General features: G+C 66.3%; 109 protein-coding genes, 1 tRNA gene and 4 pseudogenes (2 of these 114 only partly in view). 65 read left to right on the plus strand and 49 right to left on the minus strand.

What is annotated here, in order from left to right; translation table 11 throughout:
- On the plus strand, positions 1–400 hold the 3' end of the coding sequence (uvrD, locus tag HIR79_RS01360; RefSeq protein ID WP_110069416.1) for a DNA helicase II. The gene continues 1802 nt to the left of window position 1, outside the view; the window shows 400 of its 2202 coding nt (coding positions 1803–2202); its start codon lies beyond the left edge, outside the window; it ends in the stop codon at positions 398–400.
- 134 nt (positions 401–534) lie between these two features.
- Positions 535–1626 carry a TRAP transporter substrate-binding protein gene (locus tag HIR79_RS01365; protein WP_119022261.1) on the plus strand — a complete coding sequence of 364 codons (1092 nt, stop codon included), beginning with the start codon at positions 535–537 and terminating at the stop codon, positions 1624–1626.
- Between the two features lie 80 nt (positions 1627–1706).
- Here HIR79_RS01365 and HIR79_RS01370 read toward each other — a convergent pair whose 3' ends face one another.
- On the minus strand, positions 1707–2108 hold the full coding sequence (locus HIR79_RS01370) for an acyl-CoA thioesterase (RefSeq protein ID WP_119022260.1): 402 nt from the start codon (positions 2106–2108) through the stop codon (positions 1707–1709).
- 143 nt (positions 2109–2251) lie between these two features.
- Between HIR79_RS01370 and HIR79_RS01375 the strand changes: the two genes are divergently transcribed.
- The 6 genes from HIR79_RS01375 (at position 2252) to cysZ (ending at position 8405) form a co-directional block, all read left to right on the plus strand.
- A complete protein-coding gene (locus HIR79_RS01375; RefSeq protein WP_240407658.1) occupies positions 2252–3202 on the plus strand; it encodes a PstS family phosphate ABC transporter substrate-binding protein in 951 nt (316 codons plus the stop codon).
- Positions 3203–3277: 75 nt separating this feature from the next.
- Positions 3278–4465, plus strand: a complete 1188-nt coding sequence (locus HIR79_RS01380; protein ID WP_169956227.1) for an ABC transporter permease subunit — start codon at positions 3278–3280, stop codon at positions 4463–4465.
- Positions 4462–5997: a phosphate ABC transporter permease PstA gene (pstA, locus tag HIR79_RS01385; RefSeq protein ID WP_169956229.1), complete on the plus strand. Its 1536-nt coding sequence runs from the start codon at positions 4462–4464 to the stop codon at positions 5995–5997. Before HIR79_RS01380 ends, pstA begins: the two co-directional genes overlap by 4 nt.
- Before the next feature lie 28 nt (positions 5998–6025).
- Positions 6026–6841: a phosphate ABC transporter ATP-binding protein PstB gene (gene pstB / locus HIR79_RS01390; RefSeq protein ID WP_169956231.1), complete on the plus strand. Its 816-nt coding sequence runs from the start codon at positions 6026–6028 to the stop codon at positions 6839–6841.
- Between the two features lie 23 nt (positions 6842–6864).
- Positions 6865–7593 (plus strand): phosphate signaling complex protein PhoU, encoded by a 729-nt coding sequence (phoU, locus tag HIR79_RS01395; protein WP_169956233.1) that lies wholly within the window; start codon positions 6865–6867, stop codon positions 7591–7593.
- An 80-nt stretch (positions 7594–7673) separates the two neighbouring features.
- The gene (gene cysZ, locus HIR79_RS01400; protein WP_169956235.1) at positions 7674–8405 is read left to right on the plus strand and encodes a sulfate transporter CysZ; all 732 of its coding nucleotides are present in this window, start codon (positions 7674–7676) and stop codon (positions 8403–8405) included.
- Positions 8406–8432: 27 nt separating this feature from the next.
- On the opposite strand, the gene phoR is transcribed toward cysZ, so the two are convergent.
- The 4 genes from phoR to HIR79_RS01420 all read right to left on the minus strand — a co-directional run bounded on the left by phoR (position 8433) and on the right by HIR79_RS01420 (position 12127).
- On the minus strand, positions 8433–9734 hold the full coding sequence (gene phoR / locus HIR79_RS01405; RefSeq protein WP_169956236.1) for a phosphate regulon sensor histidine kinase PhoR: 1302 nt from the start codon (positions 9732–9734) through the stop codon (positions 8433–8435).
- 1 nt (position 9735) lies between these two features.
- A complete protein-coding gene (gene phoB, locus HIR79_RS01410) occupies positions 9736–10425 on the minus strand; it encodes a phosphate regulon transcriptional regulator PhoB (protein ID WP_110069425.1) in 690 nt (229 codons plus the stop codon).
- An 81-nt stretch (positions 10426–10506) separates the two neighbouring features.
- Entirely contained in the window at positions 10507–11400 is an 894-nt protein-coding gene (ubiA, locus tag HIR79_RS01415; protein ID WP_169956237.1) for a 4-hydroxybenzoate octaprenyltransferase, read from the minus strand.
- Positions 11401–11587: 187 nt separating this feature from the next.
- Positions 11588–12127 (minus strand): chorismate--pyruvate lyase family protein, encoded by a 540-nt coding sequence (locus HIR79_RS01420; protein WP_375153268.1) that lies wholly within the window; start codon positions 12125–12127, stop codon positions 11588–11590.
- A gap of 84 nt (positions 12128–12211) precedes the next feature.
- On the opposite strand from HIR79_RS01420, the gene HIR79_RS01425 reads away from it, so the two are divergent.
- The 3 genes from HIR79_RS01425 to HIR79_RS01435 all read left to right on the plus strand — a co-directional run bounded on the left by HIR79_RS01425 (position 12212) and on the right by HIR79_RS01435 (position 14155).
- Positions 12212–13372, plus strand: a complete 1161-nt coding sequence (locus HIR79_RS01425) for an FAD-dependent oxidoreductase (RefSeq protein ID WP_169956238.1) — start codon at positions 12212–12214, stop codon at positions 13370–13372.
- A gap of 65 nt (positions 13373–13437) precedes the next feature.
- On the plus strand, positions 13438–13713 hold the full coding sequence (locus HIR79_RS01430; RefSeq protein ID WP_110069428.1) for an HU family DNA-binding protein: 276 nt from the start codon (positions 13438–13440) through the stop codon (positions 13711–13713).
- Positions 13714–13798: 85 nt separating this feature from the next.
- Positions 13799–14155 carry a hypothetical protein gene (locus HIR79_RS01435; protein WP_110069429.1) on the plus strand — a complete coding sequence of 119 codons (357 nt, stop codon included), beginning with the start codon at positions 13799–13801 and terminating at the stop codon, positions 14153–14155.
- A 54-nt stretch (positions 14156–14209) separates the two neighbouring features.
- Here HIR79_RS01435 and recG read toward each other — a convergent pair whose 3' ends face one another.
- Positions 14210–16291, minus strand: coding sequence for an ATP-dependent DNA helicase RecG (gene recG, locus HIR79_RS01440; protein ID WP_110069430.1), 2082 nt, complete (start codon positions 16289–16291; stop codon positions 14210–14212).
- Complete coding sequence (locus tag HIR79_RS01445) at positions 16288–17208, minus strand: hydrogen peroxide-inducible genes activator (RefSeq protein ID WP_169956239.1); 921 nt, start codon at positions 17206–17208, stop codon at positions 16288–16290. Before HIR79_RS01445 ends, recG begins: the two co-directional genes overlap by 4 nt.
- 67 nt (positions 17209–17275) lie before the next feature.
- Here HIR79_RS01445 and HIR79_RS01450 point away from each other — a divergent pair, with 67 nt between their 5' ends.
- Complete coding sequence (locus HIR79_RS01450; protein ID WP_169956240.1) at positions 17276–18148, plus strand: SDR family oxidoreductase; 873 nt, start codon at positions 17276–17278, stop codon at positions 18146–18148.
- A 212-nt stretch (positions 18149–18360) separates the two neighbouring features.
- On the opposite strand, the gene HIR79_RS01455 is transcribed toward HIR79_RS01450, so the two are convergent.
- From HIR79_RS01455 to HIR79_RS01495, 9 genes are all read right to left on the minus strand, one after another.
- On the minus strand, positions 18361–18864 hold the full coding sequence (locus HIR79_RS01455; protein ID WP_169956241.1) for an acyloxyacyl hydrolase: 504 nt from the start codon (positions 18862–18864) through the stop codon (positions 18361–18363).
- Between the two features lie 28 nt (positions 18865–18892).
- Positions 18893–19408, minus strand: coding sequence for an RNA 2',3'-cyclic phosphodiesterase (gene thpR / locus HIR79_RS01460; RefSeq protein WP_169956242.1), 516 nt, complete (start codon positions 19406–19408; stop codon positions 18893–18895).
- A gap of 7 nt (positions 19409–19415) precedes the next feature.
- Positions 19416–19805: a deaminase RidA gene (ridA, locus tag HIR79_RS01465; RefSeq protein WP_169956243.1), complete on the minus strand. Its 390-nt coding sequence runs from the start codon at positions 19803–19805 to the stop codon at positions 19416–19418.
- Between the two features lie 90 nt (positions 19806–19895).
- Entirely contained in the window at positions 19896–22028 is a 2133-nt protein-coding gene (locus HIR79_RS01470) for a RelA/SpoT family protein (protein WP_169956244.1), read from the minus strand.
- Between the two features lie 66 nt (positions 22029–22094).
- Positions 22095–22355, minus strand: coding sequence for a DNA-directed RNA polymerase subunit omega (gene rpoZ, locus HIR79_RS01475; RefSeq protein ID WP_169956245.1), 261 nt, complete (start codon positions 22353–22355; stop codon positions 22095–22097).
- A 145-nt stretch (positions 22356–22500) separates the two neighbouring features.
- A complete protein-coding gene (gene gmk, locus HIR79_RS01480; RefSeq protein ID WP_119022242.1) occupies positions 22501–23115 on the minus strand; it encodes a guanylate kinase in 615 nt (204 codons plus the stop codon).
- A gap of 227 nt (positions 23116–23342) precedes the next feature.
- The gene (locus HIR79_RS01485; RefSeq protein WP_169956247.1) at positions 23343–23822 is read right to left on the minus strand and encodes a FixH family protein; all 480 of its coding nucleotides are present in this window, start codon (positions 23820–23822) and stop codon (positions 23343–23345) included.
- A gap of 4 nt (positions 23823–23826) precedes the next feature.
- The gene (locus HIR79_RS01490) at positions 23827–25230 is read right to left on the minus strand and encodes a heavy metal sensor histidine kinase (RefSeq protein ID WP_169956249.1); all 1404 of its coding nucleotides are present in this window, start codon (positions 25228–25230) and stop codon (positions 23827–23829) included.
- Positions 25230–25907, minus strand: a complete 678-nt coding sequence (locus HIR79_RS01495; RefSeq protein ID WP_169956251.1) for a heavy metal response regulator transcription factor — start codon at positions 25905–25907, stop codon at positions 25230–25232. The genes HIR79_RS01490 and HIR79_RS01495 overlap by 1 nt, the downstream gene beginning before the upstream one ends.
- 216 nt (positions 25908–26123) lie before the next feature.
- Here HIR79_RS01495 and HIR79_RS01500 point away from each other — a divergent pair, with 216 nt between their 5' ends.
- The 11 genes and pseudogenes from HIR79_RS01500 to HIR79_RS01550 all read left to right on the plus strand — a co-directional run.
- Entirely contained in the window at positions 26124–26537 is a 414-nt protein-coding gene (locus HIR79_RS01500; RefSeq protein WP_169956254.1) for a hypothetical protein, read from the plus strand.
- A 152-nt stretch (positions 26538–26689) separates the two neighbouring features.
- Positions 26690–27949, plus strand: coding sequence for a TolC family protein (locus tag HIR79_RS01505; RefSeq protein ID WP_169956256.1), 1260 nt, complete (start codon positions 26690–26692; stop codon positions 27947–27949).
- On the plus strand, positions 27946–29403 hold the full coding sequence (locus tag HIR79_RS01510; protein ID WP_169956258.1) for an efflux RND transporter periplasmic adaptor subunit: 1458 nt from the start codon (positions 27946–27948) through the stop codon (positions 29401–29403). The genes HIR79_RS01505 and HIR79_RS01510 overlap by 4 nt, the downstream gene beginning before the upstream one ends.
- 11 nt (positions 29404–29414) lie before the next feature.
- A complete protein-coding gene (locus tag HIR79_RS01515) occupies positions 29415–32561 on the plus strand; it encodes an efflux RND transporter permease subunit (RefSeq protein WP_169956260.1) in 3147 nt (1048 codons plus the stop codon).
- Between the two features lies 1 nt (position 32562).
- Positions 32563–32934 (plus strand): copper-binding protein, encoded by a 372-nt coding sequence (locus HIR79_RS01520; protein ID WP_169956262.1) that lies wholly within the window; start codon positions 32563–32565, stop codon positions 32932–32934.
- A gap of 133 nt (positions 32935–33067) precedes the next feature.
- Positions 33068–34635, plus strand: a protein-coding gene (locus tag HIR79_RS01525) for an IS3 family transposase (RefSeq protein ID WP_249322217.1) whose coding sequence is annotated in 2 segments (ribosomal slippage) — positions 33068–33533 and positions 33533–34635 — 1569 coding nt in all. Because the reading frame shifts where the segments join, the coding sequence is not laid out codon by codon here.
- 177 nt (positions 34636–34812) lie between these two features.
- Positions 34813–35082, plus strand: a complete 270-nt coding sequence (locus HIR79_RS01530) for a heavy-metal-associated domain-containing protein (RefSeq protein ID WP_169956264.1) — start codon at positions 34813–34815, stop codon at positions 35080–35082.
- 32 nt (positions 35083–35114) lie between these two features.
- On the plus strand, positions 35115–35501 hold the full coding sequence (copC, locus tag HIR79_RS01535) for a copper homeostasis periplasmic binding protein CopC (RefSeq protein WP_169956266.1): 387 nt from the start codon (positions 35115–35117) through the stop codon (positions 35499–35501).
- Between the two features lie 15 nt (positions 35502–35516).
- Positions 35517–36461: a copper homeostasis membrane protein CopD gene (gene copD, locus HIR79_RS01540; protein ID WP_169956268.1), complete on the plus strand. Its 945-nt coding sequence runs from the start codon at positions 35517–35519 to the stop codon at positions 36459–36461.
- 79 nt (positions 36462–36540) lie between these two features.
- On the plus strand, positions 36541–37131 hold the full coding sequence (locus HIR79_RS01545; RefSeq protein ID WP_502708656.1) for a LysR family transcriptional regulator: 591 nt from the start codon (positions 36541–36543) through the stop codon (positions 37129–37131).
- Positions 37128–37619 (plus strand): annotated as a pseudogene (locus HIR79_RS01550) (transposase); the annotation flags it as partial. The gene HIR79_RS01545 and the pseudogene HIR79_RS01550, both read left to right, overlap by 4 nt.
- A 404-nt stretch (positions 37620–38023) precedes the next feature.
- On the opposite strand, the gene HIR79_RS01555 reads toward HIR79_RS01550, so the two are convergent.
- The 3 genes and pseudogenes from HIR79_RS01555 to HIR79_RS01565 form a co-directional block, all read right to left on the minus strand.
- Positions 38024–38854 carry an ATP F0F1 synthase synthase gene (locus HIR79_RS01555; protein WP_169956270.1) on the minus strand — a complete coding sequence of 277 codons (831 nt, stop codon included), beginning with the start codon at positions 38852–38854 and terminating at the stop codon, positions 38024–38026.
- Positions 38855–38856: 2 nt separating this feature from the next.
- A complete protein-coding gene (locus tag HIR79_RS01560) occupies positions 38857–39417 on the minus strand; it encodes a KwaA family protein (protein ID WP_169956272.1) in 561 nt (186 codons plus the stop codon).
- Between the two features lie 236 nt (positions 39418–39653).
- A pseudogene (locus HIR79_RS01565) lies at positions 39654–39839 on the minus strand (transposase); the annotation flags it as partial.
- A 325-nt stretch (positions 39840–40164) separates the two neighbouring features.
- Here HIR79_RS01565 and HIR79_RS18330 point away from each other — a divergent pair.
- From HIR79_RS18330 to HIR79_RS01580, 4 genes are read left to right on the plus strand one after another with little or no spacing between them, the layout of a single operon-like run.
- A complete protein-coding gene (locus HIR79_RS18330) occupies positions 40165–40860 on the plus strand; it encodes an ATP-binding protein (RefSeq protein WP_211620894.1) in 696 nt (231 codons plus the stop codon).
- Positions 40861–40877: 17 nt separating this feature from the next.
- Complete coding sequence (locus HIR79_RS18335) at positions 40878–41513, plus strand: AAA family ATPase (RefSeq protein WP_211620898.1); 636 nt, start codon at positions 40878–40880, stop codon at positions 41511–41513.
- The gene (gene ptuB / locus HIR79_RS01575) at positions 41506–42186 is read left to right on the plus strand and encodes a retron Ec78 anti-phage system effector HNH endonuclease PtuB (protein WP_169956274.1); all 681 of its coding nucleotides are present in this window, start codon (positions 41506–41508) and stop codon (positions 42184–42186) included. The genes HIR79_RS18335 and ptuB overlap by 8 nt, the downstream gene beginning before the upstream one ends.
- A gap of 23 nt (positions 42187–42209) precedes the next feature.
- Positions 42210–43160, plus strand: coding sequence for a hypothetical protein (locus HIR79_RS01580; RefSeq protein ID WP_211620901.1), 951 nt, complete (start codon positions 42210–42212; stop codon positions 43158–43160).
- Here the strand turns inward: HIR79_RS01580 and HIR79_RS01585 are convergent.
- From HIR79_RS01585 to tnpA, 4 genes are read right to left on the minus strand one after another with little or no spacing between them, the layout of a single operon-like run.
- On the minus strand, positions 43072–43356 hold the full coding sequence (locus HIR79_RS01585; protein ID WP_249322186.1) for a transposase: 285 nt from the start codon (positions 43354–43356) through the stop codon (positions 43072–43074). The two genes, HIR79_RS01580 and HIR79_RS01585, sit on opposite strands and share 89 nt — an antisense overlap.
- Positions 43357–43399: 43 nt before the next feature.
- A complete protein-coding gene (gene tnpC / locus HIR79_RS01590) occupies positions 43400–44941 on the minus strand; it encodes an IS66 family transposase (protein WP_211620849.1) in 1542 nt (513 codons plus the stop codon).
- A 45-nt stretch (positions 44942–44986) separates the two neighbouring features.
- Positions 44987–45340: an IS66 family insertion sequence element accessory protein TnpB gene (tnpB, locus tag HIR79_RS01595; protein WP_169956277.1), complete on the minus strand. Its 354-nt coding sequence runs from the start codon at positions 45338–45340 to the stop codon at positions 44987–44989.
- Complete coding sequence (gene tnpA, locus HIR79_RS01600) at positions 45340–45648, minus strand: IS66 family insertion sequence element accessory protein TnpA (protein WP_110068988.1); 309 nt, start codon at positions 45646–45648, stop codon at positions 45340–45342. The genes tnpB and tnpA overlap by 1 nt, the downstream gene beginning before the upstream one ends.
- A 144-nt stretch (positions 45649–45792) precedes the next feature.
- Here tnpA and HIR79_RS01605 point away from each other — a divergent pair, with 144 nt between their 5' ends.
- On the plus strand, positions 45793–46251 hold the full coding sequence (locus tag HIR79_RS01605; RefSeq protein WP_283241861.1) for a zinc ribbon domain-containing protein: 459 nt from the start codon (positions 45793–45795) through the stop codon (positions 46249–46251).
- 93 nt (positions 46252–46344) lie between these two features.
- Here HIR79_RS01605 and HIR79_RS01610 read toward each other — a convergent pair whose 3' ends face one another.
- Positions 46345–47208 (minus strand): YicC/YloC family endoribonuclease, encoded by an 864-nt coding sequence (locus HIR79_RS01610; RefSeq protein ID WP_169956279.1) that lies wholly within the window; start codon positions 47206–47208, stop codon positions 46345–46347.
- Between the two features lie 147 nt (positions 47209–47355).
- On the opposite strand from HIR79_RS01610, the gene rph reads away from it, so the two are divergent.
- Positions 47356–48093, plus strand: coding sequence for a ribonuclease PH (rph, locus tag HIR79_RS01615; RefSeq protein ID WP_169956281.1), 738 nt, complete (start codon positions 47356–47358; stop codon positions 48091–48093).
- Positions 48094–48197: 104 nt separating this feature from the next.
- Here rph and HIR79_RS01620 read toward each other — a convergent pair whose 3' ends face one another.
- Positions 48198–48965, minus strand: a complete 768-nt coding sequence (locus tag HIR79_RS01620) for an exodeoxyribonuclease III (protein ID WP_169956283.1) — start codon at positions 48963–48965, stop codon at positions 48198–48200.
- 92 nt (positions 48966–49057) lie between these two features.
- On the opposite strand from HIR79_RS01620, the gene pyrE reads away from it, so the two are divergent.
- From pyrE to rep, 4 genes are all read left to right on the plus strand, one after another.
- A complete protein-coding gene (gene pyrE, locus HIR79_RS01625; RefSeq protein ID WP_249322219.1) occupies positions 49058–49738 on the plus strand; it encodes an orotate phosphoribosyltransferase in 681 nt (226 codons plus the stop codon).
- A gap of 66 nt (positions 49739–49804) precedes the next feature.
- Positions 49805–50359, plus strand: coding sequence for a YfaZ family outer membrane protein (locus HIR79_RS01630; RefSeq protein WP_110069450.1), 555 nt, complete (start codon positions 49805–49807; stop codon positions 50357–50359).
- An 87-nt stretch (positions 50360–50446) separates the two neighbouring features.
- Entirely contained in the window at positions 50447–50938 is a 492-nt protein-coding gene (gene trmL, locus HIR79_RS01635) for a tRNA (uridine(34)/cytosine(34)/5-carboxymethylaminomethyluridine(34)-2'-O)-methyltransferase TrmL (RefSeq protein ID WP_169956285.1), read from the plus strand.
- Positions 50935–52998: a DNA helicase Rep gene (gene rep / locus HIR79_RS01640; RefSeq protein ID WP_169956287.1), complete on the plus strand. Its 2064-nt coding sequence runs from the start codon at positions 50935–50937 to the stop codon at positions 52996–52998. The genes trmL and rep overlap by 4 nt, the downstream gene beginning before the upstream one ends.
- A 150-nt stretch (positions 52999–53148) precedes the next feature.
- Here the strand turns inward: rep and HIR79_RS01645 are convergent, their stop codons facing one another.
- The gene (locus HIR79_RS01645) at positions 53149–53985 is read right to left on the minus strand and encodes a c-type cytochrome (RefSeq protein WP_249322220.1); all 837 of its coding nucleotides are present in this window, start codon (positions 53983–53985) and stop codon (positions 53149–53151) included.
- 245 nt (positions 53986–54230) lie between these two features.
- Between HIR79_RS01645 and HIR79_RS01650 the strand changes: the two genes are divergently transcribed.
- From HIR79_RS01650 to ltrA, 8 genes are all read left to right on the plus strand, one after another.
- Positions 54231–54307 (plus strand) — tRNA-Arg (locus tag HIR79_RS01650).
- Positions 54308–54666: 359 nt separating this feature from the next.
- On the plus strand, positions 54667–55194 hold the full coding sequence (locus HIR79_RS01655; protein WP_169956289.1) for an HPP family protein: 528 nt from the start codon (positions 54667–54669) through the stop codon (positions 55192–55194).
- A 178-nt stretch (positions 55195–55372) separates the two neighbouring features.
- On the plus strand, positions 55373–56566 hold the full coding sequence (locus HIR79_RS01660; RefSeq protein WP_249322221.1) for a zinc-binding dehydrogenase: 1194 nt from the start codon (positions 55373–55375) through the stop codon (positions 56564–56566).
- A 43-nt stretch (positions 56567–56609) separates the two neighbouring features.
- Positions 56610–57650, plus strand: coding sequence for a proline racemase family protein (locus HIR79_RS01665; protein WP_169956291.1), 1041 nt, complete (start codon positions 56610–56612; stop codon positions 57648–57650).
- A gap of 162 nt (positions 57651–57812) precedes the next feature.
- On the plus strand, positions 57813–58217 hold the full coding sequence (locus HIR79_RS01670) for a ribonucleotide reductase subunit alpha (RefSeq protein WP_169956293.1): 405 nt from the start codon (positions 57813–57815) through the stop codon (positions 58215–58217).
- Positions 58218–58358: 141 nt separating this feature from the next.
- A complete protein-coding gene (gene ahpC, locus HIR79_RS01675; RefSeq protein WP_502708669.1) occupies positions 58359–58916 on the plus strand; it encodes an alkyl hydroperoxide reductase subunit C in 558 nt (185 codons plus the stop codon).
- Positions 58917–59225: 309 nt separating this feature from the next.
- Entirely contained in the window at positions 59226–60782 is a 1557-nt protein-coding gene (gene ahpF / locus HIR79_RS01680) for an alkyl hydroperoxide reductase subunit F (protein WP_169956297.1), read from the plus strand.
- 549 nt (positions 60783–61331) lie between these two features.
- Positions 61332–62708: a group II intron reverse transcriptase/maturase gene (gene ltrA, locus HIR79_RS01685; protein ID WP_211620904.1), complete on the plus strand. Its 1377-nt coding sequence runs from the start codon at positions 61332–61334 to the stop codon at positions 62706–62708.
- A 119-nt stretch (positions 62709–62827) separates the two neighbouring features.
- Here the strand turns inward: ltrA and HIR79_RS01690 are convergent, their stop codons facing one another.
- Together HIR79_RS01690 and HIR79_RS01695 are read right to left on the minus strand one after the other, a co-directional pair.
- Positions 62828–63196 (minus strand): DUF6164 family protein, encoded by a 369-nt coding sequence (locus HIR79_RS01690; RefSeq protein ID WP_169956299.1) that lies wholly within the window; start codon positions 63194–63196, stop codon positions 62828–62830.
- A gap of 22 nt (positions 63197–63218) precedes the next feature.
- Positions 63219–63764, minus strand: a complete 546-nt coding sequence (locus HIR79_RS01695; protein ID WP_439649846.1) for a peptidylprolyl isomerase — start codon at positions 63762–63764, stop codon at positions 63219–63221.
- Positions 63765–64103: 339 nt separating this feature from the next.
- On the opposite strand from HIR79_RS01695, the pseudogene HIR79_RS18780 reads away from it, so the two are divergent.
- The 9 genes and pseudogenes from HIR79_RS18780 (at position 64104) to HIR79_RS01740 (ending at position 73575) form a co-directional block, all read left to right on the plus strand.
- A pseudogene (locus HIR79_RS18780) lies at positions 64104–66096 on the plus strand (heme lyase CcmF/NrfE family subunit).
- The gene (locus HIR79_RS01705) at positions 66093–66683 is read left to right on the plus strand and encodes a DsbE family thiol:disulfide interchange protein (protein WP_169956303.1); all 591 of its coding nucleotides are present in this window, start codon (positions 66093–66095) and stop codon (positions 66681–66683) included. The pseudogene HIR79_RS18780 and the gene HIR79_RS01705 overlap by 4 nt, the downstream one beginning before the upstream one ends.
- A complete protein-coding gene (locus HIR79_RS01710; RefSeq protein ID WP_169956305.1) occupies positions 66680–67153 on the plus strand; it encodes a cytochrome c-type biogenesis protein in 474 nt (157 codons plus the stop codon). Before HIR79_RS01705 ends, HIR79_RS01710 begins: the two co-directional genes overlap by 4 nt.
- Positions 67154–67171: 18 nt before the next feature.
- A complete protein-coding gene (ccmI, locus tag HIR79_RS01715) occupies positions 67172–68059 on the plus strand; it encodes a c-type cytochrome biogenesis protein CcmI (protein ID WP_169956308.1) in 888 nt (295 codons plus the stop codon).
- Between the two features lie 65 nt (positions 68060–68124).
- Positions 68125–68892 (plus strand): Crp/Fnr family transcriptional regulator, encoded by a 768-nt coding sequence (locus HIR79_RS01720; RefSeq protein WP_169956310.1) that lies wholly within the window; start codon positions 68125–68127, stop codon positions 68890–68892.
- 169 nt (positions 68893–69061) lie between these two features.
- Positions 69062–70675 (plus strand): cytochrome D1 domain-containing protein, encoded by a 1614-nt coding sequence (locus HIR79_RS01725; RefSeq protein ID WP_169956312.1) that lies wholly within the window; start codon positions 69062–69064, stop codon positions 70673–70675.
- Between the two features lie 166 nt (positions 70676–70841).
- Positions 70842–72503, plus strand: coding sequence for a NapC/NirT family cytochrome c (locus HIR79_RS01730; protein ID WP_249322222.1), 1662 nt, complete (start codon positions 70842–70844; stop codon positions 72501–72503).
- Positions 72504–72514: 11 nt separating this feature from the next.
- Positions 72515–73081: a hypothetical protein gene (locus tag HIR79_RS01735; RefSeq protein WP_169956314.1), complete on the plus strand. Its 567-nt coding sequence runs from the start codon at positions 72515–72517 to the stop codon at positions 73079–73081.
- A gap of 92 nt (positions 73082–73173) precedes the next feature.
- Complete coding sequence (locus tag HIR79_RS01740; protein ID WP_169956316.1) at positions 73174–73575, plus strand: copper-binding protein; 402 nt, start codon at positions 73174–73176, stop codon at positions 73573–73575.
- A gap of 13 nt (positions 73576–73588) precedes the next feature.
- Here the strand turns inward: HIR79_RS01740 and HIR79_RS01745 are convergent, their stop codons facing one another.
- From HIR79_RS01745 to HIR79_RS01765, 5 genes are all read right to left on the minus strand, one after another.
- Complete coding sequence (locus tag HIR79_RS01745; protein WP_169956318.1) at positions 73589–74563, minus strand: sigma-54 interaction domain-containing protein; 975 nt, start codon at positions 74561–74563, stop codon at positions 73589–73591.
- Positions 74560–75243, minus strand: a complete 684-nt coding sequence (locus HIR79_RS01750) for a sulfite exporter TauE/SafE family protein (protein ID WP_169956320.1) — start codon at positions 75241–75243, stop codon at positions 74560–74562. The genes HIR79_RS01745 and HIR79_RS01750 overlap by 4 nt, the downstream gene beginning before the upstream one ends.
- Positions 75244–75607: 364 nt before the next feature.
- Positions 75608–76177 (minus strand): hypothetical protein, encoded by a 570-nt coding sequence (locus tag HIR79_RS01755; protein ID WP_169956322.1) that lies wholly within the window; start codon positions 76175–76177, stop codon positions 75608–75610.
- Positions 76178–76263: 86 nt separating this feature from the next.
- The gene (locus HIR79_RS01760) at positions 76264–76584 is read right to left on the minus strand and encodes a c-type cytochrome (RefSeq protein ID WP_169956324.1); all 321 of its coding nucleotides are present in this window, start codon (positions 76582–76584) and stop codon (positions 76264–76266) included.
- A 103-nt stretch (positions 76585–76687) separates the two neighbouring features.
- Positions 76688–77020, minus strand: a complete 333-nt coding sequence (locus HIR79_RS01765; protein WP_169956326.1) for a hypothetical protein — start codon at positions 77018–77020, stop codon at positions 76688–76690.
- A 204-nt stretch (positions 77021–77224) separates the two neighbouring features.
- Between HIR79_RS01765 and nosR the strand changes: the two genes are divergently transcribed.
- The 6 genes from nosR to HIR79_RS01795 all read left to right on the plus strand — a co-directional run bounded on the left by nosR (position 77225) and on the right by HIR79_RS01795 (position 85147).
- Positions 77225–79381 carry a transcriptional regulator NosR gene (gene nosR, locus HIR79_RS01770; RefSeq protein WP_249322223.1) on the plus strand — a complete coding sequence of 719 codons (2157 nt, stop codon included), beginning with the start codon at positions 77225–77227 and terminating at the stop codon, positions 79379–79381.
- Positions 79382–79500: 119 nt separating this feature from the next.
- Positions 79501–81414 (plus strand): TAT-dependent nitrous-oxide reductase, encoded by a 1914-nt coding sequence (nosZ, locus tag HIR79_RS01775; protein WP_169956328.1) that lies wholly within the window; start codon positions 79501–79503, stop codon positions 81412–81414.
- Between the two features lie 87 nt (positions 81415–81501).
- On the plus strand, positions 81502–82803 hold the full coding sequence (locus tag HIR79_RS01780; protein ID WP_169956330.1) for a nitrous oxide reductase family maturation protein NosD: 1302 nt from the start codon (positions 81502–81504) through the stop codon (positions 82801–82803).
- The gene (locus HIR79_RS01785) at positions 82800–83777 is read left to right on the plus strand and encodes an ABC transporter ATP-binding protein (protein ID WP_169956332.1); all 978 of its coding nucleotides are present in this window, start codon (positions 82800–82802) and stop codon (positions 83775–83777) included. The genes HIR79_RS01780 and HIR79_RS01785 overlap by 4 nt, the downstream gene beginning before the upstream one ends.
- Positions 83774–84604 carry a DUF2705 family protein gene (locus HIR79_RS01790; RefSeq protein WP_169956334.1) on the plus strand — a complete coding sequence of 277 codons (831 nt, stop codon included), beginning with the start codon at positions 83774–83776 and terminating at the stop codon, positions 84602–84604. Before HIR79_RS01785 ends, HIR79_RS01790 begins: the two co-directional genes overlap by 4 nt.
- Positions 84605–84619: 15 nt before the next feature.
- Positions 84620–85147 (plus strand): nitrous oxide reductase accessory protein NosL, encoded by a 528-nt coding sequence (locus tag HIR79_RS01795; protein WP_169956336.1) that lies wholly within the window; start codon positions 84620–84622, stop codon positions 85145–85147.
- 103 nt (positions 85148–85250) lie between these two features.
- On the opposite strand, the gene HIR79_RS01800 is transcribed toward HIR79_RS01795, so the two are convergent.
- The 3 genes from HIR79_RS01800 to HIR79_RS01810 form a co-directional block, all read right to left on the minus strand.
- Positions 85251–85562 carry a c-type cytochrome gene (locus HIR79_RS01800; protein WP_249322224.1) on the minus strand — a complete coding sequence of 104 codons (312 nt, stop codon included), beginning with the start codon at positions 85560–85562 and terminating at the stop codon, positions 85251–85253.
- A gap of 172 nt (positions 85563–85734) precedes the next feature.
- Positions 85735–86211: an Rrf2 family transcriptional regulator gene (locus tag HIR79_RS01805; protein WP_169956340.1), complete on the minus strand. Its 477-nt coding sequence runs from the start codon at positions 86209–86211 to the stop codon at positions 85735–85737.
- Positions 86212–86268: 57 nt separating this feature from the next.
- Positions 86269–86682, minus strand: a complete 414-nt coding sequence (locus HIR79_RS01810) for a YbaN family protein (RefSeq protein WP_169956343.1) — start codon at positions 86680–86682, stop codon at positions 86269–86271.
- A 48-nt stretch (positions 86683–86730) separates the two neighbouring features.
- Here HIR79_RS01810 and HIR79_RS01815 point away from each other — a divergent pair, with 48 nt between their 5' ends.
- The 5 genes from HIR79_RS01815 to HIR79_RS01835 all read left to right on the plus strand — a co-directional run bounded on the left by HIR79_RS01815 (position 86731) and on the right by HIR79_RS01835 (position 93141).
- A complete protein-coding gene (locus tag HIR79_RS01815) occupies positions 86731–87939 on the plus strand; it encodes an NnrS family protein (RefSeq protein ID WP_169956345.1) in 1209 nt (402 codons plus the stop codon).
- Positions 87940–88005: 66 nt separating this feature from the next.
- Positions 88006–89391: an oxygen-independent coproporphyrinogen III oxidase gene (gene hemN / locus HIR79_RS01820; RefSeq protein WP_169956347.1), complete on the plus strand. Its 1386-nt coding sequence runs from the start codon at positions 88006–88008 to the stop codon at positions 89389–89391.
- 275 nt (positions 89392–89666) lie between these two features.
- Positions 89667–90161 carry a ubiquinone anaerobic biosynthesis accessory factor UbiT gene (ubiT, locus tag HIR79_RS01825; protein ID WP_110069486.1) on the plus strand — a complete coding sequence of 165 codons (495 nt, stop codon included), beginning with the start codon at positions 89667–89669 and terminating at the stop codon, positions 90159–90161.
- A 40-nt stretch (positions 90162–90201) separates the two neighbouring features.
- Positions 90202–92313 carry an adenosylcobalamin-dependent ribonucleoside-diphosphate reductase gene (locus HIR79_RS01830; protein ID WP_169956348.1) on the plus strand — a complete coding sequence of 704 codons (2112 nt, stop codon included), beginning with the start codon at positions 90202–90204 and terminating at the stop codon, positions 92311–92313.
- A gap of 75 nt (positions 92314–92388) precedes the next feature.
- A complete protein-coding gene (locus HIR79_RS01835; protein WP_169956350.1) occupies positions 92389–93141 on the plus strand; it encodes a ribonucleoside-diphosphate reductase in 753 nt (250 codons plus the stop codon).
- Between the two features lie 98 nt (positions 93142–93239).
- Here HIR79_RS01835 and HIR79_RS01840 read toward each other — a convergent pair whose 3' ends face one another.
- The 5 genes from HIR79_RS01840 to HIR79_RS01860 form a co-directional block, all read right to left on the minus strand.
- Positions 93240–93734 carry a hypothetical protein gene (locus HIR79_RS01840; RefSeq protein ID WP_169956352.1) on the minus strand — a complete coding sequence of 165 codons (495 nt, stop codon included), beginning with the start codon at positions 93732–93734 and terminating at the stop codon, positions 93240–93242.
- Between the two features lie 59 nt (positions 93735–93793).
- A complete protein-coding gene (locus HIR79_RS01845) occupies positions 93794–95653 on the minus strand; it encodes a heavy metal translocating P-type ATPase (protein ID WP_169956354.1) in 1860 nt (619 codons plus the stop codon).
- 61 nt (positions 95654–95714) lie between these two features.
- The gene (locus HIR79_RS01850; RefSeq protein ID WP_169956356.1) at positions 95715–95948 is read right to left on the minus strand and encodes a heavy-metal-associated domain-containing protein; all 234 of its coding nucleotides are present in this window, start codon (positions 95946–95948) and stop codon (positions 95715–95717) included.
- 217 nt (positions 95949–96165) lie between these two features.
- A complete protein-coding gene (locus HIR79_RS01855; protein ID WP_169956358.1) occupies positions 96166–97308 on the minus strand; it encodes a helix-turn-helix domain-containing protein in 1143 nt (380 codons plus the stop codon).
- Between the two features lie 210 nt (positions 97309–97518).
- Positions 97519–98805 carry a ferredoxin reductase family protein gene (locus HIR79_RS01860; RefSeq protein WP_169956360.1) on the minus strand — a complete coding sequence of 429 codons (1287 nt, stop codon included), beginning with the start codon at positions 98803–98805 and terminating at the stop codon, positions 97519–97521.
- Between the two features lie 152 nt (positions 98806–98957).
- Between HIR79_RS01860 and HIR79_RS01865 the strand changes: the two genes are divergently transcribed.
- Positions 98958–99956, plus strand: a complete 999-nt coding sequence (locus tag HIR79_RS01865) for an IS5 family transposase (RefSeq protein ID WP_169956362.1) — start codon at positions 98958–98960, stop codon at positions 99954–99956.
- 317 nt (positions 99957–100273) lie between these two features.
- Here HIR79_RS01865 and HIR79_RS01870 read toward each other — a convergent pair whose 3' ends face one another.
- The 3 genes from HIR79_RS01870 to HIR79_RS01880 are packed head-to-tail and all read right to left on the minus strand — an operon-like array spanning position 100274 to position 103479.
- Entirely contained in the window at positions 100274–102499 is a 2226-nt protein-coding gene (locus HIR79_RS01870) for a PepSY domain-containing protein (RefSeq protein WP_169956364.1), read from the minus strand.
- Positions 102500–102521: 22 nt separating this feature from the next.
- Positions 102522–102998, minus strand: a complete 477-nt coding sequence (locus tag HIR79_RS01875; RefSeq protein ID WP_169956367.1) for a DUF2271 domain-containing protein — start codon at positions 102996–102998, stop codon at positions 102522–102524.
- Positions 102999–103056: 58 nt separating this feature from the next.
- Positions 103057–103479 carry a PepSY domain-containing protein gene (locus HIR79_RS01880; protein ID WP_169956369.1) on the minus strand — a complete coding sequence of 141 codons (423 nt, stop codon included), beginning with the start codon at positions 103477–103479 and terminating at the stop codon, positions 103057–103059.
- Between the two features lie 166 nt (positions 103480–103645).
- On the opposite strand from HIR79_RS01880, the gene HIR79_RS01885 reads away from it, so the two are divergent.
- The 3 genes from HIR79_RS01885 to HIR79_RS01895 all read left to right on the plus strand — a co-directional run bounded on the left by HIR79_RS01885 (position 103646) and on the right by HIR79_RS01895 (position 106295).
- Positions 103646–104305 carry a response regulator gene (locus HIR79_RS01885; RefSeq protein ID WP_169956371.1) on the plus strand — a complete coding sequence of 220 codons (660 nt, stop codon included), beginning with the start codon at positions 103646–103648 and terminating at the stop codon, positions 104303–104305.
- Positions 104302–105627 (plus strand): sensor histidine kinase, encoded by a 1326-nt coding sequence (locus HIR79_RS01890; protein ID WP_169956373.1) that lies wholly within the window; start codon positions 104302–104304, stop codon positions 105625–105627. The genes HIR79_RS01885 and HIR79_RS01890 overlap by 4 nt, the downstream gene beginning before the upstream one ends.
- A gap of 341 nt (positions 105628–105968) precedes the next feature.
- On the plus strand, positions 105969–106295 hold the full coding sequence (locus HIR79_RS01895; protein WP_169956375.1) for a hypothetical protein: 327 nt from the start codon (positions 105969–105971) through the stop codon (positions 106293–106295).
- A 142-nt stretch (positions 106296–106437) separates the two neighbouring features.
- Here the strand turns inward: HIR79_RS01895 and HIR79_RS01900 are convergent, their stop codons facing one another.
- From HIR79_RS01900 to ubiU, 5 genes and pseudogenes are all read right to left on the minus strand, one after another.
- Positions 106438–107031: a DUF6448 family protein gene (locus HIR79_RS01900; protein ID WP_169956377.1), complete on the minus strand. Its 594-nt coding sequence runs from the start codon at positions 107029–107031 to the stop codon at positions 106438–106440.
- 204 nt (positions 107032–107235) lie between these two features.
- Positions 107236–108372: a helix-turn-helix domain-containing protein gene (locus HIR79_RS01905; RefSeq protein WP_169956379.1), complete on the minus strand. Its 1137-nt coding sequence runs from the start codon at positions 108370–108372 to the stop codon at positions 107236–107238.
- Between the two features lie 24 nt (positions 108373–108396).
- Positions 108397–109137, minus strand: coding sequence for an anaerobic ribonucleoside-triphosphate reductase activating protein (locus HIR79_RS01910; protein ID WP_169956381.1), 741 nt, complete (start codon positions 109135–109137; stop codon positions 108397–108399).
- Between the two features lie 5 nt (positions 109138–109142).
- Complete coding sequence (locus HIR79_RS01915) at positions 109143–110063, minus strand: U32 family peptidase (protein ID WP_169956383.1); 921 nt, start codon at positions 110061–110063, stop codon at positions 109143–109145.
- A gap of 11 nt (positions 110064–110074) precedes the next feature.
- Positions 110075–110718: pseudogene (ubiU, locus tag HIR79_RS01920) on the minus strand (ubiquinone anaerobic biosynthesis protein UbiU); it runs 353 nt beyond the window's last position.

The following is a 110718-nucleotide window of genomic DNA, read 5'->3' on the forward strand; positions in this document are numbered from 1 at the left end:
GGAGCGCCGGCTCTGCTACGTGGGCCTGACCCGCGCCATGAAGAAGCTCTACCTGACCCACGCCGAGATCCGCCGCCTGCACGGCAAGGAGACCTTCCAGCGGGCCTCGCGCTTCCTGCGCGAGCTCCCCGAGCAGTACCTGGAGGAGGTGCGCCTGCGCGGCCAGATCAGCCGGCCGGTGACCACCTCGCGCCCCTCGGGGCTGCGCCAGACCGAGGTGAATGGCGGCGCCGACCTGCCGAGTCTCTCGCTGGGCCAGCGGGTCCACCACCCGGTGTTCGGCGAGGGGGTGATCCTCAACGCCGAGGGGCAGGGCGAGCGCGCCCGGGTGCATGTCAGCTTCGAGGGCGAGGGCGACAAGTGGCTGGTGCTGGGCTTCGCCAAGCTGACGCCGCTCTGAGGGTCGTTGACGATAACGTCAACGTCGCGGTCTTGTGGCCCAATTCGGCCTTGGCGCATACTCGCTGGCGGACACCACCGCGCGTCATCACGCCGCGCGGCCCGATATAACAAGCCTTTCGGAGTCATGCCCTCATGCAACGCCGCAACTTCCTGAAGACCCTCGGTGCCGGCGCCGCCGGCGTCGCCGCCGCCCCCTTCGTGGCCACCACCGCCAAGGCCCAGGAGACCATCACCTGGGACATGGTCACCTCCTGGCCGCGCAACTTTCCGGCGCTCGGCACCGGAGCCAACGAGTTCGCCCAGCGCGTCGAGGCGCTCTCCGGCGGGCGCATGCGCATCCGCGTGCACGGTGCCGGCGAGCTGGTGCCCGCCATGGAGGTCTTCGATGCCGTGGCCGCCGGCACCGCCGAGATGGGTCACTCCGCCGCCTACTACTGGCGCGGCAAGGTCGCGGCCTCCCAGTTCTTCACCGCGGTGCCCTTCGGCATGAACACCACCGAGACCAACGCCTGGCTCTACCACGGTGGCGGCCAGGAGCTGTGGGACGAGATCTACGCCAAGCACAACCTCAAGCCCTTCGCGGTGGGCAACACCGGTACCCAGATGGCGGGCTGGTTCAAGAAGGAGATCAACTCCCTCTCGGACATGCAGGGCATTCGCCTGCGCCTGCCGGGCCTGGCCGGGGAGGCGATGAACCGCATCGGCGTCACCACCGTCAACATGCCGGCCTCCGAGATCTTCACCTCCCTGCAGACCGGCGTGCTGGACGCCGCCGACTGGGTCGGCCCCTACAACGACATGGCCCTGGGCCTCTATCAGGTGGCCGACTACTACTACACCTCGGTGTGGAACGAGCCCAGCGCGGTGCTCGAGGGGACCGTCAACCTGGATGCCTGGAACGCCCTGCCCGACGACCTCAAGGCGGTGGTGCGCGAGGCGGCCAAGGCCTCCAACCTGGCGATGATCAGCGAGTTCGCCTACCGCAACGCCCAGGCCCTCGAGACCCTGGTCGACGAGCACGGCGTGCAGCTGCGCACCTTCCCGGAGGATGTCATGCAGGCGCTCTATGATGCCTCCATGGAGGTGGTCCAAGCCCAGGTCGACAGCGATCCGGATTCGAAGAAGGTCTACGACTCCTACGTGGCCTTCCAGCAGCTGGTACGGCCGTTCAGCGACGTCGGCGAGTACTCCTACCTGAAGGGGCGCGAGGCCGTCGGCGCCTGATACCGCGCGTGCGGAATCGCTATCGGGGGCGCCACTTGGCGCCCCCGATGCGTTGCGGCTGATCGGCGAGAAGAGATGGCCTACTGGTGCACGGCGCGGATGCGGCCCTTGTCGTCCAGGGCCACCATCACGAAGGTCGCCTCGGTCACCTTGTGCAGCTCCTTGGAGTCACGCTCCTGGGGCTGGCGGATCCACACCTCCACGTCGATGCGGATCGAGCTGTGGCCGATCTCGCAGACGGTGGTGTAGATGTTGACCATGGAGCCCACGCGCACCGGGCAGAGGAAGTCCATGGCCTCGATGGCCACGGTGGCGGTGCGGCCATGGGCCTCGCGACCGGCGGCCAGCTCGGCGGCCTGGTCCATGTGGGCCACCAGCCAGCCGCCGGCGATGTCGCCATGCAGATTGGTGTCCTGACGGCTGGCCAGCAGTTTCAGGGTGAGCTCGCCCCGGGGAGCGGGGATATCGTCGAGGTCTGTCATGAAAATGTCATCATCCTGGCTTGTTATTGTGGCCGTAAGCGACAAGAGGCATACGGATGTCTGAATCGGGGGTCATGGTATATGCAGTCGCCGCCGCCCACCAGCATGGCCCCGTGGCGCGCCGCAGGGGCGGCGGCAGGCGGATGACTTGGCGGCAGCGGGCGGCGATGGGCTGTCTGGCGCTGCTGCTGGTGTGGGCGCCGGGCCTGGCCCAGGCGGATGCCGACGAGGTGGCCGGTACCCTGGGGGCCGTGGGCTCCGATACCCTGGCAGGGCTGATGCTGCACTGGGGGGAGGCCCTGGCCGAGCAGTACCCGGCGGTACGCCTGCAGCTGCAGGCCAGCGGTTCGTCCAGCGCTCCCACGGCGCTGATCGCTGGTACCACCCGCCTGGGCCCCATGTCGCGCCCCATGAGCGAGGCCGAGCGGGCGGCCTTCGTGGCGCGCCACGGCTATCCGCCGCTGGAGCTCGAGGTGGCCCGGGATGCCCTGGCGGTGGTGGTGCATCGCCACAATCCGCTGGAGAGCCTGACCCTGGCCGAGCTGGATGCGCTCTTTTCGGACACCCTGCGCTGCGGTGGCGAGGCCCCCATCGAGCGCTGGTCACAGCTCGGCAGCGGCCTGCCCGAAGGGCGCGTGCGGCTGCATGGCCGCAACGTGGCCTCCGGCACCCATGACCTCTTTCGCCTGCGCGGCCTGTGCGGGGGGCGCTTTCGGCTCGACGTCAACGAGCATCCCGGCTCGGCCGCGGTGGTGGCGGCGGTAGCGGCGGAGCCCGGCGCCATCGGCTATGCCGGGCTCAACCACCTGACGCCGGCGGTGCGCGCCGTTGCCCGGCGCGACAGCGAGAGCGGCGAGCTCCACCCGCCCAGCGCCATGATGGTGAGCCGCGGCGACTATCCGCTTTCGCGCAGCCTCTATGTCTATGTCAACCGGCCGCCGGGGGCGACCCTGCCCGGGCCCGAGCGCGCCTTCCTCGAGCTGGTGCTCTCCGACGCCGGCCAGGCGGTGGTGAAAGAGCTCGGCTTCGTGCCCCTGACCCCGGCCGAGCGTGAGCGCCAGAGGCGCCGTCTCGAGGGCCATGGAGGCCGCTGAGGCTGTCACCCAACTGTCATCAGGATGTCGTAAAGTGTTGTCATCACCCTTGCCGATGATCGACCGGGAGCGGCCATGATCGACCCTTTGCCGCCCAGGGCCCAGCCGCGCCACCAGTGGTGGCGGCGCCTGCGGGACCGCCTGGCGACCCTGCTGATCACGGCCGGCGGCATCGGCGTGGTGGCGGCGGTGCTCGCCATCGGCCTCTTCCTGGCCCTGGAGGTGGCGCCGCTGTTTCTCGAGGCGGACTCGGGCGTCGGCTGGCGCGAGCTGTGGCAGCCCCGCTGGCAGCCCGGCACCCTGCCCGGGGAGTCCCCCCTGTTTGGCCTGCAGCCGCTGGCCTGGGGCACCCTCAAGGCGGCCTTCTGGGCGCTGCTGTTCGCCGTGCCGCTGGCGCTGGGCGCGGCCATCCACTCGGCCCTCTACATGCCGCCGCGGCTGCGCAGCCGCCTCAAGCCGACCCTGGAGTTGATGGAGGCGATGCCCGGCGTGGTGGTCGGCTTCGTTGCCGGCCTGGTACTGGCGCCCTGGGTGGAGCGCCACCTGGCCGGCGCCCTGGCGCTGGTGGCGGTGCTGCCGGGGGGGCTGCTGCTCGCCGGCCTGGCCTGGACACGCCTGCCGGCGCCCTGGCGGCGTCGGCTTCCCCAGGGCTGGGCCGGGCTGTGGCTGATCCCCTGGCTGGCGCTGCTGGCGGGTCTGGCGCTGTGGCTCTCGCCCTGGCTCGAGTCGCTGCTGTTCGGCGGTGACCTGCGCGGCTGGCTGGAGGCGCACTTCGGGCTCGGCTATGCCTCGCGCAACGCGCTGATCGTCGGCCTGGCCATGGGCTTCGCGGTCATTCCCGGCATCTATGCCCTGGCCGAGGATGCACTCTCCGGGGTGCCGGCGAGCCTGGGCGAGGGCGCCCAGGCGCTGGGCGCGACCCGCTGGCAGAGCCTGTGGAAGGTGGTGCTGCCTGCGGCGGCCCCCGGGGTGTTCAGCGCGGTGATGATCGGCGCCGGCCGCGCCGTGGGCGAGACCATGATCGTGCTGATGGCCAGCGGCAACACCGCGCTGATGACCCTGAGCCCCCTGGAGGGGATGCGTTCCCTGGCCGCCACCATCGCCATCGAGCTGCCCGAGGCGGTGCCGGGCGGGGTCCACTACCGGCTGCTGTTCCTGGCGGCGCTGGCGCTGTTCGTGTTCACCTTCCTGGTCAATACCCTGGCGGAGCTGGTGCGCGCCCGGCTGCGCCGCCGCTACCGCCGCCTGGGGGGACTGTCATGATCGGCCCCGGGCGCGCTCGGCTGCCCCGCGGCGAGGGGCCCTGGCCGTGGCTGGCCGCCGGCAGCGTGGCGCTGTCGCTGCTGCTGCTGGCCGGGCTCCTGACCCTGCTGGCGGTGCGGGGGATGGGGCACTTCTGGCCGTCGCCCCTCACCCTGGTGACCCTGGAGGATGGCCGCCAGCTGGCCGGCCAGGCGGTGCGCGAGGAGCGCCTGCCAGGCGGCGAGAAGCGCGAGCGCCTCTACCGCACGGCCAATCGCGACCTGGACGGCGCGATCTGGCGCTGGGTGGCCGTGGACGAGATCGCCGAGGAGAGCCGCCCCCGGGACCTGGTGGTGCTGGAGCGTACCCGCTGGGGCACCTTCCAGGGGCGCCTGTTGGCCCTCGAGAGTGCCGCAGGGCGCGTCGAGGGGGAGGCCGCCTGGGCGGCCCTGCAGGTGCGCCTGCAGGAGCTCGCGGCCCTGAGGGCGGAGCGTGATCGCCTGCGCGACGAGGTGGTACCCCTGGCACGGCGGCTGGACCGGGATCCCGAGGCCGACAGCCAGCTGGCCCGGGCCAATGCGCGCATCCGGGTGCTTCAGGCGCGCATGGGGGGGACTCGCCTGGTGCTGGAGAGCGTCGACGGGCGTCGCCTCGAGCAGCCGCTGGAGCAGGTGCTGCGCGCCTGGCGGCCCAACGCCATGTCGACGCCCCAGAAGCTGGCCGCCTGGGGGCAGGGCGTGTGGCGCTTCCTCGCCGAGGGGCCCCGCGCCGCCAACACAGCCGGCGGGGTGTGGCCGGCGATCTTCGGTACCGTGCTGATGGTGCTGCTGATGTCGGTGGTGGTGACCCCCTTCGGCGTGCTGGCGGCCATCTACCTCAACGAGGTCGCCCATCAGGGGCGCTTCACCCGGCTGGTGCGCATCGCGGTGCGCAACCTGGCCGGGGTGCCCTCCATCGTCTATGGGGTGTTCGGGCTTGGGGTCTTCGTCTACGGCATCGGCGGCACCCTGGACGAGTGGTTCTTCGCCGATCAGCTGCCCTCGCCCACCTTCGGCACCGGCGGCCTGCTGTGGGCCTCGCTGACCCTGGCGCTGCTGACCCTGCCGGTGGTGATCGTGGCCACCGAGGAGGGGCTGGCGCGGGTGCCGGACCATCAGCGCGAAGGCGCCCTGGCGCTGGGCGCCACCCGGGTGGAGATGCTGACCCGGGTGATCCTGCCGATGACCGCCCCGGCCATGCTCACCGGGGTGATCCTGGCCGTGGCCCGGGCCGCCGGCGAGGTGGCGCCGCTGATGCTGGTGGGGGTCGCCAAGCTGGCGCCCCAGGTGCCGGTGGACGGTGACTTCCCCTTCCTGCATCTTGAGCGGAAGTTCATGCATCTGGGCTACCACATCTACGACGTGGCCTTCCACGGCGGCGATGTCCAGGCGGCGCTGCCGCTGGTCTACGCCACCGCGCTGCTGCTGGTGCTGGTGATCCTGGTGCTTAACCTGACTGCAATATTCCTGCGCCATCATCTGAGAGCGCGTCACGGGGCCCTGCCGCGCCGCTAGCGGCAGCGCCCGAGGAGTGAGGAACCCGATGTCCGTCTTCCCGTCGTCACGGTCCGCTGCCGGCGGCCCGATCATCGACTTCGACCCGGCCGCCTGCTGCCTGGAGATCGAGGGGCTGAGCCTGGCCTACGGGGAGACGCCGGCGCTGCGCGAGCTCTCGCTGCGCGTGCCGCGCCAGCGGGTCACCGCCTTCATCGGGCCCTCGGGGTGCGGGAAGTCGACGCTGCTGCGGGCCCTGAACAGGCTGCATGACCTCAACGACGAGGTGCACCTGAGCGGGACGATTCGCCTCGAGGGGCAGGATATTCATGCCCCCGAGGTGGAGGTGGCGGAGCTGCGCCGGCGGGTGGGGATGGTCTTCCAGGCGCCCAACCCCTTCCCGATGTCGATCTACGACAACGTGGCCTTCGGGCTGCGGCTGCAGGGGGGGATCCGCAAACGCCAGCTGGACGACATCGTCGAGTGGGCGCTGCAATCGGCGGCGCTGTGGGATGAGGTGAAGGATCGCCTGAGGAGTTCGGCCTGGGCGCTCTCCGGCGGCCAGCAGCAGCGCCTGGTGATCGCCCGCACCCTGGCGGTGCGCCCCGAGGTGCTGCTGCTCGACGAGCCGGCCTCGGCGCTGGATCCGATCTCGACGCTGAAGATCGAGGAGCTGATCCGCAACCTTAAGTCGCAGCTGACCCTGGTGCTGGTCACCCACAACATGCAGCAGGCGGCGCGGGTCTCCGACTACACCGCCTTCCTGCAGGAGGGCGAGCTGGTGGAGTACGGCCCCACCGACAGGCTCTTCACCAATCCGCGCCTCGTGCGCACCGAGAACTACATCACCGGGCGCATGGCCTGACGGCCGGCCCCAAGGAGAGTCCCATGGACATCACCAGCGATATCCACAGCCGCCACATCTCGCGGCAGTTCAACCAGGAGCTCGAGGAGCTCAAGACCCACCTGATGGCCATGGGCGGCCTGGTGGAGAAGCAGATCCAGGAGGCGGTGGCCGCACTGCTCGAGGGGGACTCCGACCTGGCCCGCCGGGTGGTGGAGAACGATCGCGCGGTCAACGACATGCAGATCAAGATCGACGAGGAGTGCACCCAGGTGCTGGCGCGCCGCCAGCCGGCGGCCTCGGACCTGCGCCTGGTGCTGGCGGTGATCCGCGCCGCCTCCGATCTGGAGCGCATCGGCGACGAGGCGAGCAAGATCGCCCGCAACGCCATCGACCTGATCGCCGCCGATAACGGCAGCCGCGGCTTCGTCGAGGTGCGCATGATCAGCGAGCATGTGCGGCGCATGGTGCGCGACGCCCTGACCTCCTTCGCCCGCTTCGATACCGAGCTGGCCCTCAAGCTGGTGCATGAAGACGAGGAAGTCGACAACGAGTACCAGGCGGCCATGCGTTCCCTGATCACCTTCATGATGGAGGACGCCCGCTCGATCACGCCGGTCCTCAACCTGATGTGGATCCTGCGCTCCCTGGAGCGCATCGGCGACCACGCCAACAACCTGGCGGAGTACGTGGTCTACCTGGTCAAGGGGCTGGATATCCGCCACACCGACCCCGACGACCTCGACGAGCAGGCGATTACCCGCAAGGGTTGACCGCGACTCGCGATTGGCCGTCAATGACGCAGGCCACCGCTCCGGCGGTGGCCTGCGTCGCTTCCCATGAAGGAATCACCATGCTCGATGCCGTGACCGCCCTGGCCCGGGGGACCCGCCTGGCCTACTCCCGCGGCCTGCGCCGCTATGTCTTCGTGCCCATTGTCATCAACCTGCTGGTCTACGCCGCCATGCTGCGCTACGTGCTGGCCAACTTCGGCGGCTGGCTGGAGGGCTGGATGGCGCAGGTGCCGGGGTGGCTGGCCTGGCTGGAGTGGCTGATCTGGCCGCTGTTCGTGATCAGCCTGGTGGTGATCGTCTTCTTCACCTTCACCCTGGTGACCCACCTGATCGCGGCCCCCTTCTATGGCTTCCTGGCGGCGAAGGTGGAGCGGGTGGCCACCGGCCGGCCGCCGCTGGACGACCGCGGCCTGGCGAAGACCGCCGTGGATGCCCTGGGGCGGGAACTGGTCAAGCTGGCCTACATCGCGCCGCGGGCCCTGCTGCTCCTGCTGATCAGCTGGGTTCCCGGCGTGAACCTCGCCGCCCCGCTGCTCTGGGCGCTCTTCTCGGCCTGGGTGATGGCGATCGCCTACCTGGACTACCCCATGGACAACAACAAGGTGAGCTTCGCCGACATGCGGCGGCGGCTGGCCGCGCGCTGGTGGTCGAGCCTCACCTACGGCGGCTGCGTGACCCTGGTGACCTGGATCCCGCTGGCCAACCTCTTCCTGCTGCCCGGGGCGGTCTCCGGGGCGGTGCTGATGTGGGTCGACCACTACCGGGACCTGGGGCAGCCCGGGCTGCGCTGACCCCTGCCCCGCGGGGTCGCCCGGCCGTCAGGCCTCCCGGGGTGGAGCGACCAGGCGGGAGGCCGGGAAGCAGCAGCGGAAGCGGGCCCCCTGGCCGGGATAGGAGTCGATCTCCAGGCGCGCCTCGTGGCGCAGCAGCACGTGCTTGACGATGGCCAGGCCCAGCCCGGTGCCGCCGGTGGCGGCGCTGCGCCCCTTGTCGACCCGGTAGAAGCGCTCGGTCAGCCGCGGCAGGTGCACCGGATCGATGCCCTCGCCGTTGTCCTCCACCTCCAGGCAGGCGCCGTCGCCGTGGGGCCGCCAGCGCAGCACGATGCGGCTGCCCTCGGGGGTGTAGCGCACCGCGTTGAAGGCCAGGTTGGAGAGGGCGCTGTGGATCTCCTGCTCGCTGCCGAGCAGTGACCTGGGTTCCACCAGCTCCACCTCGACGGTGTGGCGGCCGGCGGAGAGGGCCGTCGCGTCGCGCTGCACGCTGCCCAGCAGGGCGTCCATGCCCAGCGGGGTGTGGTCCTCGCCGCCGCGGTCGATCTCAAGGCGCGACAGCAGCAGCAGGTCGCTGACCAGGTTCTGCATGCGGCTGGTCTGCTCCTGCATACTGGGCAGCCCCCGGGCGAAGCGCGGCGGCAGCTGGTCGGCGTAGGTGGCGTAGGTCTCCAGGTAGCCGGCCAGCACGGTGAGTGGGGTGCGCAGCTCGTGGGAGACATTGGCCACGAAGTCGCGGCGCATCTCCTCCAGGCGGTGCAGGCGGGTGATGTCGCGGGCCATCAGCAGCCGCTCGTCATCGCCGTAGAGGGTGATCTGGAACTGCAGCACCATCTGCTCGTCGATGGGCGAGGGCAGCGTCAGCGGCTCGCGGTAGTCGCGGGCATGAAAGTAGTCGATGAAGCGCGGATCGCGCAGCAGGTTGGTGATGTGGTGGCCGCGGTCATGGGCGGCGTTGAGCCCCAGCATGCGCTCGGCGGCGCTGTTCCACCACTCCATGTCGCCGTGGCGGTCGAGCATTACCACGCTGTCGCGCATCGCCTCGGAGGACTCCTGGATGCGCTTGATGATCCCGAGCAGCCGCTCCTGGGTGTGGCGCTGCCCCTTCTGGTAGCGGTAGAGACGGTCGAACAGCTCGCCCCACACGCCCGTGGTGGCGGGAGGCTCGGCCTGGGGGGTGAGGGTCAGCCAGCGGTGGAGGCGGTAGAGCTGGCGCAGATGAAAGCCCAGGCAGGCCGCGAGGCCGAGGGCCAGGCCCGCCCAGGCATGGGACAGCAGCCATCCCACCAGCAGGCCGATGCCGGCCAGCAGCAGAAGTCGCCATAGCTCCCGCCTCCAGAGGCCCACGTCAGCCCTTGGCGGAGAACCGGTAGCCGGTGCCGCGCACCGTCTGCACCAGGTGCTGGTGGCGCTCGCCCAGCGCCTTGCGCAGGCGGCGGATATGCACGTCCACGGTGCGCTCCTCCACGTAGACGTTGCCGCCCCACACCTGGTCCAGCAGCTGGCTGCGGGTGTAGGCGCGCTCCTGGTGGGTCATGAAGAACTGCAGCAGGCGATACTCGGTGGGGCCCATCTCCACGGGCCTGCCGCTGGCGCTGACCCGGTGGCTCACCGGATCGAGCAGCAGGCCGTCGACCTCCACGGCCTCCTCGACGCCCTGGGGCGTGGCGCGACGCAGCACCGCCTTGAGGCGGGCCACCAGCTCGCGGGGAGAGAAGGGCTTGGTGATGTAGTCGTCGGCGCCGGCCTCCAGCCCCTGGATCTTGTTGTCCTCCTCGCCCTTGGCGGTGAGCATGATGATCGGCAGTTCGGCGGTGGTCGGCTCGCGCTTGAGGCGGCGGGCCAGCTCGATGCCGCTGGTGCCGGGCATCATCCAGTCCAGCAGCACCAGGTCGGGCTGGTGGTCGACCACCATGGCATGGGCGGCCTGGGCGTTGTCCGCCTCGAGCACGCGGTAGTCGGCCATCTCCAGCGCCACCGCGATCATCTCGCGGATCGGCGCCTCATCATCGACGATCAGAACGGTCTTGGCGGTCATCCGGAAGCCTCGGCACAGTGACGGATCGATGACGATCTCACCATGCCAGTATGACACTCGCGTGACAGGACCGCCCGCCTGTCATGCGCCGGCGGCCGGCCACAGGCTGAGGGCGATGCCGGCGAACACCAGCAGGCCCGACCAGTGGTTGTTGAGGAAGGCCTGGAAGCAGGGATCGCGCTCGCGCTCGCGGATCAGGAACTGCTGGTACACGAAGGTGGCCGCCATGCCGGCCAGGCCCAGCCAGAAGAAGCCGCCGAAGCCCAGACGCAGCCCCGCCCAGGCCAGCAGCAGCAGGGTCAGGCCCTGCAGCAGGCCGATCATCAGCCGGTCGGCGCGGCCGAAGAGCACGGCGGTGGACTTGATGCCGATCTTGAGGTCGTCGTCGCGGTCGACCATGGCGTACTGGGTATCGTAGGCCACGGTCCAGGCGACGTTGGCGGCGAACAGCAGCCAGGCCTCGAAGGGCACATGGCCCAGCACCGCGCCGAAGGCCATGGGGATGGCCCAGGAGAAGGCGGCGCCCAGGAAGAGCTGGGGCAGGTGGGTGTAGCGCTTCATGAAGGGGTAGATGAAGGCCAGCGCCACCCCCACCAAGGAGAGCATCACGGTGAAGAGGTTGGTGAAGAGCACCAGCACGAAGGCGGCCATCACCAGGATCAGGAACAGCGCCTGGGCCTCGCCCTCGCTGATCCGCCCGGTGGCCAGGGGGCGCAGCCGGGTGCGCTTGACGTGGCCGTCGAAGTGGCGGTCGGCGTAGTCGTTGACCACGCAGCCGGCAGCGCGCATCAGGTAGACCCCGGCGATGAAGATCAGCAGCACGCGGCGGCCGGGGGTGCCCTCGGCGGCCACCCACAGCGCCCACAGGGTGGGCCACATCAGCAGCCAGGTGCCGATGGGGCGGTTCAGGCGCATCAGCTGCAGGAAGTCGGGCACCCGGGCGAGGCCCGTGGGGCGCATCAGGGAACGGTCCATCTCTACCTCGTAAGAATGTTCTTTATTGGCAGACGGTGTTAAGCGGCGGGACTGTTCCGGCGACAAGCCTGCGAGGAGGCGCTGTGAATACTTCCTTGTACGCTACCGACGCCATCCCTGGCGTAGGACCTCCTCTTCGGCTTGTCCCCGGCGCCCCGCCCGTCGGCATCGGAGACTGGCCCAGAGCCTAGCGCGAAGGGAGACCGAGGTCATCCGCCATGGCATCCAGGAACCACTCCTGCACCAGCACCCGGAAGTCGCCGCGGCGAAACACCGAGCGGCGCCCCCAGGGCCCCGTGGCGGCGTGGAAGCCGGCGGGGGCGGAGGTCACCTCGATCTCGCCGCGCTCGAGGCCCGGCTGGCGGAACAGCCAGGAGCCCAGCGAGCGCTCGCCCAGGTGGGCCAACTCGTGTTCCGGCAGGCCCGAGAGCGGCGCCACCGAGCGCGCCACCACCCAGGGGTGCTCCCCCAGGCAGAGCGCCACCTCGCGCAGCCAGGCGCGCTGGCCGGGGGCGATGCCCAGCGCCCTGGCCTCGTCGCGGCGGGGCGTGCCGAGGCGCTGGTCGAGCAGCCGGACGCGGAAGGGGCGCGGGGCACCGGCCTCGGTGAGGCGCAGGGTCAGGGAGTCCCGGGAGCCGACCCAGCGGTGCCAGGCGGGGCTCATGGCCGGCCGGGAGGCGGCCAGGGGGATCCAGTGCGCCAGGGCGCAGATGTCGGCAGGTGGCAGGTCGGACACCGTCGGGCTCCGCGTCGCTTCAGGGGCGGCTAGTGTAACATGCGGTGCCATCCCCACCCCTGAGCGAGGAGGCCCATGAGCGCTCCCCTGACCATCATCGGCTCCGGCATGGCCGGCATCGGCCTGCTCCGCCAGCTGCGGGCCCTGGACGCCGAACGCCCCGTGACCCTGATCACCGCTGACGGCGGCGATGACTACGCCAAGCCGCTGCTCTCCACCGGCTTCGCCAAGCGACTGCCGCCGGATCGCCTGGCAGCGCGCAGCGCCCTGCGGGTCGCCGAGGAGCTGAATGCGGTGGTGCGCACCCATACCCGGGTCGAGGCCATCGATACGGCAGCGCGCACCCTGCGGATCGGCGCCGAGCGGCTGCCCTGGGGCGAGCTGGTGCTGGCCACCGGGGCGGCGCCGGCCGTGCCCTTTACGGTGCCCGAGGCCGTGGCCGGGCGGGTCTTCAGCGTCAACGATCTGGACGACTATCGGGTCTTCCACGGGGCGCTCGAGGCGCTGGGTCGGCCGGCGCGGGTGGCGATCATCGGTGCCGGGCTGGTGGGCTGCGAGTTCGCCAACGACCTGCTGGCGGGCGGCCACGAGGTGAGCCTGGTGGCCCCCGAGGCCGCGCCCCTGCCGCGGCTGCTGCCGGTGCCCCTCGGGCGGGCCCTGGGGGAGGCCTTCGAGGAGGCCGGCATGGTACTGGCGCTGGGCACCGGCCTGACGGGCCTGGCGGAGGTCGGGGCGGCCGTGGGGGTCAGCCTGGACGACGGCAGCCGCCTGGTGGCTGACCTGGTGCTGGTGGCTACCGGCCTCAGGCCCCGCACCGCCCTGGCCGAGGCGGCGGGCCTCGCGGTCAGCGCCGCCGGCATCCACACCGACCGCTGCCTGGCCACCTCGGTGCCCGGCATCCACGCCCTGGGCGACGTGGCCTGCGTCGACGGGGTGAATGCCATGTACGTGCAGCCCCTGCAGGCGAGCGCCAAGGCGCTGGCGAGGACCCTGACCGGCACGCCCACCCCGGTCGCCTACGGCCCCTGGCCGGTGGTGGTCAAGACGCCGCTGCTGCCGGTGGTGGCCCTGCCGCCGACCCGCCCGCCGGCGCGCTGGCGCATCGAGGGGGAGGCGGGGGATTTCACCGCCCTGGCGGAATCGGAAGACGGTCGTTTGATCGGATTTGCGTTGACAGGGGCCTGTGTCCGTCGGAAAGTTGAACTGGCGCGGGTTGCGCCGCCGTTGCTAGGCTAGATCTTCGACAGAACAAGACCCCGGCGACAGGCGCCCGGGGAGTATGCCAATACCAGGAGGGCAGTATGCGTAAGCCAGAACTCGCCGCGGCGATTGCCGAGCGTGCCGATCTTTCCAAGGACAAGGCGAGCCAGGTGCTCAACGTGATCCTCGACGAGATCACCGGTAGCGTGGCCCAGGGACAGGATGTGTCGCTGATCGGCTTCGGCACCTTCACCGTGCGTGAGCGTGCGGCGCGCACCGGCAAGAACCCCCAGACCGGCCAGCCGCTGACCATCCCGGCCAGCAAGACGGTGGCCTTCAAGCCGGGCAAGGGCCTCAAGGACGCGGTGGCCAAGTAAGACACAGCAAGGCGCCAGGCGGCCCGCTGCGGTGGGCCGCGGCGGCCTTCCCCTCCATGGATTCGGATTCGGTGGCGAGATCGAAATGAAGCTGCGACTGATGCTCTGGCTGCTGGCCTTCCTGCTCAAGCGCGCCCTGCGCCGCAAGGCCCGCTTCCGCGAGCTGCTGACCGAGATGCGCGGCCTCGATTGGGGCATCGCCACCGAAGACCTCGCCATCGCCCGCCACTACCGGATGACCCCCCGCGGTATCCAGTCCGGGCGCGGCCTGCCGGTGGACCTCGACCTGGAGCTGCGCTTCGAGGACGAGGCCACCGCGCTCCAGGTGCTCAGGAAACCCACCCAGCAGGCCTTCCTCGATGGCATGATGGCAGGCACCGTGCGTCTGGTCGGTGATTCCGCCGATCTGCAGAAGCTCCAGAAGCTCCTCCGGCACCTCTGATCCACCTCTGACCTCTCACCCTCGCCTCGCTGCCCGGCTCCTGGGTCGTGAGGGTTACACCTGCCCGTAGCGGCCCGCCTCCTCGCCCAGCCAGCGCCTGACCAGCGGCCGGCTCGCCTCCGGGTGGATGGCCAGCAGCGCCTCGGCCAGCGGAGCGACGCGCTCCAGCAGGTCGGCGTCGCGCTCCAGGTCGGCGATCTTCATCTGGGCCAGGCCCGTCTGGCGGGTGCCCAGCACCTCGCCGGGGCCGCGCAGCTCGAGGTCCTTCTCGGCGATGCGAAAGCCGTCGTTGGTCTCGCGCATCACCGCCAGGCGCTCCTTGGAGTGGGCGGAGAGCGGCGGGTGATAGAGCAGCACGCAGAAGCTCGCGGTGGAGCCGCGCCCCACCCGGCCGCGCAGCTGGTGCAGCTGGGAGAGCCCAAGCCGCTCGGGGTTCTCGATGATCATCAGGCTGGCGTTGGGCACGTCGACCCCCACCTCGATCACCGTGGTGGCCACCAGCAGGTCCAGCTCGCCGGCCTTGAAGGCGTCCATCACCGTGGCCTTCTCGGCGGCCTTCATGCGCCCGTGCACCAGGCCGATGGCCAGTTCCGGCAGGGCCTCGGTGAGCTCGTCCCGGGTCGCCTCGGCGGCCTGGCACTCCAGCACCTCGGACTCCTCGATCAGGGTGCAGACCCAGTAGGCCTGTCGCCCCTCGGCGCAGGCGTGGCGGATGCGTGCCACCACCTCGGGGCGCCGCTCGTCGGGCATCGCCACCGTCTTCACCGGGGTGCGCCCGGGGGGCAGCTCGTCGATGATCGAGACGTCGAGGTCGGCGTAGGCGCTCATCGCCAGGGTGCGGGGAATGGGGGTCGCGGTCATCACCAGCTGGTGGGGCGTCAGGCCCCCGGCCTCGCCCTTCTCGCGCAGGGCCAGGCGCTGGTGCACCCCGAAGCGATGCTGCTCGTCGACGATGGCCAGGCCCAGGCGCTGGAAGTGCACGTCGCCCTGGAAGAGGGCATGGGTGCCCACCACCATGCGCGCGCGGCCGTCCTGGATGGCCGCCTTGGTGTCCAGGCGCGCCTTGCCCTTGAGCTTGCCGGAGAGCCAGGCCACCTCGATGCCCAGCGGTTCGAACCAGGCCCGGAAGGCACGGTAGTGCTGCTCGGCGAGGATCTCGGTGGGCGCCATCATCGCCGCCTGGCAGTCGCCGGCGATGGCGGAGAGCGCGGCCATGGCGGCCACCACCGTCTTGCCGGAGCCCACGTCGCCCTGCACCAGGCGCAGCATGGGCACCTCCCGGGCCAGGTCAGCGCCGATCTCGTCGAGCACCCGGCGCTGGGCGCCGGTCAGCGAGAAGGGCAGCTGGGTCAGGAAGCGCGCCTGCAGGCCGCGCCCGGAGGGCAGCGCCGGGGCGCCATCCTCCTGGATGCGCAGGCGCACCGCCTGCAGGCTCAGGCGGTGGGCCAGCAGCTCCTCCAGGGCCAGGCGGCGGCTGGCGGGGTGGCGGCCGCTGGCCAGGGCCTCGGCATCCACCTCCGGCGTCGGCTGGTGCAGCACGTGCAGGCAGTGGTGCAGCTCGGGCAGGCGGAAGCGGGCGCGCAGGTCCTCGGTGATCCAGTCCGGCAGCGCCTCGGGATGGGCCTCGAGCAGGGCCAGGGCCTGCTCGATCAGCGCCCGCAGGCGGGTCTGGTGGAGCCCCTCGGTAGCGGGGTAGATGGGGGTGAGATGATCCTCCACCGGCGGAGCGTCGGCCTTGAGCAGGCGATACTCGGGGTGGTAGAGCTCGAGGCCGGTGGCCCCGGCGCGGGCCTCGCCGAAGCAGCGCAGCCAGCTGCCGGGCTGGAACTGCTGCTGCTGGGCCGGCGAGAAGTGGAAGAAGCGCAGGCTGAGCAGTCCCGAGCCGTCGCGCAGCCGCACCAGCAGGCTGCGGCGGCGCCCGCGCACCACCTCGGCGGCGACCACCTCGCCCTCCACCACCGCCTCGTGGCCGGCGCGCAGGGTGCCGATGGGGGTGATGCGGGTGCGGTCCTGGTAGCGCAGCGGCAGGTGGAAGAGCAGGTCGGCCACGCTCTCGAGGCGCAGCCGGGCCAGCTTCAGGGCCAGCGCCTCGCCAACCCCCTTGAGCGATGTGACCGGCGCGTCGAGTGCATTCATGCCGGCATGGGGTCGGCCTCGCGGCAGCGGGCGATGGCCTCGGTCACGGCGTCGATCGCCTTGGGCCGCGGGAAGCTGGCCCGCCAGGCGATGGCCACGGTGCGCGAGGGTGCGGGGGGAGCGAAGGGGCGGCTGACCAGCAGGCCGCTCTCGTAGTGGACGGTGCCGATGGCCGAGCGGGGCAGCACGGTGATGCCCAGCTTGGAGGCCACCATGTGGCGGATGGTCTCCAGCGACCCCCCCTCGGCGGTGAGGGTGTTGTTGGGGCTGGCGAGCTTCTGGCTGATGGCCGGGCAGGCCTCGAGGATCTGGTCGCGGAAGCAGTGCCCCTCGCCGAGCAGCAGCAGCCGCTCCTTGAGCAGCTCCTCCTTGTGGATGACCTCGCGCTCGGCCCAGGGGTGGTCCGCCGGCATCAGCACCTCGAACTCCTCCTCGTAGAGCGCCTTGGTCAGCACGTCGGTCTCGGTGAAGGGCAGCGCCACGATGATGGCGTCCAGCTCGCCGCTTCTCAGCTTGCGGCGCAGGTTGCCGGTGAAGCCCTCCTCGATGTAGAGCGGCATCTGCGGGGCGCCGCGGCGCAGCTCGGGCACCAGGTGCGGGAACAGGTAGGGTCCGATGGTGTAGATGGCGCCTAGCCGCAGCGGGCTTGCCAGCTGGTCCTTGCCGGCGTTGGCCAGCTCCTTGATCACGCTGGTCTGCTCCAGCACCCGCTGGGCCTGCTCGACGATCTTCTCGCCCAGCGGCGTCACCTGGACGGTGGACTTGGAGCGCTCGAAGAGGGCCACGCCCAGCTCCTCCTCGAGCTTCTTCACCGCCACGGAGAGGGTCGGCTGGGAAACGAAGCAGCGCTCGGCGGCGCGTCCGAAGTGGCGCTCCTGGGCGAGTGTCACGATGTAGCGGAGTTCTGTTAGAGTCATCGTGGTTGCCTTGCAGGCATCCTCTTGAAATTCCAATAGGGACTTTTTATCAGGGGGCAGGGAAAAGGTGAAGACAACAACGCTGATTCTAGGCTGTGGGGATATCGGGATCGGGCTTGGCCAGCGGCTCAAGGCGGCCGGCCAGCGGGTAGTAGGCGTGCGCCGCAACGTGGCCGCGCTGGAGGGCAGCGGCCTCGAGGCCGCCGGTGCGGACCTCACCGATCCCACCAGTCTCGCCGCCCTGCCCGATGCCGACGTGCTGGTCTACGTGGCCAGCGCCGACCACTTCGAGGAGGAGGCCTACCGCGCCGCCTACCCCGCGGGGCTCAAGGCGGTGCTGGAGGAGTTCGGCGCCCGCAAGAAGACGCCGAAGCGGGTCTTCTTCGTCTCCTCCACCAGCGTCTACCCCCAGCAGGCCGGTGAGGAGGTGGACGAGGCGAGCCCGGCCGAGCCCACCGGCTTCGCCGGCCTGCTGATCCGCGAGGCCGAGCAGGCGCTGTTCGACCACCCCCTGCCCGGCACCGCGGTGCGCTTCTCGGGCATCTACGGCCCCGGCCGCGATCGCCTGATTCGCCAGGTGAGCGAGGGGCGCATCGCCCCGGAAAGCCCCGCCATGTACACCAACCGTATCCATCGCGACGACTGCGTCGGGGTACTGGCCCACCTGATCGAGCGCAGCCTGGCCGACGAGCCCGTCGACGACCTCTATCTGGCCAGCGACTGCGAGCCGGCGCCGCTCCACGAGGTGATGACCTGGCTGGCGAAGCAGCTCAAGGTGGAGGCCACCGAGACCATCCAGTCGCCGCTGCGCCGTCGCGCCAGCAAGCGCTGCCGCAACGCCCGCCTGCTGGCCAGCGGCTACGCCTTCCGCTACCCCAGCTACCGCGAGGGCTATATCCAGGTGCTCAGGGAGGGCGGCTTCCTCCCCGAGAAGGCGTGAATTTGCCCAATAAATTGGTTCTGGTATGGATTGGCCTGTTCGGCGGTTCAGTGTGGGCGGCCGGCCGTGCCGGGCGAATGGAGGCCGAAGGACTCCCTGGTGGCAGGTGCAGAGTAGGCAACACCGCCGAGGCGCCTTCGTTGCCATTCGTCGAGGCGTCGAACCGTCGGTGGACCCAAGCTCCCACAGGGCAGTGTTGTACCCGAGCACAATCAGAGCGCGAAGCGGTAGCCCAGGGTCAGGGTCTCGAAGCCGTCATTCGGCCTCTTGATCCCGGCGTTGGAGTAGTGGGTCAGCGCCAGGGAGAGCTCCCCCCCGGCCCAGGGCATTCCCACCGCCAGGCGGTCCTCGAACTGGAAGGCGGTGGAGAGGTTGCGCGCCTCCACCCGGGTCTTGAGGAAGAGGGCGGCGCCGATGCCCCCTTCCAGGAAGAGCTCCCGCTCACCGGCGAAGGTCCAGCGCAGCGCCGGAGAGAAGAGCAGGGCGGCGTTGCCGTCCTGCTCCTCGCTGGAGAGCAGCAGCAGGCCGGTGGCCAGCCGCAGGTCCAGCCTGGGATGCAGGCTCTCCAGTGGAAAGCGGCGGTCGACCTCCACCTTGAGGGCGACCGTGGATTCGCTGGTGGCGCCGGCGGCGACCTGCAGGTCGGCCATGGCCGGGCCTGCGGCCAGCAGCAGCGTCAGAGCGGCGCAGGCCGCGCGATGCGACTCGAGAGACATTCCCTTCTCCCCGCATGTTCCTGATGGCTCAGCTCACCCGAGAGCGCGCCAGAGGCGCGTAGCGAACGGGCTGGCCGTCATTGATCGAATGAATCAGCGTCACCTGATTATAGGGCCATTCGAGGTCTACGTCCGGCAAATCGTCGGCCTCGAGGCGCTCCGCCCCGCGCAGCAGGGTGACGTGGGGGATGAAGCGGGAGGGGCGCCCCGGCAGGCCGTGGGCTTCCAGGCGCTCCCACAGCCGCTCGTGCAGTTCCTGGAGGGCGGTATCCGGGCGGCGACCGCCCACCCAGACGATACCCGGGCGACGGAAGTGACCCCAGACATCCAGCGTCCAGTGCCCGGCGGGGATGGCCAGCGAACGGATCTCTTCCGACAGCTCCTCGGCCTGCTTGTCGCCCACCTCGCCGAGAAAGGCAAGGGTCAGGTGGAGGCTCGCGTCCGGCATGCGTCTTCCGCCGCAGCGGGCCTGGGCCACATCGGCCAGGGCGCCGAGCCGCTCGCGCAGTCCGGGCGGCGGCATCAGCGCCAGAAAGAGCCTCATTCCCCTGTCAGTCGCCGATGACCATCACCGCTTCCGCCTCGAACTGGGCGCCCTTGGGCAGCGCCTTGACGCCGATGGCAGCACGCGCCGGATAGGGCATCTCGAAGAACTCCTCCATCACCTTGTTGACCACCGCGAAGTTGTCCAGGTCGACCAGGTAGAGGTTGAGCTTGACGATCTCGCCCAGGGAGCCTGCGGCCTCCTCGCAGACGGCCTTGAGGTTGGTGAAGACCTGGCGGGCCTGGGCCTCGAAGTCGTCGGAGACGATCTCCATGGTGGCCGGGTCCAGGGGGATCTGGCCGGAGAGGTAGACGGTGTTGCCGGCCTTGATGGCCTGGGAGTAGGGGCCGATGGCGGCGGGCGCCAGTTCGGTATTGATCACGGCCTTGTTGCTCATGGTGTGCTCCGTCGCGAGTTGTGGTGCGTGATAACGAAAAAGCGGCCCGGCTGCCCCATCGGGAGGGCAGAGCCGGGCCGATGGGGTAACTCAGTTGCCGAGCCGGGTGATCCGCTCGACGTGGGAGAGGTTGCGCAGCCGCTTGATGATGCGCGCCAGGTGGACGCGGTTGCGTACCGCCAGGGTCAGGTTGACGGTGGCCAGGCGGGCGTCGCGCTCCTCGATGCCGATACGCTCGATGTTGGCGTCGGCGTCGGTGACCAGGCCGGCCAGTTCTGCCACCAGGCCGCGTCGGCTCTGCACCTCCAGGCGCAGCGCCACCGGGAAGTCCTCGGCGATATCGTCGGACCACTCCAGGGCGAACAGCTTGTCGGGGTCGCCCTTCAGCTCGCCCAGGTTGCGACACTCGGCGCGGTGTACCACGATCCCCTTGCCCACCGAGAGGTGGCCGATGACCGGGTCGCCGGGCAGCGGATGGCAGCAGCGGGCGAACTTGATCACCATGCCCTCGGCGCCGCTGATCACGATGGGGCCGTGGGCGCGGGGCCTCTCCCCGTCCGGCGCGACCTCGCCATGGTGCAGGTCGAGCAGGCGGCGGGCCACCACGTGGGCGACCCGGGTGCCCAGGCCGATGGATTCCAGCAGGACATCCTCGTTCTTAAGGCCGAGCTCGCCCAGTAGCGTGGCCAGCGGCCCGTCGGGGAGCTCCTCCAGGCTGGTCTCGAACTCCGCCAGGGACTTGTTGAGCAGCCGCCGGCCGAGCTGGACCGCCTCGGTATGCTGCTGGTGCTTGAGGGCGTGGCGGATCGCCGAGCGCGCCTTGGCGGTGGCGACGAAGTTGAGCCAGGCCAGGTTGGGTCGTGCGCCCGGGGCGGTGATGATGTCCAGGGTCTGGCCGCTCTCCAGCCGGGTGGAGAGCGGGGCCAGGTGGCGGTCGATGCGACAGGCGATGGTGCTGTTGCCGATATCGGTATGCACGCTGTAGGCGAAGTCGATCACCGTGGCGCCCTGGGGCAGCTCCATGATGTCGCCCTTGGGCGTGAACACGTAGATATCGTCGGGGAAGAGGTCATTCTTGACGTGCTCGATGAACTCCAGGGAGTCCCCGGCGTGGCGCTGCATCTCCAGTAGCCCCTTGATCCAGGAGCGGGCCCGGGCGTGGCTGCCCTCGGCGATGGGGTGCTGGGTCTGGCCGGCCTTGTAGAGCCAGTGGGCGGCGATGCCGTTGTTGGCCATGGCCTCCATCTCGCGGGTGCGGATCTGCACCTCGATGGGCATGCCATTGGCGCCGAACAGCGAGGTATGCAGGCTCTGGTAGCCGTTGGCCTTGGGGATGGCGATGTAGTCCTTGAAGCGCCCCGGCACCGGCTTGTAGAGGTTGTGCACCACGCCGAGGATGCGATAGCAGCTGTCGACGTCCTCGCAGATGATGCGGAAGCCGAACACGTCCATGATCTCGGCGAACGACTTGCGCTGGTCGCGCATCTTCTTGTAGATCGACAGCAGGTGCTTCTGGCGGCCGACCACGGTGCCGGAGAGCCCCTCGTCGTCGAGGCTCTTCTGCAGGTTGTTCTGGATCTGACGGATCGCCGAGCGGCGGTTCCCCCGGGCGCTGGAGACGGCGCGCTTGATGCGCTCGGCGCGCATCGGATGCAGCGCCTGGAAGGAGAGATCCTCCAGCTCCACGCGGATGGTGTTGATGCCCAGGCGGCTGGCGATGCGGGCGTAGATCTCCAGGGTCTCGCGGGCGATGCGGCGCTTCTTCTCCGGGCGCAGCGCCCCCAGGGTGCGCATGTTGTGCAGGCGGTCGGCGAGCTTGACGATGATGACCCGGATGTCCCGGGACATCGCCAGCACCATCTTCTGGAAGTTCTCGGCTTGGGCGACCGCCTTGTCCTCGAAGGCGATCTGGGTCAGCTTGGAGACCCCGTCGACGAGCTCCGCCACCGGCTTGCCGAACTGCTCGGCCAGTGCCTCCTTGCCGACCCCGGTATCCTCGATGACGTCATGCAGCATGGCCGCCATCAGGCTCTGATGGTCCATGTGCATGTTGGCGAGGATATTGGCGACGGCGAGGGGGTGGGTGACATAGGGCTCGCCGGAGCGCCGGCGCTGGCCGTCGTGGGCCTGCTCGGCATAGTAGAAGGCGCGCTTGACCTGCTGGATCTCGCTCTGGGGAAGGTAGCCGCCGAGACGGTCGGCGAGGTCATCGATGGTGAACATGCGGCGCGCCCTGATTCCTGCGTGAGTGTCCTGGGAAGGATGACGGCGCCCTGGCGCCGTCGTGGATCACTCCTCGCCGGCGCCGCCGAAGTAGGGCTCGCGCACCGGGCGCACGGCGGGCTCGACCGGCTCGTCGAGGACGCTGGCGTCGACCAGGCCGGCGGCGATCTCGCGCAGGGCGACCACGGTGGGCTTGTCGTTCTCCCAAGGCAGCTGGGCATCGCGGGAGCCGCGTGCCAGCTGGCGTGCGCGTGCGGTGGAGATCATCACCAGCTTGAAGCGGTTCTCGACATTTTCCAGACAATCTTCGACTGTGACTCGCGCCATGGGGGGTGCCTTCCTGTAAAGCGTGCGGGAACCCGGCGCTGCACACGCGGTGGGCGTGTGGACGGATTCCACCTATGGGTAGACCTGATAGGTTACTCGACCGCCGGTTGCCCTGACAAGCGCTGCAGTGCAGCGCTTGTCAAGCTCAGCAGAGCAGCGCCTGCAGCAGCGGGGCGTGGGCCTGGCCGGCTCGCTCGTGGCTCAGCCGCTGGGCGATCACCAGCGCCTGAAGCTCGCGCAGGGCGGTGGTGAAATCGTCGTTGATCACCAGGTAGTCGTATTCGTCGTGGTGGGACATCTCGCTGACCGCGTCGCGCATGCGCCGCTCGATCACCGCGTGCTCGTCGGTGCCGCGGCTGGCTAGGCGGCGCTCCAGCTCCTCCCGGGAGGGGGGAAGGATGAAGATGGAGACCGCATCGGGCATCTGCTGACGCACCTGGCGGGCGCCCTGCCAGTCGATCTCCAGGATCACGTCCTGGCCGGCGGCCAGGGCGGCCTGTACCGCGGGACGCGAGGTGCCGTAGTAGTTGTCGAAGACCCGGGCGTGTTCGAAGAACTCGCCGCGCTCGATCATCGCCTCGAAGGCCGCCACGTCAACGAAGTGGTAGTTGACCCCGTCCACCTCGCCGTTGCGGCGCTCGCGGGTGGTGTGCGACACCGACACCTGGATGCCGTCGAGGCTCTCGATCAGCTCGCGCACCAGGCTGGTCTTGCCGGCGCCTGAGGGGGCGGAAACGATGAAGAGGGTACCCTGGGGCATGGTCGGCATCCCTGTGTGACAGCTGGATGAAGCGGCATGGGCCGAAGGAAAGCGCGCAGTATCGCATGAATCGGCGGCGCGCTGCAGGCCTACCGGGCCCTCGAATGCCCGGAAATCAGATGATTCAGCTCTTCCAGGTAGGCCTCCAGAACCAGGTTGGGCGGCCTATCTGCTCGCGCCCGTGCTCTGAGGCTGGATGTCGCCGCCGTGGTGCATCCCTGGCATCGTCAGTCCCTGACGTCGAACGCCAGCACGCCGGTCACGTCCGAGAACGTCATACGCACCTGCCAGGCACCCGACATGGGGAGCGGCGCCGCGACCGCGTAGCTGTCGCGGTCGGTCGGTTCGGCCGTCCGGCTGAGTGACATGTCATGGCCGGGCATGACGAAGGTGATCGGGACGCGCATGGCCTGTCGAGGCGGGTTACCGTCGGGCCCGCGCAGCTGGAAGGAGAGTTGTGCCTGTTGCTCGGCATCGATCACGAGACTGCCCGCCACGCTCCACTGGTGCACCGTGCCGGAGAAGCGGACCCCGCCGCGTTCTGCCCCCGACTGAGTCGGTACCGGGCCGTCGACCCGGAGGGTCGTTTCATCCCCCGCCATGAAGGGCATGGCCATGAGCACGGCCAGCACCAGGAAGCAGGGGATCCCCACGGCGAGCGCGACAAGGCGGGCAGAGCGATTGGGTTGACTGGAATTGAGAGCCATCGAATCACTCCTCCGATGATGTACGTTGCGTGCCGGAGAGCGGCAGGGTGAGGCAGAAGGTCGTGATGCCATTCTGAGAACGGACCGCGACGTCTCCACCATGGGCCTTGACGATTGATCGGGTGATGGGGAGTCCCAGACCTGCGCCTTTGCCATGGTGGTTGCGGATGTTGTCGGCGCGGTGGAAGCGATCGAACAGTTTCGGTAACTGATCGGCGGGGATCGTCTCTCCAGGATTGATGACACACAGTTTCGCCATATCCTGGTCATGGGTAATGGTGATCTCGATCGTGCCGCCAGGGGGAGTGTGCCGCACGGCGTTCGACACCAGGTTGGCAATCGCTCGGCGAAGCATCAGGTGGTCGCCGGTGACTGTGGCGGTACCACTCAGCTGCATCCTGACCTGTTTCTCCTCGGCAAGGGCATCATAGAACTCCAGCAAACCGGTCACTTCCTCCTCCAGATGGACCGGTTCGGCAGGATTTGGCAGTAGCCCATGATCGGTCTTGGCCAGGAACAGCATGTCGGCGATCATTCGCGCCAGTCGTTCCAGCTCCTCCAGGTTGGAGTGCAGTGCGTCCTGGTATTCCTCTGTGCTGCGTGGTCGTGACAGGGCGACCTGGGTTTCGGTAAGCAGGTTGGACACCGGGGTGCGCAGTTCATGGGCGATATCCGCCGAGAACTCGCTGAGGCGTTGAAAGTCGGCTTCGAGCCTGTTCAGCATGCCATTGAACGCATTGGCCAGCTCGACCATTTCCGGTGGCGTGGCTTGCAGGTCCAGCCTTTCCTCCAAGCGTTCTGCTGACAGCCGTTTGGCCGTTGCCGTGATCCGCTTGAGGGGGCCCAGACCTTGACGTGCGACCAACCAACTGAGCAATGCCGTCAGCAGGGCGGCTATCGCAATGCCCGTCCAAAGATAGCGGCGGGTGTCCTGGAGAAAGTGGGCATGGTGGGTGATATCCAGGCCCAGCAGGACGCGTACCGGTATGGGCTGTGCAAGAGGAAGGAGCTGCTGAACTTCATGGCCAATGAATTCGTGGCCGGCCACGCTCCAGCGAGCGCTGGGTGAGCTGACCTCTCCATTCTTTACTGGCTCGAGAAAGTCCGGTTGGTAGGCGTAGAGTATTCGCTGCTCCTCATCGCGGATGGAGACGGAGAGTGTGGCTTGGCTCGTCAATAGGTCGTCAAGATATCTGGGCAGTGTATTCAGCGCGGCAGGGCTATCGACTCGATCAAGCAGGTTCTCGATCATGTTCAGCTTTGCTGTCAACTCCATATGGTCGATTTCGTCGAAGTGATCCCGAATCAGGTACTCGAGCCACAGGCCAAGCAGCAGCAGCAGGATTGCCACCAGCAAGGAGTAGAGTGTGGCCAGGCGGGCCGTCAAGGAACGTGGGTAAAGGCTCATTAGCTATTTCCCGGCTCCAGCACATAACCCATGCCGCGTACGGTCCGGATCAACTTCTCGGGGAAGGGACCATCGACCTTGGCGCGTAGCCGTCTGACGGCTACGTCGATGACGTTGGTATCGCTATCGAAGTTCATGTCCCACACCTGCGAGGCTATCAGTGAACGGGGGAGGACTTCTCCCTGGCGGCGAATCAAGAGCTCTAGCAGGGCAAACTCCTTGGCGGTGAGGTCGATACGTTCGCCGGCTCGAGTCACACGCCGTCGCAGCAGGTCGAGTTCCAGGTCGGCAGCGCGGAACACTTCTGGCTCACGTGCCTTGCCGCGCCTGAGCAGGGAGCGAATCCGCGCCAGTAGTTCGGAGAAGGCGAACGGCTTGACCAGGTAGTCATCCGCCCCGAGCTCGAGCCCCCGCACTCTGTCGTCGACCTCGTCTCGTGCGGTCAAAAACAGTACGGGTACGTCCTGCCCTGCGCGGCGCACCATTTGCAGGATGGTCCAGCCATCCATCCCAGGCAGCATGACGTCAAGCAGCAGCAGGTCATACTCCCCGGTCTGCGCCAAGTGCAGGCCATCCAGGCCATCGCGCGCCAGGTCAACGACGAAGCCGGCCTCTCTAAGGCCTTGCGCCAGATAGTCGCCGGTCTTTGGCTCGTCCTCAACAATCAATAACTTCATGAAGCCTCCACTGGCGGGTCTGGCTCGACATGACAAAAATGTCATTTTCGAGTCAGCATCCTGTCCGCTACTGAAACGTACTATGCCTACATGAACAAGCAACACGGGGGATGAGTAGGCAGAATGGTTACTCTAACACGCCCGAAGTTGAAAGTAATAGTCCTGACGATTGCAAGATAATTTGGCGTAATATTCATCGTAAAAGTGAGGTGTATCATGATCAAGAAGATTGCTCTTACCGCTGCCGTTGTTAGCCTGTTCTCTGTCCCGGCTTTTGCCAATTTTGGCACCACGGCATCAAGCGAAAGGGTTCTGCAGGAAGGTAGCACGCCTAGCGTGATCATTAATTCTGGCCAGCCGCATACTTACCAACTCAACCTGGATGAAGCCGCAACGGTCAGGATTGCTAGCAGTCACTTCCCCGGGATGCACTCCATACTGCCAATGAAAGCCGAGTTGATCGATGCTCAGGGCAATACCTTGAGTCAGGTGAGGTCTTCTGGTGGCGACTTTGAAATTCGAGAAGCATTGCCGGCCGGCCAGTATAGCCTGGTGGTATCAGGGAATTCCGCACCGGGTGGGGAAAGTTGGGACGCCCATCGTTATAGCCTTCACGTTGCGTTCGAATAATCCGCTATTCAAGCTTTGAAGAAGCATGGCTGGCCGGCACCCGTCGGCCAGTTTGATACATATAACCAAGATTGTTTATGGCTTTTGGCCATGGTGCATCCGCCATGGCGCTGTTCTTGCCGCAGTGCACAGGTGAGTATGGAGGGTGGTGAATGGGCTCTCGGTTACCCAAGATGTTGGCTGTGGCGTTAAGCACGGCTTTTATGTTGCCTTTGCCGGTATTGTCAGAGCCGGTGCTTTCTCTGATGGAAGCTGAGCGGCTCGCTCGCATCGACGACCCTGCCTCGCTGCGCTACCAGGAGCTGGCTGAGGCTCGACGTGAGGCCGCCATCTCGGCCAGACAGCTTCCCGATCCCATGCTGATCATGGAGGTCATGGACGTCGCACGAGAGGGTCTTTCCATCGATGACGACACCATGACCCAACTGCGTGTGGGAGTGCGCCAGACCTTCCCGAGAGGCGACAGCCGTCGATTGGCAAGCGAGCGGGAAGGCGCGTTGGCCATGGCTGACGCAGCTCGTGGCAGCAACGCAGAAATCACTGCCGTTCGCGCCGTGCGGCGTGCCTACCTGTCGCTCTACGAGCAGCGCGCCATCCGGGAAGTGCTGGAGAAGAGCCAGCCCTTGTTCGAGGACCTGCGCGATATCACCGAACGCGAGTTTGCTTCCGGCTTTGCCGATCAACAGGATCTGTTACGCGCCGAACTGGAGCTGAGCCGGTTGCATGATCGCCTGCTTTCCGTTCAGGCACAGGAAGCGGCAGCACGGGCCCAGCTTGCGCGTTGGGTCGGTCAGGATGCCATTTCACGCCCCTTAGCCCCCGACCTGCCCGACCTGCCCGACCTGCCCGACATGACCGCGCCGGCGGATGCGTTGCTGTCGCACCCGCTGCTCGCCGCAGAACAGGCTCTCGTCGATGCCGGCAACCACGGTGTCGAGCTGGCGCGTCAAGGCTACAGGCCTCAGTGGTCGGTCGAGCTGACCTATGGCACGCCAACGGAACGGGGCATGGACATGCCGGATCGCATGTCGGCGATGGTCATGGTCGACCTTCCGCTCTTTACACGCCAGCGCCAGGACCGCGATCTATCGGCCAGCGTGCACCGTCGTGAGGCCGCCCAGTATGCCTGGGATGCACAGGCCCTCGAGTTGCAGCGCCAGGTGGGGGAGACCCAGGCCAGGTGGCATCAGTTGAGCGAGCGTGAGCGTCAGTATGCAGAGCGCCTCCTTCCGCAGGCCAGGGAGAACGCCGAAGCCGCCGAGCATGGGTATCGCAATCGCACCACGGACTTCAACTCGCTTGTGCGTGCACGCCTGACCGAGCTGGAAACGCATATCGAGGCCGTGCGTATCGGGTCGCAGCGTCGCCTTGAGCAGGTGGACCTGCTCTATCTACTGGGAGAAAACGCATGAAGGCGTTCGCTGTCATCGTCCTGCTGGCTGCGGGGGCTGCCGCAGGCGCCGCTGCCGTGACCTACTGGCCGGGTTCCCACGCACACGTTGCCGCGGTGGACACGACCAACGGTGAGAGAGAGATTCTCTATTACCGCCACCCACATAACCCCTCCGTGACCTCTCCCGAGCCGCGCAAGGATGAGATGGGCATGGACTTCATTCCGATCTATGCGGGTGGCGGCGACGCGACGCCCGGCACAGTCAGTATCAGCCCTGTCGTGCAGCAGAATATGAATGTGCGTATCGGCTCGGTGGCTCGTGGTGATCTGGCGCGCCTGGTCGAGACAGTCGGCTTCGTCGACTATGACGAATCGAGACTCAGCCACGTTCACCTGCGTACTCAGGGCTGGATCGAGGAACTCAGCGTCAGAACCACCGGCGAGCGAGTCGAGGAGGGGCAGCTGCTGTTCCGCCTCTATTCGCCGGAACTGGTCAATGCGCAAGAGGAGTTGCTGCATGTCGTGCGTCGTGGCGGCAGTCCTGCTCCTGCGCGCGAGCGCCTCCGGGCGCTGGGGGTCAGTGCCGCCGAGATTGCCGAGATCGAGCGGGCCGGTCAGCCGCGCCGACTGATCTCCGTACGGGCGGGGCAGAGTGGGGTAGTGGAGTCGCTGAACGTGCGTGAAGGCATGTATGTCACACCGGGCACCGAGGTGATGACCATTGCCGACCTCTCGCAGGTATGGGTGATTGCCGACCTGTTCGAGCATCAGGTGGATGCCGTGGCTCGAGGTGACGCCGCCCATGTGAAGCTGCCCTTCCGCCCGGGCGAGCGTCTCGAGAGCAAGATCGACTATATCTATCCGAGCCTGAACAGTCAGACGCGAACCGTTCAGGTTCGCCTGGCCTTTGACAATCCCGGTGAGCGACTCAAGCCGGGAATGTATGCCGATGTCCAACTGACCACTCGACCGCTGCAGGGCGTCCTGTACCTGCCGGCCGAGGCCGTGATCCGTACCGGCAGGCAGGACCGCGTCATCCTGGCGCTGGGTGAAGGGCGTTTCCAGGCGCGTGAAGTTCAGGTAGGGCGTCGTGCCAACGGCAACCTGGAGATCATCGAAGGCCTCAAGGAAGGAGAGCGCGTGGTTCTCTCCGGCCACTTCCTGCTCGACTCCGAAGCGGCAGCCAGTGCCGAGCTGGCGCGCATGACCGAAGCCGAGCAGGAGAGTTCGGATGGCGATGTCTGGGCCGATGGGCGCCTGATTTCCATCGACCGCGATGCCCGCGTGCTTAACGTCGACCACGCGCCGATTCCCCTGCTGGGCTGGCCGGCAATGGTCATGGACTTCACCGTGGCCGATGATCTCGAACTCGATGGGCTGCACGACGATATGCCGATGCGCTTCCGCATGCGCGAGCGCGAGGAGTTCGTCTACGAAATCACCGCCATCGAGCCGCTGAGCCACGACCACTGAGGAGTCGATTCATGATCGAAAGGATCATCACGTGGTCGCTGCACAATCGCCTGCTTGTGCTCCTGGTAACGGCCATTTTCGTCGTCTGGGGGCTCTTCACCGGCAGGCAGATGCCGCTGGATGCCATTCCTGATCTCTCCGACGTTCAGGTGATCGTTCATACCAGCTATCCCGGCCAGGCCCCCCAGGTGGTGGAGGATCAGGTTACCTATCCCCTGTCGACGGCCATGCTGGCCGTACCCCAGGCGCGGGATGTGCGCGGGTTCTCCATGTTCGGCGACTCCTACGTCTACGTGCTGTTCGAGGATGGCACCGATCCCTACTGGGCACGCTCCCGCGTGCTCGAGTACCTGAGCCAGGTGGCGCCGCGGCTGCCAGCCGGCGCCACGCCGGCGCTGGGGCCGGACGCCACCGGTGTGGGCTGGGTCTACCAGTACGCCCTGGTGGACCGCAGCGGCGAGCTCGACCTGGCCGGCCTGCGCTCGCTGCAGGACTGGTTCCTGAAGTTCGAGCTGCAGTCCGTGACGGGCGTGTCCGAGGTCGCCACGGTGGGCGGCATGGTCAAGCAGTACCAGGTGGTGCTTGACCCGAATCGTGCGCGTGCCTATGGGCTGACCCTGTCCGGCATCCGCTCGGCCATCGAAGGCGCCAACCGCGAGGCAGGTGGTTCGGTCATCGAGATGGGCGAAGCGGAATACATGGTGCGCTCGCGTGGCTACCTCACCGGCATCGAGGAGCTACGCCTGGTGCCCGTTGGCCTCGGCGGCGACGGAACCCCCGTCTTGCTCGAGGACGTGGCCGAGATCCGCATCGGCCCTGCTGCCCGTCGCGGCATCGCGGAGCTGGATGGCGAGGGCGAGGCCGTAGGCGCCCTGGTGGTCATGCGCCATGGCGAGAACGCGCTGGCCACCATCGAGCGGGTCAAGGCACGTCTCGATGAGCTGCGACCGAGCCTGCCCGAAGGCGTCGAGATCGTGGAGACCTACGATCGCTCGGTGCTGATCCAGGAGTCGGTCGACAACCTGACGGTCAAGCTGCTGCAGGAATTCCTCATCATCGCACTGGTATGCATCGTCTTCCTGCTCCACTTCCGCTCGGCGCTGGTTGCGATCGTGGCACTACCGATCGGCATTCTGGCGGCACTCATGATCATGCAGGCCAAGGGCATCAACGCCAATATCATGTCGCTGGGCGGCATTGCCGTGACCATCGGCGCCATGGTGGACGCCGCCATCGTCATGGTGGAAAACCTGCACAAGCGGCTCGAGAAGGCGCCCCCGGGCGAGGATCGCTGGCATACCGTGGCCGAGGCGGCCAAGGAGACCGGCCGGCCGATCTTCTTCGCGCTGTTGATTATCGTGGTCAGCTTCCTGCCCCTGTTCACGCTCCAGGGACAGGAGGGTCGGATGTTCCAGCCGCTGGCCTTCACCGGTACCTATGCCATGGCGGCGGCCGCCGGACTGGGCATCACCCTGGTGCCGGTGCTCATGGGTTACCTGGTGCGTGGGCGCATACGCCCTGAGTCTGCCCATCCGCTGAGCCGCATGCTGATTGCCATATACCGCCCCGGGCTGGATGCCCTGCTGCGCTATCCCTGGGCCACCATTGCCGCAGCAGTGCTGATTGCCGCCAGCGTGGCCTATCCGGCGACCAAGCTGGGCAGTGAATTCATGCCCCAGCTGGATGAAGGCGATCTCATGTACATGCCCTCGCTGGAGCCCGGTGTCTCCATCGGCAAGGTGCGTGAATTCATGCAGCAGACCAATCGTCTGATCATGTCGGTACCGGAGGTGGATCGTGTCTTCGGCAAGGCGGGGCGTGCCGATACGGCCACCGATCCGGCCCCGATCGGCATGCTGGAGACCGTCATTCGCTTCAAGCCCCGCGATCAGTGGCGCGAGGGCATCACCAAGGCCGATATCATTCGCGAGCTCGACGAGGCGGTGAGCTTTCCCGGGGTGGCGAACGTCTGGGTGCCGCCGATCAAGACGCGCATCGACATGCTTTCGACCGGCATTCGCTCTCCCGTGGGCATCAAGGTGGCGGGTGCCGACCTGGCGGAAATCGAGCGCATCGGTCGCGAGATCGAACGCGTACTCCAGGACGTCCCTGGCACGGCCTCAGCCTATGCCGACCGCACCGCTGCCGGGCGCTATGTCGAAGTCGATATCGACCGGCGCGCTGCCGCGCGTCATGGCGTCAACGTCAGTGACCTGCAGGCCATCATTCAGACGGCGGTGGGTGGGATGAATGTCAGCGAAACCGTCGAGGGGCTGGAGCGCTATCCCATCAACCTGCGCTACCCCCAGGATTGGCGTGATTCGCTGGAGAGCCTGCGGGACCTGCCGGTCATCACCTCGACAGGAGCCTATCTCCCCCTGCAGGCACTGGCGAACGTGGGCATCGTCGACGGCCCGGCCATGATCCGCACCGAGAATGCACGCCTCAACGGCTGGGTCGTGGTCGACATTCGCGGACGCGATATCGGCTCCTACGTGGCCGAGGCGCGCCAGCGTGTGATGGATCAGGTCGCTCTGCCGGCCGGGTATTCGGTCACCTGGTCGGGCCAGTACGAATACATGGAACGGGCCAAGGAGCGCCTGCAGTGGGTGGTCCCGGTGACCATCGTATTGATCTTCCTGCTGCTCTACCTTTGCTTCCGTAACGTCGCCGAGACTTTCATGCTGATGGGGTCGCTGCCGTTCGCTGCCGTCGGCGGGGTGTGGCTGCTCTACTGGCTTGCCTATGACATCTCGGTGGCCGTGGCGGCGGGTTTCATCCTGCTGATCGGACTGTCGGCGGAGTTCGCCGTGGTCATGCTGATGTATGTCCGTGGCGCAGTGGAGCAGCGCCAGCCGAGTACACGTGGTGAGCTGCGCGAGGCAATTATCGAAGGGGCGGTCATGCGGGTACGCCCCAAGGCCATGACCTCTCTCACGGTAGTGCTGGGTCTCAGCCCGCTGCTGATGGATTCCGGCCCCGGCTCCGAGGCCATGCAGCGCATCGCTACGCCGATGGTAGGAGGCATGATCTCTGCCCCCCTGGTTTCACTGCTGCTCATTCCCGTCCTCTACTGGCTATGGCACCGGCGACACTTTCCCGAGTCTGTCTCGTCAGAGGCTGCGCTCAGCAACACCAAAACCCAAGGAAACCTGTGATATGAAAAAGATCGTACTTCAGCTGGCAGTCGTGATGGGCGTTATGGTGGCGCTACCTGCGATGGCGACCAGCGATCATGGACACGGCAAGCATGCCGGTCATGGCGCCAAGACAGGACATGAGCATCAGGAAATGCGCACAGCCGAAGGCTTCGGTACCGTACAGTCGATCACGCAGGATGGCTATAGTGTCGTGCTGGCCCATGAACCCATCGCCGAGCTTCGCTGGCCGGCCATGACCATGGAGTTGGCTTTGGCCGATCCGACCTTGGCAGAGGGTATTGACGCCGAGGAACGTGTTCGCTTCGTGCTGCGCCAGACCGGCGAGACCGATTATGTCATTGTGTCGATCGAGCAGGTGAGGGCCCCGTAAGGCGGCCTTATCCTGGCGATAAACGCAGTGCCCTGGCGGCATCGTGGACGTGCTTCCCCCAGTGTCAGGATGACTGTCGTGCCCTCTGATACCCTGTTCCTATAAACCGATCAGGGGGCGAAAGGAGACACTCATGCCTCGTTACTCAGAGGAGCGCCGGCAAGCCGTGGTCACCAAGCTGCTGCCTCCCCACAACCTCTCCCCGCAGGTGATCGCGGAGCAGGAAGGGATCTCGCTGGGCACCGTCTACACCTGGCGCAAGCAAGCCCGCGCCGAGGGACGTTGCCTGCCGGACGCGCTGGGCAAAGGCACCGATGGCTGGTCGTCCAAGGACAAGTTCAACGCCGTGCTTGAAACCGCCTCGATGAATGCTCAGGAGACCGCGGAATACTGCCGCCGTCGGGGCATCTTCCCCGAACAGCTGGGGCGGTGGCGGCATGACTGCGAGCAAGCCGCCAGCCTCTCGCACTCGGAACGCCAGCGTGAAGCCGACGAGGCCAAGCAACAGCGCAAGCGCATCAAGGCGCTGGAAAAGGAGCTCGCCCGCAAGAACGAGGCCCTGGCGGAGACCGCAGCGTTACTGGCCCTCAGAAAAAAGGCGAGGGCGATCTGGGGGGACGAGGACGCATGATCAGCACCCCAGATCGCCAACGCGCCATCGCGCTGATCGAAGAGGCCAGGGCCCAGGGGGCCCGCCTGGAGGCCGCCTGCCGAGAGCTGGGCATCACCGCCAGGACGTACCAGCGCTGGACGCGCGGCGGCGAGCTGCACGAGGACCAGCGCCCTTTGGTCGGCCGGCCGGTGCCGGCTAACGCGCTAACACCGGCCGAAGAACAGGAGATCCTCGACGTGTGCCACCGCCCCGAGTACGCCAGCCTGCCGCCAGAGCAGATCGTGGTGCGCCTGTTCGACGAGGAGCAGCGCTACTTGGCCTCATCCTCGTCGTTCTACCGCGTGATGCGCAAGCACCACGAAATGGTGCATCGGGGCCGTGCCAAGCCACCTCAACGCCGCGCCAAGCCCACGACCTACCAGGCCGCTGCGCCGAATCAGGTGTGGTCGTGGGATTGCACGTGGCTGGGCGGCCCGATCAAGGGACAGCACTACTACCTGGTCATGATGGTCGACATCTTCAGCCGCAAGATCACCAGTTGGGAGGTGTTCCTGGCCGAGTCGGCCTACAACTCCCGCACCGTACTGGAGCGGGCCGTGCTGGCCGAGCGGATCATTGACCAGCCGCTGGTGCTTCACGCGGACAACGGCAGCCCGTTCAAGGGTGCGACGCTGCTGGAGAAGCTTCACGAGCTCGGCATCACGCCATCCTTCAGCCGACCGCGGGTCAGCAACGACAATCCCTACTCAGAGGCGCTGTTCCGCACCTGCAAGTACCGCCCCTGCTACCCCACTGACGGGTTCGCCACGCTCGACAACGCCCGCGAGTGGGTGGCTGGCTTCGTGCGGTGGTACAACCACGAGCACCGGCACAGCGGCATTCGCTTGGTGACACCGGCACAGCGCCATGCGGGCGAAGATAAGGAGGTGCTGGCCAAGCGCCACGTCATCAATCAGGCGGCGCGTGACGCCAACCCTGCGCGATGGAGCGGCAAGACCCGCAACTGGACGCCGATCGGTACCGTGTCACTCAACCCGGAGCGGGAGCTCCAGGTCACCGTCGCCGAACCGGAAAAACAGGTGGCCTGAATGACCTCAGAGGCGACAGATTCCTTGACAACTACCGGGACCGCAAAGATCCCTACGATGTCCTGCTGATCCATGTCGATCGCAGCACCAGCGTCTATCAGGCATATCGCTGACCAGCGCGAATGAAACGGCTAATGGCTCGGGATCAATCTCGGGATCAATGAGGAGAATGCAGTCATGAACACAGTGGATCTCGACGTGCAAGGCATGAGTTGCGGCTCATGTATCGCGAAGGTCACCGATGCACTCAAAGAGTTGCCGGGAATCAATGGGGTGGAGGTACATCTGGCCACGGGCCGCGTTCGTGTCCGTGGCAACTTCGACCAAGGCAGCGATCCGCTGCTGTCGACATTGCAACAGGCCGGATATCCCGCGCGCCTGTCAGACAGCGACGTCCTGTCCAGCCAATCAGCGGGCGGCAATGGTCGCCGGGGTTGCTGCGGCTGATTTTCTCGAAAACTAGAAAAGGTGCAACGCACATGAACCGTATTTCTCAAATTCGCTCTCTGATTGTCGGTACCAGCCTCGCAATCGGCCTGCTGATCACATCGGTTGCCCAGGCTCACATCTCCCTCGTCGAATCCACACCGGCGGCCGATGCCGTCGCCGCGACCCCGAAGCAGATCGATCTCGTCTTCAATGAACGGCTTGTACCCCGCGCCTCGCGCCTGGAGCTGAGCGCCATAAAGAACGGCGAAGTCACGGAGAAATTCGAGCATATCGACATTGAATTCATCAACGACGGCAAGACACTACGCGCCAAACTGCATCATCCTCTCGGAGCGGGCGTCTACCGCGTGCAGTGGCGCGCCGTCGGCGACGACAACCATCCGATGACCGGAGAATTCAGCTTCACTGTCGAATAAGCAGGTGCCCTCATCATGTTCAGCATGCTCGACTACGGGCTTCGGCTCGCGCAGCACCTGGACCTCATGCTGTTGTTCGGGTTACCGCTGTTCGCGTGGTACGGCCCGGCTGCGTTGACGGTCAGTGGTGATCGGTGCTCACTCCTGCCCAAGCGGGCCTTGAGCCTCGGGCTGCTGATCTGTGCGGTGCTGGGCCTGGCGCTGGTGAGTATCGAGATTGCGCGCAATACCGCGGGCATCATGGGCATCGCGGTTTCCGAGTTGGGCCGGGATGACCTGGCTTGGTATCTGTTCGACGTCCCCGCCGGCTTCGCCGGCTTGACGCGAGCACTCCTGCTGGTTGTGCTGATCGCTGTGCTCGGCTGGCGGTTGTGGCGTGGTGAACGCCCGTTCCCTGTCCGGCGAGTGACCGTGCTGGCCGGTGTGGCGCTGCTCAGCCTGGCCTGGAACGGACACGCTGCCGGGGGCGATGGTGTGAGCGGTGCAGTGCGGCTGGTGGCCGGTATCGCGCACCTGCTCGCCGCCGGCGGTTGGATCGGCGCCATAGCGGCTTTTCTGCTCCTGTTTCTGCGGCACGGCAAGCCCGCCAAGGGCCAAGGCTTGTATGTGCTGTGGCAGGCGCTGCACAGCTTTTCACGCCCAGGCACCGTTTTCGTCGGCGTCCTGGTGGTGACCGGCATCCTGCACTACGCGGATCTGACCGGCTGGTCCATCGCACCGCTGTTTCACAGCCTGCACGGCAACCTGATGCTGTTCAAGCTGGCACTGTTCGCTGCGATGCTGGGCCTGGCCGCCCTGCATCGCTGGTGGTTGGTACCCCGACTCGAACATGACATCCATTCCGGCGCCCCCTCGCACTCCGCGCAGCACCTGCGACTGAGTGTGATCATCGAGGCGACGATCGCTCTCCTCATCCTGGTAAGCGTAGCGGTACTCGGCACCCTAAGCCCTCATGGATGACAACGCTTGGACAACAACAGGTGGACAACCGCCAACCAGGAATTTCGTGCACGCCTTGCACGAGTAATGAGGGTGCCTCATGGAGCTACGTCATTTACGATGTTTTATTGCGGTTGCGGAAGAACTCCATTTCGCCCGCGCCGCCGAACGCCTGAACATTGAACAGTCTCCTCTCTCCCGGACGATCAAGGAGCTTGAGTCGGAGTTGGGCACACAACTCTTCGAACGAACCTCTCGTGGAACACGTCTGACCTGGGCGGGGGAGGTATTGACGGAAGATGCCCGTCGCGTCTTCACCACCCTTGATCAAGCGCGGGCAAACGTTCAGGCCGCTGCCTCCGGCTATCGCGGCATGCTGAGAATTGCTCTATCCGATGGCATCGTGGCACAACGCTTGGCAACACTGCTGGCTCAATGTCGACTAGAGGAGCCTGAGGTGGAAATACGCCTGTTTGAAGTGCCGCTCTCTCACCAGGCAAAAGGATTGCGCAACGACTTGTATGACGCCGGTTTTTCCCGCTCGGACGAAGGCTGCGATGGGATGTATTCGCAAGCTGTCTGGCACGATCCCTTGATCGTGGCGCTGCCCGCACGCCATCCTTTGCTAGCAGTCTTCGATAACGTCGTGAGATACTCGCTTCCAGCGGCCACCACCGGAACGTCGCCATGAGCCGCTTCATCCCCGTTGACCGCCAGACCGACTATCTTCTGCCGCCTTCCGTGGACGAGTGGCTGCCCGATGACCACCTGGCGCGCTTCGTCGTGGACGTCGTCGAGCAACTGGACCTCTCCGCGCTGACGCGTCGGTACGCCGGCCGGGGGCATAAGGCCCATCACCCGGCGGTGCTGCTGAGTCTGCTGGTCTATGGCTATGCCACCGGGGTGTATTCCAGCCGCAAGATCGAGCGGGCCACCTATGACTCGGTGGCGTTCCGCTACCTGGCCGCCAACACCCATCCCGACCACGACACCCTGGCCACCTTCCGGCGGCGCTTCCTGCCCGAACTGGAGCAACTGTTCGTCCAGGTGCTATTGCTGGCCCGCGAGATGAAGCTGCTCAAGCTCGGCACCATCGCGCTGGATGGCACCAAACTCAAGGCCAACGCCAGCAAGCACAAGGCGCTGTCGTATGGCCATGCCAAGAAGCTGGAGACGCAAGAGTCGGCCAGTTGAGCTGCTAGAGCTCGATACAAGTACCTTTGAAGTTTCAGAGGAGATGGCTACGTGAAGTGATAATTTTCAGGGAAACGTCGCCGACAAGGCGATAACAATCAGGCGGATCTCGACATCTATGCTAAAATTTCATTCGCCTGAGACTGCAATAATCATGCGGTTTATTAATGGTCAAACCTCTTTTCTTCTTCTCTGACGCCTAATGGAAAGGTGTTCAACCACTTGCGCGGATCGAAAATTGGGCTCAGACAAGGCAATAACTTGGCAAGCTAATGTTTTCCCGGGGGGCTATTTGAAAGCTGAGGGAATGCTTTGCTACCCCGCCGCAGCTGCTTTGAAGCCAACGGCGGATACAATTCACCCTAATACCGTTTGGTTATTTTGCTTTACTATATAGCCTGAACAGAGTTGGCGAGTCTTTTCTCTTGACCAAATGGCGTAGTGTAAAAACGCTGCTCTATGCCGTAGAGAAGAAGTTTTAGTTCTTTATCAGAGGATATCTCAAACTTCTGGTTTTTATGGTCAAAACTAAGCTTTTCCTTGCAGTAGCCCTCAACGTAACTGAGCATAAGTTTTTTATCATCTGCTGACATGGCTTGCAGGGTCGCCATGGCGAGGCCGATTCGTTTCCGGTTGGGCTTTGAAACATTTTTCACGCAATAAGAATCGCTAAGCTCGATGAATGACTCAGCCAGGAAGCTTTCAACCTCATTGTCAGTAGCTTCTTTGTAAAGTTCGTCAATTCCCTTGAAAATACTGGAGATAGTCGCCAGATTACGAAAAACTAGAGTGTCCGTTTTTGCAAAATAAACTGCATCAGGGGTTGGGTTAACAACCAGCCTGTTCTCACCTTTTTCCAGCTTTGCCGTCTCGCCGAAGACAAGTGTTTTCCTTTTTATGAATAGCCCAGGCGTTACCTTCTGGAAATAAAACTCACCACCTTGAACAGAGATAAGGTATGCTATCTTAGAAAACTGATCTTTAGTCAAGTCGTCATAGTCTTTTGAATCAAATTTATTTTTCAGAAAATCAATACAAAATGACTTATGACTAAAGTGATCGACCTTAAACCAAGAGTCTTCGTCTAAGTTGTGGTCAGGGTTGTATGTTACGCAGGAGTTCAAGTCAACTCCTATGACATCAAAAAGCGCTTCATCCGAAATCAGCTTGAAGTACTGTTTCTTTTTTTTCCTCTTCACTTTGGCAAGCACTTGATCCATATTCACTTCCGCTCTATGAATGTGTAGTTATTGATCCTGTATGCTACCGGGATCTGAACTTCGTCTGGCTTTTTATATTTTTGACAACTAATCAGAAAAATGGCTGTGCCATTCTTTGTGGTTATGTTGTAGAATTCATAGCCAAACAATAGAAAGAGAGGGTTAAAATAAAGGGCTTGAGATAAGAACGTAAACAAAAAAAGAACGCTGTAAACAAACCCTAACGCCTCCCAGCTTTCTATGCTTAGTGCGACAAAAAAGTACCCAAGATAACTGGGGAGAAAACTGTTGTTTGCATGCTCTATTCTTTCTACCTCGCCAGACTTGAAGTCATCTTTTCCCAGCTTGGAGCTCAGCAGAATACTGCCGCCGGTGGAAAGCACAGGGATAAGAAAATAAATAAGATAAGAAACTGAGTTCGGAAGTAATTCAGTCCAATCGAGCCATGCGGTGCCACTGAGAACAGGGCCTAAAGTATAGCCTTTCTGCACAAGAAAAATAATCACAAGAAGTGATGTGGCATTGAGAGTTAGCAAGAGTCGGAACGCAGTATTTATTATCATCCCTCAGTCACCTTGCCGGTAATTAGCGCTGGCCTTAACCAGTCACAAAGCGCTTTAATTGTGATTTTTCGATAAAATTTATACGTAAAAAATCCATTGTACATCTCCGCGTGGGCGGCCTCAAGTTCCAAGCGCAACGCTATTGAAAGGTGCTCGGCAAGGGAGCCGACTTCTTGAGCGCCTCGGCGAAGAACCGAAGAACGCCAGCGGTGTTCGTTAGGTTGATCGGTTCTTCGTCACTTCACGTGGATTTTGGCCTGATCGAACAGGCGGCCCACCGGGCTGCCAATCAGGTAGATCATGGCGATGAAGTTGGCCTCGTTACGGTAGCCGCGAGCGCGTGACCTTGCCGCCTGGAACAGGCCGTTCATCCCTTCCAGTCGTGCGTTCGTCAGCCCCGAGATCCAGCGCCTAACTGATCTTACCCAGCATTGGTGGACACCGATTTAAGCGATCATTCGGGCCTCGAAGACCTCTGGGCTGATCATCCCAATCGCACTGTGCCGGTGCCGACGCTTTCGGCCATACAGGCGGAAAAGGTTTGATAGGTGATTCTTGACCGGCTCATTCCCTGTTTCTTTGCCGTTTCGCCGCAATCATCGGGTGCCGGACTATCAAGTTGTTCCGGCGAATCAGGTCGATAAATTGCCCAGAAATTGCGAGTCATGATGGAGGTGCGGTTCGGATGACTGGCTGCCCACAACAAGGCAGAATGTGGAAAAGCCCCATGCCACCTGGAGCCGGAGCATGAAGTTCAAACGGATGACCCTCACCAACTTCCGGCATCTTGTGCATTTCGACACCACGCTGGATGAGCGCCTGACGGTGCTGGTCGCTCGCAACGGCCAGGGCAAGACCACCCTGCTCGATGCGCTGGCCATTCTGCTGGGCTCTTTCGTGGGGACTTTCGACATGGGCAAGGGGCGCCACATCGAGCGCTCGGATGCCCGTCACCAGCGAGAAGGCGAGGAGGCCGAGCAGGAGCAGCAGTACCCGGTGCGAATTGCCGCGGTGCTGTCTGACCTTGAAGAGGGTGAGGTTTCCGTTGCGCGTGAGCTGACAGGGCCCAAGAATCGCACCACTGTCAGGGATGCCGCGCCACTGGTCCAGTACGGCAAGGCCCTGATGCAGCAGGTACGGGGCCTTCAGCCCGTCACGCTGCCACTGGTGAGCTACTACGGCACGGGGCGCCTGTGGAAGACCCACAAGAACCTCAAGCGCAAGGCGGTGCTCAGCGAGAGCCGCACGCTGGGCTATGAAGACTGCCTGGCGTCGGCCTCCAACTACCTTCAGCTCCAGGAGTGGATGGGTAAGGCCACGATGGCCGTCCTCCAGCAGCAGGATCGCAAGGAGAACGGGACCGGGCGCCTGGTAGGGCAGCTCAATGCGGTGCTGCGAGCGGTCGACAAGGTACTCGAGCCCGAGGGCTGGTCTATAGCCTGACCCATGAAGAGCTGGCCATGCAGCAGGAAGGCCAGGGCGTTCTGCCGGTCAGCCTGCTCAGTGACGGCGTGCGCACCATGGTCTCGATGGTGGCCGACATGGCCTGGCGGTGTGCCAAGCTCAACCCCCATCTCGGTGCCGAGGCGGCCAGCCAAACCCCGGGCGTGGTGCTGATCGATGAGGTTGACCTGCATCTGCATCCGGCTTGGCAGCAGCGGGTGGTGCAAAGCCTCCAGGCCACCTTCCCCGAGATCCAGTTCATCGTCACCACACACAGTCCGCAGGTGCTGACCACGGTCCCCAGGGAGTGCATCCGCTTGTTGGAGATACAGTGGGATGAGGGCGCCCATGCCTGGTCGCTGACCTCCATCGAGCCGGACTACCAGACGCTGGGCGTGGCCAGCGCCGAGACGCTGTCGCGCATCATGGGCATCGACCCCGTGCCCGAGGTGGTGGAGGCTCGTATGCTTCATGACTATCGGCGAGCCATCGAGCTCGGCGACGATCAGTCTCTTGAAGCCCGTAGCCTTCATGAACGTCTTGTGGCGCACTTCGGCGAGCAGCATCCCGAGATGCTGGAGTGTGAGCGGCTGCGTCGGTTCCAGGCGATGAAGCGGAGGATCAAGGGCAGGGAGTCGTCATCGGATGCATAAGCTGGAGCGACCGGAGGCCCCGGGATGCCTTGCCCAGTACCGGCGTGGCGCGAAGGATTGGCAGCGCATCAGCTCGGCGGAGAAGCGAGAGATCTGGGTACAGCTGGACGCCATGCAGGGCCAGCGGTGCGCCTACTGCGAGGATCTGCTCCACCCAGAGCGCCGACATATCGAGCACTTTCGGCAGCGGTCGCGCTTCCCGGAGGGCACCTTCCAGTGGGACAACCTGTTTGGCTCCTGCAACAAGTCTGGCAGCTGCGGGAAGCGAAAGGACCGCAGCGAGTACCGGGCAGGCGACATTCTCAAGCCCGATGTCGACGATCCTGACGACTACTTGCGCTTCCTCTCCGATGGAGGGATAGCGCTGCGCCACGACCTGACAGCCGACCGGCGCCATCGGGCCGAGGAGACGCTGCGAGTGTTCAACCTCGACCATGAGCGCGGGGCGCTGCGCCAGATGCGGCGCTCGGCGCTCCAGGGGTATCTGACTCGGGCTGAGGAGCTGCAGGAGTGGTTCGAGCTCGACGAATCGCTCTTCCTGGAGTTTCTCGAGGAAGAGCTGCATGCCATTGCCGGCCTTCCGTTTGAACAAAAAACCGCCGCATTCTGCGATTCGATTCTCCGAATGAATCGGCAGTCGAGGCGGTGCAAGGCGGAAGCCTTGCCGGTTTAGCTGGATAAATATATAGTTAATTCATGGCCATTATTCGCTCCGATACGCTCACTCTTCAGGTTGCCAGCGCCGAGCAGCAAGCGGCGCTGGCCGACACGCTGGCGCTATATCGTCGGCTGGTGCGCGATCTGATGACGGTGGCCTATACCCATTGGCCGGCAGTCGGTGTCTGTGATGGCAATGAAGCGGTCAAGGTGCTGGAAGGCCTGATCCACCCTACCCGAAAGCGCCCATCGGTGCGGTATGCCTACTTCTCCCGCCGCTACTACAAGTTCCCCTCCTACCTGCGCCGGGTGGCGATCATGGATGCGGTCGGCCAGGTGCGTTCTTTCGTCACGCGCTTCGACGCCTGGCGGCGTGGCGAGCGGAAACACCCGCATGCTAAGCCACCGCGACTGACCGCCAGTACACGCACCTTCCCCAGCCTCTATGGTGGGCAGTGTGCCAAGGTCAATGCCGATGCCACCCATGCCTTCATCAAGGTGCGGCAGCGCAATGACTGGCTCTGGATGGGCTTTCGACTCAAGGGCCAATGCCGCTTCCGCGGCAAGGGTCAGGCGAAATCGCCCCTGCTGACCTTCAACGGGCGGCAGTGGAAGCTGTCACTGCCCGAGCAGTTCGACCCACCCAAGCCCGCCAAGGGCGCACCGGATCGGGTGCTGGCGGTGGATGTCGGCATCAACACAGCGGCAACCTGGGCGGTTGTCGATGCTCAAGGCACTGTCCATGCGCGTGGCTTTCTCTCGCGCACGGATAAAGACCGGGAACATCGACTCATGCAGCGCATCCGCCGCCAGGCGCGCCGCCAGACCCGCCACGGCAGCCGTCTGCCACTGGGCTTCTGTGGTAACCGGTCATTCCAAGGCGTGCCGATTTCCGCTTGCCTTATACGTCGCGTAGTGGCTGGATCAGGGCCACCGCGACCTTCCACTGCCGGTGATCTTCCGACTGCACGAGGACGGTCTTGCGGTTGATCTTGATGACGCGACCGAACACCTGACCCTCGCGGCTCTCGAAGGAAACGGCCTGCCCCAGGGTCAGGCGGCTCAACACCGCCATCTCCTGACGGGCCTGGAGTTCATCGATACGGCGGCAGATGAGGTCGTTGAGCGCCAGGAGCTGGTCGAGGCTCATGTCGTCGATATGCATGGGGAACCGGATCTCGTGCATCGGGAAAGGCGCCACCTTGCCCGATGCGCAGGAAGGTGTCGATTCAGCGCTCGATGTCGGAGCGCAGCGGCGCGTCGGCGAACAGGGTCTTCCAGCGACGCGGTGTCAGCTCGTCGACCCGTGAGGCGGGATGAAGCGCCACGCGCTGGAGGACATCGACCAGATAGGTGTAGGGGTCGACGCCCTGCAGCCGGCAGGTGGTCAGCAGGCTCTGCACGATGCCGACGTGCTCGGCGCCGACCTCGCTCCAACAGAACAACCAGTTGCGCCTTCCCATGGGAATGCAGCGCAGGCCACGCTCCAGGTGGTTGGTGTCGATCGGCACGTCGGGATCGGACAGGAACACCTCCAGACTGCGCTGCCGCTTCAGCGCGTACTCGACGGCCTTGCGCAGCGGGTGGCGGGGCTCCAGATCGTCCCGATGAAGCTGGTGATCGCACCATTGCCAGAAGGCTCGCACCCGCGGTTCGCTGTAGTCGGTGCGCGCCTTGAGTTTCTCCGGTCCTTCGCGGCCCTTCTCACGGATCCAGGTCTCGGCCTTGTAGAGCCCGGCGATCCGCAGCAGGCCTTCCTCAACCGCGTCATCACTGCCCTGCGCCTTCTCGAAGTGCCTCCGTGCGTGGGCCCAGCATTCGGCGTGGGTCACCCCCGGGCGCTTCTCGGCATAGCGGGCATAAGAGGCGTTGCCGTCGGTCAGCAGCACGCCTTCGAAGTGGTCACCCAGCACCGTGTCGATGTGGGCCTTGGCGCGTGACGGGGAAAAGGTGAAGCTGATCTCGTCGTGGTCACCGTACAGCGGCCAGAACCATGCCTCCTGCATCTTGCCCTTGGTCTTGCGGCCCGCCTTGATCGGCGTCTCGTCCATGGCCAGCACCTGGCTTTGCAGCACGTGCTCCAGCTGGGCCAGGTGGATCGGCGACAGCAACGCCGCAGCTCGCGCCACCTGCTGAGTCAGTGTGGTGCGACTGAGCTGGATGCCGGCCTGCTGCAGGCGCTGATGCTGGCGATAGAGCGGCAGGTGGTAGCAGAACTTGTCGACCAGCAGGCCGGCGATGAAGCTGACGTCGGCCAGTGAGCCGTCGAACAGCGTGGCCGGCGCTGACGTTGCCTGGGGCGGCGCCGCCTTGCTGACCTTGAACACCGGGCAACGATACTCCAGCACCTCGAAGCTGGCCCGGCGCTGCGCCAGGCGGAAGGTGCTGCGCGTGGCGATCACCTCGACGTCGTCCAGGCTCATGCCCTCGGGCAGGTCCGGTGCCACCTCGATCACCTTGACCGGCACCGAGGCATCGAAGCGCAGCCCGGTGTCGTTGACGGCATCACGACGCGTCTTGCGTGACGGCGTCTTGGCGGGTGAGGCGTCTTCATCAGGCTCGGGCGGCGGCGGAGCCGGCAGATCCTGCATACTGCCGAGCAGGCTCTGTTGCACGGCCGGGTCGATCGCCAGCAGGCGCTCCGACTTGCGACCGAACAGCTGCCGCTTGAACCAGTCGAGCTGGCGTTGGAGCGACGCATTCTCTTCCCTGAGGACCGAGTTTTCGGCCAGAGATTGCTGGTATTTCTGCTCCAGAGACGGCGACGACACGAGGCGATATTTCCTGGTGAATCAGGCCGTTATTTTACCATGCCATCAGGCCGCTGACACCTTGGGATGCCAGCGTTTGCGGCGTTTCGTGACCACCAGATCGAGTCCCTCGATCAGGGCTTCGAACTCGGCAGGGCTGAGCGTGATCGCCTGGCCGGCGGTGGACGACGACAGGGTGGCGAAACGTCCGCGCTCCAGGCGCTTGCTCCACACGCAGTAGCCGCCGGCCTGGAAGTACAGGCACTTGAGCTGGGTGCGCCGCCGGTTGATGAAGATGAAACCGTGCCCGCTCAGCGGATTCTGACCCAGCTGTCGGCGAACCAGGGCGGCCAGCCCATCATACGAGCAACGCATGTCGGTGGGCTGGGTGCACAGCCAGAGCGTGATCGGCGGGCGCATCATGCCCCCCGGCGAAAGCGCAGACAGACACCATCCCCCAGGTCGAGCTCGATCTCCCAGCCGCGTGGCTCGTCACTAATGGCATCTTCCTCTGGCACTGACACGGGTGCGAAGAGCGCCGGCTCGGCAGCCCTGTGATAAGGCATTGGTGCGTCGCCGGCCAGTCGCCGCTTCCAGAGCTTGAAGGAACTGACGGGAAGCCCTACCTGCCGACAGAAGGCTTGCTGGGAGAGCCCGCTTTGGGCCTGTTCGTCGACCCAGGCCTGCCATTGCGAGGCGGGGTGGCGGGAGTGGCGTCGCTTCGACATGGGGACTGATGCTCCGTCGGTGAATGACGGGATCAGCGTAGGGGGTCAGGCCATTTCAAGAAACGACGCGCCAGGACGGCCGCTTACTTCTGTGGTCGGGATCACGACCGGCTGACGCGCCTGGCCGACAACGAGGCGCACCAGATCAGTCGGCGTTTGGTGAATCTGGCGCTGGAACACGACTGCCAGGCCGTGGTGGTCGAGAACCTGAAGGGTTGGCGTCCCAAGGGCGGACGCAAGCGCACGCCCATGAAGGCGCGCTTTCACCGCTGGTTTCATCGGCAGCTCGTGACGCGCCTCGACAGCAAGGCCGTCGAAGCTGGCCTGCGTTTCGTGGCGGTCTATGCCCGAGGCACGTCAAGCCAGGCCTTCGACGGCTCGGGGCCGGTGAAGCGCGACAGCAAGAACTACAGCCGTTGCACCTTTTCCAGCGGCAAGCGCTACCACGCGGATCTCAATGCCGCTTACAACATTGCCGCCCGCGGCCATGTGTACTACCAGGGGTGCCGTCGCAAGGCGGCACCCCGTGCCGGTGCGCAGAAGTCGACCGGCACACCGAGAACCCCGGTGACGCTCTCCACGCTCTGGCAACAGAGCGCGTGAGAGTGATCGGAATCCGCGATTCTATTCGCAGAATGAATCGTCGGAGGGTTCAAACCGCTATCCGGCATCTGCTGACAGCGGTATGAAACCGCCTCACTCGATATTCTGGATCTGCTCGCGCATCTGTTCGATCAGTACCTTGAGCTCCACCGCGCAGCGGGTGGTGCTGGCCACCACCGACTTGGAGGAGAGGGTGTTGGCCTCGCGGTTGAGTTCCTGCATCAGGAAGTCCAGGCGCCGGCCCACTGGTCCCTTCTGGGTCAGCTGGCGCTCCACCTCGGCCACATGGGTGTCCAGGCGGTCGAGCTCCTCGTCCACGTCGGCTTTCTGGGCAAGCAGGGCCAGCTCCGCCTCCAGGCGCTGGGGGTCGAGCTCGGCCCGGACGCTCGCCAGCCGCTCCAGCAGCTGGGCGCGCTGGCGCTCGAGGATCTCCGGCAGCAGGGCGCGCACCTCGCCCACCTGGGCCTGGATGGCGACGAGCCGCTCGCGGATCAGGGCGGCGAGCTTCTCGCCCTCCCGGGCGCGGCCGGCGGCCAGGTCGTCCAGGGCGGTGCGGAACAGGGCGAGTGCCGCGGCCTTGACCGCCTCCGGGTCGGGGCCGGAGCTCTCCAGCACGCCGGGGTAGTCGAGCAGCGCCAGGGCGTCGGGGGGCGTGGCGTCGGCCACGGTCTGGCGCACCTCGGCCAGGGCGCCGGCGAGCTCGGCCAGCCGCGCCGGGTTCACGGCGAGGCCGGAGGCGCTGCCGGCTGGCTCATAGCGAAGGCTCACCTCCACCTTGCCTCGGGCCAGTCGGGCGCGGAGCGCCTCGCGGAAGGCCGGTTCCAGGTCGCGCAGGCTCTCCGGCAGGCGGAAGTGGGGCTCCAGGTAGCGCTGGTTCACCGAGCGCAGCTCGAGCTGCAGGCTGCCCCAGTCGGCGGTGTGCTCCTGGCGGGCGAAGGCGGTCATGCTGTGGACCATGGCGAGGACTCCGGGGTGACGCGGATGAACGGACAGAAGTGTCGGATAGGCCGAGTGTACCCGATTCGCCGACGCGGCTGCCCAAGGGTGTAGAATGGCCGCCAGCCATGATTCCCGTGCGTTTCAGACCCGACCCAAAGAGGTGATATGTCCACTCCGTTTCGACGCCCCAGCGGCCGTGCGCCCGAGCAGCCCCGCGAGATCCGCCTGACCCGCGACTACACCCGCCACGCCGAGGGCTCGGTGCTGGTGGAGTTCGGCGACACCAAGGTGCTGTGTAACGCCAGCGTCGAGCCCGGCGTGCCGCGCTGGCTGCGTGGCAAGGGCCAGGGCTGGGTGACCGCCGAGTACGGCATGCTGCCGCGCGCCACCCACACCCGCGGCGCCCGCGAGGCGGCCCGCGGCAAGCAGGGCGGCCGCACCCTGGAGATCCAGCGCCTGATCGGCCGCTCGCTGCGGGCGTCGGTGAACCTGAAGAAGCTCGGCGAGTTCACCATCACCGTGGACTGCGACGTCATCCAGGCCGATGGCGGCACCCGCACCGCCTCCATCACCGGTGGCTGCGTGGCGCTGGTGGACGCCATCCGCTACCTGCAGCGCAAGAAGCTGATCAAGAGCGACCCCTTCGTGCAGTTGGTGAGCTCGGTCTCCGTGGGGCTCTTCAAGGGGGTGCCGGTGGTGGATCTGGACTACCCCGAGGACAGCGGGGCGGATACCGACATGAACGTGGTGATGGCCGAGGACGGCAGCCTGATCGAGGTGCAGGGCACCGCCGAGAAGGGCTCCTTCAGCCGCGCCGAGCTCAACGCCATGCTGGAGCTGGCCGAGAACGCGGGCAACCAGCTCTTCGACCACCAGCGCGAGGCGTTGGGCATCCCGCGGTAAGCGGGAAGCGAAGGGCGCCGGGCAAGGTCCCTTAACGCAGCACGCCGGCCATGGTGGCCGGCGTGATGCGTTCCGGTGAACCGGAACGGCGACGGGGAAGGGCGTCAGATCGGCAGGTCGTACTCGACGATCAGCGGGGCGAACTCCGAGAAGGTGGCGTCGTAGTCGACCCAGGCGTCCACCACGTGGCGGCGGAAGTTGGGGCCCACCACCTGATAATCGATGCGCCAGCCCTCCTGGCGGGAGCGCGGCACCTCCTGGTCGAGCTTCGGCCACCAGGTGTACTCACCGGCGTCGCGGTTGATCTCGCGGAAGCAGTCGATGAAGCCGGTGGGGCCGAATACCTGGTCCATCCAGGCACGCTCCTCGGGCTTGAAGCCGGGGGTGTCCTGGTTGTCGGCCCAGTTCTCCAGGTCGATGGTCTTGTGGGCGATGTGCCAGGTGCCGCAGATGATGTACTCGCGGCGCTTGCGGGCCATCTTGCTCAGGTATTCCTGGTACTGGGCCATGAAGGCCTGCTTGGCGGCGAAATCGCTGCCGTCGGGCATCAGGAAGCTGGCGATGCTGAAGCGGTCGTAGTCGGCCTGCAGGAAGCGCGCCTCATGGTCGCACTGGGGGAAGCCCAGCCCGTACATGATGGCCTTGGGAATCTTCCGGCAGTAGATCCCCACCCCGGAGAAGCCGTCCTGCTCGGCGTCTAGGAAGTAGCCCTCGTAGCCTTCCGGATAGAGGATGCTGTCGTCCAGCTCGAAGCTCTTGGCCTTGAGGTTCTGGACGCAGACGACATCGGCATCCTGGCTGGCCAGCCAGTCGAGAAAGCCTCGACCGACGGCCTCGCGGATGCCGTTGACATTGACTGTTGCTATTTTCATACGTGGTCCCTTTACCGTCGCGCGTGTATGATACCCGACGTTTCGACGTTTGGGTAAATGGCTACGGCCAATAAAGGTGATAGGAGCCAGCGGTGGAGCATTCCGGCACGCCTGCGCTGCAGGACTACCAGCGTGAATTCATCGAGTTCGCCATCGAGCAGGGGGTGTTGCGCTTCGGCGAGTTCACCCTGAAGTCGGGTCGGGTCAGCCCCTACTTCTTCAACGCCGGGCTGTTCCGCACTGGCGGTGCCCTGGCGAGGCTGGGGCGCTTCTATGCCCGCGCCATCGTCGACCGTGCCCCGGCCTTCGACGTGCTCTTCGGCCCCGCCTACAAGGGCATTCCGCTGGCCGCCACCGCGGCGGTGGCGCTGGCCGACCATCACGGCCGCGACCTGCCCTACGCCTTCAACCGCAAGGAGGCCAAGGCTCACGGCGAAGGCGGCAATATCGTCGGCGCCGAGCTTTCCGGTAATATCCTGATCATCGACGACGTGATCACCGCCGGCACCGCCATCCGCGAGGTGATGGGCCTGATCGATGCGGCTGGCGCTCGCGCCGCCGGGGTGGTGATCGCCCTGGACCGCCAGGAGCGCGGCCAAGGTGACAAGAGCGCCATCCAGGAGGTCGAAGCCAGCTTCGGCATGCCGGTGGTCAGCATCGTGACGCTGGACATGGTCCTGGCCTATCTTGAAGAGCAGGCTGGCGATGCGCTGCGCGGCCATGCCGCCGCCATTCGCGACTACCGGGCACGCTACGGCGTCTCGGCCGACTGAAAGCGACCGCACCAGCAGGCAAGGGTGAAGCTCGCCATAGAGCGGGCCACTGACAAGGAGAGCGAGATGAAAAAGACACTGACGCTGCTGACCGGCCTGGCCCTGCTGGGCACCGCGGGGATCGCCCAGGCGGCCAGCTTGGATCTCAACCTGGGGCCCGATGCGGTGCAGTTCGAGGCCGCCGGTGAGGTGGTGGACGGCATCAGCCTGGGTGGCGGCGTGGTCCACAGCGAGTATCGCGAGGACGCCACGGTGTTCCACGCCCAGCTGATGGGCGCCAACCATACCCGTGACCACGAGGTGGGCGTGGGCGCGCGCTGGACCCAGTACGACACCGACTACGGCAAGGGCGGTGGCCTGGGGCTGGGCGGCTACGGCTATGTCTACCTGCCCAACCTGCCCGAGGTCTCCCTGGGCGGCTACGGCTTCTATACCCCCGGCGTGGTATCCAGCCGCGACCTGGAAGACGGCTACGAGATCGGCGTGCGCGCCCGCTACGCCTTCACCCCCAACGTGGATGGCTACCTGGGCCTGCGCCAGCTGGGCGCCGACTTCGACAACGATGCCGGCACCCGCACCCTGGATCGCGGTGCCCAGGTTGGCGTGCGCCTGCGCTTCTGACCGCTCCCGCCGCCTGCCGCCGCCGATGATCGCGGGCCCCGTCACGGGGCCCGCCTGCGTTCCACCGGGGCCCCTACCGGAACCACCATGCTCGATGTCGTCCTCTACCAGCCCGAGATCCCGCCCAACACCGGCAACCTGATCCGGCTGTGCGCCAATACCGGCTTTCGCCTGCACCTGATCGAGCCGCTGGGCTTCGTGCTGGACGACAAGCGACTGCGCCGCGCCGGGCTCGACTACCACGAGTGGGCGGCGGTGCGGGTGCACCCCGACTGGGCGGCCTACCTCGAGGCGGCCGCGCCGGTTCGGGTGTTCGCCGTGTCGACCCGGGGGCGGACCGGCTATCATGAGCCGACCTATGGCGAGGGCGATGCCCTGGTGTTCGGCCCCGAGCCCCGCGGCCTGCCCCAGGCGATGCTCGATGCCCTGCCCGAGCCCCAGCGGCTGCGCATCCCCATGCGCGAGGAGAGCCGCAGCCTGAATCTCTCCAACGCCTGTGCGGTGCTGGTCTATGAGGCCTGGCGACAGCTGGGCTTTCCCGGCGCTGCCGCGGTGGACTCTGCGAGGCCCGTGCGATGAATGCTCCCGTCACCATCCAGCAGCGCCTGGCCCGGCTCAACCCCCGCCAGCAGGAAGCGGTGCGCTATATCGACGGCCCCTGCCTGGTGCTGGCCGGCGCCGGCTCCGGCAAGACCAGCGTGATCACCACCAAGATCGCCTACCTGGTCCAGGCCTGCGGGATGAGCGCCCGGCGCATCGCCGCGGTGACCTTCACCAACAAGGCCGCCCGGGAGATGAAGGAGCGGGTGGGGCAGATGCTCAAGGGGCGCGAGGGGCACGGGCTCACCGTCTCCACCTTCCACACCCTGGGGCTCAACATCATCCGCCGCGAGCTCAAGGCGCTGGGCTACAAGGCAGGCTTCTCGCTGTTCGACCCCGAGGACGCCAAGGCGCTCTTGCGTGACCTGATGCAGAAGGATGCTCAGGTGGACGCCGAGGCGATCAACTCGGTGCAGCACCAGATCTCGGCCTGGAAGAACGACCTGGTGCTGCCCGGCCAGGCGATGTCCCACGCCGCGGACGACGACGAGCTCTTCGCCGCCCGGGTCTATGAGGCCTACAACCGCCACCTCAAGGCCTACAACGCGGTGGACTTCGACGACCTGATCCTGCTGCCGGTGGTGCTGCTGCGCGACGACCCCGAGGCCCTGGCCCGCTGGCGCAAGCGCATCCACTACATGCTGGTGGACGAGTACCAGGACACCAACGTCAGCCAGTACCAGCTGGTGCAGCTGCTGATGGGGGAGCGCCAGACCTTCACCGTGGTGGGCGACGACGACCAGTCGATCTACGCCTGGCGCGGCGCGCGGCCCGAGAACCTGGTGACCCTGGGCGAGGACTTCCCGCGCCTGCAGGTGGTCAAGCTGGAGCAGAACTACCGCTCCACCGGCACCATCCTGCGCGCCGCCAATACCCTGATCGCCAACAACCCCCACGTCTACGAGAAGACGCTCTGGTCGGAGATGGGCGAGGGGGCGCCGATCCGCGTGGTGGTCAACCGCCACGAGGAGGCCGAGGCGGAGCGGGTGGCCAGCGAGATCCTCACCCGGCGCATCAAGGAGAAGGCCGAGTGGCGTGACTTCGCCGTGCTCTACCGCGGCAACTTCCAGGCCCGGCTGCTGGAGCTCAAGCTGCAGCACTACCAGGTGCCCTACAAGCTCTCCGGCGGCACCTCCTTTTTCTCGCGAAACGAGATCAAGGACGCCATGGCCTACCTGCGCCTGCTGATCAATCCGGCGGACGACAACGCCTTCCTGCGCATCGTCAACGTGCCGCGCCGGGAGATCGGCCCCGGCACCCTGGAGAAGCTGGCCAACTATGCCACCGAACGCGGCATCTCGCTGTTTGCCGCCTGCCACGAGCTGGGCCTGGCCGAGCAGCTGCCGGTCAGGGCTGTCGAAAGGTTAGGGAGATTTACCCACTTTATCGACGGGGTACGGCGGCGCATGGACCAGGGCGACGCCATCGCCGCCATCCGCGACATGCTGCGGGAGATGGACTACGAGGCCTGGCTCTACCAGAACGCCAGCGCCCCCACCATCGCCGAGCGGCGCATGGCCAACGTCTGGATCCTGATCGACCAGCTCGAGAAGTCGATGCAGTCGGACCCCGAGGAGAGCATGGCCTCCGAGGAGACCGAGACCGACAGCGTGGAGGCGGCCATCTCCCGGCTGGTGCTGCGCGATATCCTCGAGCAGCAGGCCGAGGAGGACGACTCCGACCGCGTCCAGCTGCTCACCATGCACGCCTCCAAGGGGCTGGAGTTTCCCCACGTCTACCTGATGGGGCTCGAGGAGGAGCTGCTGCCTCACCGCAACGCCATCGAGGCGGGCACCGTGGAGGAGGAGCGCCGCCTGGCCTATGTGGGCATCACCCGGGCCCGGCGCACCCTGACCCTGACCCTGGCCCGCCAGCGCAAGGCCTTCGGCGAGCTGATGGACTGTGCGCCGAGCCGCTTCCTGGACGAGCTGCCGCCGGCTGACCTGGAGTGGGAGGGCCGGCCGGACCGCGAGGATCCGGAGAAGAAGCAGGCCCGCGGCCAGGACGCCATCGCCGGGCTGCGCTCTTTACTGGGCTGAGGGCTCTTTACTGGTCTGAGGGCTCTTTACTGGGCTGAGGGCTCTCTGCTGGGCCGAGGGCTATCACCGGTCATAGGTCGTCCTGGTCCCTCAAACGCAAGCGGGGCGCCCTGAGGCGCCCCGCTGACGGTTCTGCAGATCGAGAACCGTTTACTGCACCGCTTCGACCATGAAGTCCACGGCGGCCTTCACGTCGTCATCGGAGAGGCTCATGTTGCCGCCCTTGGGCGGCATGGCGCCGATGCCGTTGATGGAGTGGTCATAGAGGGTCTCCATGCCCTGCTCCAGGCGGGCGGCCCAGGCGTCGGCATCGCCCTTGATCGGGGCGCCGGCGGCGCCGGTCATGTGGCACGCCATGCAGGCCTGGTTGTAGATCGCCTCGCCGTCGATGCCGGCATGGGAGGGGGCGTCGCCATTGGCGTCATCCTCGGCGGTGGCTTCTTCGGTAGCCTCGTCGCTGGCGGCCTCTTCCTCAACGGCAGCCTCTTCGGCCGGGGCTTCCTCGGCGGGCGCTTCGTCCGCCGCGCCGTCCAGTTCCGGCACGTCCATCACCGGCTCGAGCAGGTAGGCGGTCGAGGCAGCGACTTCCTCGTCGGAAAGGTTGGGGTTGCCGCCGCGAGCCGGCATGGCATTGAAGCCGTTGATGGAGTGGTCGAGCAGGGTATCCCAGCCCTGGTCGATGCGGGCGCTCCAGGCGTCTTCGTCGCCGCGGACCGGGGCGCCGGCGGCACCGGTCTCGTGACAGGCCATGCAGACGCGGTTGTAGATCGCGCCGCCGTCGATGCTGTCGGCGCCGTTGCCGTTGGCCGCCGGGGCGGCGTCCGCGGAGGCCGCAGTGCCGCAGTCCTCGCCCTGCAGGCAGAGCTGGCCCGCCGGCTTGAGACGCTCGGCGATGGCGTCACGGTCGACGTTGGCCTGGGCGGTAGCCATGCCGGCGGTCAGGCCCAGGGTGGCCAGGCACCCCATGATCAGCTTGCTGGATTTCACTCTCACCACCTCTTGACGGTCCTGTAGAAGTTGTTCGCGGCGCAGGCCCGGTTGCCGATACGGCCGGAAGACGCCATGACGCATATTTTAGTGCGGTCCAGTATACCGGCATCCCCGGCGGCTGGAAAATGCTGCACCCCCCGCCATTCGCATGAGAGGCCCAGGCGACGCGCCCGGCCCGTGCTGGACAGGCGCCAGCGAGGCGGTTAGGATGTCGACCGCCTGGTGTCTTCACCAGGCACTGCGCGCCCGTAGCTCAGCTGGATAGAGTACTGCCCTCCGAAGGCAGGGGTCACAGGTTCAAATCCTGTCGGGCGCGCCAGCTTGCCAGGCCCGTGGAGTCTCTCCACGGGCCTTTTTGCATCCGTGACTTCGGTTGCCACTCTATCTCTCCTCGTTCTTTCTCCTCTCTCTTCCCGCTCCGTTCCCCCTCGACGTCTATCTTCCATCCATGCCCCGCTTCCATCCATGCCCCGGCACGGAGGCAGCAGGAGGCCGCTCGGCCATACCGCCCGGGATTGACGGTTGACGGAGATCATGTCTGGCGTCCTTGCTCCCTGATCTCCAGGCGTCGGCTGATCGAGATCAAATTTCATTCATGTTGTTATAAAAAATATTGCCTTTGATATCATGTTGTGATGTGTGAGACTCGTCCGCTCACCCTTGGCTATTTCATGGAAGATGAAGACATATATTGGCAAGATGCGCGGCGAACGTGCGCAACGAGGCATTCCCGACCTGCAGGACGCTCTCTGGTCATGGCTGGGGGCTGCCACAGGCATGGGAGCGATCTGCTGGCTCAGTACCCATTGGCTCTCCCAGCACCTGCTGATCGTCGCCTCCTTCGGGGCAACTTCCGTGCTGCTCTATGCGGCCCCGGAGAGCCCCTTCGCGCAGCCGCGTAACGTGCTGCTTGGCAGCCTGCTTTCCGCCGTGGTGGGCGTTGCCTGCTTCCAGCTGCTGGGCGGCACCGCGCTGGCGGTAACCCTCGCGGTCTCCATCTCCATCCTGCTAATGCAGCTGACTCATAGCGTGCACCCGCCCGGAGCCGCGGCCTCCCTGGTGGCGGTAATCGGGGGGCCGGAGATCACCGGCCTGGGCTGGTGGTATCCGGTGATGCCGATCGGTATCGGCTGCGCGGTCATGGTGCTGGTCGCCATGCTGGTCAACAACCTGGCCCGCCATCGCCGCTATCCGCACCACTGGTAGCAACCGGGATGCGACGAGGGGTGCAGGAAAAAGCGCAAGCACGCCTCGCGAGAACAGAAAGGATTCTGCCCTCATTTCGCGTCTCGGCCTCTCGGTAGGTCCGCGGTGCTCTGCTATTGTCTCGTTCAGCATTCACGCGCCCGGCATCCTGCCGGGCCCCGTCAGGAGGAGGCAGCAGATGGCAAGTCACGTCCCGGATGTATCCCTACCCGCCACCATGTCGGCCATGCTGCTGACCGGGCACGGCGACGTCGATCGGCTGGTCTACCGTGACGATGTGGCCGTGCCCCGGCCCGGCCCGGGCGAGGTGCTGGTGCGAGTCACCGCCACCGCCAAGAACAACACCGACCGCAAGGCCCGGGAGGGGCTCTACCCGGTGAAGAAGGGCCAGGTGACCTCCTTTGCCATGGGCGGCGAGCCGACCCTGGCCTTTCCGCGCATCCAGGGCGCCGATATTGCCGGGCGGGTGGCGGCGGTGGGCGAGGGAGTCGATCCGGCCCGCCTCGGCGAGCGCGGCCTGCTCGACTTCAACCTCTACCCGGATGCCCGTCGCGACATCAACCTGACGCCGGACTACTACGGCCACGGCGCCGACGGCGGCTTCGCCGAGTACGTGGCGGTGCCTTCCGACCAGTTCCACCACGTGCCCAACCCGGAGCTTGCCGACGCCGAGCTCGCCGCCCTGGGCATGTGCTCCTACCAGACCGCCTACCATATGATGACGTCCGCCCGAGTTAGCGCGGGTGAACGAATTCTCGTCAGCGGGGCCAGCGGCGGGGTGGGCACCGCGCTGATCCAGCTCTGCCGCATCGTCGGCGCCGTGCCCTACGCGGTAAGCCAGCCGGAGAAGGCCGAGGCGCTCATGGCGCTGGGGGCCGAGGCGGTGATCGATCGCGGCGATCTCGATGGCTTCGCCGAGCGGGTGCTCGAGGCCACCGGCGGCGCGCCCATCGATGCGGTGATGGACCTGGTCGGCGGCGAGATGACCGACCGCTTCATCGACACCATGATCCAGGACATGAGGGTGCGTACCACCTACCCGCGGCTCTCCATCGCCGGCGCCAGCGGCGGCAATATCTCCGAGATCCTCTGGACGCGCATCTACCTCTACCAGGTGCAGCTCTTCGGCGTCTCCCACGGCACCCGGGAGGAGGCGGAGCAGCTGGTCGAGTGGATCCGTTCCGGCGAGCTCAGGCCGGTGCTCCACGCGGCCTTCCCGCTCTCCGCGCTGCACGAGGCCGAGCGCTGCTTCGTCAGCCGTGGCAGCAACTTCCTGGGCAAGATCGTGCTCGTCCCCGATAGCCAGTGGGACGAGCACGGTGCCCCCTTCTCCCTGGCTTCCCCCTCTGCCCACCAGGAGCCGCGCCCATGAGCCGCCCGCTGACCTTCCAGATTGCCCACCAGGAGCCGCGCCCATGAGCCGCCCGCTGACCTTCCAGATGATGGACACCCACGCCGGCGGCGACGTCAGCCGCATCGTGCTCGGCGGCATCGCGCCGCTGCCCGGCGACACCGTGCGTGACCAGATGCACTACCTGCGTGACGACGCCGACGGCCTGCGCAAGCTGCTGCTCTTCGAGCCCTACGGCATCCCCGAGATGTCGGTGGACCTGATCGTGCCGGCCACCGATCCCGAGGCCGCCGCCGGCTACATCATCATGGAAGTGATGGGCTATCCCATCTATTCGGGCTCCAACACCATCTGCACCGCCACCGCGGTGCTCGAGGCCGGCATCGTGCCCAAGCGGGAGGGGGTGCAGCATTTCACCCTGGAGGCCCCGGCGGGGCGGGTCCAGATCGAGGCCCGGGTGGAGAACGGCGTGGTGGAGGCGATCACCTGCGAGGGGCTGCCCAGCTACATCGACACCTACCGGGCGTCCATCCATGTGCCGGAGGTGGGGGATGTCACCTACTCGGTGGCCTACAGCGGCGGCTTCTACGCCCTGGTGGATGCCACCGCGCTCGGCTTCTCGCTGGTGCGGGAGGAGGAGCGGCGCCTCGCGGAGTGCGCCCACCGTATCGTCGAGGCGATCCAGGCCGAGCGGGGCTTCTCCCACTACACCCTGGGCGACGTGGGCCCGCTGCCCTTCCTGCACTTCATGGGGCCGGTGGAGCAGTTGGCCGACGACTTCTACCGCTCCCGCTCCACCACCTACGTTCACCCGGGAGTGATCTGCCGCAGCACCACCGGCACCGGCACCTCGGCGCGGCTGGCGCTGATGAACCACGAGGGGCGCATCCGCCCCGGCGACCGCCTGGAGACCGTCTCCCTGCGCGAGACCGGCTTCATCGGCACCTTCACCGGCATCCGCCAGGAGGGGCCCCATGCCGTGGTGGAGAACACCATTACCGGCAAGGCCTTTGTGCTCGGCCATACCGAGGTGGTGGTCAACTGCGACGACCCTCTGGTGGCCTGCGATGGCCTGCACCCTATCCTGACCGCCCGCCAGGGCTGAGGCGCACGCAAGCCGCCAAGCCAGGGGCGCCGGGGACAAGCCCCGAGTAATCCTTGACCCCGCCACCTAGATTCGGCCGGTAGGCCCGCCAGCCCCTTGAGCCCCCGCGCAAAAGGGGGCAGGCTGGCGCTCATCCATCACGCTTTCGCCCCGGAGGTTCCCTTGGCCATCACCAACTTTGCCGATCTGCTCGGCGAGGCCCGCCTGCAGCCCGACGCCCAGCGGCTGCTGTTCGTCTTCACCCGGGCCGAGCTGCCCGACAACCCCACCGCCGAGCAGCGCCGGAACTTCGAGCAGGGCATCGGCGGCGTGCTGACGCCGGTGCTCTGCGTCGACAAGGCGCCGGTGGAGCTCAGCGACATGGCCGCCCTGGTGGCGGAGTCGAAGGAGACCGGCATCGAGTGGGACATCGTCTTCGTCGGCGCGCTCTCCGGCCGCGGCGTCGAGGCGCCGAGCGCCGAGCAGGCCGAGGCCCAGCTCGAACGCATGGTGGAGTCGCTCAAGATGGGCAGCGTCGATCAGTTCCTGGCGCTGGACCGCCAGGGCGAGGCCGTCCAGATCGGCTGACATCGGGGTGTCATCACCCATAGGGTTGAATTATCAGGGCGATGCCCCCATTCAATTTATACTATCGGATAATACGGGCTACCATGCCTGCGTATTCCAGCCACCCCTAGGCAACGACCAAAGGAGCATTAACGAATGTCCCTGCTTAACACCGAAGTCAAGCCGTTCAAAGCGACCGCCTACCACAACGGCGAGTTCGTTGACGTCACCGAAGAGACCCTGAAGGGCAAGTGGAACATCTTCTTCTTCTACCCGGCCGACTTCACCTTCGTCTGCCCCACCGAGCTGGGCGACCTGCAGGAGAAGTACGAAGAGCTCAAGAAGATGGGCGTCGAGGTCTACAGCGTCTCCACCGACACCCACTTCACCCACAAGGCGTGGCACGACAGCTCCGAGACCATCGGCAAGCTGACCTACCCGATGCTGGCCGACCCGACCCTGCAGATCTCGCGCAACTTCGAAGTGCTGATCGAGGAAGCCGGCCTGGCCGATCGCGGCACCTTCGTGATCGATCCGGACGGCAAGATCCAGATCGTCGAGCTGAACGCCGGCAACATCGGCCGTAACGCCGAGGAGCTGCTGCGCAAGGTCAAGGCCGCCCAGTACGTTCGCAACAACCCGAACGAAGTGTGCCCGGCCAAGTGGAAGGAAGGCGAAGAGACCCTCGCTCCCTCCCTGGATCTGGTTGGCAAGATCTAAAGGAAACGCTGATTCATTGCTGCGCTCGATATCTTGACCACCGGCGGTGCTCGAAATCCTCACCTAGTAACGCATAGGCTCCGGTTTCTGCGCTCCGGCGGTGGCCAACCTCTCTTCGCTCGCAACATGAATCACCTGTTTCCCGAGCGGTGTTGCTACGAGGCCCCGCCCCGGGCCTCGCCGCTCCCCACCCGGGCACCTGCTGCCCGGGTGTTTTCTACCCGTCACAAGCATGTCTCGGGCGACGCCTTCGGTGCTCGCACGGCCCCCTTGTGACTCCGTTTCGCGAACATGAAGGAAAACGCTGTCATGTTGGACGACAATCTGAAAAGCCAGCTCAAAGCCTATCTGGAGAAGGTCACCCAGCCGTTCGAGATCGTCGCTTCCCTCGATGACGGCGCCAAGTCTCAGGAGCTGCACGGTCTGTTGACCGATATCGCCGGCCTGAGCGACAAGATTACCCTGAAGCTCGACGGCCAGGACGCCCGCAAGCCGTCGTTTGCCATCAACCGCCCCGGTGAGGAGACCGGCGTGGTCTTCGCCGGCCTGCCCATGGGCCACGAGTTCACCTCCCTGGTGCTGGCGCTGCTGCAGGTGGGCGGTCATCCGCCCAAGGTCAGCTTTGATGTGATCGAGCAGGTCAAGGGCCTCGAGGGTAAGCTTCACTTCGAGACCTACTACTCGCTCTCCTGCCAGAACTGCCCGGACGTGGTCCAGGCGCTGAACCTCATGGCGGTGCTCAACCCGGGCGTCAGCCACGTGGCCATCGACGGCGCCCTGTTCCAGGACGAGGTGGAGCAGCGCCAGGTGATGTCGGTACCCAGCATCTACCTCAACGGCGAGCCCTTCGATCAGGGGCGCATGAGCCTGGAGCAGATCCTGGCCAAGGTGGATACCGGCGCCGCCAAGCGCGAGGCCGCCAAGCTCAACGACAAGGCCGCCTTCGACGTGCTGGTGGTGGGCGGTGGCCCGGCCGGCGCCGCGGCGGCGGTCTATGCCGCGCGCAAGGGCATCCGCACCGGCGTTGCCGCCGAGCGCTTCGGCGGCCAGGTGCTCGACACCATGGCCATCGAGAACTTCATCTCCGTCTCCCACACCGAGGGCCCCAAGCTGGCCGCCGCGCTGGAGGAGCACGTCAAGGAGTATGAGGTCGACATCATGAACCTGCAGCGTGCGGTCAAGCTGGTGCCGGCGGCCCAGCCGGGCGGCGAGCACGAGGTGCAGTTCGAGTCCGGGGCGAGCCTCAAGAGCAAGACCCTGATCCTGGCCACCGGCGCCCGCTGGCGCGAGATGAACGTGCCCGGCGAAGCCGACTACCGCAACAAGGGCGTGGCCTACTGCCCCCACTGCGACGGCCCGCTGTTCAAGGGCAAGCGCGTGGCGGTGATCGGCGGCGGCAACTCCGGCGTCGAGGCGGCCATCGACCTGGCCGGCATCGTCGGCCACGTGACCCTGATCGAGTTCATGGACGAGATGCGCGCCGACGCCGTGCTGCAGAAGAAGCTCAAGAGCCTGCCCAACGTCGACATCATCCTCGGCGCCCGCACCACCGAGGTGAACGGCGACGGCCAGCGCGTCAACGGCCTCACTTATGAGGAGCGCGCCAGCGGTGAGACCAGGAAGATCGACCTGGAAGGCATCTTCGTGCAGATCGGCCTGGTGCCCAACACCGAGTGGCTCAAGGGCTCGCCGGTGGAGCTCTCCGAGCGGGGCGAGATCATCACCGACGCCCACGGCACCACCAGCGTGCCCGGCATCTTCGCCGCCGGCGACGTGACCACCGTGCCCTACAAGCAGATCATCATCGCCATGGGCGAGGGGTCCAAGGCGGCGCTGGGCGCCTTCGACCACCTGATCCGCAGCTGATCGGCGGGGCCGGGCTCTTCTTCCCGGCCCCCGCCCGTCACAGCGACGCCCCCGCAGGCCTGGCCTGCGGGGGCGTCGTCGTTGTGCGCCAGGCATGGCGCGTAGCACCGATAGGTGCTGTTCCCGAGGGTGGTGCCTCGGGATGACTTGGGGGTGAAAGTCCCCTGCGGACCCTGATAGCGGGAACCGCTAGCCGAACAGCAAGGGTGTCCGCCGCGAGGCGGAATCTGAAGGAAGCTGAAGGCAAACTCCCGGCCTGACGAACAGGAATCGCATATGAGGCAGCCACATCTGGGCGAGAGGGCAATGACACTCGAAGCCCAATAGCTATCCGGAAGATGTGGAGGTAAATGCGGCGGGTAGATGGGAGGAAGGTCGCGCGTCTTACCCTGGGAGGTCTGGTGGTCTGCCACGGTGCTACCGGCGCCGAGAGGCGACGGGATGGGCCACCAGACGTCAGCAGAGGCCATAGTAAGTGCTGGTTCACCGCGGCACCAAGGGCCGAACATGAAGAACCGCGAGTAGGCGATGATGTCTCGAGGATCGATCATGAAGGCAGAAAGTGGCGCTGATACCGCCACCCACCCAGAGGGGCAGGGGCAGTACCCCGGGTCCCAGCCGGTGGGCGTCGAGACGATCCCGGCGTCGTCATCGTGGACGAAAGCGGAGCCCGCCCCGCTCATGGAGGCCGTGGTAGATAAGGCCAACATGGAGCGGGCTTACCGAAGGGTGGTCGCCAACAAGGGGGCGCCGGGTGCCGACGGCATGACGGTCCACCAGCTGGCCGACCACCTGAAGGAATGCTGGCCAACGCTGCGCGAGCGGTTGCTGGCCGGTGAGTACCACCCCAGTCCAGTCCGAGCCGTCGAGATCCCCAAGCCCAAGGGCGGGACGCGACAGCTCGGCATCCCCACGGTCACTGACCGGCTGATCCAGCAGGCGCTGCTGCAGGTGCTGACGCCGATCTTCGATCCGGGGTTCTCCGCATCGAGTTATGGCTATCGGCCCGGGCGCAGTGCCCAGCAGGCCGTCTCGGCGATGAAGGCCCATGTCACCGCCGGCCACCGCTGGGTGGTCGACCTCGACCTGAAAGCCTTCTTCGACCGGGTGAATCACGACCTGCTGATGGCGCGGGTCGCGCGCCGCGTCCGCGACAAGCGAGCGTTGCGCTTGATCCGGCGCTATCTGGAAGCCGGGATGTTCCAGGACGGCCTGGTCGCGCCACGCCGGCAGGGCACGCCCCAGGGCGGACCACTCAGCCCGCTGCTGGCCAATATCCTGCTGGATGACGTGGACAAGGAACTGGAACGCCGCGGCCACCGCTTTTGCCGCTATGCCGACGACCTGCAGGTGTATGTCAGGAGTCGGCGAGCGGGCGAGCGCGTCATGGCCAGTCTGAGTGATTTTCTCGAGAGCTCACTCAGGCTGACGGTCAATCGCAACAAGAGTGCGGTGGATCGACCCTGGCACCGGGGGTATCTGGGCTACACGCTGACCCGGCACAAGCGGCCGAAGCTGACGCTGGCCAAGACCAGCCTGCAGCGCCTGATGCAGCGTGTCCGCGAGATCCTCAAGCGTGGCAGGGGGCGCAACATACGGCGCGTTATCGAAGAGTTGACCCCGGTCCTGCGGGGCTGGGCCAACTACTTCTCCTTCGTCGACGTAAAGCGCCCGCTGGAAGCGCTGGAGGGTTGGATACGTCGCCGACTGCGTTGCGTGATCTGGCGGCAATGGAAACGCCCGCGGACACGGCGCCGCAAGCTACGGGCGCTGGGTCTGGACGACCATCGGGCGTGGAAGTCAGCGGGAAACGGGCGAGGCCCTTGGTGGAACGCCGGCGCCTCGCACATGAATCAGGCCTTGCCACGGAAATGGTTCGAGCAGCAGGGCCTGATCTCGGTACTCGATACGGTCAAGAGGGCTTAGTCGTTCTTCGTGAACCGCCGTGGTACGGAACCGTATGCCCGGTGGTGTGAGAGGACGGGGGAGGCGACTCCCCCTCCTACTCGATTGCATGGTTTGGCGTGTTGCCAGGTGTTGGCCGATCAGCGAGAGATCAGCCAGAGGAAGGGCAGCAGGGTGAGGGCCAGTATCGCCCCCACTGCCACAGCCACCAGCAGCATGCGGATGGGGTGGTGGCGCAGGCGCGTCCACAGGGTCGGCGCCTCGCCGCGCTCGGCCAGGTCGTCGCGCTCCTGGCGAACCCGCTCGGTGAGGCCCTGCTGATAGGCGTCGAGGGCCTCCCGGGCCGCCTCGAACTGACCCTCGTCACGCAGCCAGATGGCCGCCACGCCGAGGCCCCAGAAGCCGGCCCGGGTCTCGTAGGTGTCGAAGCCGTGCGCCTCGAGCAGCGCCCGCACCTCCTCGGCCTCGGCGTCGGGCACGTTGCCCAGCCGGAACAGCAGTCTTGCCACGATGCTCTCCTGTCTGGCCGGCTCAGGGCAGCTCGGCGCGCTCGATCACCACGGGCTCGCGGGGCACGTCCTGGAAGGGGCCGCGGCTGCCGGTGGGCACGCGGCGGATGGCGTCGACCACCTCCATGCCCTCCACCACCTGGCCGAACACCGCGTAGCCCCAGGTCTGGCCCGACTGCGGGCTTGCGTGGTCGAGGAAGCCGTTGTCGGCGACGTTGATGAAGAACTGGGCGGTGGCGGAGTGGGGGTCACCGGTGCGTGCCATGGCCAGGGTGCCGCGGCGGTTCTTCAGGCCGTTGTCGGCCTCGTTGGTGATCGGGTCGCGGGTCGCCTTCTGGCGCATCTCCTCGTCGAAGCCGCCGCCCTGGATCATGAAGCCGTCGATCACCCGGTGGAAGATGGTGCCGTCGTAGTGGCCCTCCTGCACATAGGTGAGGAAGTTGTTGACGCTCTCCGGGGCCTCGGCCTGGAACAGCTCGATGCCGATGGCACCGTGGCTGGTGTGCAGGATGACATCGGGTGCGGCCTGTTCGGCCTGGGCCGTGGTGACGGCGAGGCCGAGGGGCAGGGCGGCGGCGAGCAGCAGGGCGGGAATCAGCGGACGTTTCACGGGGCGGGTCACCATGTTGTTGAAGATCGAGGGTTGTGAAAATCGAGGGTCAGGAAAACAGGGTTCCCAGCATAAGGCCCCGCCGAGGCCCTGTCAGCGTCCGTCTTTCACCTGCGTTGAGGCAGCGTTCGGCAATGTTTGACATGGGTCACGGCCCCGCCCGAAAAGAGGTATCGAGTATGGATCTTAAGGGGGGATTCCCCGACCATTCCCTGCATGGGGGTCGGCGCCAGCCGCCGGCCCGGTGAATCCAGGCCCGGTCGGCCGGGCCTCAGCGGTGGCGGGAGGGAACAGCAGATGGTGGCGGAACTCGGTAACTTTGCGCTGATCCTGGCGCTCTGCCTGGCGCTGATCCAGAGCGTGCTGCCGCTGGTGGGTGCCCAGACCGGCAGCCTGCGGCTGATGCGCACGGGGGCCTTCCTGGCCAGCGGCCAGTTCGTCTTCCTGGCGATCGCCTACGGCGTGCTGACCTGGGCCTTCCTGGCCAATGACTTCAGTGTGCGCTACGTGGCCAGCCACTCGGCGCTGAGCCAGCCGCTGATGTACAAGATCACCGCGGTGTGGGGCGGCCACGAGGGGTCGCTGCTGCTGTGGGTGCTGATCCTCGGCCTCTGGGGCGTGGCGGTGGCGCGCTTCAGCCGCGCGCTGCCCCGCCAGATGCTGGCACGGGTGCTGGCGGTGATGGGCATGATCTCGGTGGCCTTCATCGCCTTCACGGTCTTCACCTCCAATCCCTTCGACCGCATTGTGCCCGGTCCCCTGGATGGCCGCGGCATGAACCCGCTGCTTCAGGACCCGGGCATGATCCTGCACCCGCCGCTGCTCTACATGGGCTACGTGGGCACCGCGGTGGTCTTCGCCCTGGCCATGGCGGCGCTGATGGGCGGCCGCCTGGACGCCGCCTGGGCGCGATGGTCACGGCCCTGGACCACGGTGGCCTGGGTGTTCCTCACCCTGGGGATCGCCATGGGCTCCTGGTGGGCCTACTACGAGCTGGGCTGGGGCGGCTGGTGGTTCTGGGACCCGGTGGAGAACGCCTCCTTCCTGCCCTGGCTCACCGCCACCGCCCTGCTGCACTCCCTGGCGGTGACCGAGAAGCGCGGCGGCTTCAAGGTCTGGACCCTGATGCTGGCGATCATCACCTTCGCGCTGGTCGTGCTGGCGGCCTTCATCGTGCGCTCCGGGGTGATCACCTCGGTGCATGCCTTTGCCACGGACCCGGACCGAGGCATCTTCCTGCTCGCCATGCTGGCGGCGACCCTGCTGGGCTCGCTGACCCTCTACGCCTGGCGGGCGCCCCGGGTCGGCCTGGGCGGCGGCTTCCACTGGCTCTCCCGGGAGTCGCTGCTGCTGGCCAACAACGTGCTGCTCACCGTGGCCTTCGCAGCGGTCTTTATCGGCACCCTCTACCCCCTGGTGCTCGACGCCTTCGGCCTGGGCAAGATCTCGGTGGGCCCCCCCCTACTTCGATGCGGTGTTTGCGCCGCTGATGCTGCCGCTGCTGCTGCTGGTGGGCCTCGGCCCCACGGTGATGTGGAAGCAGGCCAGCCCCGCCGAGGTGGTGCGTCAGCTGCGCTGGGTGCTGTTGGCCAGCGTGGTGGCCGGTGGCCTGTGGCCGCTGACCATGGGCGCCTGGCGCCCACTGACCGCCCTGTCGCTGATGCTGGGCAGCTGGATCCTCCTTACCGCGGCGCTCGATATCCGCAAGCGCCTGGCCGGTCGCCAGCCCCTGGCCACGCGCGTCCGCCGGGTGCTGCGTCCGAGCTTCCTGGGCATGCACCTGGCCCACGTGGGCCTGGCGATGGTGGTGATCGCCATCGCCATGGTCAACACCTATGAGGTGGAGCGCGACGTGCGCATGGAACCGGGCGAGACCACTGCGGCCGCGGGCTTCACGTTCACCCTGCTGCGCATGGAGGAGGTGCGCGGCCCCAACTATGACGCCGACCAGGCGGTGGTTGCGGTGACCCGCGATGGCCGTCCGGTCGCCACCCTGCTGCCCCAGCGCCGCTACTACGACACCCAGCCCCAGAACCCCATGCATCAGGCCTCGCTGCACCGCGCGGCGACCCGCGACGTCTATGTCTCCCTGGGCGAGCGGCTGGTGGGGGACGCCTGGAGTTTCCGGCTCTACTACAAGCCCTACATGGCCTGGATGTGGAGCGGCGCCCTTCTGCTCAGTCTGGGCGGCCTGCTGGCGGCCTGTGACAAGCGCTATCGCCTGGCCCGGCGCCGCGAGCGCGAGCCGGCGCCGGCGGTGGAGGGAAATCGCGAGGTGACCGCCTCATGAAGCTCAAGCTGCTGATGCCGCTGGTGGCGGTGATGGCCCTGCTCGGCCTGCTGCTGCTGGGCCTAGGACTCAACTCCCGGGACCTGCCCTCGCCCCTGGTGGGCAAGCCGGCCCCGGCCTTTAGCCTGGAGGCCCTGGAGGATCCGGAGACGATCCTGACGGAGCAGGACTTTATCGGCGAGGTGGCGCTGGTCAACGTCTGGGCCACCTGGTGCAGCACCTGCCGCGCCGAGAAGCCGCTGCTGATGGAGCTGGCCCGCGGCGGTATCCCGATCCACGCCTTCAACTACCGGGACGAACGTGACGCCGCGCTGCGCTACCTGGAGATGACCGACAGCCCCTACCGCACCATCGCCTATGACCCCGCGGGGGATGCCGGCATCGATTGGGGGGTCTACGCCACCCCCGAGACCTATGTGCTCGATGCCGAGGGCATCATCCGCTACAAGCGCATCGGCCCCCTCAGCCGCCAGTTGCTCCTCGACGAGGTGCTGCCCCTGGTCGAGAAACTGAGAGCCGAGAAACTGAGGGCGGAACAGCTGAGGGCGGATAAACGGAGCGCCGAAGCGGCGGGGAGGGCGTCATGAACCGCTGGCTGGCAGGCCTGCTCATGCTGCTGGCGGTGGCGCTTTCTCCCGGCATCGCCCTGGCCACGGCCATCGGCGAGCCGCTGGCGTTCGACAGCGAGGCCCAGCGCCAGCAGTACGAGACGCTGACCCGGGAGCTGCGCTGCACCGTCTGCCAGAGCGAGACGATCCACGAGTCCAACGCCGAGCTCGCAGCCGACATGCGCCGGCGGGTCTACCAGATGACCCGGGACGGCATGTCCGCCGACGCCATCGTCGACTTCATGGTGGCCCGCTACGGCGACTACGTGCGCTACCGGCCGCCGCTGCAGGCCAACACCGCCCTGCTGTGGGCCAGTCCCTTCCTGCTGTTCGGCGGCGGCCTGCTGGTGTGGTGGCAGGTGATGCGCCGACGCGCCCGGCCCGATGACGAGCCCCAATTCACCGACCAGGAGCGTGCGGCGCTGGAGCGCCTGCGCCGTGGCGACTGACCCCGGAGGTACGACGAGATGAATGGCCTCTTCCTGCTGCTGGCCCTGGGCCTCTGCCTGCTGGCCCTGGCCTTCGTGCTGATACCGCTGCTGCGTGAGCCTCGCGCGGCCGGCCCCGACCGTCGCGAGGTGCTGCTGGCGGTGCACCGCGACCGCGTCGCCGAGCTCGACCAGGACCTGGCGGCCGGCACCCTGACCGCGGAGCGCCACGCCCGCGCCCTGGCCGATCTGGAGCGCGAGCTGCTCGACAGCGGCGTGCTGGAGGCCGATCCGGGCACCGGCGGCGAGCGCCCTGGCCAGCGCCGCCTGGCCCAGGTCACCGCGGTCGCCAGCATGGCGCTGCTGCCCTTCCTGGCCATCGGTACCTACCTCTCGGTGGGCTACAGCGAGGAGGTGTTCGCCGCCCGCGCCCCGGCCGGCCAGGTGATGCCACTGCCCCAGCAGGCCGAGCCTAACGACGAGGAGATGACCCGCGAGTTCACCCGCCTGGTGGAGGGGCTGCAGGTGCGCCTGGCCCAGGACCCGACCGACCTCCAGGGCTGGGTGCTGCTGGGCCGGACGCTGACCTTCCTCGACGAGTTCGAGGCCGCGGGCCGCGCCTTCGGCGAGGCCCTGCGCCACGGTGGCGACCGCGACCCCGAGGTGCTGGTGCGCTACGCCGATGTGCTGGCCGAACTCGAGGGAGGGCTGGCGGGCGAGCCGGCGGCGCTGATCGAGCAGGCGCTGGCCATCGACCCCGAGCATGCCCAGGGGCTGTGGCTGGCCGGTACCCGCGCCTACCAGGAGGAGGCCTTCGCCGAGGCCCGCGCCTACTGGGAGCGCCTGCTGGCGGTGCTGCCGGCGGATTCGGCCGAGGCCGAGGTGATCCGCGGCAACCTGGCACAGCTGGCGCTTCGCCAGGAGTGAGTGCCGCCGGTCCAGCCACCGGTGCTTCCGCTGCTGCCCTGGCGTCGAGGGTCAAGGAGGTCAAGATGACGGTTCGCTTGAGTCGCGAGACGCTGCGCACGGTGCGCCAGGTGCCGCTGTTCGCCGGTCTCGGCGATGACACCCTGGCGCTGCTCACCGGCGGCGCCCACGAGCGCCGCTGTCCGCGCGGCACCCGGCTGTTCAGCGAGGGGGAGCCCGCGGATCGCTTCTACGTGGTGCTGGACGGCTGGGTGAAGCTCTACCGCGACAATCCCCAGGGCAGCGAGTGCCTGGTGGGGCTCTTCACCCGCGGCGAGTCCTTCGCCGAGGCGGCGATGTTCGACCGGCTGGGCTTCCCGGTGAACGCCGCCACCGCCGAGGAGGCCCGACTGCTGGTCTTCCCGGCGGAGCACTTCCTGGAGACCCTGCGCCAGCACCACGGTCTGACGCTCAACCTGCTGGCCAACCTCACCGCGATGCTCAGGGGGATGGTGCTGCAGCTCGATCAGCTCACCAACCAGTCGACCCACCAGCGGCTGGCGGCCTTCCTGCTCTCGCTGTGCCCGGACGATGCCCCCTTTGCCACCGTCTGCCTGCCCTGCGACAAGATGCTGATCGCCGCTCGCCTGGGCATGAAGCCGGAGAGCTTCTCCCGGGCCATGGCGCGTCTCAAGGCGCTGGGCGTGCGCTGCGAGCGCAACTGTGTCCATCTCGAGGACCTCCCCGCGCTGCGCCTGTTCGCCCGCGGCGGCGACTCACACCCCCTTCCCGGCTGCCCCGGACTCAACGGCACACGACTCTCGAGCCCCCTTTCGCCGCGAGCCATGACATAAGTCAACTCACCGGTTTGGCACTTGATCACTGTCAAGTGAGTAAAGAGGTAAAGCTGCTACTACTTATTGGCAGGTGGAGGGTGTCTCCCCGGGTCGTCGGATCGCCGACCCGGGCCACGCGAGGCTCTCTCCAGACCCTACCCCACGGGGAAACAGAGCGAGGCACGTTATGCACAAGAAAGCACTGAGCAAGGGGATCTTCGCCCTCAGCTTCCCGCTGGCCGCCATGATGGCGGGTGGCGTGCAGGCGGCGGCACCGGAGATGACCGCGGAGGAGATGGACCGCGCCGGCGATATCTACTTCTCCCGCTGCGCCGGCTGCCACGGCACCCTGCGCAAGGGCGCCACCGGCCCCAACCTGCTGCCCGAGACCACCATCGAGATGGGCCAGCGTCGCCTGGAGAGCATCATCACCTTCGGCACCGAAGGCGGGATGAACAACTTCGACGGCATCCTCGACGAGGAGGAGATCGAGCTGATCTCCAAGTACATCCAGCAGACGCCGGAAGAGCCGCCGGAGATGTCGCTTGCCGATATCCGCGAGACCTGGCGCATCGTGGTGCCCCAGGAGGAGTGGCCCACCGAGCCCCAGCACGATCGCAACTGGGAAAACTTCATGGTCACCATCCTGCGTGACCGTGGCGCCATGGGCATCATCGACGGCGATACCAAGGAGCTGGTCACCGAAGCCGAGACCGGCTATGCCGTGCACGTGGCCAAGGAGAGCTCCGATGGCCGCTTCTGGTACGTTCAGGGCCGTGACGGCCGTCTGTCCAAAATCGATTTGTGGATGGATCCGCCCCAGGTAACTGCCGAAGTATTCATCGGCATCGACGCCCGCGATGTGGCGGTGTCCCACTACGGCGAGTGGAAAGACAAGTACGTCATCGGTGGCGCCTACTGGCCGCCGCACTTCGTGATCGCCGATGCTGAAACCATGGAGCCGCTGAAGGTCGTCTCTACCCGCGGTTACGATACCGAGGGCAACTATGTCCATGAGGCTCGCGTAGCGGCGCTCTACAACACGCCCCATGCGCCCAGCTTCCTGGTCAACGTCAAGGAGACCGGGCAGATCTGGCAGGTCGACTACAGCGACCTCGAGAACCTGCGCATCGATCACATCGAGTCGGCCGAGTACCTCCACGACGGCTTCTTCGACCCCACCGGGCGCTATTTCCAGATCGCGGCCAACTTCAGCAACCTGATGGTGTTCGTCGACACCGTGGAGCGCAAGCGGGTGGGCATGCTGGAAACCGGCCAGATTCCCCACCCCGGTCCTGGCGCCAACTGGATCGACCCCGAGTGTGGCCCGGTGGCCGGCACTACCCACCTGGGGGAGGGCCGCATGACCTTCTGGGGCAACGACCCGGAGAACTATCCGGACCAGGCCTGGGAGATCTGCGGCAGCGTCGAGACCGACGGCCCCGGCCTGTTCGTGCGCACCCACCCGGAGTCCGACAACGTCTGGATCGACCAGGCGATGCACCCCGAGGCCGACGTCAACCAGTGGGTCATGGTCATGGACAAGGAGACCCGCGAGCTGACCCCGATTCACGTCGCCGACCGCCCCGTCGAGCACGACGCCGTGGCGGTGCACATGGAGTATGACCAGACCGGTACCGAGGTGTGGGTCTCCATCTGGGCACGCGGCCGCGGCCACCAGAATGACGGCGCCATCGTGATCTACGACGACAAGACCCTGGAAGAGAAGGCCCGGGTCGAGAACCTGAACACGCCGACCGGCAAGTTCAACGTCTACAACCGCAAGAACCACGTCGGCTGAGCCGACCCGCCGGAGCGCCCGCGGGCGCTCCGGCTCCTTTTCCAGCCATTCTCGCCTTCCCGGACGCAGGGCGCCGGAGTGGCTGGGCAAGGGGCCGGACACCATAACGAAAGCAAGGCATCTCGAGAGCAGGCATCTGCTGTCATGACATTTTCGGGAGACTGACATGCTGAGGGAGCGACTGCGCAACTGGCGCAAGATCACCATCATGGGGGCGTCGCTGGGGGCCGCCGTGATCTTCTTCGTGGCCGGGATCATCTTCTGGGGGGGCTTCAACACGGTGATGGAAGCCACCAACAACATGAAGTTCTGCAGCTCGGCCTGTCACGAGATGAGCTGGGTCTACGAGGAGTACCAGGAGCGGCCCCACTACCACAACAAGTCCGGGGTGGGGGCCACCTGCTCGGACTGCCACGTGCCCGACGCCTGGGGCCCCAAGATGATCCGCAAGATCCAGGCCAGCCGCGAGGTGTGGCACTGGATGCTGGGTACCATGGATACCCAGGAAGAGTTTTACGATAGGCGCTTGCATCTGGCCGAGAACGTCTGGCGCTCGATGCTGCGTACCGACTCCCGGGAGTGCCGCAACTGCCACGATTGGTCCGCCATGGATCTCGAGCAGCAGCCCGCCCGCGCCGCTCGCGAGCACGCCCGAGCCTTCGAGCAGGGACAGACCTGCATCGAGTGCCACCAGGGCATCGCCCACGAGCTGCCCGAGGCCTGGGACGAGTCTCCCGTCTGGGCCGCCCGCTTTGAGCATGACACCGAGGCGGACCTGGACCGCGGCGAGCCCGAGCTGCCGCTGGAGGCCGAGGAGCTGGGCGACGCCGTGGCCGCCGAGGGTGATATCGCCTCCGGTCTGGCCTGGGACGATGTCCCGGTCCTCGACGTGACCCTCTTCATGCCGGGGCAGGCCTCCATCGAGTGGATCCAGGACGGCAGCTCCCACGGCGGCGGGCGCGCCTTCAGCTTCGGCGACCGCTGCATCTGGTGCCATGCCGGCGAGGAGGCGCAGATCGGCGCCCTGGCCACCAGCGCCGAGAAGATCGAGACCTATGACCTGGGCGACAAGCGCGGCCATATCCCGATGGCCGTGCAGACCGCCTTCGACGACGACTACCTCTACATGCGCTTCCAGTGGGAAGACGCCGAGCATGCGCCGCTGCCCTTCGTCGATGGCGGCATGATGGACCCGGAGAACGAGATCAAGCTGACCGTCAGCTTCGCCGATGACCGCGTCGACATGGCCGACCGCGGCGGCTGCTGGGCGAGCTGCCACCACGACTCCACCTACATGCCGGATGCCCCCGACCAGGAGGCCCTGGAGCAGAGCGAACTGGCCGAGCGCCTGGCACTGATGGACGGCGTGACCAAGTACCTCTCCGAGAGCCGGACCGAGATCGAGGTGCGCGGCCGTCGCGGCGCCGCCCGCGGCGGCTGGGACAAGCTCAAGGAGAGCGAGGAGATCGACGAGCTGTTCGCAGGCGGGGTCTACCTGGACATGGCGCGCTTCAAGAGCGGCAGCGAGCGCACCGAGTCCGGCTATATCCTCGAGCAGCGCCACTTCGACGAGAGTGAGGCGGTGGTGTTCAGCGCCAGCAAGGAGGACGGTGTCTGGACCGCCTACATGACCCGCGCCCTGCGCACCGGTCAGCAGGGCGACAAGCCGCTCTCCCTGGACGGCAAGTACAACATCAACTTCGCGCTTCACGATGACCATGCCTCCTCCCGCTTCCACCACGTCTCCTGGCAGCACGGCCTGATGTTCGGCGCCGACGAGGTGGACGAGGAGCTGGTCGAGATCAACGCCACGCGCATCGAGCGCTGAGAGGAGGTGGAATGAGTCAAGCGACGCAACTTCGCGGCTGGATCGGCGCCCTGGCGCCGGCCCTGCTGCTGGTCGCCGGGGCGGCTCTGGCCGCTCCGACCATTACCGGTTACGGCAGCGCCGAGTTCGGCATGTCCCCCGACGAGGTGCGCGAGCGCCTGGCCGTGGATGGCGTGACCGACGTCAGCGAGGAGCAGACCGCCGACGGCGACCTGCTGATCGACGGCCGCCTGGGCGGGGCTCCGGCTGACGGCGCCCCGGCGGTGGAGACCGATCTGCGCTACGTCTTCCCCGCGGGCAGCGAGCAGCTGGCGCTGGTGGTCGCCTTCCATCCCGAGGTGGCCGACCAGGCCGCGGTGAAGGAGCGGCTCACGGCCGAGTACGGCCAGCCCTGGGAAGAGGAGATGGCCGAGTGGTGGCTGGAGCAGCTCGCCGAGGGTATGCCGGCCACCCCGCTGGGCTTCTCTGCCTGGGGCGGCGACGAGCAGCAGCGCGACCGTTTCGTGCGGCTGTGGACCTTCGAGGAGTACCTGACCGTGGAGTATCTGGACAATCGGCGGCTCTCCGGTCGCCAGTAGTTGCCCCCACCATCCTGTTGTACCCTGGGCCGCCCTTCGGAGCGGCCCTTCGTACGTTGACACCACGACCGCTGATACCGAGGAGTATCGAGATGAAGCGCACTGTTCTGCTGGCCGCCGCCCTGCTGATGGGAGCCGTCACCCATGCCCTGGCGGCCGATCACGGCCAGCATGGCCATCACGGCCATGCCCAGGGGGAGATGACGGAGTCCCGCCATAAGGTGCGTGGCATCTATCTCGGCTACGACGCCGAGACACACCGCATCAGCGTGGCCCACGAGGAGATCCCTGGGGTGATGCGTGCCATGCGCATGAACCTGCGCCTGGCCGAGGGCGATGCGGCCCCCGGGCTTGCCGAGGGCGAGCGGATCCGCTTCACCATGATGGGCAAGGTGGAGGAGGGTATGACCTGGTATGCCGATTCCATCGAGGCGCTGCCGACCGACACCGAGCTCGAGCTGCCGGAGAACCTGCGCGAGATGATCGGCCACTGAGGCAGACGCCTGCTCAGGCGATGGCGTGCTTCTTCATGCGGTAGAGCAGGGTATCCCGGGTGAGTCCCAGCAGGCGGGCGGCCCGGGTACGGTTGCCCTCGCTGCGGGCCAGCGCCTGGCGAATCAGCTCCACCTCCAGGGCCTCCAGGCTCAGTCCACCGGAAGGCAGTCGCCAGCCTTCGCCGCTCGTGGGCGGGGGCAGCGGCGCGAGCCACCCCCCGGGGAGGCTCTCTGGCGTCAGGGTCTGGCCGTGCAGCAGGACCACGCAGCGCTCCACCAGATTGCGCAGCTCGCGGACGTTGCCGGGCCACGGGTAGGCGGCAAGGCGCTTCATCAGCGCCGGCGTGAAGTCGGGGGCCTCGACGCCGTGCCGAGCCGCCAGCTCGCGGCAGAAGCGTCTGACCAGCAGTGTTACGTCACCATCGCGCTCGCGAAGGGGCGGCAGCTCCAGGGGAATCACATGGAGCCGGTAGAAGAGGTCGGCGCGGAAGGTGCCGGCCTCCACCCGGTCGCGCAGGTCCTGATGGGTGGCGGCCAGGATGCGCACGTCGACTCGCTCCACCCGATCCGCCCCCAGCGCCTGGCACTCGCCATTCTCCAGGAAACGCAGCAGCTTGCCCTGGGCCGCCAGCGGCAGCTCGGCGACTTCATCGAGGAAGAGGGTGCCGCCATGGGCCTGCTGTACCCGGCCGCGCTTGTCGGCCTGGGCGCCGGTGAAGGCGCCGCGGCGGTGACCGAACAGCTCCGACTCGACGAGATCCACCGGAATGGCGGCGCAGTTGAGGGTCACCCAGGGGCCGGCGGCCCGCCGGCTCTCGCGATGCACCAGTCGCGCCATCAGCTCCTTGCCGGTGCCGCTCTCGCCGAGGATCAGCACCGTGGCGTCGGTGGCCGCCACCAGGCGGGCGGAGCGGACCACGGCCTGCAGGGCCGGGGACTCGCCGACCAGGTCGGCGTGGGTCTCGCTGGGGTCCCGAGCGTGAGTCATGACATTCCCCCTCGGGTAATCAGCAATGGCACCGGGGCCAGGAGGATGATCGCTACGCCTGCCAGGCGGCGAACGACGGGCTGGCGCAGGGTGGCCGCCACGCGGCTCGCCATCACCCCCACCGTGAACAGCATGGGCAGGGTGCCCAGCCCGAAGAAGAGCATGAAGAGCCCGCCGCGCAGGGCGCTCTCCGTGGTCAGGCCATAGAGCAGCGCCGAGTAGACCAGCCCGCAGGGCAGCCAGCCCCACACCAGCCCGAACCCCCAGGCCTGGGGCAGCCGATGCACCGGCAGCAGGCGGCGCCCCAGCGGCTCCAGCCGGCGCCACAGCGGCCTGCCCACCCGCTCGATTCGCGAGAAGCGGGGAAACCAGCCGGCGATATGCAGCCCCACGGCGACCAGGAAGAGCATGCCCAGGCCGCCCATGACCCGGCGATCCGGCGTGCCCAGCAGGCCCATCAGCCAGCCGGCGCTGGCCGCCACCAGGATTCCGGCCACCACGTAGCTGGTGACCCGCCCCAGGTTGTAGGCCAGGTTGAAGGCCATCAGCCGTCGGGGCTCGTTGCGAACCTCCGGGGAGAGGCTGAAGGTCAGTGCCCCGGCGATGCCGCCACACATGCCCAGGCAGTGGGTACTGCTCAACAGTCCGAGCAGGAAGGCCACGATCCATTCGGCCGGCATCGGGGTGGGTCTCCTGAACGCTGCGATTCACCGGGTGAGATGGGGTCGATTGTATAGTCGGGACCACCGGCCTGTCCCGACAGAGGGAGCGCTAACCGCTGCCCAGGCGCCATGCGTCAACGGGAGGGCTGCCCGGCGACATGCTTGGGGCTTTCTGGCGCGCAACTTGCAGGGACAGGATGCCGTTTCGTTGACGTATTGCTGGCCCCGTTGAGGGGCCTTTTTTTTGGCGCCCTTGTGGCGCGGCCATTGCCGCGCGCCGACGCCTGCAGTATGCCGAGAGGTGACAAGCAGGGCGCGGTGTCGAGTGTGGCATTTGCCACGGCGAGCGCGGCAAATGCCATACCGTTTTCTCGGATGGTTGTCAGCCGCCCTCTGCCGGGGGCTGATCGCCGTCGTCCAGGCACTGCTGCCGGGCGCGCGCCATGGCCTCGGCGGCACCCTCCAGGGAGAACACCATGAACCAGGGATCGTCCTCGGCGCGCATCAGGCGCAGCCGCAGGGTCTCGCCGCGCCGCATCTCCTCCAGCAGCAGTGGCTGCTCCTCGAGCAGGAACTGCACGTAGAAGCCGCTATCGCCGCGCTCGGTGATGAACTCCGCCTCGCCGCCGTGGATCGTCTCGTGGTCCACCCGCAGGTCGGCGGGCACGCGGTTGACCACCCGGCTCTCCGGCTGACGCTCGCCCAGGTCCACGCGCAGCTCAAGCCAGGGCCTGTCGCAGGCACCGGGGGTGAGGTTGACGCTGAACAAGGAGTCGCTGTAGCTGCCGACCTCCAGGGCGCGATAGTGGCGCTCCTCGCCCAGCATGAGGGTCAGCGACTGCCACTGGCCATGGGTCTCGGCATCGACGGTGTTGTAGATGGCGGCGCTGGCGCTGGCGGTGGTCAGCAGGGTCGCCAGCAGCAGGGCGGGGGGCAGGACGGGCTTGGGCATCGGCGGGCTCCTTGGGGCGAGGCCATGATGGTAGCACCCCTGCCCACGGCGGTTGATGCCGACGCGGTGCCCGGCTGCCTGGGGCCCTACTCCAGGGTGGCGAAGTGGGCGGCCAGGTCGGCGATCTCCTGCTCGCCCAGGCTGCGGGTCATGCGCTTGAGCAGATGGCCGCGTTCGCCGTCCTTGAGCGCCTGCATGCGGGCCGTGAACACCTCAGGGTCGAGGCCGGCGATGCTGGGATAGCGGGTGATGTTGCTGCGGCCATCGGGGCCATGGCAGCTGGTGCACCTCGGGGCCAATTCGGCACCGCGCTCGGGGTCTCCCTCGGTAGCCGCGAGCTCGGCGAGGGCCGCCGGGGCGGCGAGGGCCAACAGAAGGGCCAGGGTGGCCGAGGGGATGATCGACATGACCCGCTCACTCCATCGAGGGAACCTGGGTCCAGTCTAGGCGGGCCGGCGGGGAGTGCCCTTGATGCAGGTCATGCAGGCCCGGGAAGGGACGGGCTCGCGCTCAGTCGAAGTCGCGGCTCGGCAGCAGCCAGTCGTCACTCGGGCGGTGGCCGGCCTGCTCCGCCTGCTGGTACTGGGCCGCCATCTCGCCGGTGATGGTGGCGAGGGCCTCATCGACGCCCGAGTGGTCGTCGCTGCTCTCGAAGGAGGGCTCGTCCTGCAGCGGGGTCTGCAGGTAGTGGCTCTGCTCGCAGGTGACGCGCTCGCTGCCGACCTCGCGATAGCAGCGGATGCGGATCGGCGTGGGAATCTGGCCGAGCTGGAAGATCATCTCGGTGATCAGGAAGCGCTGCTGGTGAATCAGGGGGTGGCGAATGGCGGCCGGGGTGTCCATGGGCGAGAGTCTCCTGAGGGTGAGCCGAGCCCGCCCGGAAGGGGCGTCCCGGTCAACATAGCACCCGCCCCACAGGGGTAAAAGGCGAATACCTTGATCTGGGTGCGTTGTCGCGTTCGGCAAACTATCCCATGCTTCACTCCGAAAGAGGTTTTCCGGATGCATATTATGCGCCGGCCTGACTGACCCGGAGTGGAGCGTCTTGTGACAAGTTTCCTGCGACCCTGGCTGGTGACCCTCGCGCTGCTGATGGCCGTCGTGTTGTCGAATGCGGCCCTGACGACGCCGGCCCAGGCGGCCGAGTGGCTGCCGGTGGTCTTCCCCGAGGCGGACGCGGTGGGCGAGCCCATCGAGGAGCCGCCGGTGCTGCCGGTGCTGCGCGACGGCGAGACCGTTGGCTATGTCTTCGAGACCAACGATATCGCGCCGATTCCCGCCTACTCCGGCCATCCGGTCAACATGCGGGTCGGCATGGCGCTGGACGGCCGCATCACCGGGGTCGAGGTGCTCGACCACTCCGAGCCGATCATGCTGGTGGGCATTCCCGAGACGGTGCTCGACGACTTCGTCGGGCAGTATGCCGGCAAGTCGGTGCGCCAGAAGGTGCGCGTCGGCCTGTCGCGCCAGCAGCGCGAGGGCTACGAGCAGGTCGATGCCGTCTCCGGCGCCACCGTTACCGTGGTGGTGATGGGCGAGGGGATCATGCGCTCGGCGCGGCGCGTGGCCCGGGAGCTGGGTATCCTCGAGGGCGGCGTGGCCGAGCGTGCCACGGTGCGCGAGGACCACTTCGAGGAGGCGAGCTGGGAGGCCCTGCTGGCGGAAGGCGCCATCGGCCACCTGCAGCTGACCCGCGGAGAGGTGGACGAGGCCTTCATCGGCACCGCGGCCGAAGGCGTCGAGGCGGCTCCGGAAGGGCGCGAGGAGGAGACCTTCATCGACCTCTACTTCGCCTACCTCAACGTGCCCACCGTGGGCCGCAACCTGCTCGGCGAGCGCCAGTTCGAGCAGCTGATGGCGGGCCTGGGCGAGGATGAGCACGCCCTGGCGATCATGGCCAACGGGCGCTACTCCTTCAAGGGCTCCGGCTTCGTGCGCGGCGGCATCTACGACCGCATCATGATCCACCACGGCGGGCGCACCGATCAGTTCCACGATGCCGACATGCGCCGCCTGTGGGGCGTCGAGGCCGAGGGCGCGCCGCGCTTCGCCGAGCGCGACATCTTCATCCTGCGCGAGGAGACGCGCTTCGACCCGGGCCAGGCCTGGGAGCTGGAGCTGCTGGTGCGACGCCAGGTCGGTGCCCTGGACACCGAGTTCGCCGGTTTCGACGCCGAACTCAAGGTGCCCGAGCGCTTCCTGGTGATTCCCGAGCCGGTAGCCGACGCCATGCTCGACGACGAGACACGCCCGCTGTGGGTCTCGGTGTGGGAAGACCGTGTCATGCATATCGTGGTGCTGGGCGCCGGCCTGGTCCTGCTCACCTTCATCCTGCTGTTCCAGGACTGGCTGGCCAGGCGGCCTCGCCTGCTGCACACGATTCGCTACTCTTTCCTGGTCTACACCGTGGTCTTCATCGGCTGGTACGCCCTGGCCCAGCTCTCGGTGGTCAACGTTCTCACCTTCGCCAACGCCCTGTTCACCGACTTCCAGTGGTCCACCTTCCTGATGGATCCGATGATGTTCATCCTCTGGAGCTTCGTGGCGGTCACCCTGCTGCTTTGGGGGCGCGGCGTCTACTGCGGCTGGCTGTGCCCCTTCGGCGCCATGCAGGAGCTGATCAGCGCAGTGGCCCTGAAGTTCAAGGTGCCGCAGTTCGAGCTGCCCTTCGCGGTCCACGAGCGGCTCTGGGCGCTCAAGTACATCATCCTGCTGGGGCTGTTCGCCCTCTCCCTGCAGTCGCTGGGCCAGGCCGAGATCTACGCCGAGGTGGAGCCCTTCAAGACCGCGGTGCTGCTCAAGTTCCAGCGCGAATGGGGCTTCGTGCTCTACGCGGTGCTACTGCTGGTGATCAGCGCCTTCAACCACAAGTTCTACTGCCGCTATGTCTGCCCGCTGGGCGCCGGCCTGGCGATCCCCGCGCGCATTCGCCTGTTCGATTGGCTGCGCCGCCACAAGGAGTGCGGCAAGCCCTGCCAGATCTGCGCCAACGAGTGCCATATCCAGGCGATCCATCCCGACGGCCGGATCAACCCCAACGAGTGCCACTACTGCCTGGACTGCCAGGTGACCTATCACAACGACCGCAAGTGCCCACCCATGGTGGTGCAGCGCAAGAAGCGTGAGAAGGCGACCCGGCTGAGCAGCAAGGTGGCCGAGAGCCGGCGGATTCCCGCTGCCGAGGTGTCCGGAGACGGTGCCTGAGGCGGCTGCCGAGCAGTGAACCGGGAGCCGCCTCGGCCACGGCCGAGGCGGCGACGGAAGCAGAAGGCCGGCCGCAGAGTCGGCATCGCAAGAAAGCGACAACGAAACGGAGAAGCGTCATGAGCGACAAGCAGAAGGGTGACAAGCCCACCGGAACCGTCAACGAGGGGCGCCGCCGCTTCCTGGCGGGCAGCGCCGCGGTGGGCGCGGTCAGCATGGCCGGCGCCGCCGGCGTGGCAGGCGTGGGCGCGATGACCCGCAGCCAGCCGGCCCAGGCGGCCAGCAACGGCAGCGCCGCCAATATCCATGTGGCGCCGGGTGAGCTCGACGAGTACTACGGCTTCTGGAGCGGTGGCCACAGCGGCGAGGTACGCGTCTACGGCGTGCCCTCCATGCGCGAGATCATGCGCATCCCCGTGTTCAACCACTGCTCGGCCTCCGGCTGGGGGATGACCAACGAGTCCAAGCGCATCATGGGCGACAGCCACCGCTTCACCAACGGTGACGCCCACCACCCCCACGTCAGCTACACCGACGGCAGCCACGATGGCCGCTACCTCTTCATCAACGACAAGGCCAACACCCGCGTGGCGCGGATCCGCCTCGACGTCTTCAAGACCGACGCCATGGTGACGGTCCCCAACGTCCAGGCCATCCACGGCCTGCGCCTGCAGAAGGCGCCGCGCACCGGCTACGTCTTCGCCAACGGCGAGTACATGATCCCGCAGCCCAACGACGGCCGTGACATCAACGACCCGTCGAAGTACCACACCCTGTGGAACGCCATCGACGCCGACACCATGGAGGTGAAGTGGCAGGTGATGGTGGACGGCAACCTGGACAACATGGATGCCGACTACACCGGCAAGTACGCCGCGGCGACCTGCTACAACTCCGAGGGTGCGGTGGACCTGGCCGGCAAGATGCGCGCCGACCGCGACTGGGTGACCGTGTTCAGCATCGAGCGTATCGAGCAGGCGGTGGCCGAGGGCAACTACATGACCATCGGCGACTCCGACGTGCCGGTGGTGGACGGCCGCAAGAGCTCCGACCTCAACGTCACCCGCTACGTGCCGGTGCCGAAGAACCCCCACGGCCTCAACACCTCCACCGACGGCAAGTACTTCATCGCCGCCGGCAAGCTCTCGCCCACGGTATCGATGATCGAGATCGCCAAGCTCGACGACCTGTTCGAGGGCAAGCTCGATGACGAGCGCGACGTGATCGCCGCCGAGCCGGAGCTGGGTCTCGGGCCGCTGCATACCACCTATGACGGCCGCGGAAACGCCTACACCACCCTGTTTATCGACAGCCAGGTGGTGAAGTGGAACATGGAAGATGCCGTGCGCCACTACAACGGCGAGGATGTCGAGTACATCCGTCAGAAGATCGACGTCCACTACCAGCCGGGCCACAACCACGCGACACTCTCCGAGTCCAAGGATGCCGATGGCAAGTACCTGTTCTCGCTGAATAAGTTCTCCAAGGATCGCTACCTGCCGGTGGGCCCGCTGCACCCCGAGAACGATCAGATGATCGATATCTCCGGAGAAGAGATGGTGCTGCTCCACGACACCCCGACCTTCGCCGAGCCTCACGATGCGGTGATCATCCGCCGCGACCAGATCCAGACCAAGCAGGTCTGGGATCGCGACGACCCCTACTTCGCCGAGACCATCCGGCAGGCCGAGGAGGATGGCGTCAACGTCGAGACCGACAACACCATCATCCGCGACGGCAACAAGCTGCGGGTCTACATGACCTCGGTGGCGCCGAACTTCGGCATCACCGAGATCCCGGCCAAGGTGGGTGACGAGATCACCGTGACCATCACCAACCTCGACCGCATCGAGGACCTCTCCCATGGCTTCTGCGTCGTGGACCACGGGGTGAGCATGGAGATCAGCCCGCTGCAGACCGCCTCGATCACCTTCACGGCCGACAAGCCCGGGGTGTTCTGGTACTACTGCAACTGGTTCTGCCACGCGCTGCACATGGAGATGGTCGGCCGCCTGCTGGTCGAGCCGGCATGATCCCGCGGCAATAGACAAGCGGCAGTCCCTGCCGGGTCGGCGCCTCGCGCCGGCTCGGCAGCTCCCCCAAGACGGACAGAGAACACCATGCGCTCGAGATGGTTACTCCCTCTTCTTATCCTGTTGCCCGGCCTCGCCCTGGCCGCCGAATGGCGCGCCGTCCCCGGCGAGACCCCCCTGCAGCAGGTGCTGGAAGCCGCCGCGCCCGGTGATACGGTGCGGGTGGCCGAAGGCGTCCACCTCGGCAATTTCGTGATCGAGGTGCCCCTTACCCTGGTCGGCGAGCCCGGCGCCATCCTCGACGGGCAGCGTAGCGGCAGCGTGCTGACCGTGGCCGCCCCCGGTGCCACGGTGCGCGACCTGCACATCCGCGAGGACGGTGCCAACATCACCGACATCGACAGCGGCATCTTCGTGGCCCGCGAGGCCGAAGGCGCCGTCATCGAGAACAACCGCATCGAGGCCCGCGGCTTCGGCATCTGGCTCGATGCCGTGCCCGATGTGAAGGTCATCGGCAACCGCATCAGCGGCGATACCTCGCTGCGCTCCCAGGATCGTGGCAATGGCCTGCAGCTCTACAACGTCACCGGTGCCGAGATCCGCGACAACGAGGTATGGGAGGCCCGCGACGGCATCTACATCGACGTCAGCAACCACAACCGGCTGATCGGCAACCTGCTGCGCGACCAGCGCTACGGCGTGCACTACATGTTCTCCCAGAACAACGTGGTGCGCGACAACGTCACCCGCAACAACCGCCTGGGCTATGCACTGATGCAGTCGCGCCACCTGGAGGTCGTCGGCAACCGTTCCGAGCGCGATCAGAACTACGGCTTTCTGATGAACTTCATCGTGCACTCGTTGATCGCCGAGAACGTCGCCATCGAGGCCCAGCGCGGCGGCATGGCGGCGGCACCCGATGGCCATGCCATCAGCGGCAGCGAGGGCAAGGCACTGTTCGTCTACAACTCGCTGTTCAACGAGATACGCGACAACCTCTTCGCGCGCACCGAGATCGGCATCCACATGACCGCCGGCTCCGAGGACAACGAGTTCCACGGCAACGCCTTCGTCGGCAACGAGACCCAGGTGAAGTATGTGGCGCTGCGCGAGCAGGAGTGGTCCTTCGAGGGGCGCGGCAACTACTGGAGCGACTACCTGGGCTGGGACCTGAGCGGTGACGGCCTGGGCGATATCCCCTACGAACCCAACGACTCGGTGGATCGCCTGATCTGGACCTACCCCATGGCCAAGATCCTGATGAACAGCCCGGCGGTGCAGGTGCTGCGCTGGGTGCAGCGCGAGTTCCCGATCCTGCGCCCACCGGGCGTACGCGACAGCCATCCGCTGATGGCCCTTCCCGACTGGATGGCGGAGATAGTGCAATGACCCAACCCGTGATCGAGATGCGCTCGGTCGGCAAGCGCTTCGGCAAGCTGACCGCCCTCGACGAGGTGAGCCTGACCCTGGGCGAGGGCGAGGTGCTGGGCCTGATGGGCCACAACGGCGCCGGCAAGTCCACCTCCATGAAGCTGATCCTCGGCCTGATCCGGCCGACCAGCGGTGAGCTCCGGGTGTTCGGCCACGACCCCGGCGGTGCCGCGGCCAACGACCTGCGCCTGCGCCTGGGCTACCTGCCCGAGAACGTGCAGTTCTACGAGCAGCTCTCGGGCTTCGAGGTGCTCGACTACTTCGCCCGCCTCAAACGCATCGGCCGCGGCGTCGTCGAGCCGCTGCTGGAACGCGTGGGCCTGGGCCACGCCATGCACCGCCGGGTGAAGACCTACTCCAAGGGCATGCGCCAGCGCCTCGGTCTGGCCCAGGCGCTGATCGGCGAGCCGCGGCTGATGCTGCTCGACGAGCCCACCGTGGGGCTGGACCCCATGGCCACCCGCGACTTCTACGGCATGGTCGACGAGCTGCGCGGCCGCGGGGTCAGCGTGATCCTCTGCTCCCACGTGCTGCCCGGGGTGGAGCGCCATATCGACCGCGCGGCGATCCTCGGCCAGGGGCGCATGCTCGCCTCGGGCAGCATCGATGAGCTGCGCGAGGCCGCCGACCTGCCGCTGGTGATGCGCCTGCGCACCACCCGGGCCGCGGAGAGCCTCGCCGAGTCGCTGCGGCCCCATGGGGTGCTGGCCCGCGTGGCGGGGGATGGCCGAATCGAGCTCAAGGTGCCGGTGCGTGCCAAGCTGGCGGTGCTGCGCAGCCTGATGGCCGACCCCGAGACCGCCGACCTGGACCTGGAGCCGCCCACCCTGGAGTCGCTCTATGCCCACTTCGACGGCACCATCCGCAACCGCGGGGTGGCCGAGCCGGCCCCGGCGGCGACCCTCGACGCCCAGCAGGGAGTGAGCGCATGAGAAACCTGATGATCGTGGCCGGCAAGGAGTTCCGCGACGGCCTGCGCAACCGCTGGGTGCTGGCGATCACCCTGGTATTCGGCCTGCTGGCCATCGGCCTGGCCTACTTCGGCGCCGCAGCCTCCGGCCAGGTGGGCTTCACCCGGGTCTCCACCACCATCGTCAGCCTCTCGAGCCTGGCGGTGTTCCTGATTCCGCTGATCGCCCTGATGCTGGCCTACGACAGCATCGTCGGCGAGGACGAGCAGGGCACCCTGCTGCTGCTGCTCACCTACCCCATGAGCCGGGTCGAGATCCTCGCCGGCAAGTTCCTCGGCCATGCGGCGATCCTCGGCGTCTCGACACTGGTGGGCTTCGGCGTGGCCGGGGCGGTGATCGCCGCCTTCGGCAGCGTGGAGCTGCTCGGCGAGCTGGTCGCGGCCCTGGCGCTCTTCATCCTCTCGGCGATGCTGCTGGGCTGGGCCTTCATCGGCTTCGCCTACCTGATCAGCGTCAGCGTGGCGGAGAAGTCCCGCGCGGCGGGCATCGCCCTGGTGGTGTGGTTCTTCTTCGTCATCGTCTACGACCTGGCGCTGCTGGGGGTGCTGGTGGGCACCGGCGGCCAGGTCAGCGAGGGGCTCTTCCACTACCTGCTGCTGCTCAACCCCACCGACATCTTCCGCATCGTCAACCTGACCTTCTTCGAGGCGGCGCGGACCCAGGCGGGGCTGGCCTCCATCGGCGCCGATGCGGCCTTCCACCCGGTGCTGCTGCTGGGCGCCCTGCTGGCCTGGGTGGCGGTGCCACTGGGCCTGGCGCTGTGGATCTTCCGCCGCCGCGAGATCTGACAAGGAAACCGACCCATGCTGACACGCAGGAAGTTCATCATCGTGCTGGGGGGCGTGACCCTGGCAGGGCTTGCCGGCTGCGGCGGCGAGGAGGAGGTGGCCGCGGCCTGCGAGCAGCGCCCCTTCCGCGACGACGACGAGTGCGCGGTATGCGGGATGTTCATCGCCGAGTTTCCGGGCCCCAAGGCCCAGGCCTGCCTGCGCGACGGGCGGCTGCTGACCTTCTGCTCCACCTCGGACATGTTCGTGTGGCTGCTGCAGCCCGACTCGGTGCCCCAGCTGCGCCAGGCCTTCGTCCATGACATGGGTATCGCCGACTGGGACCACCCCTCGGACGATGCCTTCATTCCTGCCGATGTGGCGGTCTACGTGACCGAGCATCCGGTGATGGGCGCCATGGGCCCGACCCTGGCCTCCTTCGGCAGCGAGGAGGCGGCCCGGGCCTTCATGGCGGAGCACGACGGGCGGCTGCTCGGCTACGAGGAGATCGACGTACAGGTGCTCAACGACCTGGCGCGGGCGCATATCGAGCGCACCATGTAGCGGGGTCGGCGGGCGGCTGCCCGGCCCGGAAATGCAGCGCCCCCGGCAGCCTGGCTGCCGGGGGCGCTTCTGGTCGGGTGCTGGCCCTGTGGCTCAGAGCGGCTCAGAGCACCGGTTCGAGCATGAAGTCCACCGCGGCCTTCACCTCCTCGTCGCTGAGGTTGGTGAAGCCGCCGCGGGCCGGCATGGCCTGGAAGCCGTTGATGGAGTGGTCATAGAGGGTCTCCATGCCCTGCTCCAGGCGCGGGGCCCAGGCGGCCTCGTCGCCCTTGATGGGCGCGCCGGCGGCACCGGTCATGTGGCAGGCCATGCAGGCCTGGTTGTAGATCGCCTCGCCGTCGGGCTCGGCCTGGACGGCGGCCGAGAGGGCCAGGGCGGCGATGCCGGTCAGGGTGAGAGTGGCCAGTCGCTTCATGAACATGTCTCCAGAATGCATCTTTAGGCGGTGAAAAAATCGGATGGCGCCGATGCCTCCGATGTCTGGGCCCATGATGGCGCAGGGCGCCGTGGGCAGCCATGACCCATGTCATGGCGAAACGCACTTTCAAGCATCGCCGACGCCGCCCGGCAGCGCAAGCCGGCGGTCGTCAGGGGGCCAGCGGCGGGGTGCTGCCGGCCTTGCTGGCCAATGGCTCGATTCTCAGCAGCTCGACCAGCTGCGGCTGCTGGGGGCCCAGCATGTCGGCCAGGGTGTACTTGTCGAGCACGGCGAGAAAGGCACGCAGCGCCTCGGCCAGGATCGGCTTGAGCCGGCAGGCCGGGGTGATCTTGCACTCGTTGCTGTCGCCGAAGCACTCCACCAGCTCCAGGTCGTTCTCGGTATCGCGCACCAGCCTGCCCAGGCGAATCTCCTCGGGGGCCTTCTTGAGCAGCAGGCCGCCGTTCTTGCCGCGAATGGCGGTGATGTAGCCCTTGTGGCTCAGGTCCTGGACCACCTTCATCAGGTGGTTGCGGGAGACCTCGAAGCTGGTGGCGATCTCATGGATCGTCGAGCGCTCCTCCCCCTTCGCCGCCAGGTAGATCAGCACGCGAATGGAGTAGTCGGTAAAGCGGGTCAGGTGCATACGAGGGCTGCCACCTCTCTGCTTGATAGTAGTCAAACATGATTAGATAAGAAGCTTCTATTCTATCATTTTTCCGCTCGCTACCGTTAAGGCATCATCGCCTGCGGCATCGGGTCGCGTCAGCAGGAAGCCTGCCACGCCGCAGAACAGCAGGCCGGTCAGTGCCAGCACGACTGGCGCCGCGCCGCCGACCCACAGCACCAGCCAGCTGATCAGCAGCAGCACCAGCGCCAGCCGCTTGGCCCGGCGCGGCACCGCGCGCTGTTCCCGCCAGGCGTGCAGGGTGGGCCCCAGGCGCGGATGGTCGTGCAGCCATCGGGCCAGCCGCGGCGAGCCCTTGGGGGCGGCCCAGGCCGCCAGCAGCAGGAAGGGCGTGGTGGGCAGTAGCGGCACCACCAGCCCGGCGGTGCCCAGGCCGATGCAGCCGTAGGCCAGCCCGCTCCAGGCGATGCGCGAGACCGGGTGTGTCATGGAACCTCCCCCGTGGCGGCGATGCTCAATAAATAGAATTTTACATGCATGTTAAAGAGTGACGCAAAACCTTCCCCGAGTCGCACCGGGGGAACCGCTTCCAACGTTCCCGCCTGGCGCTGGCTCTTCCCGCTGGCCGCGCTCCATGCGGCCCTGCTGGTGCCGCTCTCGCTGCTGTCACTCTATCACCTGCAGGAAGTGCCGCTGCTGGCTTCCCCTGCGGCACATGGTCGCGAACTGCTGTTCGGCTTCGCCCTGACGGTGATCGCCGGCTACCTGCTAGGGCCGCTGCCGCCGCGACGGCTGCAGGCGCTGGTCGCCCTGTGGCTGCTGGCGCGGCTGGGCGGCCTGGTCTGGCCGGGAGCCCTGCCGGTGATCCTCGCCGATGCCGGTTTCGTGCTGCTGGTCGCCTGGCACCTGGTGCCGCGCTTCCTTGCCGCCAAGAAGTGGCGCAACCGGGTGCTATCGCCGCTGCTGGGGCTGCTCTGCCTGCTGGCCCTGGTCACCCTGGTCTGGCGTCACCTGGGCGTCATGCCGACCACGGCGCTGGTGATGCACCAGGGGGTGCTGTGGCTGGCGCTGCTGATGGTGTTCATGGGTGGGCGGGTGCTGGCGCCGGCGGTGAACGGCTACCTGATGGCCAGCCGGCGCCAGGCCGGTGCCGGGGTCCAGCCGCGCACCGAGGCGGGGCTGATCGTGCTGCTCGGGGTGACGCCGTTGCTGATGCTGTGGCCACCGCTGCGGCCGCTGGCGGCGGTGCTGGTGCTGGCGGCGGGGGGGCTGGTGCTGTGGCGGCTGTGGCGCTGGCGCCCCTGGGCCTGCCGGGGCCGCCCCGACCTGCTGGGGCTGATGATGGGCTACGCCTGGTTGGGGGTGGGCCTCTTGTTGCTGGCCCGGGCCTGGTGGCAGCAGCCCCATGCCAGCGCCACCCTGCATGCCTTCACCATCGGGGCGCTCGGCACCCTGGCCTCCGGCATCATGCTGCGCCAGGCAATCCTGCGCGCCAAGGCGCGCCCCGAGGCGGAGCCGCTGCTGCTGCCCCTGGCGCTGCTCTTCTCGCTCGCCGCGGTGCTGCGCCTGCTGGCGCTGGACGCAGGAGAAGGGTGGCTGCTGCTGCTGTGGGGCTCTGCCCTCGCCTGGAGCCTGGCCTGGGGGCTCGCCGCCTGGCGGCTGCTCCACTGGTGCCGCCGCACGGTGCGCCGCAGGCTTGATCCAGGTCAGCTACCTCGAGAAGGGTACCGACGCGCCGGACCCTGAATGGCATACTCTGCCCCATACGGCGGCGCTGCGGTGCCGCCACCCGGTCAAAGAGGCTGTTTCACGATGCAAGACGACCTGCTGTTCGATCGCCCCCTGGTGGAGAAGTACGACCGTCCGGGGCCGCGCTATACCTCCTACCCCACGGCGCCCCAGTTCCATGCGGCCTTCGCCGAGGACGACTATCGCGCCGCCGCCGAGCGCAGCAACCGGGCCGAGACGCCCAAGTCGCTGTCGGTCTATGTGCATATCCCCTTCTGCAAGAGCCTCTGCTACTACTGCGCCTGCAACAAGATCATCACCCACAACACCGAGCGCGCCGCCGAGTACCTCGAGTGGCTCAAGCAGGAGATCCGCGTGCAGGGCGCGCTGTTCGACGAGTCGCGGCGCATGACCCAGCTGCACCTGGGCGGCGGCACGCCCACCTACCTGAGCAACGCCCAGCTCGGCGAGCTGATGGCGGCGCTGGACGAGGCCTTCCACTTCGCCCCGCCTGCCGAGCGCGAGTTCTCCCTGGAGGTGGACCCGCGCACCGTGACGCCCGAGCAGATCCACGAGCTCCATGACCTGGGCTTCAACCGGCTGAGCTTCGGGGTGCAGGACTTCGACCGCGAGGTGCAGGAGGCGGTCAACCGCCTGCAGAGCGAGGAGCAGGTGGTCGAACTGGTCCAGGCGGCCCGCGACGCGGGCTTCGCGTCGGTGAGCGTCGACCTGATCTATGGCCTGCCGCGCCAGACCGTGGCCAGCTTCGATGCCACCCTGACCAAGATCATCGCCCTGCAGCCGGACCGCATCGCCAGCTACAGCTATGCGCACCTGCCCGAGCTGTTCAAGGCCCAGCGCCTGATCCGCCCCGAGGACATGCCGCCGCCGGAGCGCAAGCTGGAGCTGCTCGAGCTGACGATTCGCCGCCTCACCGCCGCCGGCTACGTCTACATCGGCATGGACCACTTCGCCCTGCCCGACGACGAGCTGACCCTGGCCCGCGAGAACGGCACCCTGCAGCGCAACTTCCAGGGCTACTCCACCCACGCCGACTGCGACATGATCGCCCTGGGCATCACCTCCATCGGCAAGGTGGGCGACACCTACAGCCAGAACGTCAAGGAGACCGCCCAGTATCAGCATCGCCTGGAGGAAGGGCGCCTGCCGGTGTTCCGCGGCTATCGCCTCAACGCCGATGACCGCCTGCGCCGCGACGTGATCAACGCCCTGATGTGCCACAACCGCATCGACTTCGCCGCCATCGAGGCCGCCCACGGCATCGTCTTCCGCGACTACTTCGCCGACGCCCTGGCGCAGCTTGAGGAGATGGCCGACGACGGCCTGCTGGCGATCCGCGAGGGCGAGATCGAGGTGCTGCCCGCCGGCCGGCTGATGATGCGCAATGCCGCCATGGCCTTCGACGCCTATCTCAAGCCCGAGGAGAACCGCTACTCGCGCACCGTCTGAGCGAGTCGGCGCAGCCGATCGACGCGCCGTCTCCCGCCCCTGGCCGCGCCACGCCGCGGCTCTCTCGCTGTCAAATGAAAATGGGTCATGATGTCGCCTCGCCTGCACCAGATATGGGGCTTGCCGAGGCGATATGGTCTATATATGGTAGGCGGGCCGCGGGTGATCGAGGGCTGTCCGGCGACATGATGCATGTCAGTGCAGCCCGGGGAACACCGGCCTAGGATGAACGGTTCGGCGGCCTCGGCCGCGTGGTTATCCTCAGGAGAGCTGTCATGTCCCTGCCGTTGTTGCCTTTACCGTTACAGGCCCTGCCGCGCCTTCCCGCACCCGCCCGCCTGATTCGCGCCGTCGATCCGCGCGTGCCGGTCGGCGTCAAGCGCCGCCTGGTGGAACCGCTGCTCAACCGCACCTTCGCCGAGCCCCTGGCCGAGGGGGAGTTCGACGCCCTCGAGGGGCGCCGCATCACCCTGGCCATCGAGGATCTCGGCGTGGCGTTGACCCTGACCCTCGAGAACGAGCGCCTCAGGGTCTGTACCGAGCCCGGCGAGGCCTCCATCCGCGGCGGCTGGCGCGAGTTCCTCTGCCTGGCCACCCGCCGCGAGGACCCCGACGCCCTGTTCTTCCAGCGCCGGCTGCTGATCGAGGGCGACACCGAGCTCGGCCTGATGGTCAAGAACCTCCTCGACGGTCGCGAGGAGGGGCTGGCCCAGGGGCCCTTCGGTGAACTGCTGGTCCGCCTGGAGCGGCTGGCGAGACGCACGAGCTGACCCTTTTCCGATAAACCGACTTTCTTCCGGAGCCATCCGCATGAGCACTTCCACCAAGGCCGTGAAGTCATCCAGCGAGGTCCCCCTGCAGGGGCCGTCCCGCGACATCTGGGACTCCAAGTACCGCCTCAAGGATCGCCACGGCAAGCCCGTGGACAAGGACGTGGGTGCCACCTGGGAGCGGGTGGCCCGGGCCCTGGCCGCGGTGGAGGGTGAACGTGCCGATGAGTGGCTGCCGAAGTTCCGCTGGGCGCTGGAGAACGGTGCCATCCCGGCCGGGCGGATCATGTCCAACGCCGGCGCCGAGGCCTACAAGCCGGCGGTGAGCCTGATCAACTGCACGGTGTCGCGCACCATCCGCGACTCCATGCACGACATTCTCGACTCTGTGGTGGATGCCGGCATGACCCTCAAGGCGGGCTGCGGCATCGGCTACGACTTCTCCACCCTGCGCCACAAGGGCGCCTTCGTGTTCGGCGCCGGGGCCGGCACCAACGGCCCCCTGGCGTTCATGGATATCTACGACAAGATGTGCTTCACGGTGGCCTCCGCCGGCGGGCGCCGCGGCGCCCAGATGGGCACCTTCGACGTCGGCCACCCCGACGTGCGCCAGTTCATCGAGGCCAAGCGCGAGGCGGGCCGCCTGCGCCAGTTCAACCTCAGCCTGCTGATCACCGACGAGTTCATGGAAGCGGTGAAGAACGACACCGACTGGCCGCTGGCCTTCCCGCTGCACGCCGGCGAGAAGGACGACGTCGACGAGAGCGAGCTGCTCTACCGCGACTGGCCGGTGATCGAGGAGGGCTACACCATCGACGCCGAGGGCCGCGTGGCCTGCCGCATCGTCGAGGTGATCAGGGCCCGCGAGCTGTGGGACACCATCATGCGTTCCACCTACGACTTCGCCGAGCCGGGCTTCATCCTGATCGACCAGGTCAACCGGATGAACAACAACTGGTTCTGCGAGGAGATTCGCGCCACCAACCCCTGCGGCGAGCAGCCGCTGCCCCCGGAGGGCGCCTGCCTGCTGGGCTCGGTCAACCTGACCCGCTTCGTCATCGACCCCTTCGGCAAGAAGCCGCGCTTCGACTGGGAGCGCTACCGCCAGGTGGTGGCGATCTTCACCCGCATGCTCGACAACGTGGTGGAGATCAGCGGCCTGCCGCTTCCCGGCCAGCGCCGCGAGATCGAGGCCAAGCGCCGCCACGGCATGGGCTTCCTGGGTCTGGGCTCCACCCTGACCATGCTCAAGATCCCCTACGGCTCGCCGGAGTCGCTGGCCTTCACCGAGGAGGTGAGCCGCAACCTGGCCGTGGAGGGCTGGAAGCAGGCGCTCGAGCTCTCCCGGGAGAAGGGCATGGCTCCGGCTCTCGCCGAGGACTACGAGATCACCCCGAAGATGATGCGCGAGCGTCCCGAGCTCAAGAAGGACGGCTACGAGGTCGGCGACAAGGTGCCGGGCCGCATCCTGCACGCCCGCTACAGCCGCTACATGCAGAAGGTCGCCGAGGTGGAGCCGGAGCTGGTCGCCCAGCTCGCCGAGCACGGCGCGCGCTTCACCCATCACAGCTCCATCGCGCCGACCGGCACGATCTCGCTGTCGCTGGGCAACAACGCCTCCAACGGCATCGAGCCGTCGTTCTCGCACCGCTACTTCCGCAACGTGATCCAGTCGGGCAAGAAGACCAAGGAGCAGGTGGAGGTGGTCTCCTTCGAGCTGGCGGCCTACCGCCACTTCATCGCCGCCGACGCCGTGGAGAGCGACCTGCCCGACTACTTCATCACCGCCGATGCGGTGAGCCCGAAGCAGCACGTGGCGGTGCAGGCCGCCGCCCAGGCCTGGGTCGACTCCGCCATCTCCAAGACGGTGAACGTGCCCACCGAGTTCGCCTTCGAGGAGTTCAAGGACCTCTACCTGGACGCCTACGCCAGCAAGCTCAAGGGTTGCACCACCTTCCGCTTCAACCCGGAGGCCTTCCAGGGCGTGCTGGTGCGCGAGGACGATCTCAAGAACACCACCTACGTGTTCGAGCTGGAGAACGGCGAAACCATCGAGCTTGCCGGTGACGAGAAGATCATCTACGACGGCGAGGAGCACAACGCGGCCAACCTCTATGATGCGCTGAAGGAAGGCACCTATGGCAAGTGGTAATAACGGCACTTGCCGGATCAGCCCCGAGCGATGGATGCCCAGTGCCACCCAACAATTTTCCGGAGGAGCCTCCTGATGGCCGTCGAGATCACGTCCAAGATCGTTTCCTACAGCGTCAAGAAGGCGGTGGAAGAGCCGCCGCTGCCCGAGGAGAATCCGCTCACGGTGCGCATTCCCTCGCGTCCCGAGGGCACTCTGGAGGCCGTGTCGGAGAAGATCTCCTACGTCGGCGCCGAGGGGCGCAAGAAGGTCTACCTGCTGGTCTCCTTCATGCCCGTTGAGGGCGTGCTGGGCGGCAAGCGGGTGGTGATCGAGCGCCCGGTGGAGTTCTTCTTCCCCTCCGGCCAGCTCTCCAGTGAGCACCAGTGGATCACCGCCACCATGCGCAGCCTGTCGCTGGCCGCCCGCGGCGGCTACGTCACCCAGGCGGTGGCCGACCTGCGCAAGGTGGCCTGGGACAAGGGACTGGTGCGCTGCGGCATGAACCGCTGGGGCAAGCCGGTGTTCCACGACTCCGAAGTGGCGGCCATCGCCTGGTCGATCCAGCAGATCCTCTACCGCCGCGGCTTCCTCGATCAGGACGGCAACCAGGTGCCGGTGGAGGAGCTGGTTGCCCGCTACGCCCAGCGCCAGGCCAGCGGCCACCTGTGGGTGCCGCCCACCGCCGAGGAGATCGAGCAGGCCGAGCGCAAGGCCGAGGAGGCCGCCCATGCCAAGGGTGACGGCCCCACCGTGGTGGGCCACTGCCCCGAGTGCAACGGCGAGCTGATCATGATGGACGGCTGCCCCACCTGCTACTCCGGCTGCGGCTGGTCGAAGTGCGGCTGAGCCATCGGCTCGGCGGGTGAGTCGCCTTTCCTGACTGGCAGCAACCAGAAAATCCGGCGTGCAAGGCACGCCGGATTTCGTTGTTGCCGGGGTGTGACTCAGTGAATGACAGCCACAAAGTCCGGGTCATCGAAATAGCGCTCATAGCCCTCTAGTGCCCCCAGCACTTGAACCGCTCCCCCCCGGGGTGTGGCGTCGACATTGTTGCCGGCCATCTTGTCAGCGCCGGTCACCAGCTGGGCGATGATCATGTGCAGCTGGGCGTCGGCCTCGGGCTGAAGTTCACAGTTCTCCACCATGTAAGCGACGCTGTCATTGATCTGCTCGGCCAGGGGGACGTACTCCGTTGCCGGCAGCTGGTCCTCATGGATGGCGTCGATGGATCCGCGCATCACCAGGCTGATATCGCCCATGGCCTTAGCCAGGGGCGCGTCGATTGCCCACTTTTCGCCGTCGTTGAGCTGCAGCTCGAAGGGGACGTCGCCATGGTCATGGTCGTGCACCGCCGTATCGGCCGCCAGGCCGGCTCCGGAAACCGCCAGTGCGGCCGCCAGGGTAAAGGGGATGATGGCAGTGGAAAGTTTGATCGACATCTTGAATCTCCCGTTCTCGGTATGGATGGGGTGGTGGTAAGGAAGGATGCTGCCGGCGATCATGACGCCAGGGCATCCGCGGGTTCATGGTGCTGCGTTGTTGTCTGTCTGTTCTCCTTGAGGGTGGGACGCAGCAGCAGCATGGCGATGAGGATGACCAGCAGTACCGACGCTTCATGAACCAGCATGCCGATGGCCATGGTCACGCCGCCGAAGAGCACCCCGGCCAGCAGCACGGCCACGGTCAGCAGGGCGATGGCGATATTGAGTCGCATGGTGTTCACCGTCCGCCTGGCCAGGCCCAGGGCATAGGGCAGGCGGGGCAGGCGGTCGGCCATCAGCGCGATATCGGCGGTTTCGATGGCGGCGGGTGAGCCGGCGGCGCCCATGGCCACTCCGATGTCGGCCTGGGCGAGCGCCGGGGTGTCGTTGACGCCGTCGCCCACCATGGCCACGGTATGTCCCTGGCGCTGCAGCGCCTCGACCAGCGTCAGCTTGTCCTCGGGCAGCAGCTCGGCGTGCACTTCGTCCACGCCAAGCTCCGTCGCCACGCTTTCGGCGACACGCCGGGCGTCACCGGTGGCCATGATCACTTTGATACCCCTGGCGTGCAGGGCCTGGATCGCGGCCGGGGCGTCGTCGCGGATCGTATCGGCAACGGCGACGATGCCCACGGCGCGCCCGTCGACTCCCACGAACATGGCCGTCTTGCCGGCCGCGTTAAGGGCTAAAATGCGTTCGTTATCCGGTGTGTGGTCGAGCAAGGCTGCAGAGCCCACGGTAACCGTGTGGCCGTCGACTTCGGCACGGATACCCTTGCCGGTTACCGGTTCGGCCCGCTCCACCATCTCGACGGAAAGTTTGCGCTGCTCGGCACCGCGAATGATCGCTTCCGCCAGGGGGTGCTCGGAGGCGGTTTCTGCCCGGGCGGCCAGCGTGAGAACTTGATCCTCGCTCCAGGCGTCATCCAGCGCCACCACGTCGGTCAGTTCAGGGCGTCCGTTGGTCAGGGTGCCGGTCTTGTCGACCACCACGGCGCTGACCCGAGCGGCAGTTTCAAGGTATTCACCGCCCTTGATCAGCACACCGTCCCGGGCCGAGCGGCCAATGCCAGCGACGATGGACACCGGGATGGAAATGACCAGTGCGCCCGGACAGCCGATGACCAGCAGGGTCAGGGCCAGCTCCACGTTGCGCGTCAGCAGGCCGATGATCAGCGCAGTGAGCATCACCCCGGGCGTGTAGTATCGGGAGAACTTCTCCATGAAGGTCTGGGTCCTGGCCTTGGCATCCTGGGCGTCCTCGACGCGATGGATGATTCTGGCCAGGGCAGTGTCGGCTCCGATGCCGACGGCCTTGACGCGCAGCACGCCGGAGCGTAGCCAGGTGCCGGCAAATACCTCCACGCCCTCGGCCTTCTCGGCAGGCACCGACTCGCCGGTGATACTGGCTTCGTCCACCCCGCCATGGCCGGAGACGACGGTGCCATCCACGGGCACCTGCTCGCCGTTCCTGATCAGCACGGTATCGCCGGGCACCAGCTCCCACACCTCGACGGTTTGCGGCTCACCGTCGCGCAGCACGGTCGCCGTTTCGGGGGCGGCGTCCACCAGGTCCGACAGGGCCTGGCGGGTCCTGTTGAGGGTGGCCCTTTCCAGGGCGCCGCCGAGGGCGAAGAGAAAGGTCACCGCGGCGGATTCCCAGTAGTTGTGAATGAACAGGGCGCCGACCGCGGCGACGATGACCAGCAGGTCGATGGAGATGGTCTTGATGCGCAGGGCCTGGTAGGCGGAGATGGCAATCCGGTAGCCCGCCACCGCGGCGGCGGCGATCATCAGCAGGTCCGAGCCGGTGAGCCAGGACGCGATGATCAACAGGCCAGAGGCGATGACCACGCCCCAGGTGTTCCATTGTTTCATGAGTCTCTCCTGGACGATTGGCGGGGGGCGGGAGTGCCCCCTGCCTGCGCGAACGCTCCGCTCAGATGGCCGAAGGCTTGACGTTGAAGCCGACCTCGGCCACGGCATCGACCAGGGCGCGCACCGAGGCCTTTGCCGGATCGTGGCTGACGAGTACCCGGCCGGAAGCGAATTTCACCTCGGCGGACTCGACGCCCTCGAGCCCCTTGAGCCGGGTTTCGATCTTGTCGACACAGCTGGGGCAGGAGAACTCGTCGGAACGCAGGGTGGTGGTTTTCAGAGTGGAAGTCGTCATGGTCGTCTGCTCCGTCATGGTGAAGTCATGAGCCAGGCCAGAAGTTGGCTGCTCAGCGTTGACTCCATCATAGCGAGCGGACCCTGTCGGGTCGTTCGGTAGTGCGGACTCGAACCTTTTTCTTTGTTGCTGAAAACTTCTTATATATCAATGGGATATGAGTTCTAGGTTCAGTTTGATGAAAGTCGAACCGGAAAGAGGGAGGGGGGAGGGCTGGCTAGGCGGAGTGCTGCGCTTGATAGGCGCTGGGGGTCATCCCGGTGGCTTTCTTGAATGCCGTGTTGAAGACCGACTTGGAGTTGAAGCCCGAGTCATACATCACCTGGAGGATGGTGGTGCCGGCTTCGGCGGCTTCCAGCTGACGGCGGGCCTCGGCGATGCGGTAGTCGCTGACGAGCTCGAAGAAGTTCTTGCCGAGCCCCTCGTTGATGGCCCGCGACAGCTCCCGGGAGGGCACGCCGAGCTGGCGCGCCAGCTGGTCCACGCTGAGGTTGGCATCCAGGTAGGGTCGGGCCTCGGCCATGTGGCGATCAAGGTGGCGCAGCAGCGCGGCGTTCTCCGCGCTGACCAGGGCGGCCCGGCCCGGCGCTTCACTTTCCGCCAGCTGCACCTCTTCTGCACTCAATCCCGAGAATATGCCTGGCTGGCGCAGGGCGTGTATCAGCAGATAGTTGATGAACAGGAAGCCGGAAATGGCTCCGGCGGCGGATACCGCCGTGGCACTCACAAGATCCTTGTAGATATGCGCAAAGAGGCAGTAGAACAGGCTGACGGTCCAGACACAGGCGTAGCCGATCAACAGCGTGCGCAGCCAGGCCAGCTGCTTGCTTTCGAGATTGGAGAAGAGCTGTCGTAGCGTGGTGCCGAAGCTGCCGAGCTCACGGATGGTGGCCCACAGGTAGCCGAGAAATACCAGATGGATGGCGACCGCCAGCAGTGGTGAGGCGAGGACTCCCGGGTGGTCGCGGCTCATCAGGATCTGCAGCTTCACCTCGCCGGGCTGCAGGTAGTACTCCACCACGAAGATGGCTGAGATCACCCAGAACAGCAGGCTGTGGATGGCGTGCCCAGGAACGAGCCGGAAGTCACGATACATCAGCGACTTCGCGTAGAGATAGAGCAGGCTCACCTGGAGCAGGCCGATCAGGGTGCCCAGATAGGCCAGGTTTGGATGCTCGAGGGCGAGCCCGGTGGAATAGAGGAAGACCTCGGCGAGGCCCGCGGCAAAGGTGAGAACGCTGGCTGCCAGCAGGCGGTTGCTGACCACGCGGAACGTCTCCGGCAGCAGCAGGAAAGCAGACAGGGCCAGAGACTGCACGATACTGGTGATCAGCAGGATATCGACCAATGTCAGGTACATATTGCTTCTCCGCTTCCTCTACGCTCAGTCGCGCCAGCCCTTCCACAGCCTCGCGGGACGAGGCGAGCATCGCCGGCTGGCGGCGACGCCTCCCGTGCTCGCCACTGCTCGGAATGCAACGCCGAACCGAGCATGCTGGATGGCTGCCCCGGCGGCGACTCCGGCTGTGGCTGGCCGCAGTGTAGCGCGTCGTGGCCGCGCCCCGGCCGTTCAGCGGAACTGGTAGCTTTCCTGATGAAAACGTAGGGAAAGCGAGCGCTGCTTCAGGCCACTGCGCAGGGTGCTGGCCAGGCCCTTGGGTCCGCAGAACCAGAGATCCACTCGGCGGTCGTGGAGACGCAGTCGATCCGCGGTCAATCGCTGTCCCTGCCGGCTGTCGTGGAGATGCAGCGAGACATCCGGCAGTTGTTCCGTCAGCCGTTGCAGGCGAGCCACCATCGGATCATCCACGGCGCCGGCGGTGCAGTAGTGCAGCGTGATCGCCGGGCGTGCGGGGTCGGCATCGAACAGGCGTTTCTCCAGCGCCGCCAGAAACGGCGTGACCCCTATGCCACCGGCCACCCAGATCTGCTGGGCGTTTTTTCTGCCGCTGGCGGGATCAAAACGACCATAAGGGCCTTCGATCGTAACTGCCTGGCCACTGCTGAGCCGTTGCGGAATATCGCGGGTGTAGTCTCCCAGTGCCTTGATGTGGAAACTGAGCTGCCCGCTGCCGTTGTCAGCGCTGGACAGACTAAAAGGATGCGCCCCTTCAATCCGGTCGAAGGTCACCAAGGCGAATTGTCCGGCTTGATGCCCTGGCCACCGCCTGCCCATGTCACAGACGACTTCCGTGATGTTGGATGATGTCTGCTTGATGGCCTGAACCAGTCCTTTGTAGCGGCGGGTCCTTCCAATTTGCCCGGTCAGCGATTGCAGGCTTGCGGCGGCACCACCCACAATCAACAGTGCCATCAGCCAGCCGGTGGGTTGTTGCCACCACTTCAGCGGAGCCAACAACACTGCATGGGCTGCCAGTGCCAGATAAATCAGCGGCATCACCCGGTGCAGGTAACGCCAGTAATAGTAGGGCACCAACCGGGTCAGGGTAATGACAACCAGAAACAGCAACAGATACAGGCCGGGTTCGCCCAAGTCTTCAGCGCCATCCTGGAGGCCGTCCAGCAGGCCCGAAAAGTGTGCTTCCTGCAAGCTCCGATCCGAGCCAAACAGCGCTTCGAGACCATCATCCGCCATTTCGGTCAGCCAGTGTGTCAGCGCAAAACTTACGGACAGAATACCGGTCCATTTATGCAGCTGATACATGCTGTCCAGACCACCCAACGGCGACTCCAGCCATCCAGGCCGGGTAGCCAGCACCATGGTGATGGACATGAAATTGATGGCAAGGTATCCACTGAGTGTCAGTAACTGCTCATAGCTCAGCCCCGGGGCCCAGAAGCTGATTTGAGTTGCCAAAAGCAGGCAAAGGGTGATGCTGGTACGTATGTTAGGCATAAAACAAACTCCGGCTTAAGTTTGTTTAAATTCTGAAGCCTTAACCTGACACCAGCCTTAAGGAAACGCTGCACACATCCCGCCACAGCTGCCTGGCAGCCGTCGGCGGGGTAAAATCTGGCCACCCTGTCACCACCTGACCGAGCCACCCGATGAAGCAGATCTCTTTCGCCCAGGCAGAGCACCAGAACAAGAAGAAAGTGACCCGCCGCGAGCGGTTCCTGGCCCAGATGGAGGCGCTGGTGCCTTGGCAACGGCTCATCGACGCGCTGTCGCCGTCCTACTTCCCGAATGCAGAGGGCAAGCGCGGCCGTCCGCCCATCGGCCTGGAGCGCATGCTGCGGATCTACTTCTTGCAACAGTGGTATGCGCTCGCCGACGAGGCGCTCGAAGATGCGATCTACGATAGCCAGGCGATGCGTGACTTCGTGGGTATCGATTTGGCCATCGAGAGCGTACCGGACGCGACCACGCTGCTGCGCTTCCGTCATCTGTTGGAGAAGCATGCGCTGACCCAGCGGATCTTCGAAGAGATCAACGCCCACTTGGCTGAGCAGGGCCTGTTCATGCGCGAGGGCACCATCGTCGACGCCACCATCGTGGCAGCGGCTCCTTCCACCAAGAACAAGGCCAAGCAGCGCGATCCGGAGATGAAGCAGACCAAGAAGGGCAACCAGTGGTACTTCGGCCTGAAGGCCCATATCGGCGTCGATGCCGTCACCGGACTGACTCACAGTGTCGTCGCGACCTCGGCCAACGTCGCCGATGTCACCATGGCCGGTGCTCTGGTCCGGGAGGATGACAAGCGGGTATACGGCGACGCGGGTTACACCGGCATGTGGAAGCATCTCGACGAAGAGAAGGATGCCCCGGATTCCAAGTGCTGCGTTGCCGCCAAGCGCGGCGCGATCAAGAAGATGGACGACAGCCCGATGAAAACGCTCCTCCTGGCAATCGAGAAGGCCAAGGCCAGCATCCGCGCCAAGGTCGAGCACCCGTTTCATGTCATCAAGAACCTCTTCGGCTACCGGAAGGTTCGCTACAAAGGGCTGGCCAAGAACCAGGCGCAGCTGTTCACCCTGTTCGCCCTCGGCAACCTGGTGCTGGCGAGAAGGTGCGAGGGGGATGCCGACGGGGCCAGTGTGTCTTGAATTTGGCTTGGCAGCCGGAAAACCGGCTGCCAAGAAAAACGGGCCACTTGAAGTGGTCATGTAATGACCGCTGAGACGATGATCGGGCCAGACTGAACGGTTCAGCCGCGCAGAACCGATTTATTCAGTGGTTCCTTAAATGTCTCTATGAATCCAGGCTTCGAAACCGTCACTCCGGCCTGAGGCTGTTCCGAGTGAAGATAACGCAGTCCGGACGACCTGAACTGCCCTCATGGCCTTGCTTACGCCCCGGGACGCAAGCGACCTGGGGCGTCTTTATTGGCGGCCATGCCACCATGGTGGCTCAGGGGCTTAGGTCAATAAACGTCCTCACGATAGCGCCCCTGAGCCTTGAGCGTCGCCACGTCCATGCCCAGCGGTGCGACTATGTCATTCAGCGCCGCCATGACGTTTTTTGCCATATCCCGGCCGCCGCAAACCAAGATCTGCGCGCCCTTCTCGATCAGCCAGCGCAGTTCGGGGCCATTCGCGATGAGCTTGTCCTGTACATAGGCGCGCTCATCGACGCGGGAAAAGGTCGTGTTCAGCTTCGTCAGCCGCCTGTCCTCGAGATAGACGTTCAGTTCGGGCTCATAGAGGAAGTCGGACTGCGGACTGCGGCCGCCCCAATAGAGGTGCATGGCTTGATGCGCCTTGTTGTGGCGGATGAAACCGACCAGCGGTCCGATGCCGGTACCCGCGCCAATCAGCACGATCGGCGCCTTGCCGGAGGCGGGGCGGAAGTTCTGGTTGGGCTGGATAAAGGCGTCGATGGTGCCGCCTATCGGCAGCGCATGAAGGAAGCCTGAACATAGGCCGCTGGGATGCTGGCGCACGCAGATCTCCAGGGTGCCGTCTTTCGAGGCGGAGGCCAGCGAATACAAGCGCGGCACATGGCTGTCCGGTGGCAGGATGCCGACCAGGTCGCCGGCCTCGAAATGCGGCAGGCCGGTGTGCCCTAGCAAGCGGCCCAGCAGGCCGGTCTTGCCGCCACCTTCAGGCGCCTTGAAACGCAGCACGGCGGTGGGGGCCTGCACATCGGCGCCGTAATCCACCCGCTCGGCCAGTTCCAGCACGGTGGTGCGTGGTCGCACTGGGGTATGGACCAGCGTCAGGTCGATGCCGAGTACCTTGCCTACCGCGTGGCCCCAGCGGGCGAACTCCTGGGTTGACTGCCGGTCGATGGTGTCAAGCGGCAGCAGCTGCGGCCAGCCTTTGGCGGCGAGCGTCGCCTCGACCTCTTTCGCGAACCCGCAGAATTGCGGGAACTGTCGGTCACCGAAGCCCAGTACGGCCACTGGGAGCTCGGGCGTTTTGGTGATCTTTTCGAGCCGCGCCAGGAACCGGTTGGCCGAGGACGGTGCCGTGCCATCTCCGTAGGTCGCGGTGAGGATGAACAGCCGTTTCGCGTCGCGATAACGCGGGGCCAGCTGGTTCATGGGAGCGGTATGCACACGGTGGCCGGCCTGGACCAGGCTGTCGTGCAGGGTCCTGACGAAGCTCCAGGTCGTATTGCCTTCACTGCCGACGAGGATCACGCTGTCCGCGGCGGTCGGCCCGCTGTTGGCGGCGAGCTTCGGCTTCGATTGGTGGCGCTTCCACCAGATGATCGTGCCGGTCACGGCCATCACCGGGACCGTCAGGGCGGCCAGGCCGAGGATCAGCCCAAGCCACCAGAGGCCTTCGCCAGTGTGTAGCATGTAGATGAACTCATAAAACTGGTGAGTGGCGTCATGGGACTGATAGGAGAGCCACTCGCCGCTGGCCTGGTCGATATAGCCGGCACCCTGATGGGTACTCAGGGAGTACATGTCCATGGGATCGTTTGGGTAGGGGTAGACCAGCTCTCGCAGGTCGCTTACGTCCGTTGCCTTCAAGGCCGGCAGGGCATCGATGGCGGCGGGAGGGCCACCATCGACCTCCAGCGGGAATTCGGGCTCGGCCGCCACGCCCTCCGAGGCCAGGCCGAAGGTGGTCGCGGAGAGGTAGGCCCCGGTCAGCCCCGACAGCAGCAGGCCGAGAATCGCTACCCGGCCGAGCTCGATATGCAGCCGTTGGCTCAGCGTGCCGCGCACCGGGTGCAGCAACTGGCGCCATCCGCCCAGGCGAGCGGCCAGCAGCATGGCGCCGGAGACCGCCAGCACGACCATCATTAGCGCCGTGATGCCGGCCACCGCGCGACCGGGCATATCGAGCAGCAAGGAACGGTGCAGGTTCTTCACCCAGCGCGAGAACGACGACGGCTCATGAGGAGCGATACCCTGCCCGGTGCGTGGATCCACCCGATCGGCGCCCACCTGTCCGTCTCGGGTGTAATAGACGATCAGGGTGCCCGAGGGCGTGCGCTCGATCTGCTCGGCCCCCGGGTAATGCTCCGCTACCTTGCCCGCCAGCTCGGCGACGCTGACCTGCCCGGCGGCGGGCACCACGGCTCCCGACCGCTCGAGGGCCGGATCGAGCGATAGGATCGCCCCGGTCACCGAGAGAACGATGACGAACAGCGCCGCGATCAGGCCGGGTAGCGAATGAAACTGGCGTAGCATGGGTTCTGTGCTCCTTGTGCGGTCAGAGGGTGTAGCTGAATGACTGGACGTAGCCACGGCCCGAGACCGGCTTGCCTGCACCCTCGGTGGTCAGCGGGACGACGACGTCGGCGCGATTGTCGCGCATGTCCTCGACGGCGGTGTCGACCCGCACCTCATACCCGGCGTCGATCAGCTCATCGGCAAGATCCAGGGTGATGGTCAGGGAGCGTCCGCTGCCGACGCTGGCTCCGGTCAGTCCGTCATATTCACTGCTGCGCTGACCGCTGCCTCGCGCCCAGTCCCGCAGGTGCTTGTAGTATTTCGACTTCTCTCCGGCGATCCAGAGCGTACCCTGGTATTGGCCGTCGGCGTCGGTAAGGTAGAGCGCCACATAGGCGCCGTCGCCTCCGTAGTTTTTCAGCTCGGTATTGAAGGTCACCTCCCGCGCCTGGGCGAGGGCCGGCAGCGCGATGGCAACGGCAAGGCCGAAGGCAAGAGCAAGGGTGAGTCTTTTCATCGTCTGTCTCCGTCACATGTTGGTATCGGGCCATCTAGCGTCCGTATGAAACAACGCATCACTCGATGCGGACGGACGGCTTGCCGCTGACGATGCCGCTGTCGGGGCCGGTGCGAGACTCCGAGCGCCGGCTGGTAACTTCGCTGTCGTCGTCGTCGTCGTCGTCGTCGTCGTCGTCGTCGGAGCGGTCATATTCCTTGTCGTCGTAGTCGTATTCGATTTCCAGCTTGCGCAGGCGCAGCGATGCCGGGGCGTACTCCGCCTCGACCTCGTTGCCCTCCTGATCGAGGCCCTTGACCTCGTAGCAGCCGTCATCGACCTTGATGCGGCGTACCTCCCAGCCCTTGGCCTCGAGCTGCTGGCGCAGGGCGTCGTGAGGCTGCCAGTCGGCGACCGGATCACGACAGTCGTCATCGGCTAGGGTCATTCCACTCGCCAGGATGGTGGCCAGCGTGGTGGTGACAAACAGTGGCGTTTTCATGGTTTTCTCCAGATGATGTTCACCTTGTCACTGTAAGCGGATCACCTGACAGGAATCTGACGTGGATACGACTGCTTCGATGTATGGGCGAGTCGGTCCCGTTCAGGTTGCCGTCAGGCAGACCCGTTAGGCTCAGGGTGTCTGTGACCTCAGGAGAAAATGGGATATGCGCATATTACTGATCGAGGATGCGCCCTCTCTGGGCGAGGCGGTGCGCGAACAGATCAGCGAAGATGGCCATGCCGTGGACTGGATGCAGTGCTTGAAGCACGCTGAAGCGAGCGTCGCGACGACCGCCTACGATCTGATTCTGCTTGACTTGATGCTGCCCGATGGCCGAGGACTCGATTTTCTGAGGCGCCGACGCAAGGCAGGCGATACCACGCCGGTGATTATCTTGACCGCACGGGATCAGATATCTGACCGTATTGAAGGGCTGAACGCCGGCGCGGACGACTACCTGGTCAAGCCCTTTGACCTGTCGGAGCTGTCCGCTCGGATCGCCGCCGTGGCGCGGCGTTACAGTGGCAATCCCAATCCGCTGATCCGCGTGGGTGAGTTGGAGATCGATCTGGTCAATCATTCGGTGCTCCGGGCCGGACACGGCGTCGAGCTGACGGCACGGGAATGGGCGCTGCTCGAGTCGCTCGTGCAACATCCCGGAGCGCTGTTGTCCCGGGCTCAACTCGAGGATCACCTGTATGCCTTCGGCGCGGAGATCGAAAGCAATACCGTAGAGGTTCATATCAGCCGCATGCGCAAGAAGTTGGGACATGCCAGCATCGAGACCGTACGTGGCATGGGCTATCGGCTGGGGCGGAGATGAGCCGGCCGATTAGCCTGCAGCGTCGTCTCGGCCTCGGCTTGACCCTCGGGGTGACGCTATTCTGGCTGGTCGCCACCACGGTCACGGCGCTGATCGTCGAACATACCATCGACAGGACCCTCGATAGTTCCCTGGAAGAGACCGCGCAACGCATCCTGTCCCTGGCCGTCGTCGAAATCTACAACCGTGAAGATGCCGGCCTGCTCCAGCAGGTGGCCGCCCTGCGCCCTCACGAGGAGTACATTACCTACCTGGTTCGGGGAATGGATGGCACGCCGTTGCTCGCCTCGCATGACATCGATCCGTCCACTTTCCCGGAGACGCCTCAGGCGGGGCTGCGCAGCACGGCAACGCATCGGCTCTACGGCACCACCGCGATCAGCGATACCCTTTTCATCGAGGTCGCCGAGCCGCTTGCCTCTCGACGCCAGGCAAAATGGCAAGCGATCGTGATGCTGCTCTTGCCGTTGGTGGGGCTGATACCACTGAGCCTTATTGGCATCTGGTGGTTCGTGCGTCATAGCTTGAGTGGAGTCAGAGCGTATCGTGATGCGCTCGAGGCGCGCGGGGCAGGGGACCTGTCGCTGGTGGAGGGCAAGCGCCTGCCGGCGGAACTCGTGCCCATCGCCGAGGCGGTGAACCATCTGCTGGAGCGATTGCGCCGCGCCCTGGAGTCCGAACGCAGCTTCACGGCTAACAGCGCCCATGAGCTGCGCACGCCCCTGGCGGCGACCCTGGCCCAGGTGCAGCGTCTGCGCCATGAAGCGCCGCCGGGGCGGCTGCAGGATCGGGCGGCTCGCATCGAGGCGTCGCTGCGCCAGCTTTCGCGGCTGTCGGAGAAGCTGATGCAGCTGGCCAAGGCGGAGGGCAGTGACCTCCTGGCCGAAACACCCCAGGACGTCCGGCCGATCATCGCTCATGTCGTCGACGACTTTCGCCGTGTTTCCGCGGTGCGCCTCGAACTTTCACTGCCCAAGGAAGCGCGAATCCTTTCATCGATCGATCCGGATGCCTTGGCGATTCTGCTGCGTAATCTGATCGAAAATGCCCTGAAGCATGGGCAGGACGATCGGCCCGTCGAGGTCGCCCTGTCGAGCGAAGGCGTGTTGCGGGTGGTCAACGCGGGACCGGTGATTCCGGCGGAGGTGCTCGCTCGGCTGACGGACCGCTTCACCCGGGGCAATACCCGGGCCGGCGGCTCCGGCCTGGGACTCGCCATCGCCCAGGCGATCGCCGAGGGGGCTGGTGTCACCTTGACGCTCCTCGCCCCTGCGTCAGGACGAAAGGATGGTTTCGAGGCGAGTCTGCGGTTACCGCCGTGAGCCTTGACAAGTGTCAAAGGTATGCTGATGGAAACCCGACACCTGATCATCATGCACGACGTCTTCCTTAAGGGCGGCGGTATGGACCTGCTATGGTCGCTTCATGGCTCAAGGAGCGCTCGGCGCTGGCAGTGTCCCGCATGTTCGCAAGCCTATGGCCTGATAGGCAGTCGCGATTCCATCCGGTAGACACTGCGCATGGCGCGAGCCGAAAAAATGCATCGATATTTGGGTTCTTTCAGCGCCGTGTAAGCCTGCCTTGCCAGACTGTTGATGAGCCGGGTGGAACCCTCCGCTCGGCAGTCAAACTTCCTCGATCGATGAGGAAGGAGGATAACATCATGAGCCGTCGTCATATCATTGGTCTCGTTAGCGGTGTAATGCTCCTGGCTGGCGTTGTCGTCCCCGCGGCAGCAGAGCAGGCTTCCTGGGAGACCACGCCCCGAATACCGCAGGTCGCCTTCATGGAGCATCACGACAAGCTTCAGGAGTGGTCCAGGGGGTTGGGCGTCACGCTGCCCCTGGCGGCTGCGCCAGCGCCCGTCGTGAAGGCCACGTCGTCTTCCCCTGAGCCCATGTCCCGGCTACCGCAGAGCGCCGTCACTGAGCACCGCAACAAGCTGCAGGAATGGTCGCGGGGGCTCGGTGTCACGCTGCATGATCTCTGATCGTTCGTGATGGGCCATGGGGAAGGGAAAAATAAGGAGAACTGAAAAAACGCTGAGTGCACCGCTGGCCGTCAGCCGTTAGAGCGCACCGCCCCGGGTCACGAGAGTGGCCCGGGGCGATGGCGTTTCTGGGGGCTGGCGCTCAGTGATCATGAGCACTGGCGTTGCCCGCGATCACATTGTGTACATCCTCCAGATAGTGGACGTAGTGCACATAGTGATCGACGAACTCTCGTCCCAGCTCGGGGTTATCACCGGCTCGCTGCCTGGCTGCCAGGGTGGTCTCGAAGGCCGAGCGTGTCTCCTGTTCGAACTTCTCGACGAGGCGGGCCAGAAAGGTATCGATCTCGCCCTCTTCCAACGCCCTGTCGGCGAGCTGAACCGCAGGGTCAATCTCACCGGCCGGCTTGATGCCGGTGAAAGGCGCGCCTTCATAGGCGCGGTGAGTTGCTACCAACTTGGCGAAGAACTGCTGGTCAGCCAGCTCCCGGGCATTGTCACCGAGCGCGCGCACCTCGAGGGTCTTGTCGAACATGGACGCGAGCTCTGCCTCATCGTCGGCGGGGATCCACTTGAGAACCGGCGTGATATCGCCCGACTCCAGCGCGAGTCGTGCTTCCGAGATCACCGGGCCGTCCAAGGCATCGCAGTGGGCGAATGCGGGGGTGGCCAGCGGCAGGGCGAGGGCGGAAGTGGTAGCGATGGCCAGAAGGTGTTTGCGAAGTGGCAGGGTCATGGTGTCTTGCTCCGAAATCGTGGATGGGCCAGTCGAGGTACTGATCGACTGTGCTTCCATATTAGGGAGTGAAGACGCCGGGGTCGTTCGAAGGCCTGCGGTCGAACCTCGTCATAAGTCCTTTGATATCAATATTTTGATGGTTCTTGCGGCGTATTTCGGAAAGTCGAACTTCGAGGCCAGCTCGATGAGCGCGTCGGGCGGTCATGAGCGGGCGCGATAGGCGCTGGGGGTCATCCCGGTGGCTTTCTTGAATGCCGTGTTGAAGACCGACTTGGAGTTGAAGCCCGAGTCATACATCACCTGGAGGATGGTGGTGCCGGCTTCGGCGGCTTCCAGCTGACGGCGGGCCTCGGCGATGCGGTAGTCGCTGACGAGCTCGAAGAAGTTCTTGCCGAGCCCCTCGTTGATGGCCCGCGACAGCTCCCGGGAGGGGACGCCGAGCTGGCGGGCCAGCTGGTCCACGCTGAGGTTGGCATCCAGGTAGGGTCGGGCCTCGGCCATGTGGCGATCAAGGTGGCGCAGCAGCGCGGCGTTCTCCGCGCTGACCAGGGCGGCCCGGCCCGGCGCTTCACTTTCCGCCAGCTGCACCTCGTCGGTGCTCAACCCCGAGAAGATGCTCGGCTGGCGGAGGGCGTTTATCAGCAGATAGTTGATGAACAGGAAGCCGGAAATGGCACCGACGGCGGATACCGCCGTGACACTCACGAGATCCCTGTAGACATGGGCGGAGAGGCAGTAGAAGAGGCTGATGAGCCAGGCGATGGCGTACAGGATCAGCAGGGTGCGCAACCAGGCCAGCTGCTTGTTCTCCAGGTTGGAGAAGAGCTGTCGTACCGAGGTGCCGAAGCGGGTCAGGGCGTGGATGGTGGCCCACAGATAGCCGAGAAATACCAGATGGATGGCCACCGCCAGCAGCGGTGAGGTGAGGACTCCCGGGTGGTCACGGTCGACCAGGATCTCCAGCTTCACCTCCGTGGGCTGCAGGTAGTATTCGACCAGGAAGATCGCGGATATCACCCAGAACGGCAGGGTGTGCAGGGCGTGCCGGGGCAGCAGGCGGAAGTCGCTATACATCAGGGATTGCGCATAGATATAGAGCAGGCCCGCCTGCAGCAGGCCGACCAGGGTGCCCAGATACGCAAGGTTGGGGTGCTCCAGCGCCAGGCCGGTGGAGTAGAGAAAGAACTCACCGAGTCCGGCGGCGAAGGTCAGGACGCTGGCTGCCAGCAGGCGGTTGCTGATCAGCCGGAACGTCTCGGGCAACAGCAGGAAGACGGCCAGCCCCAGCGACTGAATGATGCTGGTGGCCAGCAGCAGATCGACCAGGGTCAGATACATGATGGCTCGCCTTGATGGTTCGCGTCAGCCTCGCAGCTTGAGGTGCTCGAAGTGGCGCTTGAGTCGCCTGGCCAGGGTTTCCAGGGCCTCCCGGGGCGGGGCGTCCTCCACCGCTTCCCGGTAGCCGGGGTCGAGGCAGTGTTCCCGCCGGGCCAGCTGGATAGCGTAGCGACGTACGCCGCAGTCGGCCAGGGTCATGGCCAGTCGCTCGAGCTCCTCCAGGGTGAAGTCGCGCCAGTGCACCGTGGTGCGGCACTCGAAGGGGATGTCGCCCTCCAGCAGCAGCGACAGGCTGCGGGCGTGGCGCTGCCAGATGCCGTGCCGGCCGCCGATGCGGTCGAAGTCGGCACCGCGCCCCTTGGTATCCAGGGCCACCCAGTCGAGCCGCGGCAGCAGCGCCTCCAGGCGCTCCGGGTAGGGCCCGGCGGTATGCAGGCCCACCGCCAGTCCGAGTGACCGGCAGGCGTCGGCGGCGGCGGGCAGATCAGGATGCAGGGTGGGCTCGCCGCCGCTGAAGACCACGGCATCGATCTCGCCTGCCCGAGCCGCCAGCAGTGCCTCCATGGCCGGCCACTCCCCCGGGGCGGCGCGGCGGGCCGGCCCCATGCTGCTCGCCGTCTCGCAGTAGCCGCACTGCAGCGGACAACCCTGCAGGTAGACCACCGCCGCCCGGCGACCCGGGAAGGCGTGGTCGTCCCGGGCCTCGAAGCCGGCAATGGGCAGACGGATCACGGCACCGGGCTCGGGGACCAGGGGGATCACCATGGCGCTCACCCCAGGCTGGCGGCTCGGCTGTGGTCCATGCCGGGGCGGCCGTGCCAGTAGCCGTCGCAGATCTCGGCGTCGACCAGGCTGAGTGGATCGGGGGTGGGCAGCTCGCCGCGGCGGGCGGCATCGAAGGCCGTGACCACCTCCGCCATGCCCTCGGGGCGCGGGCTCAGGCGTGCCACGCCGACGCCCATCCCGGCCATGTCCGGCACCTCGTGGCGCAGGTCCTGGCAGGCCCCCGAGAGGGTCTGGATGCCGTTCAGGGTGAATACCTGCTGGGACTCCTGGGAGCGCAGGGCCAGGCCCTCCGGGTGCTTCTGGCAGACGAACTGGCAGCGGTCCTTGGGCTTCTGGTAGCGCCGTGCGGTGAAGCAGCGCGACGACCAGGCCAGCGGCAGGTGGCCATAGGCGAACACCTCGCAGGGCGCCTCGAGGCCCTCGTCACGACAGTCGGCCAGCAGGCGGGCGAGGTCGTCCTTCGACATCTCCACCGGGGCCTGCCAGCGCTGCATGCCGGCCCGGGCCAGCACGGAAAGTGTGGCCGGGTTGTAGAGGTTGAGCGCCGCACCGGCGACGAAGGGCAGGCCGGCCGAGGAGAGGCGCTGCAGGGCACTCTGGTCGTTGGCCTCCACCCGGAACTCGCCGTTGTCGCAGAGCTTGCGCAGGTCGCGCAGGTCGGCCTCGGATTCGATCAGCGTCTGGCTCGAGAGCACCACCTGCTTGCCGCTCTGGGCTAGCTCGCGGCCCAGCCCCAGCCAGTCGTCGAGCTTCATGTCCCGGCGCCGCGAGCAGACCGACTCGCCCAGGTGGACGATCTCGACCGGCCAGTCGGCGGCCTCGCGATAGAAGTCGGCGTAGCGCTCGCGGGTCCAGTAGAAGAGCACCGGGCCCAGGGACAGCTGGAGCGTGGGGGTGTCGGACATGGGGCTCTCTCCTATTTCCAGCGGCGCTCGTAGGCGCCCAGGGTGGTGGTGCTGCCTTCGGAGACCTCGCCGAGGCCGGTCATCCAGGCGGGCTCGGCGTGGAAGCGGCCGGGGGCTCGCTCCAGACGATCCAGGGCCTGGCGCCAGATGCCGGCCACCTTTGACACATAGGCCGGGCTGCGCTGGCGGCCTTCGATCTTCACTGCGCTGATGCCGAGCTCCGCGAGCTCGGGCAGCAGCTCCAGGGTGTTGAGGCTGGTGGGCTCCTCGATGGCGTGGTAGGTCTCGCCCCCCCACCTCGAAGCGCCCCTTGCACAGCGTCGGATAGCCGGCGTTCTCGCCCTCGCCGTAGCGGTCGATCAGCACGCCGTTCAGCCGCGACTCCAGGCCCTCGGGGGTCTCCTCCCAGCGCACGTGGGCGGCCGGCGAGCAGACCCCGCGGGTGTTGGGGGATTCGCCGGTGAGATACGACGAGAGGTAGCAGCGCCCCTCGGCCATGATGCAGAGGCTGCCGAAGGCGAATACCTCGAGCTCCACTGGGCTCTGTTTGGCGAGGTCGCGCACCTGGGTGATCGACAGCACCCGCGGCAGCACGGCGCGCTTGATGCCGAACTGGTCGTGGTAGAAGCGCAGGGCCTCATGGCTGGTGGCCGAG

Source organism: Halomonas sp. PGE1, from assembly GCF_013000985.1.
GTDB classification, from domain to species: domain Bacteria; phylum Pseudomonadota; class Gammaproteobacteria; order Pseudomonadales; family Halomonadaceae; genus Halomonas; species Halomonas alkalicola.

What these genes read in the sequence shown, in the direction of transcription:
- HIR79_RS01800 (WP_249322224.1), bottom strand. Translation starts at nt 85,562, where the DNA reads ATGAAGCGACTGGCCACTCTCACCCTGACCGGCATCGCCGCCCTGGCC.
- HIR79_RS01445 (WP_169956239.1), bottom strand. Translation starts at nt 17,208, where the DNA reads ATGACTCTAACAGAACTCCGCTACATCGTGACACTCGCCCAGGAGCGC.
- HIR79_RS01520 (WP_169956262.1), top strand. Translation starts at nt 32,563, where the DNA reads ATGAAAAAGATCGTACTTCAGCTGGCAGTCGTGATGGGCGTTATGGTG.
- tnpB (WP_169956277.1), bottom strand. Translation starts at nt 45,340, where the DNA reads ATGCGCCCGCCGATCACGCTCTGGCTGTGCACCCAGCCCACCGACATG.
- HIR79_RS01630 (WP_110069450.1), top strand. Translation starts at nt 49,805, where the DNA reads ATGAAAAAGACACTGACGCTGCTGACCGGCCTGGCCCTGCTGGGCACC.
- HIR79_RS01785 (WP_169956332.1), top strand. Translation starts at nt 82,800, where the DNA reads ATGACCCAACCCGTGATCGAGATGCGCTCGGTCGGCAAGCGCTTCGGC.
- HIR79_RS01665 (WP_169956291.1), top strand. Translation starts at nt 56,610, where the DNA reads ATGAGCCGCCCGCTGACCTTCCAGATGATGGACACCCACGCCGGCGGC.
- HIR79_RS01830 (WP_169956348.1), top strand. Translation starts at nt 90,202, where the DNA reads ATGAGCACTTCCACCAAGGCCGTGAAGTCATCCAGCGAGGTCCCCCTG.
- HIR79_RS01705 (WP_169956303.1), top strand. Translation starts at nt 66,093, where the DNA reads ATGAAGCTCAAGCTGCTGATGCCGCTGGTGGCGGTGATGGCCCTGCTC.
- rep (WP_169956287.1), top strand. Translation starts at nt 50,935, where the DNA reads ATGAATGCTCCCGTCACCATCCAGCAGCGCCTGGCCCGGCTCAACCCC.
- HIR79_RS01745 (WP_169956318.1), bottom strand. Translation starts at nt 74,563, where the DNA reads ATGACTCACGCTCGGGACCCCAGCGAGACCCACGCCGACCTGGTCGGC.
- HIR79_RS01505 (WP_169956256.1), top strand. Translation starts at nt 26,690, where the DNA reads ATGGGCTCTCGGTTACCCAAGATGTTGGCTGTGGCGTTAAGCACGGCT.
- HIR79_RS01865 (WP_169956362.1), top strand. Translation starts at nt 98,958, where the DNA reads ATGAAGCAGATCTCTTTCGCCCAGGCAGAGCACCAGAACAAGAAGAAA.
- HIR79_RS01760 (WP_169956324.1), bottom strand. Translation starts at nt 76,584, where the DNA reads ATGTCGATCATCCCCTCGGCCACCCTGGCCCTTCTGTTGGCCCTCGCC.
- HIR79_RS01485 (WP_169956247.1), bottom strand. Translation starts at nt 23,822, where the DNA reads ATGGCTCTCAATTCCAGTCAACCCAATCGCTCTGCCCGCCTTGTCGCG.
- HIR79_RS01860 (WP_169956360.1), bottom strand. Translation starts at nt 98,805, where the DNA reads ATGCCTAACATACGTACCAGCATCACCCTTTGCCTGCTTTTGGCAACT.
- HIR79_RS01580 (WP_211620901.1), top strand. Translation starts at nt 42,210, where the DNA reads ATGGCCATTATTCGCTCCGATACGCTCACTCTTCAGGTTGCCAGCGCC.
- ridA (WP_169956243.1), bottom strand. Translation starts at nt 19,805, where the DNA reads ATGAGCAACAAGGCCGTGATCAATACCGAACTGGCGCCCGCCGCCATC.
- HIR79_RS01790 (WP_169956334.1), top strand. Translation starts at nt 83,774, where the DNA reads ATGAGAAACCTGATGATCGTGGCCGGCAAGGAGTTCCGCGACGGCCTG.
- HIR79_RS01880 (WP_169956369.1), bottom strand. Translation starts at nt 103,479, where the DNA reads ATGAAAACGCCACTGTTTGTCACCACCACGCTGGCCACCATCCTGGCG.
- HIR79_RS01530 (WP_169956264.1), top strand. Translation starts at nt 34,813, where the DNA reads ATGAACACAGTGGATCTCGACGTGCAAGGCATGAGTTGCGGCTCATGT.
- HIR79_RS01850 (WP_169956356.1), bottom strand. Translation starts at nt 95,948, where the DNA reads ATGACGACTTCCACTCTGAAAACCACCACCCTGCGTTCCGACGAGTTC.
- HIR79_RS01470 (WP_169956244.1), bottom strand. Translation starts at nt 22,028, where the DNA reads ATGTTCACCATCGATGACCTCGCCGACCGTCTCGGCGGCTACCTTCCC.
- gmk (WP_119022242.1), bottom strand. Translation starts at nt 23,115, where the DNA reads ATGCCCCAGGGTACCCTCTTCATCGTTTCCGCCCCCTCAGGCGCCGGC.
- HIR79_RS01730 (WP_249322222.1), top strand. Translation starts at nt 70,842, where the DNA reads ATGCTGAGGGAGCGACTGCGCAACTGGCGCAAGATCACCATCATGGGG.
- HIR79_RS01840 (WP_169956352.1), bottom strand. Translation starts at nt 93,734, where the DNA reads ATGTCGATCAAACTTTCCACTGCCATCATCCCCTTTACCCTGGCGGCC.
- HIR79_RS01500 (WP_169956254.1), top strand. Translation starts at nt 26,124, where the DNA reads ATGATCAAGAAGATTGCTCTTACCGCTGCCGTTGTTAGCCTGTTCTCT.
- ccmI (WP_169956308.1), top strand. Translation starts at nt 67,172, where the DNA reads ATGAATGGCCTCTTCCTGCTGCTGGCCCTGGGCCTCTGCCTGCTGGCC.
- HIR79_RS01515 (WP_169956260.1), top strand. Translation starts at nt 29,415, where the DNA reads ATGATCGAAAGGATCATCACGTGGTCGCTGCACAATCGCCTGCTTGTG.
- thpR (WP_169956242.1), bottom strand. Translation starts at nt 19,408, where the DNA reads ATGAGGCTCTTTCTGGCGCTGATGCCGCCGCCCGGACTGCGCGAGCGG.
- HIR79_RS01735 (WP_169956314.1), top strand. Translation starts at nt 72,515, where the DNA reads ATGAGTCAAGCGACGCAACTTCGCGGCTGGATCGGCGCCCTGGCGCCG.
- HIR79_RS01545 (WP_502708656.1), top strand. Translation starts at nt 36,541, where the DNA reads ATGGAGCTACGTCATTTACGATGTTTTATTGCGGTTGCGGAAGAACTC.
- HIR79_RS01510 (WP_169956258.1), top strand. Translation starts at nt 27,946, where the DNA reads ATGAAGGCGTTCGCTGTCATCGTCCTGCTGGCTGCGGGGGCTGCCGCA.
- HIR79_RS18335 (WP_211620898.1), top strand. Translation starts at nt 40,878, where the DNA reads ATGCAGCAGGAAGGCCAGGGCGTTCTGCCGGTCAGCCTGCTCAGTGAC.
- HIR79_RS01610 (WP_169956279.1), bottom strand. Translation starts at nt 47,208, where the DNA reads ATGGTCCACAGCATGACCGCCTTCGCCCGCCAGGAGCACACCGCCGAC.
- tnpA (WP_110068988.1), bottom strand. Translation starts at nt 45,648, where the DNA reads ATGTCGAAGCGACGCCACTCCCGCCACCCCGCCTCGCAATGGCAGGCC.
- HIR79_RS01890 (WP_169956373.1), top strand. Translation starts at nt 104,302, where the DNA reads ATGAGCCGGCCGATTAGCCTGCAGCGTCGTCTCGGCCTCGGCTTGACC.
- ltrA (WP_211620904.1), top strand. Translation starts at nt 61,332, where the DNA reads ATGAAGGCAGAAAGTGGCGCTGATACCGCCACCCACCCAGAGGGGCAG.
- copD (WP_169956268.1), top strand. Translation starts at nt 35,517, where the DNA reads ATGTTCAGCATGCTCGACTACGGGCTTCGGCTCGCGCAGCACCTGGAC.
- HIR79_RS01875 (WP_169956367.1), bottom strand. Translation starts at nt 102,998, where the DNA reads ATGAAAAGACTCACCCTTGCTCTTGCCTTCGGCCTTGCCGTTGCCATC.
- HIR79_RS01725 (WP_169956312.1), top strand. Translation starts at nt 69,062, where the DNA reads ATGCACAAGAAAGCACTGAGCAAGGGGATCTTCGCCCTCAGCTTCCCG.
- HIR79_RS01750 (WP_169956320.1), bottom strand. Translation starts at nt 75,243, where the DNA reads ATGCCGGCCGAATGGATCGTGGCCTTCCTGCTCGGACTGTTGAGCAGT.
- pstB (WP_169956231.1), top strand. Translation starts at nt 6,026, where the DNA reads ATGTCCGTCTTCCCGTCGTCACGGTCCGCTGCCGGCGGCCCGATCATC.
- HIR79_RS01620 (WP_169956283.1), bottom strand. Translation starts at nt 48,965, where the DNA reads ATGAAAATAGCAACAGTCAATGTCAACGGCATCCGCGAGGCCGTCGGT.
- HIR79_RS01910 (WP_169956381.1), bottom strand. Translation starts at nt 109,137, where the DNA reads ATGGTGATCCCCCTGGTCCCCGAGCCCGGTGCCGTGATCCGTCTGCCC.
- cysZ (WP_169956235.1), top strand. Translation starts at nt 7,674, where the DNA reads ATGCTCGATGCCGTGACCGCCCTGGCCCGGGGGACCCGCCTGGCCTAC.
- rph (WP_169956281.1), top strand. Translation starts at nt 47,356, where the DNA reads ATGTCCACTCCGTTTCGACGCCCCAGCGGCCGTGCGCCCGAGCAGCCC.
- phoU (WP_169956233.1), top strand. Translation starts at nt 6,865, where the DNA reads ATGGACATCACCAGCGATATCCACAGCCGCCACATCTCGCGGCAGTTC.
- pstA (WP_169956229.1), top strand. Translation starts at nt 4,462, where the DNA reads ATGATCGGCCCCGGGCGCGCTCGGCTGCCCCGCGGCGAGGGGCCCTGG.
- ubiT (WP_110069486.1), top strand. Translation starts at nt 89,667, where the DNA reads ATGTCCCTGCCGTTGTTGCCTTTACCGTTACAGGCCCTGCCGCGCCTT.
- recG (WP_110069430.1), bottom strand. Translation starts at nt 16,291, where the DNA reads ATGAATGCACTCGACGCGCCGGTCACATCGCTCAAGGGGGTTGGCGAG.
- copC (WP_169956266.1), top strand. Translation starts at nt 35,115, where the DNA reads ATGAACCGTATTTCTCAAATTCGCTCTCTGATTGTCGGTACCAGCCTC.
- HIR79_RS01765 (WP_169956326.1), bottom strand. Translation starts at nt 77,020, where the DNA reads ATGGACACCCCGGCCGCCATTCGCCACCCCCTGATTCACCAGCAGCGC.
- HIR79_RS01555 (WP_169956270.1), bottom strand. Translation starts at nt 38,854, where the DNA reads ATGGATCAAGTGCTTGCCAAAGTGAAGAGGAAAAAAAAGAAACAGTAC.
- HIR79_RS01780 (WP_169956330.1), top strand. Translation starts at nt 81,502, where the DNA reads ATGCGCTCGAGATGGTTACTCCCTCTTCTTATCCTGTTGCCCGGCCTC.
- ahpF (WP_169956297.1), top strand. Translation starts at nt 59,226, where the DNA reads ATGTTGGACGACAATCTGAAAAGCCAGCTCAAAGCCTATCTGGAGAAG.
- HIR79_RS01365 (WP_119022261.1), top strand. Translation starts at nt 535, where the DNA reads ATGCAACGCCGCAACTTCCTGAAGACCCTCGGTGCCGGCGCCGCCGGC.
- HIR79_RS01710 (WP_169956305.1), top strand. Translation starts at nt 66,680, where the DNA reads ATGAACCGCTGGCTGGCAGGCCTGCTCATGCTGCTGGCGGTGGCGCTT.
- HIR79_RS01835 (WP_169956350.1), top strand. Translation starts at nt 92,389, where the DNA reads ATGGCCGTCGAGATCACGTCCAAGATCGTTTCCTACAGCGTCAAGAAG.
- HIR79_RS01585 (WP_249322186.1), bottom strand. Translation starts at nt 43,356, where the DNA reads ATGCACGAGATCCGGTTCCCCATGCATATCGACGACATGAGCCTCGAC.
- HIR79_RS01375 (WP_240407658.1), top strand. Translation starts at nt 2,252, where the DNA reads ATGACTTGGCGGCAGCGGGCGGCGATGGGCTGTCTGGCGCTGCTGCTG.
- HIR79_RS01855 (WP_169956358.1), bottom strand. Translation starts at nt 97,308, where the DNA reads ATGTACCTGACATTGGTCGATATCCTGCTGATCACCAGTATCGTGCAG.
- HIR79_RS01490 (WP_169956249.1), bottom strand. Translation starts at nt 25,230, where the DNA reads ATGAGCCTTTACCCACGTTCCTTGACGGCCCGCCTGGCCACACTCTAC.
- HIR79_RS18330 (WP_211620894.1), top strand. Translation starts at nt 40,165, where the DNA reads ATGAAGTTCAAACGGATGACCCTCACCAACTTCCGGCATCTTGTGCAT.
- HIR79_RS01425 (WP_169956238.1), top strand. Translation starts at nt 12,212, where the DNA reads ATGAGCGCTCCCCTGACCATCATCGGCTCCGGCATGGCCGGCATCGGC.
- HIR79_RS01895 (WP_169956375.1), top strand. Translation starts at nt 105,969, where the DNA reads ATGAGCCGTCGTCATATCATTGGTCTCGTTAGCGGTGTAATGCTCCTG.
- rpoZ (WP_169956245.1), bottom strand. Translation starts at nt 22,355, where the DNA reads ATGGCGCGAGTCACAGTCGAAGATTGTCTGGAAAATGTCGAGAACCGC.
- hemN (WP_169956347.1), top strand. Translation starts at nt 88,006, where the DNA reads ATGCAAGACGACCTGCTGTTCGATCGCCCCCTGGTGGAGAAGTACGAC.
- HIR79_RS01905 (WP_169956379.1), bottom strand. Translation starts at nt 108,372, where the DNA reads ATGTATCTGACCCTGGTCGATCTGCTGCTGGCCACCAGCATCATTCAG.
- HIR79_RS01755 (WP_169956322.1), bottom strand. Translation starts at nt 76,177, where the DNA reads ATGCCCAAGCCCGTCCTGCCCCCCGCCCTGCTGCTGGCGACCCTGCTG.
- HIR79_RS01560 (WP_169956272.1), bottom strand. Translation starts at nt 39,417, where the DNA reads ATGATAATAAATACTGCGTTCCGACTCTTGCTAACTCTCAATGCCACA.
- HIR79_RS01885 (WP_169956371.1), top strand. Translation starts at nt 103,646, where the DNA reads ATGCGCATATTACTGATCGAGGATGCGCCCTCTCTGGGCGAGGCGGTG.
- HIR79_RS01495 (WP_169956251.1), bottom strand. Translation starts at nt 25,907, where the DNA reads ATGAAGTTATTGATTGTTGAGGACGAGCCAAAGACCGGCGACTATCTG.
- HIR79_RS01370 (WP_119022260.1), bottom strand. Translation starts at nt 2,108, where the DNA reads ATGACAGACCTCGACGATATCCCCGCTCCCCGGGGCGAGCTCACCCTG.
- HIR79_RS01740 (WP_169956316.1), top strand. Translation starts at nt 73,174, where the DNA reads ATGAAGCGCACTGTTCTGCTGGCCGCCGCCCTGCTGATGGGAGCCGTC.
- HIR79_RS01870 (WP_169956364.1), bottom strand. Translation starts at nt 102,499, where the DNA reads ATGCTACGCCAGTTTCATTCGCTACCCGGCCTGATCGCGGCGCTGTTC.
- trmL (WP_169956285.1), top strand. Translation starts at nt 50,447, where the DNA reads ATGCTCGATGTCGTCCTCTACCAGCCCGAGATCCCGCCCAACACCGGC.
- HIR79_RS01900 (WP_169956377.1), bottom strand. Translation starts at nt 107,031, where the DNA reads ATGACCCTGCCACTTCGCAAACACCTTCTGGCCATCGCTACCACTTCC.
- HIR79_RS01435 (WP_110069429.1), top strand. Translation starts at nt 13,799, where the DNA reads ATGAAGCTGCGACTGATGCTCTGGCTGCTGGCCTTCCTGCTCAAGCGC.
- nosZ (WP_169956328.1), top strand. Translation starts at nt 79,501, where the DNA reads ATGAGCGACAAGCAGAAGGGTGACAAGCCCACCGGAACCGTCAACGAG.
- HIR79_RS01655 (WP_169956289.1), top strand. Translation starts at nt 54,667, where the DNA reads ATGAAGACATATATTGGCAAGATGCGCGGCGAACGTGCGCAACGAGGC.
- HIR79_RS01805 (WP_169956340.1), bottom strand. Translation starts at nt 86,211, where the DNA reads ATGCACCTGACCCGCTTTACCGACTACTCCATTCGCGTGCTGATCTAC.
- ptuB (WP_169956274.1), top strand. Translation starts at nt 41,506, where the DNA reads ATGCATAAGCTGGAGCGACCGGAGGCCCCGGGATGCCTTGCCCAGTAC.
- HIR79_RS01815 (WP_169956345.1), top strand. Translation starts at nt 86,731, where the DNA reads ATGTTAAAGAGTGACGCAAAACCTTCCCCGAGTCGCACCGGGGGAACC.
- phoB (WP_110069425.1), bottom strand. Translation starts at nt 10,425, where the DNA reads ATGACCGCCAAGACCGTTCTGATCGTCGATGATGAGGCGCCGATCCGC.
- HIR79_RS01660 (WP_249322221.1), top strand. Translation starts at nt 55,373, where the DNA reads ATGGCAAGTCACGTCCCGGATGTATCCCTACCCGCCACCATGTCGGCC.
- HIR79_RS01845 (WP_169956354.1), bottom strand. Translation starts at nt 95,653, where the DNA reads ATGAAACAATGGAACACCTGGGGCGTGGTCATCGCCTCTGGCCTGTTG.
- HIR79_RS01915 (WP_169956383.1), bottom strand. Translation starts at nt 110,063, where the DNA reads ATGTCCGACACCCCCACGCTCCAGCTGTCCCTGGGCCCGGTGCTCTTC.
- ubiA (WP_169956237.1), bottom strand. Translation starts at nt 11,400, where the DNA reads ATGGACCGTTCCCTGATGCGCCCCACGGGCCTCGCCCGGGTGCCCGAC.
- HIR79_RS01795 (WP_169956336.1), top strand. Translation starts at nt 84,620, where the DNA reads ATGCTGACACGCAGGAAGTTCATCATCGTGCTGGGGGGCGTGACCCTG.
- HIR79_RS01810 (WP_169956343.1), bottom strand. Translation starts at nt 86,682, where the DNA reads ATGACACACCCGGTCTCGCGCATCGCCTGGAGCGGGCTGGCCTACGGC.
- HIR79_RS01380 (WP_169956227.1), top strand. Translation starts at nt 3,278, where the DNA reads ATGATCGACCCTTTGCCGCCCAGGGCCCAGCCGCGCCACCAGTGGTGG.
- HIR79_RS01720 (WP_169956310.1), top strand. Translation starts at nt 68,125, where the DNA reads ATGACGGTTCGCTTGAGTCGCGAGACGCTGCGCACGGTGCGCCAGGTG.
- HIR79_RS01430 (WP_110069428.1), top strand. Translation starts at nt 13,438, where the DNA reads ATGCGTAAGCCAGAACTCGCCGCGGCGATTGCCGAGCGTGCCGATCTT.
- HIR79_RS01455 (WP_169956241.1), bottom strand. Translation starts at nt 18,864, where the DNA reads ATGTCTCTCGAGTCGCATCGCGCGGCCTGCGCCGCTCTGACGCTGCTG.